The organism is Butyricicoccus sp. AM05-1 (assembly GCF_003474415.1).
GTDB classification, from domain to species: domain Bacteria; phylum Bacillota; class Clostridia; order Oscillospirales; family Butyricicoccaceae; genus Agathobaculum; species Agathobaculum butyriciproducens.
Window position 1 is genome coordinate 1 of sequence record NZ_QUDG01000009.1, and the last position, 94431, is coordinate 94431.

The 94431-nt window shown below is 54.8% G+C and carries 82 protein-coding genes and 3 tRNA genes; 39 read left to right on the forward strand and 46 right to left on the reverse strand.

Features of this window, described 5'->3' with window-relative positions; genetic code table 11:
• Positions 1-430: 430 nt before the first annotated feature.
• The 4 genes from DW088_RS11725 to DW088_RS16375 all read right to left on the reverse strand — a co-directional run bounded on the left by DW088_RS11725 (position 431) and on the right by DW088_RS16375 (position 6846).
• Positions 431-1765, reverse strand: a complete 1335-nt coding sequence (locus DW088_RS11725; RefSeq protein WP_118360859.1) for an MATE family efflux transporter — start codon at positions 1763-1765, stop codon at positions 431-433.
• Positions 1752-2189 (reverse strand): MarR family transcriptional regulator, encoded by a 438-nt coding sequence (locus DW088_RS11730; RefSeq protein ID WP_158574682.1) that lies wholly within the window; start codon positions 2187-2189, stop codon positions 1752-1754. Before DW088_RS11730 ends, DW088_RS11725 begins: the two co-directional genes overlap by 14 nt.
• Positions 2190-2290: 101 nt before the next feature.
• Positions 2291-2986, reverse strand: a complete 696-nt coding sequence (locus DW088_RS11735) for a DUF554 domain-containing protein (RefSeq protein ID WP_118360861.1) — start codon at positions 2984-2986, stop codon at positions 2291-2293.
• A gap of 119 nt (positions 2987-3105) precedes the next feature.
• Entirely contained in the window at positions 3106-6846 is a 3741-nt protein-coding gene (locus tag DW088_RS16375) for an S-layer homology domain-containing protein (RefSeq protein WP_243029910.1), read from the reverse strand.
• A 415-nt stretch (positions 6847-7261) separates the two neighbouring features.
• On the opposite strand from DW088_RS16375, the gene DW088_RS11745 reads away from it, so the two are divergent.
• Positions 7262-7639: a hypothetical protein gene (locus tag DW088_RS11745; RefSeq protein WP_118360862.1), complete on the forward strand. Its 378-nt coding sequence runs from the start codon at positions 7262-7264 to the stop codon at positions 7637-7639.
• Between the two features lie 74 nt (positions 7640-7713).
• Here DW088_RS11745 and DW088_RS11750 read toward each other — a convergent pair whose 3' ends face one another.
• On the reverse strand, positions 7714-8691 hold the full coding sequence (locus DW088_RS11750) for a D-2-hydroxyacid dehydrogenase (RefSeq protein WP_158574683.1): 978 nt from the start codon (positions 8689-8691) through the stop codon (positions 7714-7716).
• A gap of 114 nt (positions 8692-8805) precedes the next feature.
• A complete protein-coding gene (locus tag DW088_RS11755) occupies positions 8806-9108 on the reverse strand; it encodes a helix-turn-helix domain-containing protein (RefSeq protein ID WP_330423312.1) in 303 nt (100 codons plus the stop codon).
• A gap of 119 nt (positions 9109-9227) precedes the next feature.
• On the opposite strand from DW088_RS11755, the gene DW088_RS11760 reads away from it, so the two are divergent.
• Positions 9228-10094, forward strand: a complete 867-nt coding sequence (locus tag DW088_RS11760; RefSeq protein WP_118360864.1) for a hypothetical protein — start codon at positions 9228-9230, stop codon at positions 10092-10094.
• Between the two features lie 49 nt (positions 10095-10143).
• On the opposite strand, the gene uraA is transcribed toward DW088_RS11760, so the two are convergent.
• The 7 genes from uraA to rpmG form a co-directional block, all read right to left on the reverse strand.
• Complete coding sequence (gene uraA, locus DW088_RS11765; RefSeq protein ID WP_118360865.1) at positions 10144-11406, reverse strand: uracil permease; 1263 nt, start codon at positions 11404-11406, stop codon at positions 10144-10146.
• 44 nt (positions 11407-11450) lie between these two features.
• Entirely contained in the window at positions 11451-12293 is an 843-nt protein-coding gene (locus DW088_RS11770) for a patatin-like phospholipase family protein (RefSeq protein ID WP_118360866.1), read from the reverse strand.
• Positions 12294-12472: 179 nt separating this feature from the next.
• Positions 12473-13168, reverse strand: coding sequence for a 50S ribosomal protein L1 (rplA, locus tag DW088_RS11775; protein WP_118360867.1), 696 nt, complete (start codon positions 13166-13168; stop codon positions 12473-12475).
• A 98-nt stretch (positions 13169-13266) separates the two neighbouring features.
• A complete protein-coding gene (gene rplK, locus DW088_RS11780) occupies positions 13267-13692 on the reverse strand; it encodes a 50S ribosomal protein L11 (protein WP_110435834.1) in 426 nt (141 codons plus the stop codon).
• A 104-nt stretch (positions 13693-13796) separates the two neighbouring features.
• Positions 13797-14333 carry a transcription termination/antitermination protein NusG gene (gene nusG, locus DW088_RS11785; RefSeq protein WP_110435833.1) on the reverse strand — a complete coding sequence of 179 codons (537 nt, stop codon included), beginning with the start codon at positions 14331-14333 and terminating at the stop codon, positions 13797-13799.
• A gap of 17 nt (positions 14334-14350) precedes the next feature.
• The gene (gene secE / locus DW088_RS11790) at positions 14351-14581 is read right to left on the reverse strand and encodes a preprotein translocase subunit SecE (RefSeq protein WP_110435832.1); all 231 of its coding nucleotides are present in this window, start codon (positions 14579-14581) and stop codon (positions 14351-14353) included.
• Between the two features lie 18 nt (positions 14582-14599).
• Complete coding sequence (gene rpmG, locus DW088_RS11795) at positions 14600-14749, reverse strand: 50S ribosomal protein L33 (RefSeq protein ID WP_110435831.1); 150 nt, start codon at positions 14747-14749, stop codon at positions 14600-14602.
• A gap of 294 nt (positions 14750-15043) precedes the next feature.
• Here rpmG and ruvX point away from each other — a divergent pair, with 294 nt between their 5' ends.
• Positions 15044-15460, forward strand: coding sequence for a Holliday junction resolvase RuvX (ruvX, locus tag DW088_RS11800; protein ID WP_117491465.1), 417 nt, complete (start codon positions 15044-15046; stop codon positions 15458-15460).
• Positions 15461-15659: 199 nt separating this feature from the next.
• Entirely contained in the window at positions 15660-17000 is a 1341-nt protein-coding gene (locus tag DW088_RS11805) for a Na+/H+ antiporter family protein (RefSeq protein ID WP_118360868.1), read from the forward strand.
• A gap of 419 nt (positions 17001-17419) precedes the next feature.
• Here DW088_RS11805 and DW088_RS11810 read toward each other — a convergent pair whose 3' ends face one another.
• Positions 17420-17788: a hypothetical protein gene (locus DW088_RS11810; protein WP_116705445.1), complete on the reverse strand. Its 369-nt coding sequence runs from the start codon at positions 17786-17788 to the stop codon at positions 17420-17422.
• Between the two features lie 175 nt (positions 17789-17963).
• Between DW088_RS11810 and DW088_RS11815 the strand changes: the two genes are divergently transcribed.
• Together DW088_RS11815 and DW088_RS11820 are read left to right on the forward strand one after the other, a co-directional pair.
• Positions 17964-19262 (forward strand): sedoheptulokinase, encoded by a 1299-nt coding sequence (locus tag DW088_RS11815; protein WP_118360869.1) that lies wholly within the window; start codon positions 17964-17966, stop codon positions 19260-19262.
• 136 nt (positions 19263-19398) lie between these two features.
• Positions 19399-20043: a CatA-like O-acetyltransferase gene (locus tag DW088_RS11820; RefSeq protein WP_118360870.1), complete on the forward strand. Its 645-nt coding sequence runs from the start codon at positions 19399-19401 to the stop codon at positions 20041-20043.
• 45 nt (positions 20044-20088) lie between these two features.
• Here DW088_RS11820 and DW088_RS11825 read toward each other — a convergent pair whose 3' ends face one another.
• From DW088_RS11825 to DW088_RS11835, 3 genes are all read right to left on the reverse strand, one after another.
• Positions 20089-20523 (reverse strand): hypothetical protein, encoded by a 435-nt coding sequence (locus DW088_RS11825; protein WP_118360871.1) that lies wholly within the window; start codon positions 20521-20523, stop codon positions 20089-20091.
• A 17-nt stretch (positions 20524-20540) separates the two neighbouring features.
• Entirely contained in the window at positions 20541-21623 is a 1083-nt protein-coding gene (locus tag DW088_RS11830; RefSeq protein ID WP_118360872.1) for a GGDEF domain-containing protein, read from the reverse strand.
• 203 nt (positions 21624-21826) lie between these two features.
• Complete coding sequence (locus DW088_RS11835; protein WP_118360873.1) at positions 21827-23332, reverse strand: Y-family DNA polymerase; 1506 nt, start codon at positions 23330-23332, stop codon at positions 21827-21829.
• A 379-nt stretch (positions 23333-23711) separates the two neighbouring features.
• Between DW088_RS11835 and yedF the strand changes: the two genes are divergently transcribed.
• The 9 genes from yedF to DW088_RS11880 all read left to right on the forward strand — a co-directional run bounded on the left by yedF (position 23712) and on the right by DW088_RS11880 (position 32302).
• Positions 23712-24323 carry a sulfurtransferase-like selenium metabolism protein YedF gene (gene yedF, locus DW088_RS11840; RefSeq protein WP_118360874.1) on the forward strand — a complete coding sequence of 204 codons (612 nt, stop codon included), beginning with the start codon at positions 23712-23714 and terminating at the stop codon, positions 24321-24323.
• Positions 24323-24565: a DUF3343 domain-containing protein gene (locus DW088_RS11845; protein WP_118360875.1), complete on the forward strand. Its 243-nt coding sequence runs from the start codon at positions 24323-24325 to the stop codon at positions 24563-24565. The genes yedF and DW088_RS11845 overlap by 1 nt, the downstream gene beginning before the upstream one ends.
• A gap of 11 nt (positions 24566-24576) precedes the next feature.
• Positions 24577-25710 (forward strand): aminotransferase class V-fold PLP-dependent enzyme, encoded by a 1134-nt coding sequence (locus DW088_RS11850; RefSeq protein ID WP_118360876.1) that lies wholly within the window; start codon positions 24577-24579, stop codon positions 25708-25710.
• Between the two features lie 30 nt (positions 25711-25740).
• The gene (locus DW088_RS11855) at positions 25741-26301 is read left to right on the forward strand and encodes an alpha/beta hydrolase (RefSeq protein ID WP_118360877.1); all 561 of its coding nucleotides are present in this window, start codon (positions 25741-25743) and stop codon (positions 26299-26301) included.
• Between the two features lie 69 nt (positions 26302-26370).
• Positions 26371-27891: an amino acid adenylation domain-containing protein gene (locus tag DW088_RS11860; protein WP_158574684.1), complete on the forward strand. Its 1521-nt coding sequence runs from the start codon at positions 26371-26373 to the stop codon at positions 27889-27891.
• Positions 27878-28654 (forward strand): GNAT family N-acetyltransferase, encoded by a 777-nt coding sequence (locus DW088_RS11865; protein ID WP_118360879.1) that lies wholly within the window; start codon positions 27878-27880, stop codon positions 28652-28654. The genes DW088_RS11860 and DW088_RS11865 overlap by 14 nt, the downstream gene beginning before the upstream one ends.
• A 14-nt stretch (positions 28655-28668) precedes the next feature.
• Entirely contained in the window at positions 28669-28896 is a 228-nt protein-coding gene (locus DW088_RS11870) for an acyl carrier protein (RefSeq protein ID WP_110435814.1), read from the forward strand.
• Positions 28896-30437 (forward strand): MBOAT family O-acyltransferase, encoded by a 1542-nt coding sequence (locus DW088_RS11875; protein ID WP_118360880.1) that lies wholly within the window; start codon positions 28896-28898, stop codon positions 30435-30437. The genes DW088_RS11870 and DW088_RS11875 overlap by 1 nt, the downstream gene beginning before the upstream one ends.
• Before the next feature lie 11 nt (positions 30438-30448).
• Positions 30449-32302, forward strand: a complete 1854-nt coding sequence (locus tag DW088_RS11880) for a polysaccharide deacetylase family protein (protein WP_118360881.1) — start codon at positions 30449-30451, stop codon at positions 32300-32302.
• 71 nt (positions 32303-32373) lie between these two features.
• On the opposite strand, the gene aguB is transcribed toward DW088_RS11880, so the two are convergent.
• Positions 32374-33243: an N-carbamoylputrescine amidase gene (aguB, locus tag DW088_RS11885; protein ID WP_110435811.1), complete on the reverse strand. Its 870-nt coding sequence runs from the start codon at positions 33241-33243 to the stop codon at positions 32374-32376.
• 182 nt (positions 33244-33425) lie between these two features.
• Positions 33426-35696, reverse strand: a complete 2271-nt coding sequence (rnr, locus tag DW088_RS11890) for a ribonuclease R (RefSeq protein WP_158574685.1) — start codon at positions 35694-35696, stop codon at positions 33426-33428.
• A gap of 232 nt (positions 35697-35928) precedes the next feature.
• Here rnr and DW088_RS11895 point away from each other — a divergent pair, with 232 nt between their 5' ends.
• The 4 genes from DW088_RS11895 to DW088_RS15920 all read left to right on the forward strand — a co-directional run bounded on the left by DW088_RS11895 (position 35929) and on the right by DW088_RS15920 (position 39238).
• Complete coding sequence (locus tag DW088_RS11895; RefSeq protein WP_117751914.1) at positions 35929-36684, forward strand: SDR family NAD(P)-dependent oxidoreductase; 756 nt, start codon at positions 35929-35931, stop codon at positions 36682-36684.
• Positions 36681-37481, forward strand: a complete 801-nt coding sequence (locus DW088_RS11900; RefSeq protein WP_117751915.1) for a tRNA lysidine(34) synthetase — start codon at positions 36681-36683, stop codon at positions 37479-37481. Before DW088_RS11895 ends, DW088_RS11900 begins: the two co-directional genes overlap by 4 nt.
• 14 nt (positions 37482-37495) lie before the next feature.
• A complete protein-coding gene (locus DW088_RS11905; RefSeq protein ID WP_118360883.1) occupies positions 37496-38989 on the forward strand; it encodes an AAA family ATPase in 1494 nt (497 codons plus the stop codon).
• Positions 38990-39100: 111 nt separating this feature from the next.
• The gene (locus DW088_RS15920; protein ID WP_158574686.1) at positions 39101-39238 is read left to right on the forward strand and encodes a hypothetical protein; all 138 of its coding nucleotides are present in this window, start codon (positions 39101-39103) and stop codon (positions 39236-39238) included.
• Positions 39239-39256: 18 nt separating this feature from the next.
• On the opposite strand, the gene DW088_RS11910 is transcribed toward DW088_RS15920, so the two are convergent.
• The 6 genes from DW088_RS11910 to DW088_RS11935 all read right to left on the reverse strand — a co-directional run bounded on the left by DW088_RS11910 (position 39257) and on the right by DW088_RS11935 (position 46752).
• Positions 39257-40690 (reverse strand): hypothetical protein, encoded by a 1434-nt coding sequence (locus tag DW088_RS11910; RefSeq protein WP_118360884.1) that lies wholly within the window; start codon positions 40688-40690, stop codon positions 39257-39259.
• Between the two features lies 1 nt (position 40691).
• A complete protein-coding gene (locus DW088_RS11915; protein ID WP_118360885.1) occupies positions 40692-41510 on the reverse strand; it encodes a sensor histidine kinase in 819 nt (272 codons plus the stop codon).
• Between the two features lie 9 nt (positions 41511-41519).
• Complete coding sequence (locus tag DW088_RS11920; protein WP_118360886.1) at positions 41520-43103, reverse strand: response regulator transcription factor; 1584 nt, start codon at positions 43101-43103, stop codon at positions 41520-41522.
• A gap of 137 nt (positions 43104-43240) precedes the next feature.
• Positions 43241-44206: a sugar ABC transporter substrate-binding protein gene (locus tag DW088_RS11925; RefSeq protein ID WP_118360887.1), complete on the reverse strand. Its 966-nt coding sequence runs from the start codon at positions 44204-44206 to the stop codon at positions 43241-43243.
• Positions 44207-44298: 92 nt separating this feature from the next.
• Positions 44299-45243, reverse strand: a complete 945-nt coding sequence (locus DW088_RS11930) for an ABC transporter permease (protein WP_118360888.1) — start codon at positions 45241-45243, stop codon at positions 44299-44301.
• A gap of 15 nt (positions 45244-45258) precedes the next feature.
• Positions 45259-46752: a sugar ABC transporter ATP-binding protein gene (locus DW088_RS11935; protein ID WP_118360889.1), complete on the reverse strand. Its 1494-nt coding sequence runs from the start codon at positions 46750-46752 to the stop codon at positions 45259-45261.
• Between the two features lie 445 nt (positions 46753-47197).
• On the opposite strand from DW088_RS11935, the gene DW088_RS11940 reads away from it, so the two are divergent.
• Together DW088_RS11940 and DW088_RS11945 are read left to right on the forward strand one after the other, a co-directional pair.
• Positions 47198-47410 (forward strand): hypothetical protein, encoded by a 213-nt coding sequence (locus DW088_RS11940; protein WP_118360890.1) that lies wholly within the window; start codon positions 47198-47200, stop codon positions 47408-47410.
• Positions 47411-47469: 59 nt separating this feature from the next.
• On the forward strand, positions 47470-47946 hold the full coding sequence (locus DW088_RS11945; protein ID WP_147356567.1) for a tetratricopeptide repeat protein: 477 nt from the start codon (positions 47470-47472) through the stop codon (positions 47944-47946).
• A gap of 124 nt (positions 47947-48070) precedes the next feature.
• On the opposite strand, the gene DW088_RS11950 is transcribed toward DW088_RS11945, so the two are convergent.
• The 3 genes from DW088_RS11950 to DW088_RS11960 are packed head-to-tail and all read right to left on the reverse strand — an operon-like array spanning position 48071 to position 52376.
• Positions 48071-49987, reverse strand: coding sequence for a sensor histidine kinase (locus tag DW088_RS11950; protein WP_118360892.1), 1917 nt, complete (start codon positions 49985-49987; stop codon positions 48071-48073).
• The gene (locus DW088_RS11955) at positions 49984-51657 is read right to left on the reverse strand and encodes a hypothetical protein (protein ID WP_118360894.1); all 1674 of its coding nucleotides are present in this window, start codon (positions 51655-51657) and stop codon (positions 49984-49986) included. Before DW088_RS11955 ends, DW088_RS11950 begins: the two co-directional genes overlap by 4 nt.
• Positions 51654-52376 carry a LytR/AlgR family response regulator transcription factor gene (locus DW088_RS11960; protein WP_118360896.1) on the reverse strand — a complete coding sequence of 241 codons (723 nt, stop codon included), beginning with the start codon at positions 52374-52376 and terminating at the stop codon, positions 51654-51656. Before DW088_RS11960 ends, DW088_RS11955 begins: the two co-directional genes overlap by 4 nt.
• Positions 52377-52613: 237 nt before the next feature.
• On the opposite strand from DW088_RS11960, the gene DW088_RS11965 reads away from it, so the two are divergent.
• The 7 genes from DW088_RS11965 to DW088_RS16560 all read left to right on the forward strand — a co-directional run bounded on the left by DW088_RS11965 (position 52614) and on the right by DW088_RS16560 (position 69159).
• Positions 52614-52967 (forward strand): response regulator transcription factor, encoded by a 354-nt coding sequence (locus tag DW088_RS11965; RefSeq protein WP_118360898.1) that lies wholly within the window; start codon positions 52614-52616, stop codon positions 52965-52967.
• Positions 52964-53362: a hypothetical protein gene (locus tag DW088_RS11970; protein WP_118360900.1), complete on the forward strand. Its 399-nt coding sequence runs from the start codon at positions 52964-52966 to the stop codon at positions 53360-53362. The genes DW088_RS11965 and DW088_RS11970 overlap by 4 nt, the downstream gene beginning before the upstream one ends.
• Positions 53359-62703 carry an InlB B-repeat-containing protein gene (locus DW088_RS11975; RefSeq protein ID WP_118360902.1) on the forward strand — a complete coding sequence of 3115 codons (9345 nt, stop codon included), beginning with the start codon at positions 53359-53361 and terminating at the stop codon, positions 62701-62703. The genes DW088_RS11970 and DW088_RS11975 overlap by 4 nt, the downstream gene beginning before the upstream one ends.
• A 309-nt stretch (positions 62704-63012) precedes the next feature.
• Positions 63013-65460 carry a GH39 family glycosyl hydrolase gene (locus DW088_RS11980; RefSeq protein WP_118360904.1) on the forward strand — a complete coding sequence of 816 codons (2448 nt, stop codon included), beginning with the start codon at positions 63013-63015 and terminating at the stop codon, positions 65458-65460.
• A gap of 215 nt (positions 65461-65675) precedes the next feature.
• Positions 65676-67046, forward strand: coding sequence for an MFS transporter (locus DW088_RS11985; protein WP_118360906.1), 1371 nt, complete (start codon positions 65676-65678; stop codon positions 67044-67046).
• A 17-nt stretch (positions 67047-67063) separates the two neighbouring features.
• Positions 67064-68833, forward strand: a complete 1770-nt coding sequence (locus DW088_RS11990) for an alpha/beta hydrolase-fold protein (protein ID WP_118360908.1) — start codon at positions 67064-67066, stop codon at positions 68831-68833.
• Between the two features lie 200 nt (positions 68834-69033).
• Positions 69034-69159, forward strand: coding sequence for a hypothetical protein (locus tag DW088_RS16560; protein WP_279217338.1), 126 nt, complete (start codon positions 69034-69036; stop codon positions 69157-69159).
• Here the strand turns inward: DW088_RS16560 and DW088_RS12000 are convergent.
• The 9 genes from DW088_RS12000 to DW088_RS12040 form a co-directional block, all read right to left on the reverse strand.
• Positions 69131-69607 (reverse strand): pyridoxamine 5'-phosphate oxidase family protein, encoded by a 477-nt coding sequence (locus DW088_RS12000; RefSeq protein WP_118360910.1) that lies wholly within the window; start codon positions 69605-69607, stop codon positions 69131-69133. The two genes, DW088_RS16560 and DW088_RS12000, sit on opposite strands and share 29 nt — an antisense overlap.
• Before the next feature lie 38 nt (positions 69608-69645).
• Positions 69646-70533, reverse strand: coding sequence for a peptide chain release factor N(5)-glutamine methyltransferase (prmC, locus tag DW088_RS12005; RefSeq protein WP_118360912.1), 888 nt, complete (start codon positions 70531-70533; stop codon positions 69646-69648).
• Between the two features lie 20 nt (positions 70534-70553).
• On the reverse strand, positions 70554-71519 hold the full coding sequence (locus DW088_RS12010) for a tRNA dihydrouridine synthase (protein WP_199720437.1): 966 nt from the start codon (positions 71517-71519) through the stop codon (positions 70554-70556).
• A 5-nt stretch (positions 71520-71524) separates the two neighbouring features.
• Entirely contained in the window at positions 71525-72460 is a 936-nt protein-coding gene (locus DW088_RS12015) for a DUF1385 domain-containing protein (protein WP_118360914.1), read from the reverse strand.
• Positions 72457-74007, reverse strand: a complete 1551-nt coding sequence (locus DW088_RS12020) for an ATP-binding protein (protein ID WP_118360916.1) — start codon at positions 74005-74007, stop codon at positions 72457-72459. Before DW088_RS12020 ends, DW088_RS12015 begins: the two co-directional genes overlap by 4 nt.
• A 543-nt stretch (positions 74008-74550) precedes the next feature.
• Positions 74551-75240, reverse strand: coding sequence for a response regulator transcription factor (locus DW088_RS12025; protein WP_118360918.1), 690 nt, complete (start codon positions 75238-75240; stop codon positions 74551-74553).
• Positions 75241-75307: 67 nt separating this feature from the next.
• Positions 75308-76642 carry a hypothetical protein gene (locus tag DW088_RS12030; protein WP_118360920.1) on the reverse strand — a complete coding sequence of 445 codons (1335 nt, stop codon included), beginning with the start codon at positions 76640-76642 and terminating at the stop codon, positions 75308-75310.
• Between the two features lie 663 nt (positions 76643-77305).
• On the reverse strand, positions 77306-78040 hold the full coding sequence (locus tag DW088_RS12035) for a hypothetical protein (RefSeq protein WP_118360921.1): 735 nt from the start codon (positions 78038-78040) through the stop codon (positions 77306-77308).
• A 19-nt stretch (positions 78041-78059) separates the two neighbouring features.
• Positions 78060-78578, reverse strand: coding sequence for a peptidylprolyl isomerase (locus tag DW088_RS12040; RefSeq protein WP_110435791.1), 519 nt, complete (start codon positions 78576-78578; stop codon positions 78060-78062).
• 650 nt (positions 78579-79228) lie between these two features.
• On the opposite strand from DW088_RS12040, the gene DW088_RS12045 reads away from it, so the two are divergent.
• Complete coding sequence (locus DW088_RS12045) at positions 79229-79927, forward strand: ClpP family protease (protein WP_118360923.1); 699 nt, start codon at positions 79229-79231, stop codon at positions 79925-79927.
• 24 nt (positions 79928-79951) lie between these two features.
• On the opposite strand, the gene DW088_RS12050 is transcribed toward DW088_RS12045, so the two are convergent.
• The 9 genes from DW088_RS12050 to DW088_RS12090 all read right to left on the reverse strand — a co-directional run bounded on the left by DW088_RS12050 (position 79952) and on the right by DW088_RS12090 (position 87693).
• On the reverse strand, positions 79952-80854 hold the full coding sequence (locus DW088_RS12050) for a DMT family transporter (RefSeq protein ID WP_118360925.1): 903 nt from the start codon (positions 80852-80854) through the stop codon (positions 79952-79954).
• A 67-nt stretch (positions 80855-80921) separates the two neighbouring features.
• Positions 80922-80997: transfer RNA gene (locus DW088_RS12055), tRNA-Thr, on the reverse strand.
• A 2-nt stretch (positions 80998-80999) separates the two neighbouring features.
• Positions 81000-81075: transfer RNA gene (locus tag DW088_RS12060), tRNA-Trp, on the reverse strand.
• A gap of 6 nt (positions 81076-81081) precedes the next feature.
• A tRNA-Asn gene (locus DW088_RS12065) sits at positions 81082-81157 on the reverse strand.
• 165 nt (positions 81158-81322) lie between these two features.
• The gene (locus DW088_RS12070; protein ID WP_118360927.1) at positions 81323-82588 is read right to left on the reverse strand and encodes a dihydroorotase; all 1266 of its coding nucleotides are present in this window, start codon (positions 82586-82588) and stop codon (positions 81323-81325) included.
• A 24-nt stretch (positions 82589-82612) separates the two neighbouring features.
• Positions 82613-84007 carry an aminopeptidase gene (locus DW088_RS12075; RefSeq protein ID WP_118360929.1) on the reverse strand — a complete coding sequence of 465 codons (1395 nt, stop codon included), beginning with the start codon at positions 84005-84007 and terminating at the stop codon, positions 82613-82615.
• Between the two features lie 26 nt (positions 84008-84033).
• The gene (coaE, locus tag DW088_RS12080; RefSeq protein ID WP_118360931.1) at positions 84034-84618 is read right to left on the reverse strand and encodes a dephospho-CoA kinase; all 585 of its coding nucleotides are present in this window, start codon (positions 84616-84618) and stop codon (positions 84034-84036) included.
• A gap of 1054 nt (positions 84619-85672) precedes the next feature.
• Entirely contained in the window at positions 85673-87244 is a 1572-nt protein-coding gene (locus DW088_RS12085) for a hypothetical protein (RefSeq protein ID WP_117492392.1), read from the reverse strand.
• A gap of 134 nt (positions 87245-87378) precedes the next feature.
• Positions 87379-87693: a DUF2584 family protein gene (locus DW088_RS12090; protein WP_117492390.1), complete on the reverse strand. Its 315-nt coding sequence runs from the start codon at positions 87691-87693 to the stop codon at positions 87379-87381.
• Between the two features lie 285 nt (positions 87694-87978).
• On the opposite strand from DW088_RS12090, the gene DW088_RS15925 reads away from it, so the two are divergent.
• From DW088_RS15925 to DW088_RS12135, 10 genes are all read left to right on the forward strand, one after another.
• Positions 87979-88134, forward strand: coding sequence for a hypothetical protein (locus DW088_RS15925; RefSeq protein ID WP_158557260.1), 156 nt, complete (start codon positions 87979-87981; stop codon positions 88132-88134).
• On the forward strand, positions 88121-89188 hold the full coding sequence (locus DW088_RS12095) for a DNA cytosine methyltransferase (protein WP_117492388.1): 1068 nt from the start codon (positions 88121-88123) through the stop codon (positions 89186-89188). Before DW088_RS15925 ends, DW088_RS12095 begins: the two co-directional genes overlap by 14 nt.
• A gap of 28 nt (positions 89189-89216) precedes the next feature.
• The gene (locus tag DW088_RS12100; RefSeq protein ID WP_117492386.1) at positions 89217-89540 is read left to right on the forward strand and encodes a YdcP family protein; all 324 of its coding nucleotides are present in this window, start codon (positions 89217-89219) and stop codon (positions 89538-89540) included.
• A gap of 23 nt (positions 89541-89563) precedes the next feature.
• A complete protein-coding gene (locus DW088_RS12105) occupies positions 89564-89971 on the forward strand; it encodes a YdcP family protein (RefSeq protein ID WP_117492384.1) in 408 nt (135 codons plus the stop codon).
• A 5-nt stretch (positions 89972-89976) separates the two neighbouring features.
• Positions 89977-91377, forward strand: coding sequence for an FtsK/SpoIIIE domain-containing protein (locus DW088_RS12110; protein WP_117492382.1), 1401 nt, complete (start codon positions 89977-89979; stop codon positions 91375-91377).
• On the forward strand, positions 91374-91796 hold the full coding sequence (locus DW088_RS12115; RefSeq protein ID WP_117492380.1) for a hypothetical protein: 423 nt from the start codon (positions 91374-91376) through the stop codon (positions 91794-91796). Before DW088_RS12110 ends, DW088_RS12115 begins: the two co-directional genes overlap by 4 nt.
• A 256-nt stretch (positions 91797-92052) precedes the next feature.
• On the forward strand, positions 92053-93243 hold the full coding sequence (locus DW088_RS12120) for an XRE family transcriptional regulator (RefSeq protein ID WP_117492378.1): 1191 nt from the start codon (positions 92053-92055) through the stop codon (positions 93241-93243).
• 48 nt (positions 93244-93291) lie between these two features.
• Positions 93292-93513 (forward strand): hypothetical protein, encoded by a 222-nt coding sequence (locus tag DW088_RS12125; RefSeq protein ID WP_110436175.1) that lies wholly within the window; start codon positions 93292-93294, stop codon positions 93511-93513.
• A 43-nt stretch (positions 93514-93556) separates the two neighbouring features.
• Entirely contained in the window at positions 93557-93730 is a 174-nt protein-coding gene (locus DW088_RS16755; RefSeq protein ID WP_382737162.1) for a helix-turn-helix domain-containing protein, read from the forward strand.
• A 70-nt stretch (positions 93731-93800) separates the two neighbouring features.
• Positions 93801-94295 (forward strand): antirestriction protein ArdA, encoded by a 495-nt coding sequence (locus DW088_RS12135; RefSeq protein WP_442861144.1) that lies wholly within the window; start codon positions 93801-93803, stop codon positions 94293-94295.
• Positions 94296-94431 lie beyond the last annotated feature (136 nt).

Genomic DNA, 94431 nt, shown 5'->3' on the forward strand with positions numbered 1-94431 from the left:
CATCAACCAGGTTATCTCCTTCGTTGATGCAATCAACAACGATACCCAGACTGTTGTCGGCGCTATCGATGGCCTGCGTCCGGTTCTCATGGCTAAGGCTGCTACCGAGTCCTGTCAGGCTGGCGGCGTGTTCGTCAAGGTCGGCGAGTAACTCTTCTTGAATTTCTTTCTCCTCTCTATATTCTAAATTAGAAAAGCAGCTCCAAATGCTTTTCATTCCCTCAAATACAACAGCAAGGCATTTTTTGAAGTGACCTCTAAAAGTCAGTCAAAAATTGTTCAAGCGACCGAAAGGGCTTGCTGCCTGTGAATTACAGGCGGCAGGCCCTTTCGCTTTTCCTTTACTCTCCACCTTCATCCTATATACAATTCGTTATATTTCATCTACATATAACAAAAGAGTGCTGTTCCCCAAACAGCACTCTTTTCCTTAATACTGATACTTTTTCCGTCCCTTGACGAGAAAAAACACCGAAACCATCACACCGAGCGCCTCTGCTACCGGAACAGCCAGCCAGATGCCGGTTTCCTGCAAAATCAGCGGCAGGAGCAGCAGCATCGCCACGAGGAACACAAGCGTGCGCGAAAACGAGATGATCGCAGACACGAGACCATCCGAGAGCGCGGTAAACAGCGAGGAAGCGAAAATACTCGTGCCCATGAGCAGGAAGCTGACCGCATAAATCGGAAAGCCGTGCATGGCAATCCCATACACACTGCTGCCGCGCGGCGTAAACAGGGTCAGCGCCGGCTCGAGCGTCAGCCACGAGAGCAAATATGTGCCGAGCGAGCACGCCAGCACGAACGTCATGCAGATGCGGAAGATATGCCTCAGCTGCGGGATATTTTTCTCGCCGAATTTGTAGCTGATAACCGGTGCAACGCCCATCGAAAAGCCGAAATACACCGCCGTAAACACGAACTGGAAGTACATTGCAATCGTGATGGCGGCTACACCGTCCTCGCCGCGGTAGCGCATGAACAGCGTATTGAACACGAATGTGGTGATGGCGTTCGCAATGTTGCTGACCATCTCGGACGAGCCATTGCCGCACGCGGCAAGCAGAGTCTGTCCGTCGAATTTGAAGGGCACAAAGTACAAGCTACCGGTGCGGTTTTTAGTGAAATACACCAAACCAACGATGGACGGCACGCAGTAGCCGAGGCAGGTGGCAATCGCCGCACCGGCAACACCCATGTTCATCGGGCCCATGAACAGCCAGTCAAGCACCACGTTTGTAATGCCGCCGCCCACCGAGGTCAGCAGACCCAAGCCCGGCTTGCCTGCGGTGACGAACAATGTCTGAAAGGCAGTCTGCAGAAACAGCATGGGTGCAAACACCAGCTGAATGCGTGTGTAAATACGGCAGTCTGCCCACTGCAGCTCACTCGTGCCAAGCAGACGCAGAATGGGGTTCAGAAACAGATTGCCAAACACGGCGAAAATCAGGCCGATACCCAGCGCGACTGCAATCAGCATGGTGAAGTTGCGGCGCGCCTCGTCTGTTCGTCCCTCCCCTTGCCGGCGGGCGATAATAGCGCTGCCGCCCGTGCCGAGCATAATGCCGGTAGCCATCTGCAGGCAGTTGAGCGGATACGACATATTGATTGCGGAAAGCGCGGTTGTGCCGGCAAACCGCGAAATAAACATGCCGTCCACGATGGTGTACATCGACAGCAGCATCATCATTGCAATGTTCGGCAGTGCGAATCGGAGCAGCGATGCGGCGTTGAATTTGCGCGCAAGCGCGTTATTCTGCTCCATTGCGAATCTCCTTTTCAAAAGAATCGGTAAATTTTCGGGTCATTTCCACCATCATGGCGAACTGCTCAGTGCCCATGGCAGCGGCGGCGCGTTCCTCTGCGCGGTACAGACCGCCCAGCTTATCCGCTGTGTAGCGTTTGCCGGATTCGGTCAGGCGCAGCGGCTTTTCCTTGCGGCCGGATACGCTCACCTTTTCCAGATAACCGGCCTGCTCCAACTCCTGCACCACCGTATGAATTGTCTGCTTGGGCAGCAGGCACATCTGCGCGATTCCTCCTTGTGTCATCTCCGAAAACTGATCTAACATATACAGCACCGTTACTGTACTGGGTTTCATGCCGCTGTGCTTCGCCCAGATGTCGTACAGCTCATCCTGTCGAAAAATATATGCGCACAAGTCGTTCATTTGTCTGCGAAAATCCATAATGCACCTCAATAGTCCTAAATCGTACCACGCCATTATAGTATGATTTAGGACTATTGTCAAGTAAAAAAAGCAGACCCGTAAAAGAGTCTGCTTCAAATTTATCCCATCAGCATGGTCCAGAGTGCGCTGAACGGCATGACGAGTATCAGCGCGGGCATGAGATCGACCAGCAGCACGGATTTGATCTTGGAGACACGAAAACCGGCCGACATAGTCAGCACGCCGCCGCACGCGGACAAATCCGCGAACATTTCCGGTGTGAGCGCACCGGACAGCAGCCGTCCTGCGGTAAACACGCACAGGAGAATCACGCACTGCGGCAGCGGGATGGCGCAGATGGCCTTGCCGAGCGTAGACGCGAAGATCATTGCAGTGAACAAGTCCAGCACGGACTTTGCAAACAGCAGGTTCGGATCGCCCGCGATGCCCTCAGTCAGCGTGCTGTACCACCCGAAGCCCGAGCAGCAGAACAGCGCGACCGCCGTGATGTAGAACTCCATATCAATATTATCCCCGCCGAGGTGCATGGTTTTGACCAGCCGATGAAAAAACCGGCTTGTCCAATCCTCAAGGTGCAGCAGGTGCCCGATGGTAAACCCCACCAGAATCGCCAGCACGACCGCTGTCATGCTGACCGCCTTGATAATGGAATTGATGCCGATAGCGATCGAACACATGCCGAACAGCGTCGGCAGGTGCTCTTTCAGGCTGTTCGGCAGGACGTGTCCCAGTGCGGAACCGATCACGCCGCCGGCCAGCACCGAGATACAGTTGACAATTACTCCGATTGGCATAGAATTTCCTTCTTTCTCTTTCCCCTTCTCCTCTATTTCCCATTTTACAGTAGAACAGCGTCTTTGGCAAGCAAAAAAACCGCACAGCCGAAGCTGTGCGGTTTTTATTGCATTTTCGCTTACTTTTCCACGTTTTCGCAGAAACGCATGAGCATTGCCGCTACTTCCGCGCGGGTCGCGTAGCCCTTCGGGTCCAGCTTGCTGCCGGACTTGCCGTTAACAACGCCAGCCGCATTCGCCCACTGGAGCGCCGGAACAGCATAGCTGCTTACGCTCTGCGCGTCCGTATAGCCGTCGAGGCTCTTCGCGCCGGAAACGTCATACTTCTTGTTCTGTGCGTAACGGTACAGCATAGCTGCCAGCTGCTCGCGGGTGATGTTCACCTGCGGGTTGGTGCCGTCGGATACGCCGTTCGCCTTAGCCCAGTTCATACCCTTTTCGTACCAGACAGAGCCGCCGGTGGTGTCCTCGCCGGCATGGCGTGCCAGAACCGTCATCAGCATGCCGCGAGTGGTATTAGCCTTCGGAGAGAAGGTATTCGCTGCGGTGCCGTTCATCATGCCCTTGCCGGTTACATAATCAACCGCGGAAGCGAACCAGTCGTTCGCGGAAACGTCGTTAAACGTGGTCTTAGACGGGGTTTCGTCCGCCTTTGCGTAGCTTACGCCAACGGTAACGGCGGAAGCAGGCATGGTGAAGGTGTAAACGGTGTCGCTCTTCTTAACGGTGGAAACGGACTTGCCGGAGCCGTCGGTAACGGTCAGCTTATCCAGCTTGTAGCCCTTGTCCGGGGACAGGGTAAGGGTAATGGTAGCGCCCTTTTCCGCGTTGGACGGAGAAGCGTTTACGCCGCCGTTGTTGACCGCCGAGGTGGTTACCTTGTAGGTCGTCTTGCCGGAGGAGCTGCCGCCGGAGGAACCGGAGGACGGCTTGGTGTAGGTGAACTCGTAGATGTACGGACTGGATTCACCAGTTACCTTAACCGTGGTATTGCTGCCTGCAACGATATTCTTAGCTGCGTCAAACTTCTTGCTGTTGGTTGCAATCTTAAACTTGATGGTCTTTGCAACCGTTACCTTGGTGTCTGGTGCAACGTCCTTATACAGATCAATGATGTCATCATTCTTTGCACTGTCAACCGCAGCCTGCAGGGTCGGATAAACCTTGCTCTCGATAGCTGCCTCCGGAACGGAAATAACGAACGGACTGAAACCGTTGGTGGTGAAGGTCAGATAAAGCTTATCATCTTTCTTCGTTACCGTGCCGGTGTAATACTCAACCTTGTCGTTGGACTTGGTGTGCTGAATGCTCAGCTTATCGCCGTCAGCAACTGCAAAGCCAGTCGGCAGTTCCATAGTTACCACAGTTGCCTTGGTGATGTTCATCGTCTGATAGTCCTGAACGACCTGTGCATTCTTGGTATTGGTATCGCCGTCCAGTTTAATCTTGTCTGCCGTATCTGCGGTGGACGCTACCACGCGATACTGCGGAGTGATCTCCAGCGCCAGCGTCTTGTTTGCCGCATCATACGCGGTCGGCTCAACCTTCAGCGAGGACTGAACGTACAGCTTCTTATTATCGCCCGGTACAGTAGTTGCCTTTTTAATCAGAGCCTTTGCAGTATCTTCATTGATATCCTTAACGATATCGCCCGTTTCCGCGCCGAGGGTCGGTGCGGAAACCGTCTTAGCTGCTTCTTCAACCTTTGCCTTATCTTCCTTAGAAATGCTTTCGCTTACCTTAACTTCCGGAGCAGAAACAGCAGGCTTAACCTCAACATTGCCGGTGTCGGTCTTTGCAACTACCTTGTAGCTGTAACCGGATACATCACTGGTTCCGGCAACGTAGCCGCTTGCAACGTATGCGCTCGGGTCGGTGGTGAAGTAGCCGCCTCCAACAATAACACGGCTATTCATATCCGTATCGTCCTTTACAACTTTAATCGTATCAACATCGGATTTGAATTTGCCGTCGTTAATCTGAATCTTGGAATCATTAGTCAGAGACGGATATTTTGCCGCGCTATCAAATACCAGTGCAGAGCACGGTACTACAACACGCGAATCGCCAACTTTACCCGTAGCATTGCCGGTCGTATTAAATTCGCCGTTATTTACAACGACAATGCCGCCACGCGCAACAATGCCTGCGCCGCCAGTAATATTAAAAGTACCGCCGTTTACAACAATATTGTCCTTCCACGGCGCATAGATACCACAAGCAACATAGCCGCTGGTCTTAATCATACCGTTGAATGTGCCGCCATTGATAGTAATCTTATTGGCATTTACACGTTCAGGGGTTCCCTCTGTATTCTTGTCAGTTTTATTTCCATTACCCGCAACTACCGCATTATCCAGTGCCGTAAATACGCCATCTTCAATGGTGATCGTTGCACCCGTAGCATAGCCGGTAATAACCGCGCCTTCCTGTGCCTGAATATTAGCATACTCGATTGTTGTGGTAGAGTTATGATTTACGCCAATACCTACATTGCCCGTAGATACAATCTTACCGGACTTGTCAGCAGAAGAATCCTTTACAACCAACGTGCCGCTATTATACAGCGTAGTACCTGTATGTGTCATCGTCTTACCGTTCAAATCCAGCACAATATTTTTATCTGCCGGAATTACAGTCTGACCATTGATATTCGCCAGAAGCTTAACGGTTGCGCCGTTCTGCGCTGCTGCAACAGCGTCAGCCAGCGTCTTATAATAAGTATCGTCAATCTTAGCTACTGCAACGTCCTTCATGGACTTAACCGTGTAGGTATTGTCCGCATTCTTCTCAGTATAGTAATTCTTTTCGCAATATGCGGAAACATCAGAGGAGAATGTACCGCCCGAAACAGCTACCGTAGCAGTGTGTTTAGTGCCCTGAACAATAGTAACAGCATTGCCCTCAGCCGTTACCTTACCGTCCTTGATAGAAACAGATACATCACCATACTTGGCATTTGCATGAATAGCAGCATTGTTAGTACCACCAGTACCATCACCCCAAGAGCCAGTGCTTCCGATACCCTTAGATGTAACAGTGCCATTATTTACAACCAGCGTACCACGATTGATTTGAATACCACCAGCATGACCATAAATAACGCCACCGTTAATTGTGGTAGTGCCAGCCTGCGGGTGATAAATCGCATAATCGGCAGTAGATTCCAGAATACCACCATTTACAGTAATATTACCATCATGATTTAGCATCTGCCCATTGCCAGATACTGCATACCAACCAGCTTTGATCTTGCCACCCTCAATAGTAACAGAAGCATTGGCAGTTTCATTCTGAACACCTACACCGAACTGACCATTATCAGAATTGTTTGTAATGCCAGTTGCAGTATCAATCAAACCGCTCTGCATTACAAAATCACCATTTACAGCATAGATAATCGGCTGATCTGCCTGATTACGGATATAAGTCTTGGTAACAGTTGTAATCTTACCCTGACCCTCACCATTTGCAGAAGTATCGGTGCTGTCCTTCAAGGTCAGCTTACCATATACTTTAATATTGCCTGCACCGGTATTAGCCGCCTTTACTTCATAACCATTCAGGTCGAGCGTAATATCTTTTCCCGATGTAATGCTAAGACCAGTTTTACTAATGTCCGTAGCCGCCGTCATAACGATTGTATCGCCAGTTTTTGCATTTACAACTGCATCAGCCAGCGTAGAATACGTTGCATCGCCAATCTTAGCAACAGCAGATGTAACTTCACTGGAACCCGTGCCAGCAGAAGCACTGCCGTCAGCCGTGTTTTCAGCATCTTCATCCGCCGCAAATGCCACCGGTGCCATGGTCAGCACCATCATCACAGCGAGAAAAGCCGATAACAATCTTCTTTTCATGTTTATCCTCCTCGAAATTGTTTTTTCCGGCATAATCGGTGCCGTTTCGCCTTTCCTTCGCAAAATTTGTACTTAGGAAGGTTTTGTGTCTGAGGGCGAGCACCTCAGACACAAGGGTACCCTTGTGCCGCTTTATTGCCTACATCATACCACCGTTTTACATTTTTTGCAATGCCATTTATCACAAAACTTTGTCGATTTTGTGTCGTTTTGACATAATTATAACTTTTTCATTGCTTTTGCACAATTAAAATTGCCAGCATTTATACATTTTTACCACCGCCGCTTGTATTTTGCGCCCGGTTATGCTATGGTAAACGCAGTAATTTGGAACATTTGTGTTCAACCGCTTCTGAGTCCGTTTTATCGGACACCCGATATGCGATACTCAAAGCATGAAAGGGAGGCATGGCATATGAAAAACGACGATTACGGCTTCTACGGCAAGGGACTTGACGGCTATGTGCACTACCGGCAGGGCATGCAGGAAGCGGCGCGCAATGCACCGAATGCGTCCGGCGGCCACCGGCCTGTCTCCGCAGAGCAGAAAACAACCGAGCCTGCACCGAAATCCGACGAATCCGGTCAGATCAGCAAGTGGATCCTGCAGCATCCGCTGCATACGGCGTGCATGATCAGCTGGTTTATTGCGCTGACCTGCGTGATTATTGAAAGCCTGGGTGAACCGTCCATCCAGTTTATGACGGCAACGGCGGTCATCTGCGTGGTTGCCCTGATTTTCCTCGGCATAGAGGTTATCAACTTTATCATCTGGTTTTTCAAAAACTGCTGAGCACCAAAAAACGAGCCGACAGCATGGCTTTCGGCTCGTTTTCTCTCTGTTGCTATACCTGCGGGAAACGCGTATCAGTATCCCTCCGACCGGTTAACGACATTTTTCAGCGGGTTTCCGGTCAAATACCGCTCCAGATTGTCCATGCAGATATGCCAGATCGTGTTCTGCACGTCCGCGCTGCCGCCGAAGCTCGGGCCTGCGATATGCGGCGTGAGCAGCACGTTCTCCATGTCCCACAGCGGACAGTCCGCCGGAAGCGGTTCGTTCTCGAATACATCGAGTGCGGCGCCGCCAAGGTGGCCGTCCTGCAGAGCCGACACCAGATCGTCCGTCCCCGCCAGACTGCCGCGTCCGACATTGACCAGCACCGCGCCTGCTTTCATCGCGTGCAGACGCTCCGCAGTCAGCAGACCCGCGGTCTCGCGCGTGTTCGGCAGACAGCCGATGACGATGTCCGCCCGCGGGAGCAGAGCATCTAACGCATCGAGTGTATGCGCTTCCTCGAAGTCTTCCGGTACGGTCGAAACCGCTGTGCGCTTCACGCCGAGCACAGCTGCGCCGAAGACTTTCAATCGGCGGGCCACATTCGCGCCGATGTCGCCCATGCCGAGTACAAGCGCGGTCTTGCCGGAAATCGTCTCCGCATGGTCGTATTTTTGCCAGATATGCGCCTGTTTGTTGCTCCAGTACCGTCCAAACGAGCGGTACAGCGCCACCAGACTGCCAATCGCGTACTCCGCGATGATCGTGCCGAACGCGCCGGATGCATTCGCCAGCACCACGCTCTGCGGCAGATTTTCCATGCGCGTGTACTTGTCCGCGCCCGCCCAGGTCAGCTGCAGCAGACGCAGGTTTTCGGTCTGCGCCAGCTGGGCTTCACTCGGTTCGCCGAAAATAACCGCAGCCGCGCGAAGCTGCTCTGCGGTCGGGTGTTCGCCGTTCTCCGCGAACGTGAACGCGCACCGCGTACCGAATCGGGTATTTAACGTCTCACGCATGGTCCAATCGCACTGTGCGAGCACCAAAACGGATGTTTTTTCGTTCTGCATTGTGTTTTCTCCGTTATCTGTCAGAATATTTACAATTATATAGTACGGATTTCCGGTTTTCAACAATGGGATAATAAAAAGCATCTGCATGAGCAGACACTTTTCAAATTATTTTTATAATTTCATTTCGCGGTTCTTTCTGCGCAGATAGGTCGCCAGCGCATACAGAACGGCGATATCCTCCTCGTCCAGACCTGTTAAATCCAGCGTCTGCGTTTTTGCAACACACAGCAGATAGTCTGTCGATACCTTGAAAATCTCGGATAATTCGATAATATACTGCGTACTCGGTACATTCAGGCCCAATTCCCACGCATTTACGCTCGACCGTGTGATGCCCAGCCGCTTTGCCAGCGCGGCCTGTGAGATGTTGTGGCTCTCCCGCAGCATTTTAATTCGTTCCCCTATAATCAGCATGCTATCACCTTATTATAGGGTATGCTAATCACGATGATATTACGATATCATTATGATATTTTTAATTGACATACATATTTCTTCCAGCTATACTAAAGAAGATAATAGGAGGACTGTACATGGTAATCTTACTAACGCTCTTGGTATGTCTGATCATAACTCTTATACTCTGGGGAATCTATGCTGCCCTTCGTTCCATGCTATCCAACAAGTGGCTTCATGACGAGGCACGACAGGATGTTGTACATCTGTTTAATCAAGACTTACCGAAATGGTTGGAAGCAGCTTATACCGCCTTAAACCAGCATTTGCAGACACAGCGCAGCAAATGTGACTGGAGCATAGAAATTACATGCCCCTCCCATGCTGTTATTGATCGATGCCATATCAATTTTTCCGGTTCGCAAGGTATTATTCTGGACAGTGCCAATCAGCAACTACTCTACTATAAAACAAAGGATTTGCCGGAATTACATGCCCTTCAATGCACAAATGCCCATCCGTTAGAAGCATTTGAGTGTTTTTCTCTTCCCTACTCCGATATTCTCCAGGCACAGCTTATTACTTCAAAACACGCCTATACGCAAATGAAAACGAAAGGCGGCATTTCTCAAGGCACCACCGAACAGCATGCCGCCGGGCAAACGGTCTATGACAAATTAGCAATCGTTATTCAAATCAAGAATCCCAATCATCCATATATAGAATTAGACTTTTCTAATCATACCGCAGTATCTGAACTGTGGAAAATCCTTCAGACCTCCGGCATATTAGGAAATATCTTTGAAACCGAGACTAAATTCAGCATTTCATATGCAGGCTGCGATACCGATATCAAGATTCGGAAGCGTTTCTCCGCTATTCCATCGCTTTCATTCGCTCTGACGTCGATCGGACCGGCACAGTTAAATATGTTAAATCAAACCCTGCTCCATCTGGAAGCGATTGCACAAGCTAATCCGTCCGATTCCGCACCTGTTTCATGATTTTCATAATAAAAAAGCGCCTGCTCATGCAGGCGCTTTTTCGATTCATTTACGCATCATTCGACAGATGGAACTTATCGAACGCATAGAACACAAGGCTCATGATCATGCCGACGATAGCGGCGAGGGTCATACCGGAGAGCGATACATCGCCCAGCGCCAGCGTCACGCCGGACAGGCCGGTAACAAAGATAACCGAGGTCAGGATCATGTTGCGGTTCTTGCTGTAATCCACATGATTATCAACCAGAATACGCAGACCGGAGGTGCCGATCATGCCGTACAACAGGAACGAGATACCGCCGATGACCGGGCCCGGAATGGTCTGGATAAGCGCCGCCAGCGGACCAACGAACGAACAGATGATACTCAGCACAGCCGCGCCGCCGATCACGCGCACGGAGTACACCTTGGTGATTGCCATAACGCCGATGTTTTCGCCGTAGGTAGTGGTCGGCACCGAGCCGATAAAGCCGGAGATCATGGTCGAGAAGTTATCCGCGAACAGCGAACGGTGCAGACCGGGATCTTTCAGCAGATCGCGACCGATGACCTTGCCGGTAACCAGCTGATGACCGATATGCTCGTTTGCGATAACCAGAAGGACCGGAAGAATGATAAGGATGGCGTTGATGTCAAACTTCGGGGTCTGGAAATTCGGAATGGAGATAAAGCTGGTGTGCAGCGCATCTACAATGGTCTGAGTCTCGATAACACCGGTGAGCACACCCGCGATGTAGCCGCAGATAATGGCGATCAAAATCGGAATAGTCGAAAAGAAGCCGCGGAACAGCACGCTGCCGAATACCGCAACAGCCAGCGTTACAAGGAAGGTGACAACCGTTCCGGTGGTGACGCTATCACCGACAATGCAGCCGGTAGAAGCCGCAGAGCCTGCCAGCTCCAAGCCGATCAGGGCAACAACCGGCCCCATGGCAGCAGGCGGCAGAACGACGTTGATCCAGTCTGTACCGCACTTATAGATAATGAATGCGAGCACACAGCCGCACGCACCTACGACAACAAAGCCGCCGAGCGCGTACTGATAACCCCAGTTCTGGATAACGATGGTCGCCGGAGCGATAAACGCGAACGACGAGCCGAGGTATGCGGGCGCCTTGCCCTTGGTGATGAGGATGAACAGCAGTGTGCCGATACCGTTCATGAACAGCACAATCGCCGGGTTCATATGGAAGATGAACGGCACGAGCACGGACGCGCCGAACATCGCAAACATATGCTGGATGGACAGCGGCACGAGCAGGCGCGGCGGCACCTTTTCCTCTACCTGAATGATTCTGTTGCTTTGCATCGTTTTTCATTCCCCCTAAAATATTTCTCTTTTTCCAAAACCCGTCAGCGGAACAGATTTTTGATCTGCTCCATCCGGGCACATGTCATATTATACCCCATTTCATAGCCCCATTCCAGCTTTTTCACGTCTTTTTCAAAGCTGTTCAGCGATTTTTCGGGCTGAAGGAGCACGGTGTCCTGCGGTTTGTTCTCCGCAAGTCGGTGACAGAAGCAGACTGTCTCGTTGTAGTGCTTGGCACGCTCAAGCAGCACCTTGGGCATCGCCGGATATTTGCGCTTCAGCCACTTTGCGGTCAGCTCTACGCCGCGCGTCAGCGTCTTGCGGTAGCTTTCCGGCTGCGTAAGCACAATCAGATTGCGCTCGTTGCCGTCGTGCAGGCTGCGCAGAATCGGGATCGGGTCGGCCAGACCGCCGTCGTAATACGTCTCGCCGTCCATCTGCACCGGTGGGAAGTAGATCGGGATGGCGCAGGTCGCTCGCAGCATCGTGCATGGACGGTCCATGCGCATGCCGTCGAGGTATTCGGCTTTGCCTGTCTTTGCATTGGTGACACCGACCAGATATTTTCCCTGATATTTATGAAATGTGTCCCAGTCAAACGGCACAAGCTGGTTCGGGATGGTATCGAACACGAAATCTGTGCCGAAAATGGAGTGGTCGTGCAGCAGGTTGCGCGCACCGAAATAGCGCTTGTCGCCACGATACTGCCGCAGTATGTTAATGTTGCGCTCACGCTGCCGTGAGAGATACGACGCCGCATAGGTGATGCCGGCGGACACGCCGATGACGTAATCGAACATGATGCCGTTGTCGAGCAGCGCGTCCATCACGCCGCAGGAGAATACCGGGCGGAAGGTTCCGCCTTCTAAGACTAAACCGGGCATAATTAACCTGCCTTTCTTACTATTTTTCTGAAATCGAGAGAGTTTTCGTGTTTTTCGGCACACGCTGTCTGGTGCAGTAAAAATCCACGCTATTTTACAAAAAGACAGACCAACAATCGAAATCATCGGTCTGTCTTTCTGACGCTCAGCGGAAAACCGCCGAGTAAAATGCTATTGAATTAGCCGATCATCTTTGCGGTGCTTACCTTGATGCCGGGGCCCATGGTAGAAGCAACAACGCAGGAACGAACGTACTGACCCTTTGCAGCAGCCGGCTTAGCCTTGATGATAGCACCCATCAGAGCGTCGAAGTTGTCCTGCAGCTTCTCAGCGCCGAAGGAAGCCTTGCCGATCGGGCAGTGGATGATGTTGGTCTTGTCGAGACGGTACTCGATCTTACCAGCCTTGGACTCCTGAACAGCCTTGGTAACGTCCATAGATACGGTACCAGCCTTCGGGTTCGGCATCAGGCCCTTAGGACCAAGCACGCGGCCCAGACGGCCTACAACGCCCATCATGTCCGGGGTAGCGATAACTACGTCGAACTCAAAGAAGTTCTCCTTCTGGATGCGCTCCATCAGGTCCTCTGCACCAACGATGTCTGCGCCTGCAGCCAGAGCCTCGTCAGCCTTTGCGCCCTTAGCGAATACAGCAACGCGAACCTGCTTGCCGGTGCCGTGGGGCAGAACGATAGCGCCGCGAACCTGCTGGTCAGCGTGACGGGAGTCAACGCCCAGCTTTACGTGCAGCTCGATGGTCTCATCGAACTTAGCCTTCGCGGTGGAAACAACGGTGGAAAGCGCTTCAGCCGGATCGTACTGCTTGGTGCGGTCGATCGTCTTTGCGCTGTCTACATACTTTTTACCTTTATGCACAATAAATCCTCCTTAAGTGGTTAAGCGGGAACTTGAATAACCCTCCCACTGTATGCGGCAGATAGCCGCAGCTTCGTACAACAAATAAAAACCGGAGATTACTCCTCGACGGTGATACCCATCGAACGGGCGGTACCCGCGATCATGCTCATAGCAGCTTCCAGGGAAGCAGCGTTCAGGTCGGGCATCTTGGTCTCTGCGATCTTCTGGCAGTCAGCCTTGGACAGCTTTGCAACCTTGGTCTTGTTCGGTACAGCAGAACCGGACTCGATGCCGCAAGCCTTCTTGATCAGAACCGGCGCCGGAGGCGTCTTGGTAACGAAGCTGAACGAACGGTCAGCATAAACCGTAATGATAACCGGAATAATCATGCCGGCATCGTTCTTGGTGCGCTCGTTGAATTCCTTGGTGAAAGCCATGATGTTTACACCGTGCTGGCCGAGAGCCGGACCTACCGGGGGAGCCGGGGTTGCCTTGCCTGCGGGAATCTGGAGCTTGATATAACCTACTACTTTCTGTGCCATGTTGAAAGGTTCCTCCTTCAAAAAATGTGGTGGCTGGCGAGTTCCTAATTGGCACGGAACTCTCCCACTTGCCGTAAATGCGGAAATCTATCTTCCGCTCATTGTCACTCGTCGAGAGTTTCAACCTGATCGAGCTCAAGCTCGACAGGGGTTTCGCGGCCGAACATGGAAACGGTTACGTTTACCTTGTTCTTATCCGGCTCAACCGACGATACAACGCCGATAAAGCCTGCCAGCGCGCCGTCGATAACGCGAACACTGTCGCCTGCGGCGTAGTTTACCTCGATCTCGCGCTTTTCCACGCCCATTGCGATGATCTCTTCCTCAGTCAGCGGAATCGGCTTGGAGCCGCCGGACTTGTCCTGACCCAGAAAACCGGTGCAGCCGCGCGTATTGCGGACCAGATACCAGGTTTCATCGGTCATGATCATCTTAACGAGCACGTAGCCCGGGTACAGCTTGCGCTCTACCTCGCGGCTTTTGCCGTCCTTTACCTCAACGACCTTCTCGGTCGGGATGTTGACGGCTTGGATCAGGTCATGCAGCTTGCGGTTTTCGACCGCTTTTTCGATCGAAGAGGCTACCTTGTTTTCGTAGCCGGAGTACGTATGAACAACGTACCATTTTGCAGCGTCTGACATTGTTGCCTCCTTTTAAGTTAGGCGGCGAAATGTTTAAGCAGCGTCTGGACACCAAGACCGAATACGATGTCAAGCACCCAGATGAAAATGCCGATGATGACTACGCAGGCGATAACGACCAGCGTATTATTCGTCGTCTGCTCACGGGTGGGCCAGACGATCTTACGGCATTCGCTCTTCAATTCGCGGAACCACTTGCCGATACGAGCAAAGAGACCGGGCTTTTTCGCTTTGGTTTCTTCAGCCATTAAGCTACTTCCTTTCCCTTACTTCGTTTCGCGGTGAAGCGTGTGCTTCCGGCAGAAACGGCAGTACTTGTTCATTTCCAGACGATCCGGATCATTCTTCTTGTTCTTCATTGTGTCATAGTTTCTCTGCTTGCACTCGGTGCAGGCCAGCGTGATCTTTACGCGCATAGATAACGGCACCTCCTTTTAATATCTCGCTTCGTTTCCGTATCCCTGTGACACGGCTTGAAGCTAATTGCCTCCCTCTGTCAGCGTTCCGACGTCAACTTTTCAGACACACGAAAAATAGGCGCAAAAAAAGAACCTGCATAGGTGTTTTTAGTATAGCATGTGAGGGATTTGCGGTCAAGCATTTTTTCTGAAAAAGTGCTGATTATTTTCGTTTTTTATGGTATACTCAGGGTAATCACACGGGCAGAAAACACCGATTTGAAAAACTGCCCAAGAAACAGGAGTATGACTATGCGTATTTTGGGCATTGATTACGGAGACGCCCGCACCGGCCTTTCGATCTCCGATCCTTCCGGCTTTCTGGCCGGCTCGCCGAGCGTGATCCACGAGTGGAATTACGCCAAGCTGGTGGACAAGCTGGCGGCATTCATTCAGGAAAACAAGATTGAGGAGATCGTCCTCGGCCACCCGAAGAACATGGACGGCACAGTTGGCCCTCGTGCCGAAAAGTGCGAGACTCTGGCGAAAGAGCTGGAGGAGCGCACCGGACTGCACGTTGTGCTGTGGGACGAGCGTCGCACGACGGTCGCCGCACACGAAATCCTGCACCGCAGCGGCAAAAAGGAAAAAAAGCACCGTCAGAACGTCGATGCAGTCGCGGCAACGCTTATCCTGCAGGGCTATCTGGATTTTAAGCGCCGCCAGTGATTTCCGGTATATCTATTTATATAGTATCCTTTTTCGGCACCTGTTTCCCGCAGGTGCCGTTTGCTTTTCCAATAACTTCTTTCGATAAGAAACATTTCTTGACGGTTTGGCTTTTTTCTGCTACAATAAGAAAAACTTCAATACTTTACCGTGTGCAAGTCCCGCTGCATGCGGTTTTTGTTTCTAAGGAGAATGATACATGTCTATTCTTTTCAGCCTGCTCACAAACCCGGTCACGATATCCGTACTGGTGCTCTGTGTTCTGTGCCTGACCGGTTTGAATGTGCTGCTGTCCATGCTCATCGCGTGCATCATCGGCGGCGTGGCCGGCGGTATCCCGCTGCTGAACGCGCCCGAGGGCACGCAGACCGTCATGCAGCTGCTGACCGGCGGCTTTGCCAGCAACGCCACGACTGCGCTGGCGTACATCCTGCTCGGCACGTTTGCCACCTGCATCGCCACGACCGGTCTGGCCGATATTCTGTCGAAAAAGCTGTCGCGCCTGCTCGGCGGACACAAACTGGCGCTCATTGGTGTGCTGACGCTCGTTGCCTGCCTGTCGCAGAACCTCATTCCGGTGCATATCGCATACATCCCGATTCTCGTGCCGCCGCTGCTCCGCATGATGAACCGTATGCGGCTTGACCGGCGTGCCGTTGCGTGTGCGCTGGCGTTCGGCCATAAAGCGCCGTATATCACCATTCCGTTTGGTTTCGGATTGATTTTTCAGCGCGTTATCGCGGATAATCTGAGTGAAAACGGTCTTTCTGTAACGGTCAAGGACGTTACCGCCGCCAACTGGAGCATTGGCGTTGCCATGCTGATCGGTCTGTTCATCGCCGTATTTGTCCTGTACCGCAAGCCGCGTGACTACCACGACATTGAAGCAGACACCTCCGCTGCCGAGGTAATTTCGGAAAAGCTCGAGTATCGCCATTATGTCATGCTTGCCGCCGCGATTGTTGTCGCAGTCGTGCAGGTTATCAGTCAGGATCTGGCGCTTTCCGCGCTGTGCGGCCTGATCATCATCATCGTGTTCCGCGCTATCAAATGGAGTGACATTGACGAGCAGATCGAGGGCGGTATCCGTCTGATGGGTCAGATTGCCATCATTATGCTGGTGGCAGGCGGCTACGCCTCGGTCATCAAGGCCACCGGCGGCATTGACGCGCTCGTAAACGCCGGTATTTCCGCTGTAGGCGGCAGCAAGGTTGTCGCTGCGATTGTCATTACGCTCATCGGCCTGCTGGTGACGATGGGCATCGGCACCTCGTTCGGTACTGTGCCCGTGCTCGCTGTGCTGTTCGTGCCGATGTGCAGCTCGCTTGGGTTCTCCACTCCGGCTACCATCCTGCTCATTTCGGCCGCCGCTGCCCTTGGCGATGCAGGTTCGCCCGCGTCCGATACTACGCTCGGCCCAACCTCCGGACTCAACGCCGACGGTCAGCACGACCATATCCGCGATACCTGTATCCCAACGTTTATCGCGTTTAATATTCCGATTATGATCTGCGCGATTTTGATGTCGCAGGTGCTGTAAAACAGCACCCCTGCAAACACCTCTGCAATAATAATTAAGGTTTAAGGCGCGACGATGAAAAACGCTCGAGATTACTCGAGCGTTTCAGTCTGTCGATAAAGTCAATCTATCGTTTTTACTTTTCGTGCGGCAGCACGCATAAAATAGAATTTGCACAGCAAATTCATAATTCCCGGGGGCATGGTCCAGACCGCCCTCTCTTGCCGCTATGCGGCAATTCACCTTGTGTACCTCGGGAATTATACAAGGGACGAAAAATCGTGCCCGTAGGGCGCGGCTTTTCGTCAAGATTCGATTGAAAGCGTGGTTTCAATCGAGAGGCTGCTCGAAAAACGGAGTTTTTCGGCAGCCTCAAACGCTCGAGATTACTCGAGCGTTTTTATTTTTATCCACAGCAATGTGGATAACTCAGTGGAAAGCTACTCCGTCTTTCCATCCAGAATTTCCGCAATATCGTCAACCAGCTGTTCCCAGTCATCCTCAGTGCCCTCGGTCTGCAGAAAGCCGGTGCCCATATCGTTGACAAAGGCGTGTCCGATGTCGATATAACTGTCGTAATCCGGCTCATGATAGCCGTATTCCGTGCCGAGCAGCACGATTTCGTCGCATTCATCGCCCTGCAGGTGCGCCATCGCTACATTGAGAAAGCCGTTTTCCGCCATGCTGTCATCATCGTCCGGCGCCGCCCATGCACGCTCCCAGTATTCGTCCTCATCCTCGTTGAACAGGCCGTCCTTGTAATAGTCCAGCTCACGCCGAATGCTCTGCTTGAGAAAATTTCGGTCCATGTTATTCGCTCCCCTTTTCTCTGTTCTGCGACTTTATTATAGCATGTGCAACTCGTTTTTCAAGTCGGTAAATTATCCACAAACTTGTGGACAAATTTGTGCGCAATTTCTTTTCATACACGCTCCGCTGTGCTATACTGCTGACAGAACCATCAGGCGAACCGAGGAACCCAGCATGAAAACATTAGGCATTGACATCGGCACCACAACAATCAGCGCGGCTGTGCTCGAGGACGAGCAGTTCCTCGCCAGCGAAACGCGGGCAAACGGTGCCTTTATTCCGTCTGCGCTGGCGTGCGCACGCGAGCAGGACGTGGAAAAGATCACGCAAACCGCACTTTCTGTTATCGAAACGCTGTTTGAACGCTATCCGGATATTCATTCCATCGGCGTGACTGGGCAAATGCACGGCATTCTGTATGTGGATGCGGACGGTAATGCCGTCAGTCCGCTGTACACCTGGCAGGACGCGCGCGGCAGCCTGCCGCACAGCAAAACCGAAAGCTGGGTGCAGTATCTCACGCGCGTGACCGGATACCTTGCCGCGGCAGGCTATGGTCTGGTAACGCACGCGTACAACCTTGCCGCCGGACTTGTGCCGCCCGCCGCCGTCACCTGCTGCACCATCGGTGACTACCTTGCCATGCGGCTGTGCGGATTGGCTGCGCCGCGCATGGATGCCAGCAACGCCGCAAGCATCGGCTTTTTCGACGCGGAACGCTGTGCTTTCGACCAAAACGCTCTGCAAAAAGCCGGTATCGACCCGAACTTTGTCCCGCAGCTTGCCGCCGAGCCGGTAATCGGGCACTTCCGGAATGCGGCTGTCTGTGCCGCCATCGGTGACAATCAAGCCAGCTTTCTGCGCTCGGTGCGCGACAAAACCGCTGAAATGCTCGTGAATGTCGGCACCGGCAGTCAGTTTTCCGTGTTTACGCCGCACTATCTGCAGGCAGACGGCTTGGAGACCCGTCCCATGCCGGGCGGCGGCTATCTTCTGACCGGTGCTTCGCTGTGCGGCGGACGCGCTTACGCGCTGCTCGAGCAGTTTTTCCGCTCCACCGCGTCCATGCTCGGCACGGAAGTGCACAGCTGCTACGACGCAATGACGCGTCTGCTAAATGAAAATCCGCGTCCGGATGATGTGCCTGCCGTCTGCACCCTGTTTGAAGGCACGCGCGCGGACAGCAGCCTGACCGGCAGTATTTCCGGTCTTACAACGCATAATTTCACGCCTTTACACCTGATTTACGGCGTGATGGACGGCATGGCCGACGAGCTGCACCGCATGTACACCGCATATCGGCAGGCCGGCGGTACGCCGAAAAGGCTGATTGGCTCGGGCAACGGTCTGCGGCAGAACCGGTATCTGCAGCAGCGCTTTGAGACAGCCTTCGGCTGTCCGCTCACGCTATCCGATGGCCGTGAGGAAGCTGCCGCAGGCGCGGCACAGTTCGCTGTGGAGCAGCAGATTTGACAGCAGCAAGATTATTGAACAAGTCGTATCATCAATATTTTGAATTTCGCGCGTTAGTGCGCATGAATAGCGTTTGCTTTGCAAATGCCAAAAAGTCAGGGCGTGTACCTGCAGGGTTCGGAAAGGATGGAACGCTATGCAAGCCTTCAAAAAAGTCGATATGGAAAGCTGGCCTCGCCGTGAGCACTACCGCTACTATACCGAGGCTCTCAAGGTTGAATTCAATATGACGGCGCCGGTGGATGTGCAAAACCTGCTCCGTTTCTGTCATGCACACGGCTATAAATTCTACGCAGCAGCGATTTACTGCGTCACCAAGGCGCTGGGCCGCATCGAGAACTTCCGCATGTTCAAAAACGCGGACAACGAACTCTGTGTCTGGGATAAAATCGTGCCGAATTTCACGTTCTTTCATCCGGATGACTGCACGTTTTCCGACTGTTGGACGGACTTTTCCGAGGATTTCCCCACGTTTTACAACGCCATTACCGCAGATATGGAGACCTATAAGGATGTCAAGGGCATCAAGACCAAGCCGAATCAGCCTGCGAATTTCTACTGCGTATCCTGTACGCCGTGGACGACGTTTACCGGCTGCGGCAGCCGCGTCGCGGACGGACAGCCTGCATACTTCCCCATCGTTGTCATGGGCAGATACGAAAAATGCGGCGAAAAGGTCAATATGCCGGTCAATATCACCATTGCACATGCGGTGGCAGATGGATACCACGCCGGTTTGTTCTTCCGGTATCTGCAGGAGGAACTGGATGCTCTGCACTGAATGTACAAAAATCCACGCTTTTCTTTGTGAAAAGTGTGGATTTTCTCATTCATCCTGTCCAAATATTGCCCCATCCAACATCAGCACATCCTCCATCGGAATCACCGTGCCGTCTGTCAGGGTCAGCCGCCGCGTGAACTCATCCGCCTTTTTGACCACACCGGAAACTGTGCGGTATGCACCGCCGGATTTGCGTTCATCCGGCACAAAATAGGTGATCTCCACCTCGGGTTCTGCATCGAGCACGGAAAGCAGCAGCCGATACCGCTCGTTAAGTGCGGTCAGCATGGTCTCGTCCAGCTCGATTTTGCGGTCGGTCAGCCGCGCTGTCTCACGGATAACACCGGCATACCCGGTCAGCGCCGCAAACGGCGAAAACTGCGCCGCACGGTCGCTCATGGGCATCTGCGGACGGGTCGGGGAGACATGATGCGGCAGATTCATAATCCCGGCGTATTTTCGATTGTCGATTGCGGACATGCTTCACCTGCTTTCTTCTACTGCGTTTCGTCCAGAAAAATCCACAGCAACTCATGTGCGTCTGCGGAACTCCGGTCGGCCTTGGTGATTTTGAGATGTACCCGGCTGCCGTCCCGTATCTGATAGGTCATCTCCAGCGAACCATGCGCCGCAATCTGCTCCTCTATATAGCTGTAATCCAGCAGCTTTGCAAATTCGTCATAATACTCCGGATGAACCAGTTCGCGGCAGTACTCACGCACGGAAGACATAAACGCATGATGATTATTCTCCAGCATGGTCTTAAAATACGGCGGAACATAAATATACCGACAGGTATCCTGCTTGGCATTGACCATGTACACTCCCCTGTAAAGCGGCGCGATGGCCTGCAGAAAACGGGTAACATCCTGCTTTTTGATGAGCAGCTGCTCCAGCTTGTCATCTATGATGCGCATTTGACGGATACCGCCGTTATTGCGGTAAAACTCCATCTTATCATGCCGCATGGCCGTTTCAGCCCGATTGACCGTCTCGTTCAGCGTCTGCCTGTCCGTGCTCTCAGACACGCCGACCGAGACCTCATAACCCATCTCACGGATTGTGTGACGGAACGCCGCAAGGCTTTCTGCAAGCTCCTCCGGCTGACGCGCCGGACACAGCAGGACAAACTCATCACCGCCGATGCGGTATGCGCAGTCGTCCGGGAAATACTTCCGAATCCCGTCCGCAATCGAGCGCAGCATATGGTCGCCGGCCTCATGTCCCAAGTGGTTGTTGATCTCATGTAGGCCGACGGCATCCATGTAAATGCAGGTCAGCCGCGCATAATTCGCCAGCTGAAAGACCTTGAGATCGTGCTCGTACTTGCAGCGCGTGTACAGATGGGTCAGCACATCATGATTATAGTAGTCCTCGGAATGGTCGGCTGTGTGGTGTGACAGCTGCAGCTCCTTCTCACCGAGCACGATGGACTGACCGTTCTCACCGTTCTTGAGTGAAAGCGTGATTTCCATATTTTCATCCAGAATCATATCATCCGGATATCGTTTTTCCAAATATTCCGCTACCAGACGCAGGACATTTCCGGCGTGATAGCCTTTTTCGCAGATAATTTTCATTAGCTTCTCCGTATGCAGCTGCCTTGCGGCTTCGCAATCCTTCCAGAAAAGATATATTTCCCATATTATTGTGAATATATTATATTTCCTTTGATTGCCATATACAAGGGTGACTGCCTGAAATGTCGAATTTTCGACATAGAACGTCAGTGGAGAGGCAGAATCAGGCAATTCATTTACATTGCCTTAGCATGTTTTTCCGATTATGCGTTATGCCCGCCGATTTTTCCGTTTCGCTCGATGGCAGTTGCACCTTCCTCAAGGTTCATGCCCTTGAGCAGCGCGTTTTTGCCGTATTTGCTCTTGATGGCAAGCGCCGCCTGCTGCAGCTTTCGTTCCCGCTCGAGTGCGGCCTGCTCTGCCCTCCGGCGCTCCTGCTCGGCACCATAGTCGGTAAACAGGTCAAGCTGCTCACACCGAGCCGGCTGGGGCGCGTCAGATTCCGGAAGGATGTGATCTGCCACCAGATACATGCGCCGGATGAGCAGATTCGGGTCGATAATACGGTCGAACAGCGTGGTCGCTGCGTCCATGAGCTTTCGCGTAGACGAGGTCAGTTCTCCGAGACTCTGCGTGCCGTGTGCAGATTTTGGAAGCGTGCGCCCGTAGCGATCGGTCTCGGTCTTGCCGTGGTAGTTAATCCGCCGTGCCGGATCGTTCAGGTTATCAATATCATACCCGACGGTCAGCACAAGCCGGTCGGTGACCAGGCCCTTGCTCACCAGATCAAGTACCAGCTGATCCGCCATTTCGCGGACAACCAGACGTGCCTTGTCCGCTGTATACGGACACGCGAGCACCTGCCCGGTGCTGATGCTGTTGGTGCTCGGCTTGTAGGCTTTGATATCTGCGACCGTGCACGGCTCCCATCCCCACGCATGGTCGATGAGCAGCTCCGCGTTTTTGCCGAACAGCTTATACAGCAGATCCTCGTTTTTCTCCGAGCACAGCGCGATATCGCCCATAGTGCACATGCCGTACTGCTCGAGCTTTTTTGCGGTGCCGCGTCCCACGCGCCAGAAATCGGTAAGCGGCTGATGTGACCACAGTTCATGCCGGAATCTGCGCTCGTCCAGCTCGGCGATACGCACGCCGTCGCGGTCGGCGGGAACGTGCTTAGCAACAATATCCATCGCCACCTTGCAAAGAAACAGGTTGGTGCCGATGCCTGCTGTGGCCGTGATGCCGGTGGTGTTCAGCACATCGAGAATGATTTTCCGCGCCAGCTCACGCGCGGTCAGGCCGTAGGTCTGAAGATAGCCGGTCACGTCCATGAACACCTCGTCGATCGAGTACACAACCATGTCCTCCGGTGCGACATATTTCATGTAAATGGCATAAATCCGGCTGCTGTACGCCATATAATGCGCCATATGCGGCGGTGCGATGATGAAATTCATCGCAAGAGACGGGTTTTCCCGCAGTTCCGCAGCAGAGTAAGACGCGCCGGTGAATGTGTGCCCGGGCGCACGGCGCTGCCGCTCGGCGTTGACCTGCTTGACGCGCTGACGTACCTCAAACAGCCGTCCGCGGCCGGAAATGCCGTAGCTTTTCAGCGACGGCGTGACTGCCAGACAGATGGTCTTGTCCGTGCGGGTCTCGTCCGCGACAACAAGGTGCGTGTCGAGCGGATCCAGCCTGCGCTCCCGGCACTCCACGGAGGCATAGAAGGATTTCAGGTCGATGGCAAGGTAGGTGTGGGATCGCATGGTTATGCCTCCTATCAGCGTGTCAGTCAATCAGATAACGATTTTGTATCAGATATTGGATATTCGGGTTATCCATAGATAATTTTCCGGTAACACAGTTCAAATAAGCAAGTAATATCTGTAAATGTGTTCTATATAAGGTTACGGATAGATAATTATCGTTTAGGGCAATACCGCATAATTGAACAAGAGCGATTTGCGAATAAATTTTGCGTACTTTTGTAAAATACATTATAATTTTACCCTTTTCAAGAGAACACCGTCAAGAAAAACCGTCCTCTCTTCCCAGTATTCCGCAATCCTATGGATAAATTATGGTCTTCAGTGATTTATTGTGCTATACTATCCACAGAACATCCCCAAAAGGAGGAACTTTATTATGGTACAAGTGAATGCGCTCGGTGACACATGTCCGATTCCGGTCATCAAAACGCTGCACGCGCTGCAGGATTTGAAGGGTGCGGGCACGGTTCAGACGCTGGTAGATAATGAAATTGCGGTGCAGAATCTGACCCGCCTTGCGGAGAGCAAGGGCTGCTCGATCACAACCGAAAAACGCTCGGACAAGGAGTTCTGCGTGACGATCACGACCGAAAACACCGTCGGCAAGGCAGAAGCCGATGAGCAGATTGCCTGCACCGTACCGGCGGCGCAGAAAAAGACGGTCGTTGTCATTTCCGCCGACCACATGGGCGAGGGCGACGAGGAGCTGGGCCGCATTCTCATCAAGGGCTTTATTTTTGCGCTCACCCAGCAGGAGCACCTGCCGAGCACGATTCTGTTCTACAACGGTGGCGCACGCCTGACCTGCGAAGACTCGGCATCGCTCGAGGATCTGAAAAACCTGGCATCGCTCGGTGTGGAGATTCTGACCTGCGGTACCTGTCTCAACCACTATGGCCTGACCGACAAGCTGGCAGTTGGTGACGTGACCAACATGTATGTCATCACAGAGAAGCAGATGCAGGCCGACCTCATTCTGCGCCCGTGATGCGGCGCAAACGGCCGTTTGCGGTCATCGCGTTTGCGTCCACCGAGCAGGCGCTCGCGGCAGAAGCCATGTTCACGCAGCGCGGTCTGCCCGGACGCATGATCCCGATTCCCTCTCAGGTGAGCGCAGGCTGCGGACTGGCATGGAAGGCCGAAACAAGCGAGGAACAGGTGCTCCTCGACACTCTGCGTGAAACCGGCATCGGATTCGAGACACATGCTCTCGTCGAACTGTTCGACTGACGGAGGAAATCATGATTTATCTGGATAACGCAGCGACCACGCTGCACAAGCCGCCTGAAGTCGCAGAGGCGGTCAAAAACGCCATTCTTACCGCAGGAAATGCATCGCGCGGCGCACACGGCGTGTCGCTTTCCGCGTCGCGCATGGTGTTCGAGACGCGGAGCAGGCTGGCGAAGCTGTTCGGCTGTCTGCGTGCGGACCATGTTGTATTCACCGCGAACTCCACCGAGGCGCTGAATATTGCACTCTACGGTCTGTTTTCGTCCGGCGATCACGTCATTTCGACCGATCTGGAGCACAATTCCGTGCTCCGTCCGCTGTATGATCTGCAGACGCGCGGCGTATCGGTGGATTTTGTATCAGCGGACCGTCAGGGCAATATCCGCTATGAGGATATGGAAACGCTCTTTCGCCCGGAAACCAAGGCCGTTGTCTGCACGCATGCATCCAATCTGACCGGAAACCTGCTCGATATCGCCAAAATCGGTGCAAGGGCGCACGCACACGGTGCCCTTCTGGTTGTCGATGCATCGCAGACGGCAGGTGCGGTACCGATCGACATGCAGCGCATGAACATTGACGTGCTCTGCTTCACCGGCCACAAGGGCCTGATGGGTCCGCAGGGAACCGGCGGTCTGTGCATCCGGCCGGATGTGGAGATTCAGCCGCTGCTCCGCGGCGGTACCGGCATTCACTCCTACGACCGCGAGCAGCCGCAGGCGTATCCCGCACGGCTCGAAGCGGGCACGCTCAATACGCACGGCATCGCCGGACTGCATGCCGCGCTGAAATTTATCGAAAAACAGACCGTGCAGGCCATCGGAGCACACGAACGCGCACTCATGCGGCGGTTTTACGACGGTGTGAAGGACATTGACGGCGTGACCGTCTACGGCAATTTCTCCCGGCCGGAACGCGCAGCTGTCGTGGCACTTAACATCCGCGATTATGACTCCGCCGAGGTCGCGGACGCGCTGTTTGCCGATTATGACATCGCCACACGCGCCGGTGCACACTGTGCGCCGCGCATGCACGAGGCGCTCGGCACCGTGCAGCAGGGCGCGGTTCGCTTCAGCTTTTCGTATTTTAACACGGAAACTGAGGTCGATACCGCAATTGCCGCCGTGCGGGAGCTGGCGGAGTAATCCTGCATTTTCCCCAAAGGAGCCTTACCTATGAGCAACCAGCTTGCCGTGCTGTTCCCCGGCATCGGCTACCATATCGACAAACCGCTGCTGTATTACAGCGCCAAACTTGCACGCGCACGCGGCTGTTACCTGCTCGCAGTGCAGTATCCTGCTCTGCCGACCGGTTTGAGAGGCCATGCCGAAAAAATCGAACAGGCTGTGCAGACCGCGCTTTCTGCCGCAGAGGAACAGCTTACCGCCATCGACTGGACCGCTTACGACCGCGTTTTCTTCCTCTCGAAGAGCATCGGCACTGCGATTGCAGCACGCTACGCCGTCCGGCAGGGCATTCATCCGCGGCAGGTGTACTACACGCCGATTGAGCAAGCCCTGCCCTATCTCGACCCGACCGGCATTGCCTTTCACGGCACCGCCGATCCGTGGGCGGACACCGAGATGATCACGAACGGCTGCCGGAAGATCGGCATTCCGCTCTATCTGACCGAAAACGCCAACCACTCAATGGAAACCGGCGATACCTTGCACGATATTTTTATTCTGCACGATATTATGGATGAAACCGCACACTGGATGGATTCTACGACGTAACTGCCGTTTTCCGTTTACTTTTTCCGCCCTCTATGATAAAATAGACTATCATAATGAGGAAGTATGTCTATGAGAAAAAATGTACTCGAATATTTGGAATCCTCTGCCCGAATGCACGCGGACAAGCCTGCGTTCTGCGATGAGAACCGCGTGTTCACCTTCGGCGAGCTGCTGAAGGCCGCACAGGGTCTGGGCACGCACCTTGCCGGAACCGTCGATACGCTGCACAAGCCGGTCGCGGTTTTGATCGGCCGCACGGCCGAAAGCGTTGCCGCGATGCAAGGTGTGCTGTATGCGGGCGGCTGCTACGTTCCGATCGACGACCACATGCCGGAAGCGCGTATCCGCCGTATTTTCGAGCAGGTTCATCCCGCCGCTATCGTCTACGCTGAGGGCAACCGCAGGCAGGCTGAGCCGCTTGCCGACTGTGCCCCGCTCATCTCGATGGACGAGGGCTTTGCAGTACCGGCTGACGCAGACCTGCTGCAGTCCATCCGTGAGAACGTGCTGGATATCGACCCGGTTTATCTGCTGTTCACCTCGGGTTCGACCGGTGCGCCGAAGGGAATCGTCATTCCGCACCGTGCGGTCATCGACTTCACCGACTGGATGAGCGAGTTCTGCGGCTACACTGAAAACGATGTTTTCGGCAATCAGGCACCGTTTTACTTTGATCTTTCGTGCAAGGATCTGTACCAGACCCTTTCGCTCGGTGCAACCTGCCATATTTTCTCGAAAAAGCTGTTCACCTTCCCGATGCTGCTGCTCAAGGAGATGGAGCGTGTCGGCGTGACCGCCATCAACTGGGCGACCAGCGCGTTTCACTTCGTGGCAAGCTCGGGTGCGCTGAGCAAATGTGCACCGCCCACGCTGTGCAAAGCCGCTCTCGGCGGTGAAGCGCTGCAGGCGCGCTATGTGAACGCGTGGAAGGCCGCGATTCCGGGGCTCGAGGTTGTCAATATGTACGGACCGACCGAGACCACCGTGGACTGCGCCGCATTCCACCTCACCCGCGACTACCGCGACGATGAAGCCATTCCAATCGGCAAAGCCTGCCGCAACATGCAGATTGTGCTGCTCGACAAGGACGGCAAGCCTGTTCCGGACGGCGAGGCCGGCGAGATCTGCGTGCGCGGCAGCGGACTGGCCAGCGGCTATTTCGGCAACTGGGAAAAGACGAACGAATGCTTCATCCAGAACCCGACAAACCCGTATTTCCGCGATATTCTGTACCGCACGGGCGATATCGCCGTCAAGAAGGACGACGGTCTGCTGTATTTCCTGTCGCGGCAGGACGGCCAGATCAAGCACATGGGCTACCGCATCGAGCTTGGCGAGATCGAGACCGCGCTGCACAGCGTGGACGGCATCGCCGCCGCAGCCTGCCTGTTTGACCGCAGCCGCGACCGCATCCTCTGCATCTACGAGGGCGAGCCGGATGCCGCGGCACTCGCGCGTGCCATGCGCAGACTGGTACCCAAGTATATGCTGCCCAACATCTATGAAAAGCTGGACGCACTGCCGATGAATGCCAACGGCAAGATCGACCGCGTCAAGCTGAAGGAGCAATTTATCCATGCGGAAGATTGAGAATTTCGCACAGATTTCCGATCTGCTGAACGCACAGCTCAAGCGCGGTGTCCTCACCAACAACTTTCTGCGCGGTGAGGACTACACGCGCGAAATCGAAAACGGACTGTACATCCACGAGGCAGACGGCGCTCTGCTACTGTTCCGCGAACGCGGCAACCACCTTGTGATGACGTTCTACCTGCATCCGGGCGCGGTGCTCTCCCTGCCGGAGACGGACAGGCCGGTTGTGACCGAGCTGTCCTGCCGCGCGAAAGACGCGGAGGTCATGGCTAATGCCGCCGAGCAGTTCTGTGCCCTCGGTTTTCGTCAGGTGCTGCGCCGCACGCGGCGCACCCGCAAACCGGAAGCATTTCCGATGGAAACAACCGCAGTTCCTGCAAAACCGGAGGATTTCGAGGATGTTTCCCACTTTTTAAGTGAGCACTTCTCCGCTCTCACCGGCTGTCTGCCGACTGCGGACGATCTACGTGAAAACCTCGCAACCGGCCACACCGTTATCACCCGGGACGAACAGGGCGTTTCCGGCGTGCTGCATTTTGCGGTTTCCCGCGTCTCTACCGAAATCCGGCATCTTGCCGTGCGTGCGGACTGCCGCGGACGCGGACTGGCAGGCGAACTGCTCACCGCCTACCTGAGTGTGACAGACGGCGTAAAAAGTCAGGTATGGGCGCGGACCGGCAATGCTCCGGCCGAGCATTTTTACGAACAACACGGCTACCGGCCCGACGGATGGACTTCCGCCGTGCTGCAATATAATTAAAGGAGAAATCGACCATGAGAGAAAAAATTATCGAAATTCTGAATGAGATCTGCCCGGGCAACGACTTTGAGAACGAAACTGCCATCATCGACGACGGCATCATCGATTCCCTCGACATCGTAGCCGTTATTTCCGAGCTGATGGAGGAGTTTGACGTTCAGCTGGGTGTCAACGACCTGACGCCGGAGAACTTCAACTCGGTTGACGCCATCGTTGAACTGATCGAGAACGCGCAGGACTAATGGCTTTTACTTCCGCTTCATTTATCGTACTTACCATTGCGAGCGTGCTGCTCTACTACATCGTGCCGAAAAAGGCACAGTGGTGCATCCTGCTGCTGGCGAGTGCGGCGTTTTACATGGCCGGCTCGGTCAAGGCGTTTGCGTGGGTGGTTCTGGTAGCCGGAATGACCTGGGTAACCGGACTTATTCTCGGACGCTATAACGCCATCAAGCCTGCCGACAAGGCGCAAAAGGCCCAAATACAGCACAAAAAGAAGCAGATCGCGATAATTTGCGCGGTCTGCTGTTTTGGCTTGCTCTACGCGATGAAATACTGGAATTTTACGCTCGAGCTGCTGCCGTCCACGCTCGGCAATCGCATTCCCCGATGGGATTTTGTCGTGCCGCTCGGTCTGTCGTTTTTCATTTTCCAGTCCATGAGCTACGTTATTGACGTGTACCGCGGCAAATATGCGCCCGAGCGCAATCCGCTGCGCTACGGTCTGTTCGTATCGTTCTTCCCGCAGATGGTGCAGGGACCGATCAGCCGTTTCGATCAGCTGGCGCCGCAGCTTACCGCAGAGCGCAAGCTGTGCTGGGATGACCTGCAGATCGGCATTCAGCTGGCGCTCTGGGGTTACTTCAAAAAAATCGTCATCGCCGACCGCGCGGCTGTTCTGGTAAACAACGTCATCATGGAGAACTGTCCCTACGGCGGTGCTGTCATTGCGCTCGGTATTCTGTTTTACTGCATTCAGCTGTACTGCGATTTTTCCGGCGGCATCGACATCACACGCGGCGTCGCGCGTATGTTCGGCATTGATATGACGCTCAACTTCCGCCGACCGCTGTTTTCCACCTCGCTCACCGACTACTGGCGCCGCTGGCACATCACACTCGGTGCGTGGATGCGCGACTATGTGTTCTATCCTCTGGCGTTTTCCAAGCCGTTCGGCAAGCTCGGCAAGTGGGCGCGCAAGCATTTCAAGGGCATGATGGGCAAGATCTGTGCCACCTCGACCGCTACGTTTATCGTGTATTTGATCATCGGCATCTGGCACGGCGCCAACTTCCGCTACATTGCATTCGGCCTGTGGAACGGTATCCTCATTACCGCTTCCCTGCTGATGGAGCGCCGCTTCCTTTCGTGGAAGGAAAAGCTGCACATCAACGACAAATCGACCGGCTGGCGTATTTTTATGACCGTCCGCACGTTCGGACTGGTGTTTATCGGCCGTTATTTCACCCGCGCACCGCGTCTCAAGACTGTATTCACGCTGCTCGGAACGACCGTGCTGCACCCGCATTTCAGTGAGTTTACGTCGGTTGTGCCGACGCTTGGACTGGGTATTTCCGACTTTATCATCATTTTTGTCGGCATTCTCATCGTCCACGGCGTGGAGTTCTTTGAGGAACGCGGCACGGATGTGCAGGCGTGGCTCAATGAGCGCCCGGCGCTCATGCAGCTGACCGTGCTGACCGTTTCGCTCGTGGTCCTGCTGCTGTTCGGCATTTTCCGTGCCGGATACATCTCGTCCGAGTTCATCTACAAGCAATTTTAAGGAGGCAGAGCATGAACGCAAAAAAATGGGTGCTTTCTCTGCCCGTTATCGTGCTGATCCTGGCCGCACTGCTGGCCGGATTCAACTACGTCACCGACCCGTTCGGCGCGTTCGGCGACCGGTTTATGCAGTGGTTTTCGTATGACGAGACCAACAACCCGCGTGCGGCGAAAATCTCCTATCTCGAGCAGCACCATGACGAGTACGACTCGTATTTCCTCGGCTGCTCGTCCACCAGCTCGCTGCCGACCGAATCGTTTAACGAGATGCTGAACGCGAAGTTCTACAACCTCATCATGTACGGTGCGGATATGAAGGACTGCGAAAAGATCGCAAACTACCTGATCGACAACTACACAGTCAAAAATCTGGTGCTGAATGTGTATCTGGACAACGGCCTGACCTACGATGATGAGTCCAACAAGCTGACCCACAGTCTGCACTACAAGACCGACCCGGATATGTCCGCGCTGTCGTATTACTCGCGGTTTCTCCTCGCGGACCCGCGGTATGGCTATCAGAAGCTGGTGAACAAGAAGAAAGACACGCTCATGCCGCAGTCGTTCGATGTATTCGACGAGCAGACCGGCGCATATGACAAGCGCGTGCGTGATGTGGAACCGATCGGTTCGACCGCGGATTATCTGAACGCCTATCCGGTATTCACCAATTATCCCAACCACGAACCGCTGCACCTGTACAAGACCGAAGCCTGCATGCAGTCGGTGGCTGCAATCCGCAAGGTTTGCGAGGAAAACGGCGTTAATCTGATTGTGCTGACCGCTCCGGTGTACACCGACTATTACAAGAACTTTTACGACGAGGATATCACGAATTTCTACGAATCTCTTGCCAAAGTGACCGATTACTGGGATTTTTCGTCCTCGTCTGTCAGCAGTGAACCGCGCTTCTTCTACGACAGCACGCACTTCCGCAACAACATTGGCGAGATGATGGCAACCCGCATTGCCGAGAAGGAATATCCCGACTTTACGCCTGCCATCACCGCGATTCCGTCGGATTTCGGCACTTATGTAACGGCTGACACGCCGCATGACTATTTCACGCAGCGTCCTGCACCGCGCACGGACAACGATACCGCCGTTAAGGTTCCGGTGCTGACGTGGCACCAGCTGACCGAGGATGTGAGCGGCTCAGCTACCATTTCGCCCGAAGCCTTCCGCCGGCAGATCGCAGCGCTCCATGACGCCGGTTACAACACCGTTTCGCTCGAGCAGCTGCGCGATTACGTCTACAACGGTACGCCGCTGCCCGAGAAACCCATCGTTCTCACGTTTGACGATGGCTATCTGAGCAACTACGCGGACGCATTCCCTGTTCTCAAGGAATACAACATGAAGGCGACCATTTTCGCCATCGGCGTTTCCATCGGCAAGAATACCTACAAGGATACCGACCACGCCATGACACCGCACTTCGGCGCGGCTGAAATGCAGGAAATGGTGGATTCCGGCCTGATTTCCATCCAGAGTCACACCTATGACATGCATCAGTGGCCGCCGTTCGAGGACGGAAACGACCGTGTTCGGGAAACACTCGCGCAGCTGCCCGACGAAAGCGATGAGGACTACGAAGCCGCTGTCAAGGCTGATATCCAGCAGAGCCAGCAGGCCATCGAGCCGATCACCGGCGAAAAGGTCAACGCGCTGTCCTATCCGGAAGGTGCGTACGGCACACTGACGATGGATGCGCTGCGCAGCCAGGGCATCGAGCTGACGTTCACCACCCAGCCGGGCGTGAATGCGGTCGTACAGGGTTTGCCGCAGACGCTGTACAGCATGCACCGCATTACCATGACGGAAGACACCAACATGGATGAATTTCTGGCGGAACTCGCAAAATAATATCTATGATATAGAAAACGCAGACTGAGAATATTCTCAGTCTGCGTTTTTTGTGAATGGAATTTTCCATTTTATAAACCGTAGCCGCGCATTGCACCATACATTTCCGGTCTCCGGTCGCGGTAGACACCCCACGAACGGCGCATCTCACGGATTTCATCCAAATCGAACGTATGCGTCAGCACGCCTGCGTTTTCGCGGTCAGCCTGCTCAACAAGCGCGCCGGTCTCATCCGCGATAAAGGACGAGCCGTAGAACGTCAGCGAGGACGACTGGTGCTGGTTATCCTCAGTCGGCTTTACGGTCTCGGTACCGATGCGGTTTGCAGCGATCAGCGGCATAATATTCGCTGCCGCGTGACCCTGCATGCAGCGCCGCCAGTGCGGCATGGAATCGCAGTCGAGAATCGGCTCGGAGCCGATAGCCGTCGGGTAGAACAGCAGTTCAGCGCCCTGCAGCGCCATGCAGCGCGCGGACTCCGGGAACCACTGGTCCCAGCAGATACCGACGCCGATTTTCGCATAAGCCGTATCCCAGACCTTGAATCCGGTATTTCCGGGCGTAAAATAGAACTTTTCCTGATAAAAATGGTCATCCGGAATGTGGGTCTTGCGGTACTGACCCATGATCGTGCCGTCCGCGTCAATGACAGCCACCGTGTTGAACGTGGTCTCGCCGACCCGCTCGTAGTAGCTGACCGGAATGACGACCTTGAAATCACGGGCAATGGTCTGCATCTCGCGGACCGCCGGATTTTCCTCGAGTGTTGTCGCTAAATGATAGTTCTCGTAGCTTTTTTCCTGGCAGAAATACCAGTTTTCAAACAGTTCGGGCAGCAGAATGATCTGCGCACCCTGAGATGCCGCTTCGCGGACCTTTTCACAGGCTTCTTCCAGACCGTAGGTCATCTGAATCGCAGCAACGGTTACTTTATTGGACATAAAAGATTCTCTCCTTTATAGCGGCAACACCACACAATTAAAGCTGCGGTGCTTTGCGGAAATTTTGTGCTCTGCTGTCGTTGCGATTTCACGGTAATACACAAGTATTACCGCAAAACCGCGCCTAAGCAGAACGCAAAATTTGCTCGCAAATCACTCTTGTTCAATTATGCGGTATTGCCTTATCTTCTCTTGCGCGTGGGCGGTTTTTTGCCCTTGCCAGGCTTGCCGCCGCGCCCCTTGCCGCTGTGACGGCGGCGCTCCGCACGATTGCCTCTCGGAGCACGGTCGGTGTCCTCACGGCGCGGACGATCCAGCTTTTCCGAAACCGGAAGCGAGCCGTCTGCCGGTGCAAAGTCGATCTGACCGGTGGTGTCGCTTGCGGCAAGCAGCTTGACACGCATCGGCGTGCCGATTGTAAACCGCTTGCCGGTGTGGCGGCCGACCATCGCCATGTGCTCCTCGTCGTACTGGTAGAAGTCGCCGGTCATCAGCTCGGCTCGAATCAGACCCTCACAGCCGTTTTCCAGCGCAACGAACACGCCGAACGACTGTACGCCGGAAACCTCCGCGTCAAATTCCTCACCGATAAACTGCTGCATGTAGGACGCGATATACAGCTTGTCGATGTCGCGTTCGCAGTTGTCGGCAGCCTGTTCGCGGTTTGTGGACTGGTCTGCGGCTTCCTCGCACATTGTTTCGTCTGCCGCGGTAAATTCTTCACCGAGCAGCGCCTTCTGCAGCATGCGGTGTGCCACCAGATCGGGATAACGGCGGATTGGCGAGGTAAAGTGCAGATAAAACTTCGCCTTCAGACCGTAATGGCCAATGCACTCGTCCGCGTAGCGGGCACGCGCCAGCGAGCGCAGCAGAAGCGTCGGCAGCACGCGCTGCTTCGGGTCGTTCTTTGCGCCGCGCAGCACGGTCTGGAACTGCGCCGTATCCTCCGGCTTGGACGGGTCGATGCGGTAGCCGAACGGACGCGCAAACGACGCAAACACGCGCAGCTTGTCCGGATCGGGATTCTCGTGCACACGGTAGACGGTCGGCAGCTCGCGCTTGCACATATACTCGGCAACTGCTTCGTTGGCCTGCAGCATGAATTCCTCGATCAGCTTTTCACTCTCGCCGCGCTCACGGAACCGGATTTCAACCGGCTTGCCGTTCTCGTCCACGCGGATTTCCGCCTCCGGAATGTCCAGCTCGAGTGCGCCGCGCTCAATGCGGCGCTTGTACAGCGCGTGCGCCAGATTGTTCATCGTCTCGGCAGTCTCGACCAGAAAGGCGTATTCCTCGCGCAGCCCCTTGTCCCCCGCGAGGACTTTGTTGACCTTGTTGTAGGTCATGCGGGCCTTGGAGCAGATGACCGACTTGGCAAATTTCGCACCATACCGGCGGCCGTCCTTATCGACCTCCATCAGCGCGGAGAACGCCAGACGGTCCACCTTCGGGTTGAGCGAGCAGATGCCGTTGGACAGCGCGAACGGCAGCATCGGCACAACGTGTCCCGGGAAATAAACCGACGTGCCGCGGCGGAACGCCTCGGCGTCAAGCGGTGAATCCGGCGTGACGTAATGGCTCACGTCCGCGATGTGTACGCCGAGCAGATAGTGTCCGTTTTCCATCTTTTCGAGCGAAACCGCGTCGTCAAAGTCCTTCGCGTCATCGCCGTCGATGGTAAAGATCAGCTTGTCGCGCAGATCGAGCCGCTTGCCGGCGGTGCCCATATCGACCTCCTGCGGAATGGCGAGCGCCTGCTCGAGCACCTCGTTCGGGAATACATCATACACGCCGTTTTCGTGCAGAACAGCCGCGATAGCGGCCTCCATCGTGCCGCTTTCGCCCAAATCCGCGCGGACAACGCCCTGCGGCATAAACTGCTCATCGCCGTAGTGCGAGATTGAAACAGCCACGCAGTCACCGACGGCGGCTTCGCCGAGGTCATGCTTGTCCACCGCGATCTCCGGATACTTTTTCGAGGTCGGCTGCACGAAAAATGCCTTGCCGCGCTGCACGAGTTCGCCGGTCAGCTCCTTGCCGGCGCGTCCCAGCACGCGGATAACGGTTGCTTCCTTGCGGCCGCGGTTGTTCTTGCGCTCACTCACCTTGACGAGCACGCGGTCGCCGTGCCACGCACCGCCGGACGCATTCGGCGGGATGAACAGATCATCCGGCTTGGCTTCGCCCTCCGGATAATCCGGCGCGACAAACGCGAATGCCCGCTCGGTAGCCAGATAGGTTCCGGCCGCACAGCCGTAGTGCGCGGAGACCGCAAAGCGGTTTTTCTTATTTTTCATCACCCTGCCGTCCGCAATGAGCGCGTCCAGCGCGTTTTTGAGATTGTTTTTGCCTGCATTCGGCAGCTCGCGCCGGATGTCCTCAATGCGGCATGGGTGCACCAGAATTTCCAACAGTCTGGATTCCAATTCGGTGTCTGCTTCTTTATTTTTCATATTCGCCCCTCCTATCTTCGGCTTCTGGCGAAAATTATCCATTGTAAAAATAAGCTGTCATACTTCATCATTATTATACCATTCTCCCATCTTATTGAAAAGCGAAATCGGGGTAAACCCGTAACCAGCCGCAAATTTGTACAGAATGTGACGAACGGCATGAATTGACGCGGACAACGCATCATGATACTATATAGTATATGAATATCAGAGCAAAACGGAGGGAATTTGCATGAAAGCACTCATCACGGGTGCGTCCTCTGGACTGGGACGCGAAATGGCGCGCCTGCTGGCGGCACGCGGCTACGAGCTGATCCTGTGCGCCCGCAGAGAGGAACGCCTGCGCGAACTGGCGGCAGAGCTGCCGGTACCGTGCCGCGTCATCGCGGCGGACGTGTCGGACGAGCAGGAATGCCGCCTGCTGTACGAGGCGGTACAGAGCGAGGAACTGGAGGTCGTGATCAACAACGCGGGTTTTGGCCTGTTCGGCGAGTTTGTCACCGCCGATCTGGATGAAGAACTGCGCATGATCGACACCAACGTGCGTGCCGTACACATTCTCACCAAGCTGGCTGTGCGGGATTTTGTGCAGCGCGGACGCGGCTACATTCTCAACGTGTCGTCCTCGGCGGGATTTTTGCCGGGACCGCTGATGGCGACCTATTACGCCACCAAAAACTATGTTCTGCGCCTGACAGAAGCCTTGCGCGAGGAGCTGCGCCGCGCCGGCTCTCCGGTGCGTGTGTGCGCCCTCTGTCCGGGACCGGTGGACACCGAGTTCAACAAGGTCGCAGGCGTGCGGTTTTCGCTCTCCGGTCTGTCGGCAGAGCGTGTGGCGCGCGAAGCTGTTGACGGCCTGTTTGCAGGCAAGGCAGTTGTCGTTCCGGGTGCAGCCATGAAGGCCATGACACTGGCGCGGCATTTCGCGCCGGACAGTATTCTTGCCCGTATCACCTATCATTTTCAGCATAAGAAGGGCGCAAAATGACTGCAAAAGAGATAAAAAGAACGCTGCAAAGCGAATTTGTGCGTACACTGCGCAAGCCGTTCGTGGACGCGGTAAAAGCATATGGACTGGTAAAACCGAGCGATAAGGTTGCGGTGTGCATCTCCGGCGGCAAGGATTCTATGCTGCTGGCACTGCTGCTGCAGGATTTGCAGCACACAGTGGATTTTGATCTCGTGTTCCTTGCAATGGACCCGGGCTATGCGCCGGAGGGCCGCAGGCACCTCGAGGAAAACGCAAAACGACTGGACATCCCGCTCGAAATTTTCGACACCGACGTACTGCGCGTGGCAGGGGTACACTCTGCCGAGCACCCCTGCTTTCTGTGCGCAAAAATGCGGCGCGGCTATCTGTACACCGAAGCACGCAAGCGCGGCTGCAATAAAATCGCGCTTGGTCATCACTACGATGATGCCATCGGCACCGTGCTGATGGGACTGATCTACGGCGGTCAGGTGCAGGCCATGCTGCCGCGCGTCAAGGCCAAGAATTACGAGGGCATGGAGCTGATCCGTCCGCTGTATTTCACGCGCGAGCAGAGTGTCATTGACTGGGCGGAATATTGCGGTCTGACCTTTCTGCCGTGCGACTGTCCGGCAAAAAAGCTGGAAAGCGACACCAAACGCGCGGAAATCAAGCAGCTGATCGCGTCTCTCGCGGCAAACAACCCGCAGATCGAAGCGAATATCTTCAACGCGGTCAAGAACGTCGATACCGCCAAGCTGCTCGGCTGGCGCGATGCGAACGGTAAACATAATTTTCTGGATCAATTTGAGTGATTCGAGGAACTATCATGAACATAAAGAGAGCAAAAAACGAAATCAAAAACGCGCTCAAGGCGTATCTCACGACCGATGAATTCGGCGCGTATCGCATTCCGCCGATTCGGCAGCGGCCAATCCTGCTGATGGGACCTCCGGGCATCGGCAAAACGCAGATTATGCAGCAGATTGCCGAGGAGACCGGCGTCGGCCTTGTCTCCTACACGCTGACGCACCACACGCGCCAGTCCGCGCTCGGTCTGCCGTTCATCGACAAGGTGATGCTCGGCGGCGAGGAACGCACCGTCACCGCCTACACAATGAGCGAGATTATCGCTTCGGTGTACCGCGAAATGGAACGCACGGGCGTCAAAGAGGGCATTCTGTTCCTCGATGAGATTAACTGCATTTCCGAGACACTCACACCGATGATGCTGCAGTTTCTGCAGTGCAAGACCTTTGGCAACCAGCAGCTGCCTGCCGGATGGGTGGTCGTAGCGGCCGGAAATCCGCCGGAATACAACAAATCCGTGCGGGAATTTGACGTGGTAACACTCGACCGCGTCAAAAAAATCGACATCGAAGAGGATTTCGGCGTGTGGAAGGAGTACGCGTACCGACGCGGCATCCACGGCGCGATTCTGTCCTATCTCGAGATCCGGCGCGAGCATTTTTACCGCGTAGAGGCCACCGCCGACGGACTGCAGTTTGTCACCGCACGCGGCTGGGAGGATTTGTCCGAGCTGATGCAGGTGTACGAGTCGCTGGGTATTCCGGTTGATCGTCAGGTTGTGGAGCAGTATCTGCAGCTGCCGCAGGTGGCAAGCGATTTTGCGAATTATCTGCAGCTTTATGACAAATACAAGCAGGTTTACCGCGTGGATGAGCTGCTTTCCGGCACCTGGGAGCCGGTTCGCGCTTCCGAACTGCGGGACGCGCCGTTTGACGAAAAACTGGGCGTGCTCGGTCTGCTGCTGAGCCGGCTGGCAGACGATGCCCGTAACGCGTACCGTCTGGATGCGCTGACCGATGCGCTTCATGCCGACCTGCTCGCCATCCGAGAAGGCGAAAAAGCCATCGCTTCCCTGCCGGATGAAAAACGTGCCGCGCTTGCAGACAAGCGAAACGGCGGCTCGTCCGACAAGGACGCACTCTATGTCGCCTCCCGTGAGGTGGAACGTCTGGATGCCTACCGGCAAGCGCTCACACTCGAAAAAGTACCCGATGAGCAGCAGTTTGACCGTCTGAAGGCGCTTTTCTCCGCCGATGTGGACGCACGCGCGGCCGCCGCAGACAAGACCGACACCGAACTTGCGAACGCCTTTGCCTTCCTCGATGCCGCCATTCCGGACTCGCAGGAGCTGGTGCTGTTCGCTACCGAACTGACCGCGAACTGGTTTACCTCGTGGTTTATCCAGAACTTCGGGTGCGATGCGTATTTCGCGCATAATAAGCGCCTGCTGTTCGATGATACGCAGAAACAGCTTCTGCAGGATATTGAATCCGCAAGAAACGAAGAATCATGAACAATTTATCCGGAAACCCGGTTGCGCATTAGGCTGCAGCCGGGTTTCCGGCGTATGTAGAGGGTATTTCATCTGCGGTTTTCCACCGTCAAGAACGGGTTTGACCTCTCTATGGTTGCCATCAGCGCTGGATTGTGCCTGTTCCTCCACTGCCCGTTTTACGGCATCGGTGTCAGCACAGTGCTCTCCGTACTGCTGCTCGGACGGGTCATCAAGCTTTTTGAGCTGCTCCCGCTGTCCGGCGCATAAAAACGCCGCCTGCACACATCATTCCTTGATGTAGCGCAGACGGCGCAGAAACTCTTCGTTATCGGTTTTTTCGCAGATGGCGTCAATGCCGGAGGAGATGATCCAGACCGCCATGCCGCGCCGCGCGCACAGCACCAGCATATCAATAATCATCTTGTGATGCGCCGATTCCTGTCCCGCGAACGGGAAAAAGCAGATCAGCAGCTTGGGATTGAGCAGATACCACCGATAATACGAAAACCGCAGACGATCGGGCAGTGACCATGCGCTGATCGGACGCAGCAGCATTTCGCGCGGGAACCAGCGAGTCGCCTCCTCCAGAATACTGGAGACGAGCTTTTTGCGGATCAGCCGCTTGTCTGCCTTAGGAATCAGACAGGTGCACAGATTGTCGAGCGCGGTCATGTTGTCAAACAGCACGCCGCCCGGCCGGTCGGGCCGCTCAATCTGGATGCCGATCTCGGTGCCGATGATACGGTTCAGCTCGCTGTGGTCGTAAATTCTGCCGTCCAGCCGGAAAATGCCGTTCTGCCAGCCCTGATTCCCCAGAAAGCAGTCGTGCAGACGGCGTCCGGTGCTGTAATTCTCATCGTGCAGAAAGGCGATCTCGCCAGCGCATACCTCGAAGGACAGCGGCGGCAGTGGCGGCAGGGACAGCTCAAATACGGAAAGCACCGTCTTGCCCTTTGCGGGCGCTGTGCGCTCCATCCATGCCGGACGGCTGGCACGCTCCCAACCGAGCAGCTCAAACAGGCGCGGGCCGTATTCCTCGGGATACAGCCGGAAAAAGGTGCGGCGCTCCTTAATCACATCAATGCGGCCGGCATAACGGAACATGAACATCTCATCCATATCGAAAAGGAGCACCGCCATGCCATGCCCGAGCAGAAGCTGTACGCACTGCATCAGCCGGTCCTGATCCTGCCGGCGCAGTGCCTCTGTCAGCCGATCGAGGACGAGCAGCCGGCAGCCGGTGAACCATGCGCGGAACACCGAAAGCCGGTAATAATCCAGCACCGAAAGGTCGGCAAGGCGCGTCTCCCACGAATGCTCCAGCCCAAGCTGCCGCAGCATATCGGTCGCGGCAAGCGATTTCAGCCGTGCCGCACTGCGGTTCTTCTGCCGGTATGAGGTCGTTCTGCCAAGCGCCAGCACAAAATCGCGCATGGTCAGCTCCCTGCCCGCAAAGCGGGATTTGTCCACCAGCATGGTGTTCTGCCGGATCCAGTGCTCGATCACTGCGGCGCCTGTCTTGCTGCCGCAGCAGAAGGCGCGTCCGTCCGTCAGTGCAAGGCGTCCCTTGAAAAGATCCAGATATGCAGTACCGGAGGTCAAATACTCATCCACATATACGCCGATGCACTCGCCGCAGGAAACCGAGATATCAAACCGGTATTCGCCGGTATCGCTGCGGAATACACCATGCTCAATGCGTATCAGTTCTTCCTTCATGTCACTCCTCCTGCAGCAGCAGCGGCAGTGTAACGCAGCATTCGGTACCGATTCCCTTCGCGCTGAATATCCGCAGACCGTAATTTTCTCCGAACATCAGCCGTATACGGCTGTTGACATTGCGCAGCGCAATGCCGCCGCGTTTGCGGCTGACGGCGTTCGCGCTGCCATGGGCAAACTCCTCGTTCAGCTGCTCCACCTGCTCCTCGGAAATACCGATTCCGTCGTCCTTGACGCGCAGGAACAGCGTATTTTCGCTGTTTTCCACCGAAATATGTACGGTTCCCTGCCCTATCTTGCTCTCCAGGCCATGCACGACGGCGTTTTCCACCAGCGGCTGCAGGATCAGCTTGGGCATACGCGCCTCGAGCAGGTCCTCGTTTTCCATTTCCAGTTCCATATCCAGCTTGTCACCGAAGCGGCAGCGCTGGATGGTGAAATAGTTCTCGGCGTTGTCCAGCTCGTCCGAAAAGGTGACATATTCCTGCACATTGGAGATGGTGTAGCGAAAAAAAGTCGCCAGTGCCTCGGTCGTCTCCGCGATGTCCTCGCAATCCGCCAAGAGCGCATCCGAACGGATCGCCTCAAGCGCATTGTACAGAAAATGCGGATTGATCTGGTTTTGCAGCGCCAGATACTCCGCCTGCTTCTGCCGCAGGCGGGTGATCTCCTCGCCGTGCAGACGATCCTCGATCTCGTGGAAAAAGGCAAAAATATCGCGGCAGCGGCTCCAATCCTCGTGCAGCACCGCATCCAGATTGCCGTCCCGCCGATAACGGCGCAGCGCCCGGCGCAGCTTCCATTGTGTTTTCAGCCACATGCCCTTCACCTACCTGTACAGCTTTTTATAGTCCGACGGACTGATTCCGGTGGTTTTCTTGAACAGGCGGGAGAAATATTTCAGGTCACGATAGCCAACCTGTTCGGCAACGTCCTGCACCGAGCATTCATCGCCGCACAGCAATTCCTTCGCCTTATTCATGCGCAGCTCGGTCAGATAATCCATGAAATTCTGTCCGGTCTCCTTTTTGAACATGGCGGAAAAGTAGGTCGCGTTGAAGCCGACCGCATTGCTGACGTCCTCGAGCCGCAGAGATTCCTGATAATGCTGCTGGATAAAGTGCTTTGCGTCCGTAATGGGACGTGCTTCGCGCTGAGAGCGCTCCCGGCGCAGGCGGTTCAGCTCACCGCTGACGCCGTCCTGCAGCAGCCGAAGCAGCTCCTGTGCGTTGGTACACTGCCACAGTCCGTCCTCCATGCGCTGATAGAACTGCTCATCGGCGCTGCCGTCCTGCTGCAAGCCGTAGCGCACCGCAGTTAGTATCTGCCGAAACCAGTCCTCCAGCATTTGTCCCCAGAGCGGCTGCATAGACATAACTGCGCGGTAGCTGTCCTCCAGCTCCTCGGCGTACTGCTCGGTGTTCAGACATGCGGCAGCCTCCTGAAAGCGACGCTTCTGCGCGCCGTCCAGCGTATAATGCAGGGAAAAATCCGGTGTTTCGGCTTCGGCGTCCCGCCAGTTCGGTGTGTGGCACAAACCGTCGATGCACAGCCAAATCGCCTCCTTCAGCGAAACGGACAGCTTTTCTGTGGTGCTCTGCCGACTGCCAAGGCAGACGGCGGCGCGAATGCCCCAGAACAGGTCGCGCTGCTTTTCGATCTCCTTGCGTATCTTGGTGAAGCACCGCTTGACCTCGACCGGCTGATACTCCGGCGTATACACGGCCGCCACGATACCCTCGCGGCGTGCCGATGCCACAAAGCCGCAGTCCATCTGTCCCAGCTCCTGCCGGACGATCTCGAGCGCGTGCTTCTGCATGGCACGGAAGCCGTCCTGATTTTCTGCCGCAGACGGAATATTCGGCTTGATAACAGCCGCAAAGTAGCTGCCGCCTTCGGGCAGACCGCGCTCCAGATCAAACGAGCGCACGGTGCTCGAGGTGCGTACACCGCCGCGCACCTCAGTCATCAGGGTGTCGATGATGCGCTCCTGCTCGCGCTCGCTGCTCTTTTTCAAGCGGTACTCTATCGCTGCTTCCTCGCCCATCTTCTCCTTGAGGCTGATCAGCAAATCGACCATTTCCTCCTGCTTGAGCGGCTTAAGCAGATAGCCTTCTACGCCGTATTTGAGCGCATTCTGCGCATATTCAAACTGGCGGTAGCCGCTGACGATGATAAAATGCAGTCCCGGCTGAATCTGCTTTGCCTGCCGAATGAGGTCAATGCCGTCGCAGCCGGGCATGCGGATATCGGTCACCAGCAAGTGCGGCTTCTTTTCGCGCACTTGATCGAGTGCGCTTATACCGTCGCTCGCCATGCCGACAATCTCAAAGCCAAGACCTTCCCAGTCAATCAGCTTGCGCATCAGCAGCAGGACCTTTTTTTCATCATCTGCCAGTACGACCCTTAACATACATATTCCCCTTTGAAGGTAATTTTAGGAAAACAGATTTTGCTTGTTGATAGGAAAAAGGGAAAACGTAACCGTTTTCCCTTTTTCTTATTCATAATAACACTGTTTGCAAGGATTTGCAAAGTATTTTCAAGAAATTACTCGTAATCCTTAACGTTGCTGGAGTCGATCCAGGTGTTGTCGGTTACGATCTCGGTGGTGTCGAGGGTTTCACCCTTGAGCAGCTTAACAGCAGCCTCGATGCCGTTTGCAGCCATAGCGCCGCCGTTCTGAGAAACGGTACCGGTGATGCGGCCGTCCTGAATAGCCTCAAAGCCGTCCGGCGTGCCGTCAACGCCTGTGATAACGATGCCGGAGTTTGCACCTGCTGCGTTGCCGGCGCCTACTGCCATACCGTCGTTCTCACAAACGATAGCATCCAGATCGTAAGCGGACAGCCAGCTCTCAACAGTGGACTGTGCGCTTGCGGTATCCCACTGGCAATCAGCCGGAGCAACGACCTGCTTGATCTCGGGGTAGTTCTTCAGAATGTTCTCATAGCCTTCCATGCGCTGCAGACCGCCTGCATCGCCGGACGGGCCGGTCAGGATAGCGATGTTGCCCTTGCCGTTGAGGAGCTTTGCAACCTGCTCCATCTCGGTTTCGCCGGCCTTTACGTTGTTGCCGTAGGAAACAGCGGAGATACCATTGTTCTGCCAGTCGGTGCAGGCAGAGATGATGTTGATCATAACAACGCCGGCATCAGCTGCGGACTTTGCAGCGTCAGCAAGACCGTCCGGATCAACAGGCTCGAACAGGATGGCATCATAGCCCTCGGATACGCACTGCTCAATCTGGCTGATCTGGGTAGCGGCGTCCTGATCGGCACTCAGAATGGTCAGGTCAACGCCCAGCTCGTCAGCCTTGGCCTCAGCAGCCTCGGATACGGCAATCTGGAATGCGTTGGTCTGGTGCTGCTGGATGAGGGCGATCTTGTAGGAATCGCTGCCGGAATCAGCACCGGAATCGGTGCCTGCATCAGAACCGGTGGAAGTACCACCGCAGGCAGCCAGACTCAGAGTCATGGCACCGGTAAGCAGCATAGCGAGAAGTCTCTTTTTCATTTTCTTTTTCCTCCTTAGAGAAGTTGTGGTTATGATAGGAGGAGAGAGGAGCGTTCGCACGCTCCTGCGGTCCTCACAGTCAACAATGGAAATCAGTTTTTCTTGGTCTTGCCCTTTACGTCGATCAGAACGGCTACCACGATGATAACGCCCTTGACGATCTTCTGCCAGTGGGACGATACGCCCATAATATCCAGACCGTTTGCGATAACGGTGATCAGCAGACAGCCGATGACAACGCCCCACGGCTTGCCTACGCCGCCGGTCATGGATACACCGCCGACTACGCACGCGGTGATGGCGTCCATCTCGTAGCTCTCGGCTGCGGTCGGCTGACCGATGGTAACGCGGGAGGTCATCAGGAAGCCGCACAGACCAGCCAGCAGGCCGGCAATGGCGAACGTGGAGATGCGGATCGCGGTGGTGTTGATGCCCGAAACGCGGGCTGCCTGCAGATTGCCGCCGCAGGCGTAAACACGTCGTCCGTAAACCGTTTTAGATAAAACAAATGCACAGATGATGATAACGATTACAAGAAAGATGGACAGCATCGGAATGCCTGCGATAGAAGATGCAGCGACAGCCTTGTAGCCCTTGCTGATGCCGGTGATCGGCTTGCCGTTGGAGGTCAGCAGCGCCAGACCACGCACAGCCGTCATCGAGCCGAGTGTCATAATAAACGGGGGCAAATCGCCGATGGCAACGCCGATACCGTTTACCATGCCGACTGCCAGACCGGCCAGCATCGCAACGACCAGCGGCACGATCAGCGGCAGGTCGCCCTTGCCGAGCAGCGCTGCCAGAATGCCGGTGAATGCTACGGTAGAGCCGACCGACATATCAAATCCGCCCGCAATAATGACGAACATCATGCCGAACGCCAGAATGCCGTTGATGGAAGCCTGCTTGAGGATGTTGACGAGGTTGTTCGGGCTGATGAAGCTGGGCTTCAGAATGGTCAGCGCAACGACCAGTACGATAAAGATCAGGAAGATGAAGTATTCACTGATCAGTCCTTTAAGATTTTTCTGTTTCATGTTATTCCCCTTCCTTTATACTTCAAGCGCGGATGCCAGCGTCATGATGCGTTCCTGCGAGAACTCGTTGCGCTTCACCTCGCCGGAGAGATTGCCTTCGCACATTACCATGATGCGGTCGCAGACGCCCATCAGTTCGGGGATCTCGGACGAAATCATGATAACCGCCTTGCCCTGCTGTACCAGCTTGCCGATCAGCAGATAAATATCGCGCTTGGCGCCGACGTCAATGCCTCGGGTCGGCTCATCGAGAATGATGACGTCCGGATCGTTCAGCAGCCACTTGGCGATAACAATCTTCTGCTGGTTGCCGCCGGACAGGTTGCCCGCGATCTGGTCGCCGGAAGGAGTTTTGATATTCAGCTTTTTGATGTACTCCATGGAAGCGGCGCGTGCCTTGCTCTTGTTATAAAGGCCATGGCTGAGCAGCTTCTTGATCGCTACCATGGCGATATTGTCGTTTACCGAACCGCTGAGGTTCAAACCGGTGACCTTACGGTCCTCGGTGATGAGCGCTACGCCCTCCTTGATGATATCCTTCGGAGAGTGGACCTTGATCTTTTTGCCCTTGACAAAAATCTCACCCTGCGACAGCTCGTGCATACCGAAGATGCCTTCCACCAGTTCGCTTCGACCTGCGCCTACCAGGCCGCCGATGCCGAGAATCTCGCCGCGGCGAACCGAAAGGCTGACACCCTTTACCTTGTTGTCGGCGCGAACGATGTTCTTTGCCTCAAAGATCACATCGCCGATCTCCGCATCCAGTTTTGGGAATACATCGGTGATTTCGCGGCCGACCATCATCTTGATGAGCTGGGACTCGTCCAAATCCTTAGTATCGCCCGAGCCGATGTACTGACCATCGCGGTAAACGCTGACGCGGTCACAGATGGAGAAGATCTCGTCCATGCGGTGCGAAATGTAGATAATCGCAACGCCCTTTGCCGTCAGGCTGCGGATATGCTCGAACAGCAGCTCGACCTCACGGTCGGTGATAGCGGCGGTCGGCTCGTCCATGACAATGACCTTGGCGTTGATGGAAATTGCCTTGATGATCTCGATCAGTTGGCACTGTGCAACGGTGAGGTTGCGCAGCTTTTCCTTCGGGGAAACGTGCAGACCGCACTCCTTGATGAGCTTTTCCGCTTCTGCGATCTCTGCCTTTGCATCGACCAGACCGTTTTTGCGGAGCTCGCGTCCGACGAAGATATTTTCATACACGGACATATCCAGAATCGGGTTCAGCTCCTGATGGATCATGGCAACACCATGGTCCATGGCTTCCTTCGGGTTAGAAACGTGATACGGCTGACCGTTGAAGATGATCTCGCCGCCCTCGTCCTTGGTGTAAATGCCCATCAGAATTTTCATCAGGGTGGATTTACCGGCACCGTTCTCGCCCATCAGCGCGTGAACCTCGCCCGGCTTCACTTGAAGCTGCACATGATCAAGCGCCTTTACGCCCGGGAAAGACTTGCTGATATCTTTCATTTCCAGTACATACTCCATGCTGTTCTTCCCTCCTCATGTGTCATTTCTTTGTGATGATTTTATCAAAGTCGCCGAAATTAGAAAACACACAATCTTCACATTAGGGGTGATAATTTTTAGTTTTTTTACAAATACGGCACTTTGCTTAAAACACTGCATTTCAAATTGTGCAGATTGACAATATCTTTTGTGTGCACCGATTCAAATACACGCAGAGCAGCCGGTCCCTGCACAGTGCATTTCCTGTGCAGAGACCTTGGGAAACACCGCACAATTAAAGCGCTCTTGTTCAATTATAGTGAAGATTTCCATCGGAGTGAGAAACCTCTCGTCTGAGCAGAGCTTATACATCACGGCAGTGTGGAAAGCCGCTATGCGGATAACCTGTTTTCACCGTTTCGATGCAGAAACAGTGAACCCAACGGCGAAGCCGAAAACAAAATGAAAAGATGAGGTACCGCTTATGCGCAGCAGAGATACAGAAAAGACGATAAGAGAGCTTCAGCAGTTCATGCGCGAGCATGAGGACGAAATCACTGATGAGGACAGCATACATCGTCTGGCGATGGTCTTTATGCCGCAGCACAACAGCCGGTTGCAGCCGAAACAGACCGAGCCGGAAGACGCATCCGATTATCTGGAGCTGGCGGAGGCGGCGAGTTCTGGCGAGCTATAGAAACCAGACCGTACATGCGGGTCTGCTATACCTATTTTCAAACATTGATCGAGTGCGGCATGATGCGCTGCGCAATCAACGAGGGAGAACGCCTGCTGAAGCTGTCCGAGGGTGATAGCCTCGGCGTTCGTTATCAGCTGATGCACCTGTACGCCTATACCGAGGACGAAATGCACGCGCTGGCGCTGCACAAAAAGTACGGCGGATATGAGGAAACGCAGATACTGCTTCCGCTGGCCATTCTGTACTACAAGCAGAACCAGTTCGACAAGGCGAAAGACTATTTGAACCGCCTTGCTAAAGTAAACCGAGACACAAAGAAGTTCATGCGTCTGGAGGCGAAGCACGATGGGTACAGCCTGCGTATGGAACAGGGAATGTACGGCTATCGGCCGGGCACCATTGAAGAACTGGTAGACGCGTATTTGAACTCGACCTATCTGTTCAATGCAACGCCGTATTTCAGCCAGTGGGCATATCAATATCTGCGCACGCAGACTGCCTCGAAGAAGAAAAAGCCGAAAAACGAGGAGTAAGTCCGAGAGCCGCAGCGAATAACGAAGATGACAAGAACCCGATACGGTGTAAAGCACGGTATCGGGTTCTTGTTCTGTTTCATAAATAGGACATGGGGCTACGTCCAAGCAGGTGTTTTCCTCGCTATTCTTCTTCATCCGCACGTTCCGGCAGGATGAGCACCACGCGGAATATGCTTTCCTGCGGCTCGAACTCCACCGTTCCGCCAAGACGGCGAGTCAGCTCGCGCACCGAGGCGGTTCCGATTCCGCTGCCCGTATGCTTGCGCGAAAGGAACGCACTGCCGCGCCGGTTCACCTCGCCGTCATAGCTGTTTTCGAGCACCACATACAGCCGCCGAAACTGCTGCTTCATGTGCAGGCAGATGGACTTTTCCGTGCTTTCGGGCAGTCTCCAGCACGCCTCCAGCGCATTTTCCAGCAGATTCCCCAGTATGGTGCAGAACTGCACGCTGAACGCAGCAGTATCCTCGGACAGCTCGGCGCGAATCGACACCCGAATTCCTGTGCGCCGCGCAGAGCTGACATAATAGTACAGCATCGCATCCACCGCCGGATCGTGGCAGTAGCTTTCCGGTCGGGTCGCTTCGGACAGCGCAGTAATGCGGCTGATATACGCGAGCTGCGCCTCCGGATCGCCCGCCATACCCGCAATCGTGCGCAGATGCTGTCGGAAATCGTGCCGCTGGCGGCGGCTTTCCTCAATCTTCTCCGAAATCTGCGCAAAATGCGCCTTCTGCATGGCAAGCTGCCGCGCCATCTGCCGCTGCTCCTCCGTAAAGGTCAGGCTGCGTCGGTAGCCCTGTGCGATATCCTGCCAGAACACCGCGCCCAGCACGCACACCAGCAGCAGGCAGCCCCATTCATAAAACCATTTGCCGAGAATCGGCTCGTAGGCAGGCAGCAGGCAGTCCCACAAAAACAGCGTGCCGTAGAAAATATCCGCGCAGAACAGCGCTCCGGCGTGCCATTCCCGTCGGCGCGCCGCATAGAGGGCCGAGCCGAGCAGATAGACTGTCACCGCCAGCCGAAACAGCACCGTCAGATTGGAAAATGCGCGGATACTCCATTCGGACAGGTGCGCGGCACACGCACCGCACAGCAGCGCCGCACCACATATGCCGGCGCAGACCAGAACCGCCGCCTTGCGCACGGCATTCGGCAGCGCACAAATACGTCCATGCAGCAGAACGATTAGCAGCGTGGTCAGGTAGCCGCTGACCAGCTCGATGGTGTACCAAGGCTGCACCGGCAGCGCCTTCAGCGCATGAACGACCGGACCGGACAGCAGCACTGCCGCGCTCAGACTCAGCAGCAGAAACAGCCGTGAATTGGGCGGGCACCGCATGGAGCCGAGACACAGCCACAGCGCAAAGGACGCAAACAGCAGCATAAGTGTCAGCATAGCGGCGGAGATGCACACGCGCACCGCACGCTGGGTATTCACGCCCAGCGCTGTACCGAACGCCGGCGGATAGGTCATACCGCTGTATATCCAGCTTTCATCTCGCACCGCCAGCAGCAGGCGCACCGTGCCGCTGCCCTTAAAGCTGACCGCACGGTTTTGCAGCCGCGAGCGGTACTGCTCGGCGTTCGTCTCGCCCGCGGAGAGCACCAGCTCGTCATCAATATAAAACCGGTAAGCGGAAAAGATCTCGGGCAGCTCGATCAAATACCGCCGCGGCGTTTCGGGCAGCAGCAGCGTCAGCATATAGGTGCCGCAGCCATGCGGCGTCCGTTCCGTGCTGCCGAAAGCAAAATTGCTGTATGCGCCAATCTGCACGGAACGAACGGTGCTTTTATCGCGGTTTTCGCAGGTTTTCGGGGAAAGCAGCACATCGGGATAGAAATTCCAGCCGTTCCACAGGCTGCGCACCGGATACGCCGCCAAATCGTCCTCAGAAACGAACAGCGTTCCGGCGATTGCCTGCGGCGCAGACTGCGTATATTTGTTGTCATAGTGGTACAACAGCAGGCAGAACGCAGATGCCGCCGTAAATACCAGCAAAGCCGTCAGCAAACGGCGAAAGAACCGGCTCACAGGTGTTTCCTCCACCACATCAGACCGAAAACTGCCGCCAGCACGGCCGCGCCTGCAGCCGCAAACGGCAGCTTCTGTTCCGGTTCGGCAGGTACTTCTGCCTCATCGGTCGTCAGCGTCATACCGTCCGGCAGGTTGATCTTCTCTCCGTTCAGCCGCAGTTCCACCTGTGCTCTGCCCTCTGCCGATCGAGTGAGCGTAACCGCAAGAGTATCCGCATCGGTCAGCTCCAGCGCCCGCAGCGTATCGACCGGAAGCGAAAAGGCAATACCGTTTTTATTCAGCGTCAACGGCTCGTCCAGCTCGATCAGCGCCAGCAGGCGCGTACCGGAAAGCACCGCACCGTCTGCGGTGTCCTGCTCAAGGACAGGCGCAGCCGACTCCGCCGCAACCGGCTGCTTGACTTCGCCGGACGGCGCGCCAGCGGGCTGCCGCTGCACCGGCTGTCGGCTCTCAGTCTGACCGCGCAGCACCGGCGGCGTCGGTATCGTTGCCTCGTCCTCAAGCCTTGACGGCGCAGCAATGAAAGGAACGGTGGGGACTGCCGTTTCCGGCTTCTCCGGTGCTGCGGGCGTCTCCGATTCATCGTCTGCAGGCAGGTCAGGCTCGGGTGCTTGAGCGGCATCTTCGGACGGTGTTTCCGGCTCGTCCGCTGCCGGTTCGGAGGTACTCGGTCGATGGTGCGAGCCGCCCGAATGTGAGCCGCCGGGCGATGGCTGAATAATATCCGGCAGACAGGTATCCTCACCGCCGCCGTCGCGGCTGCCCGCACTGTAGCCGTGCTTGAGCGGAGCGACGTCGTATGTAAAGGTCAGAATGCCGGTCTGCCCTCCGGGATATTCCACCTGCAATGCACAAGTCGTTCCCGATGTCAGTCCGCAGGTCTGCGGATAAAGTTTCAGCGCATCCGTCCCGACCGAAATCCCGCGCGTCAGCGCCTCCCATGCACCGTTTTCCTGCTTAAGCCATACCGTGAACCGGTCGCGCTGCGCCTTTTGCTCCTCGGTCAGCACCCACGGAAAAATCATCTGACCGCGTGCCATGATGAACTCACCGATCTCCGGCTTTCCGGTCTGCTGTACGCTCACGCGACAGCGAATCATCGGCGCTTCCACGCCCTCGGCAAGCGAAAAGCACGCTCTGTCCTCCCCATCGACCAAAAGCAGCGGCGCCACAGCATCATACACGCCGGGCGTATTCCAATCGACCGCCGACAGCTCCCACGCTCCGGTGAAAAAGTCATAGGGTGTGCCATCCGCATCATAGCCGCACAAGCCGTCTCTCGCATCACGGAAAAAGGCGTGCAGCGCGTCCGCATCTCCGCAGGCAATCGCGGCTACGTCAACATTCACCTGTGTGTCGAAGCGCGTCAGCACGATGGTTTCCGGTTCCGGTTCGGGCGTGGATTCGGGCGGTTCGGGTTCCGGCTCGATCCAAAAGCCGCTGTCCATATCGGGTTCTGCCGGCTGAATCGCGCCGTTTTCCTCATTTTCGTCCGATACTTCCGGCGTTTCCTCGATGGTTTCCGTATCGGCAGGCTGATTTTCCGCAATGGCAGGCGGCTGCTCCGCGCCGTGCTCCGGCAGATCCGGCAGTTCGTACGCCAATGCCGCGCCGGTACACGCTGCTGCGCACAGCAGCGGCAAAATCAGCTTCGCATATGCTCTCATAATCCCCTCTCCATTTCCCGCAGGGCAAACGCCTGAAAGCTGCGCAGCACCTCGCTGCGGCAGCGCCGCGCAATCGGCAGACGAAGTCCGTTATCCATAATAAAATCACTGCCCTCCTGCGCGGCTACATGCCCGAGTTGGATTAAAATACCGCGCCCGATGCCGAGAAAACGGTTGTCCGTCTCCAGCGGCGCGGTCAGTTCGGCAAAGGTCGCTGCACTCTCAATGCTGTACTCACACAGGCGCACCACGCCATGCCGTGCGATCGACTCGATGCACACAATCTCCCGCCGGGAAAGCATCTGCACGCCGCTTTTGGTGGGTACAGTCAAAAGATCGGACGGATCGGGCGCAGGAAAGCAGAAATCCAACGCCTGCCGCAGACGCTCCTCGGCAAAGGGCTTAACCAAATAGTAGGTGGCGCGCACCGCATAGCTTTCCAACATAAACTCCTGGCTGGTGGTAAGGAAAATGATCCGGCAAGCCGGGTCGCGGTGATACAGCAGCCGCGCGACCTCCATGCCGCTGACCTCGCCCATGTAAATATCAATAAATGCGGCGTCATACCGTCTGGGCACGAACGCAGCGGTAAATTCCTCGCCGGAGGCAAACTCCTCGATGGTAAACGCAGCGCCGCGCGGTGCAAGCTCCCGCTCGAGCGCCTCCCGCAGAACCGCGCGGTCGGCGGACAGATCATCTATAATTGCGATACGCAGCATACAACGCCTCCTGAACAAATTATCCCAGTTTCATTATAGCACAAAAACAACGCGGTCGAGCAACCGTTTGGTCGCTAAAAGCAGCCGTTCGGTAAAATCGCTTGCCGCGGGCTGGACAGCGTAGTTTACTATAATCAGCCAGACTCGATACGGAGTCCGGCTTTTTATGGCAATCCCGCATAATTGAACAAGAGCGATTTGTGAGTAAATTTTGCGTACTGATGAGGAGGAGAACACATGCATCTGGCACTGCTGGCACGATATCTGGACGGTGACTTGTGGGAGGCGCGGCTGTGCGCTGCTGTTCCCGAAGAGCCTTTGCCGGTTGATGAATTCAACGCGCTTTCCGCGCTCTCCGGCTGCACCGCCGCCTACGATGCGGCAGTTGTGGCACTGGATGGTCCGGACGGTCTGACAGCGGTACGCGAGCTGCGGCAGCGGGCGCCGCTGCTGCCTATCCTCTGGATTGCAGATGAGATGGAATACGCGGTGTTCGCATTCCGATATCGCGTGACGGCATTCCTGCTGCGCGATGCTTCAACCGCGGCACTGCGCAGCGCGATCAACACCATGAGGAGGGAATCTGCATGAATATTGCCTGCTGCGGCATCGACCGCGAGCAATTCCACGCAGCAGAACAGGCGTGTGGCTGTCCGGTGCTGTATTTTGTCGATGCACCCGACCGGCGCGGCGACGTTCGGCTTGCCTATGCTCTGCGGGACGGCGTACCGATTCGGCTGGCAATAGTCGGTTATCAAGGCGCGGCAGGACTGACCGCGTGCGATTTTCTGTGCAGCCATCTGCCCGGAGAGCGCATACTGTGGCTGTGCCGCCGACCCGAGTTTTCCACAGAAGCGCGGCGACTCGGCGTACACTTCTATCCCGTGGGACCGCCCGATACCGTCCCACCCAATCAAATCACACAGGAGCTCATCCGCCTGCTGCGGCAGCAGCCAGAATACAATAAAGGAGGCATAACAGAATGAAACACAAAAGAGGGATCAGCTTGACATTGACAGCGGCGCTGCTGCTGTCAATGCTGCCGCAGATCGTACTGCCAAAGGCAGCGGCAGCCAATATACCGGAGCGCGAGATCGACAGCAGCACCTATGCGGCGCTCGGTCTGTCGCTCAATGCCGAGGACAAAGGCGCGTCTCTGACAGCACCGTACAGCAAGAAACATGTTTCGCAGGCGTTCACCGCCAGCGAGGTCTATGTTGCGGCAAACGGTTCGCAGGCAAACCGCTACCTCATCCGGGACGGCTTCGACCGCATGGAGACCAACAACCGCGATTCCGCTGTATGGGACGGCGACAACAAGAGCAATGTGCAGGGCAATCTGGACGGCGCGTATATCCGCTATGCCGTCAACGGCTACGGGCTCGGCTTGGGCAAATACGGTAACACCTACGCCAGCAAGCTCAGCTCGAACAGCAGAAACCTGACCGATTACAACAATAACGACTTTTCCGGCATTTATGCCACCAGCACCGCGTTCAACAAGGGCGACGGCAAGGATAATTACGTTGCCGAGCTTCGTGCTTACGGTCGCGGCGAAAAAACCACCATCGGCAGCAAAAAGTACGACGGTAAATTCGAACTCGCACTGTTTAAGGTAAACGATAACGGCAAGCGCTCCTCTGCCGGTACGCTCTCCCCGACCGTCACCGCAGAAATGACCTACGGCGACGGCATGGCGTACTTCACCCGCCGTTACGTGCAGGAAATGGACGCCATCATGGACGTTGCCGCAGCAGATGTGAACGGCGACGGCAAGGACGAGCTGTTCGTCTACGCCGGGCGCTGGAAAGACGAAAACGGCACGCGCTACGCCTATGTGGACGTATTCGACACCGCTTCCATGGAACGCACCGGTCAGCTGAAGATCAACGCCGGAACAGCCTCCGCGTACCAGCAGGCAACGCAGTGGCAGTGGCAGATCGAGAAAATCCCGGTCGTGACGCTTGCCGGCGGCGACCTTGACCGCGACGGCAAGGAGGAAATTGCCGTTACCGCATCCGCACCGACCGACAACAGCAATGTGGCCTCGGCGGCGCACCTGACCGTATTCACTGCGGAATCCGGCACGCTCACGCCGGTCAGCGGTCTGGATACCGTATCGCTTGCCGATGGCGAGCAGGCGATGGTATCCGCAAACTGCGCGTTCGGCACGTTCTCCCTGCCGGATACCGGCATCACCGGTACGGTGCTCATCGCAGCGGGTTATCAGAGCAATAACGCCTCTTCCGCGCATGACTCCGGCGCGTATACGACCGCTGCGTACCGCTTTGCCTACTACGATCCGCAGTCGAAAAAGTTTAAGCTGTCCGAGTACCGCACACAGGCACTCGGTGACAGCGGCAAGAAAATCGCGCAAAGCTACATTGATGACCCGGATGAGGACTATTACCGTCCGGTCCATGCGCCTATCGCACTCGGCTGCGCGGATATGGAGGGCATCGGTGCAAACAACAGCAACGATGAGGTACTGCTCGGCGGAGAAATCTACGATTTTGACACTACCGGCGGTATCACGACCCAGCTTTCGTCCGTCAGCGTATGCACCTCGCAGGTCAACATCAACGGCAAGAACAAGGCCAAGGAACAGGTCTGGATCAGCGATGTGCAGGCGGGCGTAGTGGATAGCAACCCATCCGACAAAAGTGCGGTAGATCAGTACAACAAATGGCGCGAATCCTTCGTTTATGTTGCCGGCGTACACCGCAAGGAGCCGGTCAACGGCAGCGATGATTACTACTGGATGGACCTCGGTGCGGCATATCTGACCGGCGAAAAGAGCGGCGCGTCCAACGACACCAAAAACCACATATTCTACAGCACGCAGGAGGGCGTTATCGCGGAATCCAGCCGCCGCAATGACAATACGGGCACGTTCGTCAGCCTTGCGCTGCCGGATTTCGGCAACGACTCGATCACCATGCGCTACGTTGCCGACTATACGGTATACACCAATCCCGAGGTATACGCAGTCCTGCAGGCGACGCCGTACTTTGCCGACCTCAACGAAACGTATGACTACATCGGCAACGGCGGCACCGCCTACGGCACAAGCAAATCCACCGGCGACACAAAAACCGCAAGCGTTTCGCAGGCGCTCGGCGTATATCACTCGCTCGAGGTACAGGCGCTCGCCGGCGGCGAATACGAGGTTGAGCTGTCCGCAAGCTACAGCTATGACTACGCAGAATCGACCGAAATCGAGCACTCCGTCACCTACAACGCGCAGGCAGGCGGCGGCGATATGGCTGTTGTGTACACCATACCGTATCAGTACTATATTTATGAGATGTACGACCCGGACATTAAGCAGTGGAGCACTACCATCCTGCCCGCAGCGCTCGATCCGACCGTTGCGGTGCTCGATGTGGAAAGCTATGACGAGATCGCCGCGGAAACCAAGGGGCTGGAGCCGATTTCCGGCAATCTGCTTTACTCCACGCCCGGTGAACCGGAAACCTATGCTAATCAACCCGCCGGTACGCGCGAGTTTGCCTTTAACGGTGCCTATGCGCACACGGGCGCAAGCAGCACCACTGCCGATACCACGCAGGAGATCACCAAGACGACCGGCAAAGAACACAGCCACGCCTTTAATCTGGAGCTGAACTACAAGGTTGGCGGCGGCGGCGCACTGCTCGGCAATAAGGGCTATGTCGGCGTGACCGGCAGCACCGGCGCAGGCGGCGGCTGGAGCAAGTCCAGCGCGGACGGCACGGCGTTCTCCGGCACGGTCGATTCCCTGCCTGCTGAGGCAACGCAGTACGGCTTCGAATGGAAGCTGATCGTCAACAATGCGCAGCTTGACGGAACACCGGTCTGGATCGTCGGCTACGAGGTCAAAAACGTCAAGCAGCCACCCAGAATGCCCCAGAATCTGACCGTTACCGAGGTCAGCACCAGCACGGTGGATTTGGAATGGGAATCCAGCGGCGGCGCAGCATATTACGAGATCAGCATGATTGACCAGCATGGCGAATACAACAAGATCGCAACAGTCCCCTATACGGTAACACAATATCAGGTGACCGACCTCGATGCCAACACCGATTACCGGTTCAGCGTACGCGCGGTCAGCCCAACCAAGGGCAGCAGTATCGACAGCCCAATCGCCTACGCTACTACGCTGAACGGTACGGCGAATTTTGAGATCACCACCCACCCGAAGGACGCCTCGACCGCCGCAGGTAAAACTGCGACCTTCACCACCGCCGCGACCTACACCGATGACAGCGGCGCCAAGCCGGTCAGCTATCAGTGGCAGGTGAAAACGACCGACAGCAAGTCGCAGTGGCGCGAACTGAAAAACAGCACCGGTGTTTCCGGCGCGAACGGCCCGTCGCTCACCATCACCGCTGCAGAGGAGATGAACGGCTATGCATACCGCTGCCGCGTGTATGTGAAAAACCGTTCGCTGTACACCAAATCTGCAGCACTGGACGTTTCCCGCGTGCCGACCAGCATTCAAATCACACCGAAGGACGACACTGTTTGGCTGTCCGGCGGCACGCTGACGACCAGTGTGGGAACCACTGTCACCGGTCAGAAGGCGGTAACGCTGACGAGCGGTGATAAGACCTATTCCCTGCTCTCTGGCGGCAACCAATTTTTCTGGTTTAACGGTGCGGCGTATTACGCCTATAACGGTACCCCGCCGGCGCTTACCAATGGTCTGCTGGATAAGGACACGGCGCTTTCCGCCGACAAAATCGGCAGCGCTTTGGATATTCAATCCGAAGGACCGCAGGCGGTCATCACCGAAACGGACGCAGACGGCAAAACCGATACGAAAACGCTGGCGCTCGGCAATCCGGTCAGTGACAGCACCTCTATTCCCTATAATGGCGTATCGTACACCGCTGTACACAAATTCCAGCCGACCGACAGCGCGTATTCCGGCTACACCTTCTACGAGGCGAACGGAAACGGCGAAATCGCATATCTGTACACCAAGGACAGCGGCACGACCTACCTGCCGTTTACGCTGCGCTATGCGAGCACTCTTGTCGACGGAACGGACGTCAACACGCTGGCACCAGTTTATCAGGCCACCCAAACCGCCGGCACGAACACGACAACCGAAAATATCACCGGTTTGACCTACGCACTTGCCGCCTCGGTATGGGAAAACGGCAGCAAGCCGACCGGCATGACCGGCACCGTCACCTTTACGATTTCCGGTGCGGGCATTGAGGGTCAGAGCTTTACCGTACCTGTCAGCGAAAGCAAAGCCGCTCTGAGCAGCTTTGCCCCCAAGGGTGAGGGCGCGGCAACCATCACCGCCATGTACTCCGGCGATGACGTTTACGCGCCGAGCACCGCGTCCGTGAATGTCTATTTCGTTCTGAACAAGACAGACCGCTCGGTGCTGTCGCTGACCGCACCCGCGAACGTCACCTACGGTGAGAGCGCAAATCTCGCCGCAACGCTGACCAGTCAAAATGGCACTTCGCAGAATGCCACAGCGACCTATAAGGTGGAAAAGCTGGTAAGCGGCAAGTACGTTTCGGCAGTATCCGACACAGACTATACCCTCGAAAACGACGTATTTACGCCCAAACTGGTGACGAACTACCGCATTACCGCAACCTGTCAGAATCTTACCGATTCCAAGGTTATTATCGTAAGCAAGGGCACGCTCACGCTGTCCGCTGCCGACACGAGCAAGGCGCTGAACGACACCCGCACGCCTGACGCCGCAGTGCTTTCCGGTCTTGCGGCATGGGACAACGACACCCTAACGGCGGGTACGGACTACACGCTGACCTCCGAAGGCACCACCGCAGCCCTTCCGGGTAAATACCCCATCTATATCGCGCTAAAGGATTCGCAGAAGATTCAATCCTTGCAGGAGAAGTACAATATCCTGCTGAAAAACGCGGTTTACACGCTTTCCGGCGAAAGCTACACCGTAAACGCCAAGGGCGATACCAACGGCACGGTTTCCATCACCTATCAGGCGGATGCCGCGAGCGCAGTGCTTCCGGTTTCCAGCGGCAGCAGCCTGCCCAAAGGCAGCAAGGTGACGTTCACCGCACAGCCCAAGGCAGGCTACACCGTCAGCCGCTGGAAGGTTGGAGATTCCTACCTTGCAGGTCAGGGCGACTCCTACTACAATGCCATCAGCTACACGATTGACAGTTTGAGCGAAAACGTAGATGTTTCCGTGAATTTCACCGCCGGTACGAGCACGCTGACGTACAAAGCCGACAGCACCGCCATCGGCAGCGTGACCGCGAATTACCTGACGGACGGTGCACTCGGCAGTGCGTTTGTCTCGGGCGGAAACGTCAATTACAGTCAGACCATCCGCGTGTCGGCGCAGCCCAAGGACGGCTATGCGGTCGATCGCTGGGAGGTCAACGGCAACACGCTCAAAACCGCAGACGGCACGCACAATTACACCGGCAGCACTTATACATTCGATAAATTCACCGAGAATGTGACAGTAACCGTATATTTTGTCGCAAACAGCCGGCCGGTTGTGACCATTAAGCCGGTGGACAATGACGGCAATCCGCTGACCGGCGCAAAAGTCTCGGTCGGCGGCACCGAGCTGACCGGCATGAACGGTGTATTCACCTATACGGCACACACCGGAGAAAATCCGGTCATCACCGTGACGCCGCCGGACGGTCTGCTGGTGGATTCGTGGACGGCAACACCCGACACGGAGGGCACGCTCAGCACCGATAACCGCGTCATGGCGCTGCATGATTTGCGCCAGAACACCACCTTCGTTGTAAAATGCACCGCACTCAACCGCTATACCGTATCCTTTCATGGCAAGATGGCGGACGGCTCCGCAATCACCGATGCGGCAGGTACGGTATCGGCGGTCAAGCTGGGCGCAGGTGCGCTGACGAGCGGCGAAAGCCAGCTTCAAGGCTCGACCATTCAGTTCACCGCCAAGGCGAACACCGGCTATGAGATTGCCGGCTGGAAGCTGAACGGCAACGCCGTTACGCCGACCGCAAGCGGTACCTATCAAATCCCCTCGCTGAACGGCAACGCTGCTCTGGTCGTAACCTTCCGTCAGCAGCCGAAAATCACGCTTTCGGCAGGTGAAAACGGCACGCTGACCTGCGACTCGCATACCGGCAGCAGCTTCTATCTGCCCTGCGGCAGCAAGGACGCGCTGACCTTCACCGCACAGCCGGAGAGCGGCTATCGCGTTGCAGGCTGGACGGTAAACGACAATGATGTTTCCGGTTCGGCGGTTATAAACTCGGATAACCAGACGTACACCTATACACCGAACGCCGACGGAATCACCGAGGATGTGACTGTTTCCGTTGCGTTTGAGAAAATCCCGACCGCGAAAATTGCCTTCTCGGTTGTGGATACCACACCGGAGGACGACAATTCCGGCGAAAACGGTACGCTTTCCGCAGTTGCGACCCGCTACGGCACGAAAACCGAGCTCCGGAGCGGCAATGAAGTTCTCAGCGGCTCGGAGGTTACGTTCACCGCACAGCCCAATCAGGGCTACAAGGTGCAGAGATGGTATCTGGACGGCACCGAGCAGGCAGGCGCACCGACGCTCAACATCACGGATAGCGATCCCTCGCACGAGGTCAAGGTACAGTTCACCGAGATCAGCAGTGCTGTTACCTTCGGCATTGCCGAAGACAGCGACACCGGTCATGGTGCAAGCCTGTCCGCCGCCTTCCTGCGTGCCGGCATGAGTCAACCCGATGCCATTGCCAGCGGCAACAACGTCACCGCCGAGGGCAAGCTGACCGTAACGGTCGAAAATCTGGATGACGGCTACAAAATCGCAGGCTGGACGCTGAACGGCGCCGTTTACGAGCAAAACGGCAAGCCGTATACCGGCAGCAGCCTCGCTTGTGACGTTTCGGCAACACAAGGCGCGGATATCCGCGTAAAGCTTGAGCGCAAATCCTACGAAGTGACCTTCTCGGCGCAGACCGGCGGCGGCATTACGAATGATAAATCGCTGACGAGCGGCAGCACCGTCAAGGGTGATACGGAAATCAAGTTCACCGCGTCCACACCGGCAAGCGGCTACACCTTCATCGGCTGGAAGGTAAACGGCACGATGCACAAACCCGATGCAACGACCTACACCCTGACCGTCACCGAGGACACCGAAATCATTGCGTGCTACGAAATCGCGGACGCGGAATACACCGTAACCTACGGCATTCTTCCGACAAACAGCAAGGACAACGGCACGCTGTCCGTTTCCGGTCCGGACGAGAACGGCAAGGCAAAATCCGGCACGCGCGTTGCGTTTACGGCAGTGCCCGATACGGGTTACATGGTCGAAAACTGGTACGCAGACGCGGCAGGCACCACTGCCATCGGTACGGCGGAAAGCACAACCTATGCCATTGACCCGCTGACCGGCAACACCTCGGTTTACGTCCGCTTTGTGCCGATTCCGACACACACCGTCACCGTCAATATCAGCGGCAGTGGCGCGGTTTCCGCCAAGATAAACGGTGCAGACGTTGCTATTACTGGCGGCACGCTGACCGTTCCGCACCATGCGGCGGTTGTTCTCACCGCACAGCCGAGCAGCGGCGCATATCTGACCGGCTGGACGCTAGATGGCACAGCAGGAGGCAACGCGCTGACACTCAACCTGAACAACGTGACGGAGAACCACACCATTGACGCAGCATTCGGCGTCAGCCAGATGGTGACGCTTACGACCGTCTGCGGTGACGGCGGCAAGCTGACCGTTAAACGCGCGGATGGCACGACCATTGACGCCTCCGGCGGCATTCAGGTACCCAAGGGCGCTCCGCTGACGCTGACCGCCGCACCGGATTCCGGTAAGATGGTTCAGGCGTGGACGTTAAACGGCACGGCAGCAGATGAGCTCTCCAACACTTTCACGCTCACTCCGACCGAAAACAGCAAGGTGCAGGTGGATTTTGAGAACGTAACACTGTTTGATCTGCCTGCCGACAACGCAAAGTATACCTTCCGCACAAGTTCCAGAACACCCCATGATTACGGCACGGAACGTCAGATTCGCAAAAGCGGCACGATCGAATTTACAATGCGCCCCGCAGATGGATATCTGATCCGCAATCTGGATTTCCAGGGCGGTACGGTAACGCGCTGCGCATTGCAGACAGACGGCAGTTGGAGCATCCGCATGGAAAAGGTTGTCAGCACTATCACGTTTAAGGCCGACATCTATTCGATGGTTCCTCTGACCATTACCGCACCGCAAAACGGCACACTGACGGTCAAGCTGGGCGACACCGTTCTGACAGACGGCGCAAAGCTGGCGGCAGGCGATATACTCACCATTGCCGCAGAGCCGGCAACCGGCTACACACTCGATAAGCTGACCGTTTCCGGCGCGACCAAGCAGCCGGGCGGCACTTACAAGGTCGATGCGGCAGCGGTTTCCGTCAGCGCAAGCTTTAAGAGCACCGGCGGTACCTCCGGCGGCGGCGGTGGCACCGGTGGCGGCGGTGGCACCGGTGGCGGCGGCGGAGCCGTTGCGCCGACCACCTACGATGTTGTGATCCCGTCCGCGCTGGCGAACATCGTCAAAGCGGATAAGACTAAGGCGGCGGCAGGCGACACCGTAACGCTGACCGTTTCCGGCGAGGGTACGCTGACCGTTACGGACGCAAACGGTAAGTCCGTTGCGCTGACCGACCTCGGCAGCGGCAAATACGCCTTCAAGATGCCGTCCTCCAAGGTCAATGTGGCGTTTGCCGCGTCTGGCGAAACCAAGCCGTGTGACGGTGGCAAGAATTGCCCGTCGGCACCGTTTAAGGACGTTGACACCGGTAAGTGGTATCATGTATCCATCGACTATGTGCTGACGCACAGCATAATGAACGGCGTTTCCGGCACTTCCTTTGCACCGAACAGCAATCTGACGCGCGGTATGCTTGTGCAGATTCTGTTCAATCTGGAGGGCAAGCCGCAGAGCGCTTCTGCAAGCTTCTCCGACGTTAAGGTGGACGCATGGTACGCCAAGGCGGTCGGCTGGGCAGCGGCAAACAAGGTCGTAACCGGCTACGCAGACGGCACGTTCCGACCGAATGCAGCCGTCACCCGTGAACAAGCGGCAGCAATCCTGTACCGCTACGCACAGAGCAAGGGCATTGACGTAAGCGTAGGCGAGGACACCAACATTCTCAGCTACGCAGATGCCCTGCAGGCAAGCGAGTACGCAATTCCCGCATTGCAGTGGGCTGTCGGCGCAGGCGTGCTGAATGGCAAGAGCGGCAACCTTCTTGCCCCAACCGGCGCCGCAACTCGTGCCGAGATCGCCGCAATCATGCAGCGCTGGTGCGAGAAAATCGTTTAAAAGTAAAACCAAATACGCCGGATGGCATGAAAAAGGAGCAGTTATATACTGCTCCTTTTCGCATATAAAATCACCCCATCTGTTAGATAGTATATCATACGGTACATATCCCTTTTGTCAGCAACCCTTGTCCGGCAATTGCCATAGTATTTGTTTCTCAAAACCCGCTTTATAGACAGCTACCTCATGGGCAGCTTTTTTATAATAGACTTGTGCCGTCTCTATGCTCCGCGCGAGGCCGCACTTGTACTTTTCCGAAGCCGTATGCTACAATAAAACCACTACATTCGACAGAAAGCAGGAACAGCCATGCGCACCAAACGGGAACAGATTATCTTTCAGGCATTTCATGACCAGATCTGCCGATCAGAGTTCAGCAGCGGTTTGACGCTGTTTTTCGGGCTGCACGGAAACAGCTCAATCCGATACCAGTCCGCCGAGTACTCCATGCCCGCAGGCGCGCTGCTGGTTGTCAACCCGTTTGAATTATATCAGGTGAACTGCTCGGAAAATGCCGAGATGATCGCCATGCAGATCCCCGAAAATCTGCTGCAGCTTGCCAGCTGGAGCAGACAGAACGTCTGCTTCTGTTACGCCTCCAGCCAGAATGAAAAGCAGGAGTACCAGACCATCCGCGTATTATTTGCAACGATTTTTCAGGATTTCTTTCAGAACCCGGAGCAGAACGCCTCCGGTATTGTCACCAATGTACTCAAGCTCGTTGATCTGCTGACAGCGCATTTTCTCATTTCCGATGTGCCAAAAAACAATACCAAGCGCGAGGAGACCATGCGCCGTATGAAGCGCATCATGGATCATATTCATTCCAACTGGAATGAGGATATTTCCCTGCGCGAGCTTGCTGCACGCGAGTTTCTGTCCGAAGGCTATCTGTCCCGATTCCTCAAGCAGAATCTGGATATGACCTACTCCCAGTATGTCATGGGGCTGCGTCTGGAACACGCCGAAAAGCAGCTGCGCAGCACGGATCATTCCATTACTCAGATCGCCTACGACTGCGGATTTCACAACGCCAGTGCTTTCATCGAAAATTTTCGTCAGAAACACGGCCTGACACCGCGGCAATACCGCCAGCATGCCACCCAGAAAGCCGCTGCTGACCCATCCGGCGAGGAAACTTTACTGCAGGACGGCGTTTCCTATCTGCTGCAGTTTGCCGTTCCGCCCGATCCGCAGCGCGAACTGCCGCACGAAACGCGGTACATCACGGTTGATGAGAATGTACAGCCGCGCAGGCTTCGTCATACGTGGAAAACCCTGCTCAACGCCGGATACGCCAAGCATCTGCTGACCGCCGCTGTTCAACAGCAGATTATCAAAATCCAGCAGGAGATCGGCTTCCGCTATCTGCGGTTCCACGGCATGCTCGATCAGGAGCTTCACATCTATCAGGGTATGGAAAACGGCAAAGTGAAGTGCTGCTTCACCTACTTCGATATGGTAATTGACTTTGTGCTTGAGCAGGGACTGCGCCCGTTCCTGGAATTCAGCTTTATTCCCCGGGAACTGGCGAAAGCACAGACCAGTATCTTCGAGACCGGCTCGATCACCGCTGCATGTGCGGACTGCACAGCATTCGGCGCACTGGTTGAAGCTATTCTGCGGCATGCAATCTGCCGATACGGTTGGGACGAGGTATCCCAGTGGAAGTTCTCTACCTTTCAGATTAACTATGTGTTCTTCGACTGCATGACCATGGAGGAATATCTCGAACTGTATGACTGCGTGTACCGTGCGGTCAAAGCTGTCGATACACGGCTGCAATTCGGCGGCCCGGGCGCCATGTCCAGTGTGGTATGGGACCCACGCGGTATGCGTGTCTTTCTGCAGTATGCCACAGCCCACGACTGTCTGCCGGATTTCCTGACCGTGCAAAGCCATCCGCATGAATCTTCGTCCACCGATGCAAATTTTATGAGCTATACGCTCAGCCAGCAGTCTATCCCGTCCGTATTATCCAAGGATACGAATTTCGTTAAAACCTTCCTCTATGACCTCAACGGCATCTGCCGTGAATTTGAATTGCCCGACATGGAGATTTTCATCGAGGAATGGAACTCCACACTATGGCAGCGCGACCTTTCGAGCGACACCTGCTACAAATCCGTCTGGCTGGTAAAGAACATTTGCGAAAACATGGATGCGGTTTCTTCCTTCGGCTACTGGACCCTCTCCGACCTGATGGACGAGCGTGCAAATTTCGATTCCATGTACCACGGCGGCTACGGTCTGTTCACCTACAACGGCGTGCCCAAGAGCGGTCTTGAAGCACTGCGCCTGATGAATCAGCTGGGTAATACCTGCATTGCCTCCGGCGACGGCTGGTATCTCACCCAAAGTGAACGGGAATGGCAGCTGATTCTATATAATTACACCCATTACGACAACATTTACCGCTATCGCTACCGCCGATTGGAGCATCCGGAGGATGCCTATTCGGTATTCGAGAGCGGCAAGGTCGTGCGGTTTCAGATCACATTTCCCGCTCTCGGACGCGGCCTGTACCGGATTGAGCAGCAGGAAATTACCCGTACCTCGGGTTCCTCGTTCGACCTGTGGCTTGCCGCCGGCGCACCGCCCTCCCCTGACCGAGCCTTCCTGCAATATCTGACCGAGCACGCTTCCGCGCACCGCACGCTGACCACCGAGCAGGTGGATACCGCGCTGCGGCTCGAGACCGCACTGCAGCCGCTTGAAGTCCGGCTGTTCCGCATCAGAAAGATGAATTTTCCATAAAGCTTTTGCGAAATATCTGTTTTTTGACTTTTTTCTATCTGTCATTTCACATTGCGCGACAGAACCGCCGTTTTCCCTCTGAACAAATACAAAATATATCGCTACATCCAAAATGAATATCCTGTATTTTCTCTTCCTATTTCGTACTATACTATAGTCAAATCCCAAACAGAAACGCTGCGCAGCCGATTCTGAACAAAAAGGTGGTAAGGAAAATGACGAAAAAACAGCTTTCAATGAATGACACCTCATTCAAAACCAGTCTGATGGAAAAAATCGCATACGGCATGGGCGACACCGCTTGCAACGTCGTATTTGCAATCACCTCCAGTCTGATCGTATACTTCTACACGAACGTAATCGGCATGTCTGCGGCACTTGTCGGAACGATTCTGTTAGCATCTCGTATATTTGACGGTATCAGCGACCTGCTGATCGCCCAGATTGTAGACAAGGTAAACTCCCCGAAGGGCAAGGCTCGTGCGTGGATACTCTGGATGGCCGCACCTTACGGTATTGCCTCCGTGCTGATGTTCTGCGTGCCGCCACATTCAAGCACGATGGTGCAGGCGATCTATGTATTCATCACCTATAACCTGTGCACCACCGGCGTATATACCGCACTCAACCTGCCGTATTCCAATCTGGCACCGATGATGACTCGCAATGACGATGACCTTGCCAAACTCAATCTGTTCCGCATGGCCATGTCCCCGATCGGTAACCTGATTGTTACCGCACTCACCCTGCCGTTCATCAACATGCTCGGCGGCGGTCAGCAGGCATGGATCACGGTCTGCGCGATTTACTCCATCGTCGCTTTCTTCATGCTGCTGTTCTGCTACAAGGGCTGTCAGGAGCGTTTCCACACTGATGCAGCCAAGGAAGCCGAGGCTATGCCGTTCGCACAGCGCCTGAAGGCTACCCTGAAAAACAAGTATTTCATCGTTCTTACACTCACGATGATCGCCGTTGCTCTGTACCAGAACGTAAACGGCACCGTTGCTACTTACTACGCACAGTATATGCTGGGTAACGTCGAAGTCATGGGCGTTATGCAGAGTTTTGAGAATATTCCGAAGATCATCGCTATCATCTGCCTTGCCCCGTTCATCAAGAAGTTCGGCAAGCGCAATCTGGTTCTGTTCGGCGCTGTACTCTGTGTACTCGGTCAGGTTGTTGTCCTGTTTGCACCGCAGAATATGACCATGGTTATGGCCGCTGCTGTTATGCGCGGTATCGGCGAAGCCCCGTTCTACGGCTGCATCTTCACCATGCTGGCTGATGTTATCGAGTACGGTCACTGGAAGACCGGTATCCGTGTACAGGCCCTCATCTTCTCCGCATTCACTGTCGGCCAGAAGTTCGGCGGCGGCGTTGCAGGCTGGCTTGTTGGTCAGCTGATGGAGATTTCCGGCTTTACCGGTCTGGAAGTGGAGATTCCCTCCGCAATAAGCATGGTCAAGAACCTTTACATTTACGGCAACATGATCGCATGGGCCTTGGTTATCATCCTTATGCTGGTTTACCATCTGGATAAGGAATACGACGGCATTATGAAGGATCTCACCGGCCGTACGGCGTAACAGAAAGCGTGAACAACATGTATACCCATAAAATTTTAGACATATGCGACCCGAAAAATCCCTACGCCCCCAAGTTCTCCGGCACGTTTGAGCTGCCGGTGGAATACGCGGGCAAAAAGCGCCGCGTGCTGGCCTATGTACCGCATGATATCCGCGAATCCACCGCCGGTATTCTTGTGCTGGGAGAAAACGGCCAGACCGCCGATGATCTGCTCGAGCACAGCGGCTGGTGTGAGATCGCGGACACCGAGGAGTGCAAGGAACGTCTGATCGTGTTCTTCCTTGAGCCGGAAAACGGCGCATGGAACACGATCGAAGCCTACGGCACACCGGATGGCGATGTTGCGTATATCAATGCGGCAGCCCTTGCTGCCGCAGACCGCAAGCTGTTCTGCGTGCACGAATCCAAGTTCTATCTGGTTGGCTGTAAGGAAGGCGGCGTGCTCGCAAATATGGCGGCGGCTTACGATCCGGCGTTCTTCGCAGGTGTGGCTTCGGTCGGCGGCTCGGCAGTTTCCGAGCAGTATCTGACCGACTGCGGACAGGCGTATGCCCTCAATCTGGACGGCTTTGAGGATCTGGAACATCGCAAGGACATTCACAAGCAGGATATCCCGATGCCCGCGTGGATTATCGACGATCCGACCGTATCTACCGGTACTGGCGACGCTATCCTCACCTACTGGCGCAATGCATGTGAAGCCGAAGAAGGCCGTCAGCTGTCTCCCGATCAGTACGAGTATTACCGCGTGAAGGAAACACCTTACGCGCCTAATCAGGAGAAGGAAGCGTACCGTGTCTGCCACAGCAGTATTCCCGGTGCATCCGAGCAGTATGCCAAACGCCTGCAGCGCCGTATCTGGAAGGACTTTCTCTATCGTCAGCGCCGTTGGATGAGCAGTCCCGGCGGTGAACTGCGCGTGACAAAGGATCCGGTCCGCGACCTCGTCATGGAGTACCACTACGAGGAATTTGACGGCTGGATGCGCGAATGGTATGTTTACATTCCGCAGTCGGTACGGCAAAATCCCGAAAAGAAGGTGCCGCTCGTGCTGGCCATGCATGGCTACACCTGTACCGGTGAAATCTACGCCGGCAACAGCGGTTGGTATGATGTGGCGGACAAGCATGGTTTCATCGTTGTGTTCCCGACCGCACTGCACGCCAAGGTTGACATGCCTGAGCAGGGGCTTATGCCCGACTGGGCGCCGCTCAACGCATGGAACGTGTTCCTTGAGGACGACCGCCCGGATGAACTGAAATTCTTCTCGTTCCTGCTGGACAAGATGATTGCCGAGTATCCGGTGGACGAGCACCGCGTGTTCGCAACCGGTCACTCGTGGGGCTCGCTGATGACCGAAATGCTGGCGTTGGGACTGACCGAGCGCTTTGCCGCTGTCGCCCCCTGCTCGGGTGCATTCTTCGGCGGTGCGTATGAGAAAATGACTTCCCTGCCGTATGCCGCCGAAAACGGCGTACAGCTTCCAATCTGGATGTTCTGGGGCATGAATGAGGAATGGCTCATTCCGAGTGAACCCACCCACGAGAACGAAACCGGTCTGACCGTCGAGCTGTGGCTCAAACGCAACGGCAAGGCTGATATGATTCCCGCCGATTGGGCACAGCGAACCAACACGGTCAATGGTCGCTTCAAAGATCATTACTTCGACCGTGAGGGCACGGCTCCCGTGCAGTTCACGCAGGTGGACTACATGCCGCATGCTACTATGCCGGAAATGTCGTTCCGCATTTGGGAAGAATTCTTCAGTAAGTTCTCCCGCAGCTGATAGCTAATCTACTACTTTCCTTTACATATCCCTTATTGATAAGCGACCGCGCTTCAAGTTTTCGTTTGAAGCGCGGTCGCTTTGTTGATCATGATGAAATTTATAGTGATTTTTTCTTGTTTCGCGCTCAAAAGCGTGGTATGCTGAGAGAAAAGTAACATGCATCGGATATCTCTCTATCCGTTGAGAAGGAATACAGAATGAAGATCACCTATGCAAAAGAAAAAGACATCGCTGCCATCGCCGCGGCAGAAGCCGCCTGCTTTCCGCCGGCAGAAGCGGCAACCGAGCTGGAATTTATCGTTCCTGTATTTCCTTACCGCTGAGGTACTCCACTTCTATTTCAAAAATTTGCACAGCCTTTCCTGCGTGGGTAATTTCCTCATCAACTAACTGTTCGCTGGGATAGTATTTCATTGCAAATCGTTTTAACAGAGTTGTTGCTCTTGCACCGGATTCTACGAGGTGACATCTGCCGAATACCACAACGCTCTGCAAAAACGGTGCCCAATCTTCTTCTTTGATGGTTTCATTTCCATATACCGTGAAACATACTTTATCACAGGCACGCAGTGCATCTACTTTATGGCCTGCACGTGCTCCATGAAAATAAATTTTCTGCGCATCGTCATCGTAGATATAGTTGATAGGAATTGCATAGGGATATCCGTCATCTCCATTTACGGCAAGAACGCCACGTCGGCTGGACTGCAAAAGAGCCTTTGCCGTGTCGATGCTGATTTCATTTTTCTTTTTACGAATTGTTCTGAACATGACATTGCTCTCCTTCTTACGCTGATACAAATCCCGATTTACGCATCCCTCGTCAAATCCACATCCGGACGGTTATTCGTGCCGTACACGATGCGCGGCACGCCGCTGTAATCCTCAGTGATAGTGACATCCTTGTAGCCGTGCCGCTGCATGATGCCGGCCACGTCATCGGCTTGCTGCCAGCCGCACTCGAACAGCAGCCTGCCGTTCGGCACCAGCAGTTCACCCCAGCTGTCGCAGATGGCGTGATAGAAATCCAGACCGTCCTCGCCGCCGTAAAGCGCCTCATGCGGCTCAAAATCGGCTACACTGCGGTCGAGCATCTGCATTTCGTCCTCGGTAACGTACGGCGGATTGGAAACGATGATATCAAACTGCCCAAGTCCGCGCGGAGGCGCGTGCATGACATCGGCCTTCATGGTCAGCAAACGGCTGCTCACGCCCAGATCACGGGCGTTCTCGCGGGTAATGTGCAGCGCACCGTCCGACAGGTCGATCGCGGTCACGCGGGCATCCTCGACCGTGTGCGCCGCCGCAATGCCGATGCAGCCCGAGCCGCAGCACAAATCAAGAATACGCGGTGAAACCCGCTCTTTGGCCTGCTCAATGACCAGCTCGCACAGGCGCTCGGTATCCGAGCGCGGAATGAGCACCGAACGATCCACCTTGAAGGTCAGGCCGTAAAAATCCCATTCGCCGATAATGTACGCCAGCGGCTCGCCGTCCAGACAGCGATCGCACAGCAGACCGGCGTAATCCACGGTCGCATCCTCAACGTAGAAATGAGACCAGCCGGCCGTCTGCTTTTTGTCTGCTTTGCAGGCGTAGGCGGTAATCTCCCGCGCGGTCAGCTGCGGCATCGGGTCGCCGCCCTCTTTCAAACGGCGGAAAAGCTGCATGTAAACATCGTTGATAGTCTTGGTCACACAGGGTCAACTCCTAAAATTTACGCGGGTTTGAACCACAGCGGCACGGCGTTCGCCCGCACCCTGCAATTACGGAACACGGCTGCGGCCGCCGACTGAAATTCTGCGGCATTTTTGGCTTTTTTAATCGCTTTGCCCGGTTTTTCGCTGTTTTCAAACAGATTCAGATGGTAAAACCAGATTTCCTTCATGCGCAGCATGGCAATCCGGCTGTCGCCGAAGGCTTCGCAGTAGCGCATGAACAATGTATCGTGGAAGGTCTCGAGCGTTTTTGCGTCTGCGGCCTTGCCGCCGGTCAGGCGCGCCACGAGAGACGGATCGGCGATCAGCGCACGGCCGATCATCACCGCCGGTAAATCGGGATAGCGTTCGCTGACGGCGCTTACGTCCCGCTCGGTGATGAGATCGCCGTTGTAGCACACGGGCATGCTGCAGCGCGAAAGCGCCGCCGCGAAATCGCTCTCGCGCACCTTTCCCTTGTAGAAATCCTGCCGCACACGCGGATGGATGGTCAGCTCGGTGATGGGATAGCGGTTGTAAATCTCGAGCAGCTTGTCAAACTCGCTTGCCTCATGCACGCCGAGACGGGTTTTTATCGAAATCCCCTCGCATTTTGCGAAAACTTCGTCAAAAAACCGATCCAGCTCGTCCGGATGTGCGAGAAATCCGGCTCCCTTTCCCTTGGCCGTCACCGTGCCGGACGGACAGCCAAGGTTGAGATTGACCTCGGGATACCCGAGGTCACGCAGTGCATTCACCGCCCAGATGCAGTCCGCGGCAGACTTGGTGAGCAGCTGCGGAACCGCAGGCACGCCCTCGTTGTACTCCGGCAGGACATCGCGCTTTTGCCGCGGCGTCAGCTTTTCATTCGTGGTAGGTGTGATAAACGGCATGAAATACTTGTCCACACCTGAGAAAAATTCGTGGTGCGTCCGGCGATAGACCGCACCGGTCACGCCTTCCATCGGCGCAAAATAATAGTGCATGGCGCTTACCACTCGTCCGAACCGTCGTCCGGAATAACCGCCTTCATCGCGGTGATCGCAACCTCGATCATGGAATCGTCCGGCTCAAATACGGTCAGGTGCTGCACCATCAGTCCCGGCCAGCGCAGTGCACGCGAGAGCAGGCTCTCCGAGCGGCCGGCGTAGCGGTTAAACTCGTAGCTTATGCCAACAACGAGCGGCAGCAGGAGCAAATGCGCGAGCATGCGCACGAACGGATTGGTAATGTCGATGATGGAAAAGACGATCGATGAAACGATGGTCGCAATGATAATCAGCACAAACATGAAGCTGGTACCGCATCTCGGGTGATATTTGCCCTGTTTGCGGACATTTTCAACGGTCAGTTCTTCGCCTGCTTCGTAACAGAAAATGGTCTTGTGCTCTGCGCCGTGGTACTCGAACGTGCGGCGGATGTCCTTCATATGCGACACTGACCACATGAACAGCAGGAACAGAATGACGCGCACGCAGCCCTCGAGTACATTGCGCGCGAGCACACCCCAGGTTTTCGGCACAAAACCGCCGAGAAAGCTCGGCAGCAGGATGAACAGGCCGATCGGCAGGGCAATGCCGATGACAGTTGAAATGCTCAGGATGATCTTGTTCAGACCCTCCGAGCCGAATTTCTTTTCCAGCCAGAGTTCAAACTTGGACGGCGGCACATCGGCTTCCTCGTCCTCAAAGAAGGACGCGGAGTAGTTGATGGCCTGCATGCCCTCCTTCATGGCGGTAAACAGCGTATACGCGCCGCGGAAAATCGGCTTTTCCCAAATCGGGGCACGGCTCGGCGTCGGTTCGGTCTTGCTGACAAGCTCGCCGTTCGCCTTACGTACGACCGTGCAGGACTTCTTAGGTCCCTTCATTACAATACCCTCGATGATTGCCTGACCACCGATGGTGGTTTTCTTTTGCGTTGTCATGAATGCTCTCCTTCGGTAAACGGGGTTTCAGATGCCTTCGGAATGGCACCGGTAATGCCGAGCGCCTCCTCGGACTTGGCAGACGGCATGGTGACGGTAACCGTCGTTCCCTTGCCGACCTCGGACGCGATATCCAGCGTACCGCCGTGCATGGAAACGATTTCCTCCGTCACGGCAAGGCCGATGCCGCTGCCGCGCTGCTTAGATGACCCCTTGTAGAATTTCTCCTTGACGAACGGCAGCTCCGCTTCGGGAATACCCTGACCGTAGTCGCGCACAGACGCGACGATGTTGCCGCCGTCACGTTTAAGGTCAATATCAATCTGCTTGCCGTCGCCGCCGTATTTCGCGGCGTTGTCCAGAATATTCAGAAACACCTGCTTCATGCGGTGACGATCGCCGTTGATGTAGTAGTTTGCATCCACATCTTCGTCGTACAGCAGGCGGATTCCGCTCTTTTTGAGCAGATTTTCATACATATAAACCGCTTCATACAGCTCGATGGACATATCAAACGTCTCGATCTCCAGCTTCATGCGGCCGGATTCGATGCGCGCAAAGTCCAGCAGCTCCTCGACCATGCGGGTCAGACGGCCCGCCTCCTTCTGGATGATCGTCAGGCCCTGCATGACCTCCTCCGGGTCCTCGCCGCCGCCGGCCAGCAGTGTCTCACTCCAGCCGCCGATAGCGGTCAGCGGTGTACGCAGTTCGTGTGAAACCGAAGAAATGAAATCGTTTTTCATGCGTTCGGCGCGGCTGATCTCGTCCGACATATAATTGATGGTATCGCACAGCTCACCAATCTCGTCATCATAGGTCTTCTGCAGCCGCACGCCGTAACGTCCGGCCGCGATCTCCTTGGCGATGGTGTTGATCTTGAGCACCGGATCGACGATCGACCGGATAAAATAGCTGTTCGATGCCACAACCAGCATGAGGAACAGCAGGCATGCCAGCAGAGAGCAGCCGACGATTATCCAGATCTGCCGTTCGACGATACGCAGCGAGGTGATATACCGCACGCCGCCGACCAGATCGCCGCGCGCACTCAGCAGCGGCGCTGTGACACTCATCACGCGCTCGCCGGAAAGCGGGTCTCTGCCGGTGAAAACCGCGGTTTTCTGGCCGGAAAGCGCCTGCGATGCATCCTCGGTCGAAGCAACGCCGCCACCGGATAAGCCCGAGGTGGACAGCAGAATACGGCCGTTTGCGTCCAAAAACTGCTGTTCAAACTTGTCCTGATCCTGAAATGTGGTGACGGTTGCCTCCGCCTGCGTGTAAAACTGATCGTAGGTGTCGGTGAAGTATTTGCGGAACGTGTCCGACGTTGTGGCCGCGCGTGACGCGAGGTTGTCGCGCACGGTGGCATAGTAATATCCCGAAACACCGACAGAGATCAAAATGACCACAACAGCCAGAATGACGAGCACGAAGGACAAAGAGTTCACCAGCCAGCGGCCCTTAATGCCGCCCGGCGAGTGCTGTACCTTTGGCACCTCCGGCTTCAGGGGCGGTTCCGGTTTGCGTTTTTGCTTGCGATTTGTCATAGAAAATGACCTTTCTGATGCCGCTTACCAAGCGGCAGAATGTGCGCTGACACCGCGCGGGAATTCGCCTACCCGGCGGGGCACAAGAAGGAAGCAACCTGCGGTTTCCTCCTGCCTGTGAATCTTCCTCTTTCCCTTAGAGGGCACGGCGATAATTCATAACTGAGACTATAGGGGAACGGGCGTACTGTTCATCTTCCGTAGAGGCATTTCTCTACCTCAGATGCTCAAGCTGTTTTCTAACTGCTATACATACGGTTTACTCCACGCAATTCACCTTGTGTCGCGCCTGCGAAGATAAAACCGCCTGTGTAGCAGTATGCTGTCTGACACTGTGCATCGGTTAGGGCATGGGAGCACACTGTGCTTCCCTACGGTAGAAAAAATCCTCTGCCGTTCCCCTATTTCGGAGCGGTCGCCGGTCTCTGGTCTGCGCCAGACCATGAAACAAAGGGAAACGGGAGTCCCAAGAGGGTAGAAACCGCAGGTGTCTACCCTTTTGGTTTCTGCGGCGAAACCGCCGCGGGTGCGGCGATTGGCTAATCAGCCCTCCCACATATAACCGTAGCCGCGGACCGTTACAATATGGGTCGGGTCCGCCGGCGAATCCTCAATTTTAATCCGCAGACGGCGGATATTCACATCCACAATCTTCAGCTCGCCCACATAGTGGTGTCCCCAGACCATTTCGAGCAGCTCATCGCGCGAAAGCGCCTTGCCGATGTTCTGCATGAACGCCTTAAGCAGACCGTATTCGATCTGCGTCAGCTCGATCTTCACACCGTTCTTGAGCACCTCGCGGGCACGCAGATTGAGCTTGAACGGACCGGACTTGATCACGTCATCCTCGGAGAACGGCGAACCGGATACGCGGCGGTACAGCGCGTCCACACGAGCCGCCAGTTCAATAACCGAAAACGGCTTGGTGACATAATCGTCCGCACCGTTCATCAGACCGGTTACCTTGTCCGCTTCCTGCGTGCGGGCGGTCAGCATGATAACGCCCGCCTGATAGCCCGCGCCGCGCATGGCGCGGCAGACCTCGTAGCCGTCGATACCGGGCAGCATAACATCCAGCACTGCAACCGCGATATCCTGATTTTCATGGTACTTTTCCAGTGCCATTTCGCCGGTTTCGGCCTCTATTACCTCGTAACCGCTGCGTTTCAGGTTGAGAACCAGAAAGGAGCGGATATTCTCTTCATCTTCCAGAACCAGAATTTTGCGCTTCATTGTAATATCCTCCTATACTTTTAGCGCTTATTGGTAACTGCCGCGTTTCTGCGGCGTTTGATGATTCTTAATTGTTCCACGCCTGGTTGACCAGCGAGAATCGGGCTTTGATCTCGTCTCCGGTCAGCGCCAGCTCGCTCTGCTCGCCTTCATTTGTCAGCTTGGCGAAGTAGATGGCCTGCGTGGTCTGTCCCAGCTGGATCAGATCGATGCGCTCGGCGTAGTATTCACGGTTGGAGCCGGTCGCGCAGTAAATGTTAAACAGCGGGATGGACATTTTGTTCTTGCGGTACTCAAAAAATTCCACATAGCTGAGTCCGCCGTCGTTTGCCTTGATTGCGGTGATGCGGTCATGCCATTTCTGGTCGATCAGCAGGCTCCACGCATCCGAAATGTTCTGATAAGTGGTTGCAACCTTGGTCGGAACCTTGCCGATGCCGTAGGCATACCAGTCGAGCATATACACCGCATCGGACGAGGATGTGTCCTTATAGCCCGCCATCAGCACTGCACGCGGCAGTTCGGTGATGCCGTCGCCGTTGACGTCGCTCGCGTAGACCGCCACCGGACGATAGGTGCTGTGGCTGGCGGTGTCCTCGCCGTCCAGTGCCAGATTGCGCAGCGTGCCGTTCGAGTAGACAAAAATATCAGTCGTCAGACCGGCGCCATTCGCCACCTTTTCCTCAGCAAACACAGCGGTCTTGCTGTCCTGCACACGGCCGGACTGCATGTGCTCAACCGCAGCCGCCCCCTGACTGGTCGCCGTCTCACCGGCCGGCAGCATGGAGCCGCTGTCATACTGATACAGGCGTGCCACGCGCTTGCCGGAGGTGTCGCTCGTGATCAGCAGCAGATCCTTTGCACCGTTGTCGGTCAGATCAGTCAGCTCCATAGCGGTATATTCGGTTTCGAGAATGATACCCGGCGTGCAGTTTTCGTCAAAATCGCACATGGTAAGCGCACCTGTTCCGTCGCCCGGCAGGCGCCAGGTGAGAACCATGCCGCGCTTGCCGCTCGGCTCAAGTACCGGAAATTCGACCGAACGCAATGCCGTTCCGCGGCCGTCGATCGTGCCGGTGCAGACGTAGCTGTCATCCTGCTTGCGGTAAACAGCTACCGTAAATTTGTTGCTCGTCGCCGAGGTGGCGCCGCGGAAAAACGTGATGGCCTCCTCCACGCCGTCGTTGTCCAGATCGGCAAGCTGAATAGACGAACGGTTTTCACCCTCGCTTGGCGAGGCGTAGGATACGCCCTGTGCAAGCTGCTTTTCCAGCTCAGTCTGCAGACTTTGGTAATTGCTGGATGGTTTGGGCGCGGCCAACAGCTCATCGCCCGATGGAAACACACAGCCGCCCAGCAGCAAAAGGAACAGCAGCGCCGGTAAAATTCGCAGTGATCTCATGGAGCTCTCCTACCTAAAATGATACAAATATTGGTTGACAGGTGCAGGCACCTATACATATTAAGTATAGCACATTCAGGCAGCGTGTGGTACTGAAATTTACGCAAATTTTGCAGGATTTCAAGCAGAAAGGGATAGAAAAAGGACGGACCAAAGGTCCGCCCTCAGGCTGTCGCGAAACTACAGCTTTGCCGACAAGAGGAACGGACCGTAGACCGTTCCTCTTGTCGGCCGAAATTTTCTCGCTCTATAGGTCAAAAATCCAAACGCTATCCTTGCGCGGCTTCTCGGCCGCGCTGCGTGGCACATATCCCCGGATTTTTAGAATTTGCACAGCAAATCCTATTTGATGTGCGCTATCGCGCGAATTAACTTTAAAAGGACGCATATAGTGCGTCCTTTGAGGCTGTCGAAAAACTATCGTTTTTCGAGCAGCCTCTCGATCGAAACCACGCTTTCGATCGAATGCTGAAGAAAAACCGCGTCCTCCGGACACATTTTTTCTTCCCTTGTATAAAAACCGAGGTACACGCCCCCGGTTTTTATGAATTTGCTGCGCAAATTCTATTTTATGCGTGCTGTCGCACGAAGCACAAAATAGAAATCTGACTTTTTCGACAAGCTGAAAAGGACGCACTATGTGCGTCCTTTTACGGGATTTCATCAGTATCTCAGCGGAATACCGCGCGGTTCAGCCTCACCGGCAGGCAACAGCGCCGCCGTGATGTCCGGCCGGTGTGTTTCGATAAAGTTTACGCCTTTGCGGATGAGTTCCGCAAGCGTATTGGGATCGTCCGTGCACCGGCTCATGGTGAACAGCCCCGCCTGTCGGCACGCCGAAACCAGCCGCTCGGACAAATCCTTCGGCTCGGCCCGCAGACCGAACAGGCCGGTTGTCTGCGCGGCATTGACCAGCGCGTCAATCTCGCTCGGCAGATTGGGCATCTCACCCATGATATGTAAATCCGGATTGGCAGACGCAACACGAGCCGCTTCCACCAGCCCCAGACCGATGATGATCGTGTCATCCAGACAATCCGCATACCGCAGCGTCATACGCAGCTGCCGCAGCATGGTCTGATCGTGCACGGTGATGGCAATCTTGCCCTGACAGGTGCGTGCCAGCTCGATCGCCTGACTAACCGGCGTCAGCTGCGGCGCCGCCTGATGCAGCTCCGCGTAGCTGTAATCGCGGACGGGCAGCCTCGTGCCGTCGGGCGCGGCAACACAGCCGTCCGACGAAAGCACAGCAATACCGTCCGATGACATGGCAATCGAAAAACAGCAGCCTTTTGCGCCCTCGTCGTTGCCGGCCAGAATGGATTCCAGTCCGCCGCGTTCGGTATCCATGCAGCCGTCCGCAGACAGGACAAAAGTCTCCTTATTGGTATAGTACAATACCGATCCTCTCCCTCTGTTACAGGGTCTCCGGAGCCTCGTACTCTACGCCCTGCGTATCCACGGTAACGGACTTCATCTTCTGCTCCTCGCGCGGACGGTCGTGCCAGTCGCGCTTGGTGTTGACGATGGCATCAACAATGTCCATGCCGTCGATAACCATGCCGAAGGAAGCATACTGACCGTCCAGATGCGGTGCGTCCTCGGTCATAATAAAGAACTGGCTGCCTGCGGAGTCCGGTGCAGCGGTACGCGCCATAGACAGAACACCGCGGGTGTGGTTCAGATCATTCTGGAAGCCGTTTGCGGTAAACTCGCCGCGGATCTCATAACCGGGGCCGCCCATGCCGGTGCCTTCCGGGTCACCGCCCTGAATCATAAAGCCCGGGATGACACGATGGAAGATCGTGCCGTCATAAAAGCCCTTCTGCACCAGAGAAACAAAGTTGCGAACCGTGTTCGGTGCAACTTCCGGGTACAGCTCTGCGCGGATTACGCCGCCGTTTTCCATTTCAATCGTAACGATAGGATTGCTCATTGGTATCAACTCCATAATTTTTATCATTTTGCAGCATATGCACAGCCGAGCTGTACATATATGTACTTCTATTGTAGCAAATTTGGAGTAGAACGGCAAGTGGTGTTTGTCGAACAGCGGCAGCTGTCCATTATTTTGCGCTGAGCAACCGGGGCACTTGAACCGTGCAGGCGGTTCACCCTGTCCAGGCATGGTGTTTTTCGCTGAAATTCAGCAGGGAATTGCCGTGTCCGCGGCGGGGACAAAAAGGAAGGGACACCTGCGGTTTGCCCGTAGGCTGCTAAACCTTGTTTCCGCGCCGTGCGCGGATTAAATGAGTGCCCTTCCTTTTTGAACGCCTACCTTTTCCTTATTAGATAGTCTGGCGCAAATCAGAGAGCGGCGACCACTCCGCAGGATACCGCTGTAAAAACCTGTCACAAAAACTGGTAATCCACTTTATCCACAGGACTTTCCACAGGGTATCTGGGGATAACCTTGTGCATAAAGTGGATAACTTTTTGTATACACCCTCGCAAGCCGCCGTATATCTCGTTTTTTCGACTACGCATTGTAATATCGGCTGTGGAAAAACCACCGCTGCATAATCCACCGCACCTTGTGGAAAACTTGTGATCAGGGCAAATTCACCACTTCAGGAGGGATCATCTATGTCCGAAGAAACCCCGTCCATTGCCGCGCCGGAGCAGAATGCCATCGCGGAAACCGGCTCGATTACGGCAAAAACAGCGCGCGGAACGATACACTGCATCACCATTGTCGGCCAGATCGAGGGCCACATGGAACTGCCCGCACAGAACAAAACCACCAAGTACGAGCACCTCATCCCGCAGATTGCGGCAGTTGAGCAGGCCGACGAAATCGACGGTCTGCTCGTGCTGCTCAACACGGTCGGTGGCGATGTGGAAGCCGGACTTGCCATCGCTGAGCTGATCGCGGGCATGAAAAAGCCGACCGTGTCGCTCGTGCTCGGCGGCGGGCATTCGATCGGTGTACCGCTGGCCGTTGCCGCCAAAAAGAGCTTTATCGCCGTTTCCGCCGCCATGACCATTCATCCGGTGCGGATGAACGGCACGATCATTGCTGTGCCGCAAGCGTTCGAGTATCTGGCGAAAATTCAGGAGCGCATCGTGGATTTCATCACCTCGCACTCACACATCACCGCCGAACGTCTGCAGCAGCTTATGCGCGAAACCGGTCAGCTGACCGCCGATGTCGGCACCGTGATCTCCGGCAATCAGGCCGCCGCACTCGGACTGATTGATGCGGTCGGCACGCTTTCGGATGCGCTGGAAGCGCTCTATACGATGATTGGCGAGCACAAAATGCAAAAAAGAGACGGTAAATAACCGTCTCTCTGTCTGTCTTTTGCATTATACGCTCTGTTTTTTCCGTTCCGGCAGCTGTGCCAGCACGATAGCGCCAAACATCAGCACACAGCCGAAAATCTCTCGGCCGGACAGCGCCTGACCGAGAATAAGCCAGCCTGCGATAACCGAGATAACCGACTCCAGACTCATGATAAGCGATGCCACCGCCGGGTTCATGCCCTTCTGACCGACAATCTGCAGGGTATACCCCACGCCGGACGACATCGCGCCTGCGTACAGAATCGGCTTCCACGCGGCAAGGATGTTCGCCCAGGTGGGATGCTCGAAAATCAGCATGCCGACACCCGCAACGAGTGCGCAGACCCAGAACTGAATGCACGCCATCTTCACGCCATCCACCAGCGGCGAAAAATGGTCAATAACCAGAATGTGGATAGAAAACAGCAGCGCGCACGCCAGTCCGATCAAATCGCCCTTGGCAAAACCGAAGCTGCCGCCCGCCATGCACAGGAAATACAGGCCGAGCAGCGCCAGCGCAACACCGCACCAGTGCTTAAGTCCGCACTTGCGGCCAAACAGCATGCCGAGCAGCGGCACGATCAGAATGTAGCACGCGGTCAGGAATCCGGCCTTGCCGACCAGAATATACAGCAGCGCAATCTGCTGGATGGTGCTGGCAATGCTCAGGATCAAGCCGCAGCATGCACCGCCGATCAGTAAGATTTTCCGACCTTTCCAGCGCTCTTGCGGCGTTTCACCGCTGTGAATCGAGCTGTTTCTATTCAGCACCGCAATGACCGGCAGCAGCACCACACCGCCGATGATGCTTCTCGAGCAGACGTAGGTCATCGGTCCGACATACTGCATGCCGACGCTCTGCGCCACAAAGGCCACACCCCAAATCGTGGCCGTCAGCAGCAGAAGCAAAGAGTTTCGCAGCTTCATACCCGTTTTTCTCCCTTATTTTGCAGAATTTTTCATAAAAAAAGAACCGCTTATAAGCGGTTCTTCATGGAGCTGCTAACCAGATTTGAACTGGTGACCTCATCCTTACCAAGGATGCACTCTACCGACTGAGCTATAGCAGCATTGGCAGGGGCAGTAGGGATCGAACCCACGGCACTCGGTTTTGGAGACCGATGCTCTACCAGCTGAGCTATACCCCTATAAAGTGGCTCCTCAAGTTGGACTCGAACCAACGACCCTGCGGTTAACAGCCGCATGCTCTACCAACTGAGCTATTGAGGAATATAAAATGCTGGTACACGCTGTTTGGATGGTTTATCGCAATCAGCTTGTATATTATAGCGCGGATACAGCTTATTTGTCAATAGGTTTTGCAAAATTTTTTCGCAAGTTTTTTGCTTCCGCGCAGAATGTCAAAAAGGGACCCTCTCGGGTCCCTTTTAGACTTTATTCAGTAACTTTCGTGCCGGTAACGATCGCCTTCGACGAACCGGTGAGTTTTTTACCGGTATACGGCGTGTTGATTCCCTTGGATTTATACGTTTCGTATACCTTCTCAGTATCCCAGTCCAGCAGCACCAGACGGGCGAAATTGCCTGCCTGCACAGCACGGTCGGTCAGACCGTAAATCTCGGCAGGAGTCTTACTCATGCGGTCAACAAGCTGCATCGGCGTGAGCTTGCCGGTCTGAACAAGGTAAGTATTGCACACCGAGAACGCGGTTTCCAGGCCGGTGATGCCGGACGGCGCCTTTGCGAACTCGCGGGCCTTCTCCTCCGCGGTGTGCGGCGCATGGTCGGTTGCCACCATGTCGATGGTGCCGTCCGCCAGAGCCGCAATCAGCGCCTGACGGTCAGCCTCCTTGCGGAGCGGCGGATTCATGCGCGCATAAGTGCCGTGTGCCGGCACATCATCCTCGGTCAGCGACAGATGATGCGGCGTGACCTCGGCGTAAATCTTCGCGCCCATCGCCTTGCCCGCTCGAATGAGCGCGACCGACTGCGCGGACGAAACGTGCTGGAACAGCACGCGCGCACCGGTATCGAGCGCCAGCGCAATGTCACGGCCGATCATTGCAGATTCCGCGCTCGCCATTGCGCCCGGTACGCCGAAATGCTTGGCGGCCTCCGAGCCGTAGTTGACACCCGGAGACGGCACGAGTGACGGCTCCTCCTCGTGAAACGAGAGCAGCGTGCCGCGCTTGGCGGCTTCCGCCATGGCGGTGCGGCACAGCGCCGCACTCGTCAGGTTGATGCCGTCGTCGGTCAGGCACGGCGCACCCGCTTCGAGCAGTGCGTCAAAGTCGGTCAGCTCCTGCCCTTTCAGGCCCTTGGTGACCGAGCCTGCCTGCAAAACCTGCACCGGACAGTCCTTCGCCTTGTCGGTAACGTAGCGGATGATCTCGGGTGTATCGCAGGTCGGCACGGTGTTCGCCATGCAGATTACCGTGGCGTAGCCGCCCGCGGCTGCCGCCGCCGCACCGGTCAGCACGTCTTCCTTCTGGGTCTGACCCGGATCGCGGAAGTGAACGTGTCCGTCCACAAAGCCGGGAGAAACCGTCAGCCCGCTCGCGTCATACACCGTGCAGCCCGCGGGCGCGTCGATGTGCTCAGCCACCTGCGCGATAACGCCGTCGTCACCGATCAGCACATCACGCAGCGCATCCATCTGCGTATACGGGTCGAGAACCCGTCCGTTTTGAATCAACAGCATGGTAAAACCTCCGTTTTATCTCGTTTAATCGCGGTAGAACGCACCAAATCCCTTGTATGCCATATACAGATCCAGCTTGGCAATGCACTCGAACGGTGCGTGCATGGAGAGCACCGGAACGCCTGCGTCTACGGTGTCAATGTTGCGGTTTGCGAGGTACATGGCAACCGTGCCGCCGCCGCCCTGATCGACCTTGCCAAGCTGACCGGTCTGCCAGATAACACCCGCCTTGTCAAAGATGCAGCGGATGCGCGCCATCAGCTCAGCGGTTGCATCCGAGGTGCCGGACTTGCCGCGTGCGCCCGTGTACTTGACGAGCGCGAAGCCGCAGTTTGCGCGCGCATCGTTGCGCTTCTCGGAGACCTCCGGATAGTTGGGGTCAAAGGCGTTGCAGACATCGGCAGACAGGCAGACCGAGTTCTCGAAGCACTCATCGAGCAGCACATCCTGTGCGCGGCAGAGGTCGGCCATAAAGGTGTCGAACGCGCGGGACTGCATGCCGGTTACGCCGTCCGAGCCGATCTCCTCCTTGTCCACCAGCAGGCATACGCCGGTATGTGCCGGAGTCTCGGTCAGGTCGAACAGAGAGGTTGCTGCCGGATAGGAGCAAACGCGGTCGTCGTGGCCGTACGCGCCGACAAACGAGCGGTCAAAACCGATATCGCAAGCATTGAACGCCGGAACGCAGCACAGCTCTGCAGACAGGAAATCCGCTTCGGTCATGCCGTACTCGCGGTTAAGGTGCTCCATAATGGCGAGTTTGATCTTCTCGCTGCACTTTTCGTCCACGGTTTCGCTCGGAACCGAGCCGATGAGGATGTTCAGACCCTCGCCCTTGATCACCTCGGTCGCCTTGCGGGTCATCTGCTCGGTGGCAAGGTGCGGCAGCAGGTCGGTGATAACGAACTTCGGGTCGGTCGGCTTGTCGCCTACGCGCACCTGCACGCGCTTGACCTCGCCGTTCTCGCAGACGCAGACAACGCCGCGCAGCTCGAGCGGAATTGCGGTCCACTGATACTTCTTGATGCCGCCGTAGTAGTGGGTCTTGAAGAACGCCATGCCGTTGTCCTCGTACAGCGGCACGGTGCGGATGTCAACGCGCGGTGCATCGAGGTGAGCAGCAGTCAGACGCACGCCCTCGGCCAGACTCTGATTGCCGATAACAGCCAGCATAATGCACTTGTGGCGGTTGATGCGGTAAATCTTGTCACCCGGACGAAGCGTGTCATCACGCGTCCAGGCACGGAAGCCCTTACTCTCAGCCATGCGGGCGATTTCCAGCACGGCGTCACGCTCGGTTTTGCTCTCGTCGAGGAATTTTTTGTAACCCTCGGCGTAGGTCTGAATGCCCTGCTTGTCCTCGTCGGTCAAACGGTCAAAGCCGGTCTTTTTGTCGTAAAAAAGCTGTTCGGAAGTCATGTTGCATTCTCCTTTTTTAATCCGAATCACTTAATGAGTTGACTGTATAAAGCATCGGTGTCCCGATAGAGTGCATCGAGATCGCCGTTGTTTTCGATGATAAAATCGCATTTTTCGCGGTAAAACGCGTCGTTCGGCTGCGCGTCGATGCGGGCGCGTGCGGCTTCATCGGACAGACCGTCCCGCTCGATGATACGGGCAACGCGCGTGTCGTGCGGCGCGAGCACAGCGACGATTTTGTCGCAGAAGTCGTCCGCACCGGCTTCAAACAGGGTCGGCGCATCGTACAGCACGATCGGACACGCGCTCTGCGCGTGAATCGCATCGAGAGACGCCTTGCGGATATACGGTGTGGTGATTTCGTTGAGCTGCTGCAGCTTTGCAGGGTCGGAAAACACGATTTTCGCGAGTTTCGGACGGTCAAGTACGCCGTTCGCGTCGGTTACGCCGCCGAAGGCGGTATCGAGCGCGGACAGCATTTCGCGGTTCTCCGCACAGAGCGTGCGGTACACCGCGTCCGCGTCCACCCAGCCCGCGCCGAGAGCGCGCATACGCGCGGCAACCGTGCCTTTGCCGGTGCCGCTGCCGCCGGTCAAGCCGATGATTTTCATTAGTTTCACTTCCTCATTGGGATTCTATGCGTGGGATCGAATCGGTTATTATTGTTAGCTTGCAATTGGGTTTTCTGCGCCCGCAGAACTGGGAATGGGAGCCGTCCGGACGGCCGGGAGGTCCAAAAGGATAGACACCAAGGTTTCTATCCTCTTGGGACTCCAGTTTCCTTTTATTTCTTAGTCTGGCGCAGACCAGAGAGCGGCGACCGCTCCGAAAAGGGGTACGGCAGTCGGGTTACCGTTGCGTTTATTTCGTAAAATATTCGCAGTTCACAGACAGCGTACTGCTACACATACGGTTTACTCTACGCAGGTGCGACACAAGGTGAATTGCCCGAAGGGCAAGAGAGGGTCCCCTGGGGGATAGCAGTGCCGCACAAATTTTTAGCACGTTGTAACAGACGGCACCTGCGAATTTAGACATTCGGTACAATTTATCTTCGCAGGTGCTGGATGTAATATCCAGACTTACGAGTTGTGCGGCACTGTTATGCCGCACTCTGCGGAGAGCAGCCGACCTGTGTAGCAGTAATTTATCTGACACTGCGAATAAGTCTCGACATGGGAGCACACTGTGCTCCCCTACGGTAGAAAAAATCCTCTGCCGTTCCCTTATAGTCTCAGCTCTGCAAATTTCGCCGTGCCCTCTCAGGGAAAAGGGGTGATTCACAAGAGGGTGGAAAACCGCAGTTTTTCAAAAGCAGTTTCCCTTCAATTATACGAAAAGTTCAAAGGTAGAACAAAAGTATAGCATTTCCCCTTTAAAATGCTTACAGTCTGTAATTTTGAAATCAGAAGTTTCAATAATGCAGTGTAAAGGATCTACGAAAAGCACCGTTTCAGGCCGTTTCAAAATTATAGTAGCCGAAATCTCTGGTGTCATTTGTGGTGTCAAAATCCAGGTGGCAGCAGCAGCTAACATGAAATGACACTATTTTAACGAAATTGATGTCATTTTTTAGATGATCTCGTCCGTATATCTAAGATGGGGATGGGCGAGTTTGCATTAAAATAAAGATTTAAGGCTCTAGTCTCCCTGTGTAAAAATTGATTAAATTTCCAAAATATGCAAAAACTGTTTGATAAAATCCACTGCATCTTTTAACAAGGGCCACAGCTTTGGTGCGTTGACGGATATCGAGCAAATTTGTGAAACCTTTGATAGCATATCAGAGAATCGTGATTTTTTCTTGTCCGTTTTACTTTCATGTGCCAATTCTCTTAAATCGACTTCTACTTTAGATAGTAGTTCCAGAACCTCTTTTTCCTTAACTACGTTGCTACGTTTTGCCGAATTAAATCCATATTGCACTTTTTCAAAAAGCGCCTCTAACTCATCGTTTTCGCCTTCAAAATATCCATCAAATTCACCGGCAACGACTTTTTCTTTTATTTGATTTACATCTTGCTGAATAGACTGCGGATTTAATGTCGAATCGGATTCTGTATAAAATAAAATATTATTTTGGTTTGCCATTGATATTCCTTCATTATTTTGAATATTTCCAACATTCCCGTTGATAACTATTCCCATATTAGATTCCTCCGTGATTATCCCTTCACGATACCATAATAATCTTCTCAATTCATCACAAGTTGTTGAATCGCTATAATCTTTCAATATTTTGGTGATTTCCCCGCTTTCTTTTTCATGATCAATTAGAATTTGAATAAATAGTATCACCAAGGGTAACTGTTTATCATCGTTCTCATCTAATTCTAAAAATGCACTTGCTATTGGATATAACATTTCCCCTAATGGATAATGTGCACTACAAATGCCTCTTAATATACCCATTTGCACAACTTGAGGGTAAATCAGAAAGTCTTCAAGAATATTTATAATATGATCCACATTTTCTTGAATATAATTTTCATCTTTAAATAATCCTGTATAGTACCATGCTAGACTTTTAGATGGTAATTTTTTTGCATCATATGGATTGATTTCAATTACTTTTACATTGACTTTTTCTAAAGTAGAAAAGGCCCATAAAGCATATCTTTGAATGCTGGTATCTTGCAACAAAGAATTCATCACGTTAGCGTTGATCAAATTCGAATAATCTCTCTTTTTTTGTCGATTATAATTACAGCCAAAAACTTTGGTTAACCACATTTTAGACAGAAAATCTTCCCCATCAACAATATGATTGATTTCTTGAGCGTTAAGCATATTTGAATTTGAAGAAAACAAGGTAGAGCATAAAGTATATGTTTGCTGTGATATTTTTGTATCTGGACATTTTTTATATAACTCGTGAAGCATATCCGAGTTATAAGATCTTGACACAATCGCCAATATCCAACTAATATTTTCTGCATCTTTTTCGAATCCAGATTTCAAGTTATGAATGCAACGATTTACCAATGCACGATTTTGTTTGTAAACAATGAGGTGATATGCCCATTTCCTGATTTTATAATCATCGTTCTGAACAACATCATATAGTACTGCACATAAATCTTTTGAACAGACATTATTCATACGTTGACCATATTCTAACTTAGTAATAAGATTCTGTAATGCAATTTTTATCAGTTGATTGTTGTTAGATACCAGATTTTTTCGTATTGAATCATATTCGGCCTTAGTGATATAAAATCCTCGCATTCCTAGCATAATGACCTCCATCATCATATCTAAAAATACGACACCCCGATCTTCAATTTTATGGAATTTATATCATAGCTCAATGATATACCATAAAAACTTAGATTAGGGTGCCACAGATATAATAATTATGGTGATATGAATCAAGGATTTATTTCTTTCTCACGTTTTTTGAAATCTAAATATCTTTCATAGTAATGAGTGGCTACTGCACTCTTCATATCAAAAGACTCAGTTTTATTGAAATAAATCCTTGTTTCTTTTTCATTAATAACAGTTTTTAAAACTTTTATCATGCCGATGCAACCCTGTTCTTTAACGATTAATGGAATTTGGAAACCTATTGGATAAATGCGTTTTTCACTCTTTATTGTATAGAATAGGTTTTCTTGCTCTTCAAGTATTTTATTTTCATTAGCGACAACCATAAACCAATTAAACTCAATAATCATACCCATGTAGCAAATCTCCTTTGAAATATCTTTTGATGTTAGAAATTATGTTAAAATTCTGTATTCTGCTTTTTCTAATAAAAGGATATCTTAGATTGCCTTTTTTGTCAAGGTGAATCATGTGTGACAAAAATATTATGTAGAAAGAATAAGTTTATGAACAACCGAACAATCCACCGAACCGCCCTGTCCGGGCGGTTATTTTTATGCCCTGAGATCGTCACTCACCATGCCCGCCCGCCGCCGGGATCTGTGCAGGCCATCAACCAACCATCAAAAGGAGGACAGCTTATGTACTATCACACCTGCCCCTACTGCGGGGCGAATTTGGACCCGGACGAACGCTGTGACTGCTTCTCCCGCATCCGTGGGAAATCCCCAAAGTGGAACAGCATGGACGGCGTGCGGGCGCGGGGGCGCAAGAGGTCCGGCCGTGTCCGCACTTAAACTCGGCAGTCTCTTTGACGGCATCGGCGTGTTCCCTCTCGCCGCGTCCCGCTGTGGCATTGTCCCCGTGTGGGCCAGCGAGATCGCCAGAGCGCCGGTATCCATCACCAAGCGGCATTTCCCTGAAATGCTGCATCTGGGCGATATTACGCAGATAGACGGCGGCAAAATACCGCCCGTGGATGTGGTCACGTTCGGCTCGCCGTGCCAAAATCTGTCGCAGATCGGCAACCGTACCGGTCTGGCAGGCAGTAAATCCGGCCTGTTCTATCAGGCCATGCGTATTATTGAGGAAATGAGGAATGCAACAGATAACCGGTATCCAGCTTTCGCTGTCTGGGAGAACGTCGCGGGAGCTTTTGTGTCAAATGACCGGCTGGATTTTGCAGCCGTGCTCCACGCATTCACAGGTACCGAGATTCCAATGCCTGATAGTGGTATCTGGGCGCACGCCGGAATGGTGCGAGGGGGACGGGCTGATACCGCTTGGCGGCTCATGGACGCCCAGTATTGGGGAGAACCCGCTCTTTCGCAGCGTAGGCGGCGGGTGTTCGTCGTGGCGGATTTTGCAGGAGAACGTGCCGCAGAAGTATTATTTAAGCCCCGCAGTATGCTCCCGTATCCTGCGCCTTGCGGCGAAAGCAGGCTGCCCGCCGCCCGCGGAGATCGAATACCTGCTGCTCAAGCAGGGCGGCAGGTACCCGTCGTGCGTCCCTTCCAGCTCCGGCGGATGCGGTCAATGGCAAAGCAGGGCGATCAAAAAGGTTTCCGCACGTGTTTCGGCAGAAACGGCGAACCCTTCCCAACTTTGCTTGCCAGTGTAGGTCAGCCCTTCGCATTCTGGTATGAGGGAAAAGAGCAGGACGGTTTTATCCGTGACCTTACGCCCTTGGAATGTGAACGGCTCATGGGCCTGCCCGAGGGCTGGACGGCATACGGCTGCAAGGATGAACCCATCAGCAACCATGCCCGCTGCTTTGCGCTCGGCAACGCGATCGCCCTGCCCTGCGCGGAGTATATCATGGCGGGTATCGCAGAAGTAATGACAGAATAAACCATAACAGCAGTTTGGAGGTAACATTATGAATTTACTGTTTGTAGTCCCGGACAAGGAAAAAGACCTTGGCAATCTGGAATTTGGCGGGCCGGAACAGGCCAGCCGTGAAGATAAAAAGCGTGTCGGGCGGCAGGAAGTTGTTGTCCAGCGGCGGTACAAGCTGTTTTCGGATGTACAGCGTGCGGACGATATCGAAGTCGTGATCCCGGCGCAGGCGGGCGAAAAACATTTTGACTATATGGAGCCGGTGCAGCTTGTCAACCCGTGGGTGACGGCGGAAGGTTACGCGATCAACGGGAATGGTTATATAGATTTTATTATCCACGCGGATGATATCATCAAGGCGTAAGGAAGAAAGGACGGGTATTGTTTATGGCAAGATTCGGAAATGGATTTACAGGGAGACATGTCCCTACGCTGGGTGAGCTGCGCTTTTCTTCCATGCGCCGTGAGGTCTATGTGCAGAATGAGGACGGTACGCGGTCGGATGTGGTAAAAGAACGTACCTACGATCTGAAAAGCAAAACGCAGGGCCGCATGATCCAGGTGAGTATCCCGGCCAGCGTCCCGGTCCGGGACTATCCGTATAATGCGGTGGTAGACCTCGTGGGCGCGAAATTCGGCGCTGTGGCGCACGCGACGTTCGGCGACAACGCAGATGTAGACTGGTATATCAAGGCGGAGGATATCGTATTGGTCAAGCCCGAACCGGCTTCTGCGCCGAACAGCGGGCAGCCCGCCCAGCCGCGCAAGGACAACCCGCCGGAGAAGAAAGCGTAAGTGATATGAAGCTTTTCCGGTATCGCGGCAAGCGTATCCGTCCGGCAGATAGGGATTTGGTGTTCCGGTCTGCCTGTTGTGTGGTGCTTCCGGTGTTCCTTGCGGCTTTCGCTTTACTCAACTTGAAAACCATCCTGCAAACAGACTGGCGCAGGCTGTTCATGCTGGGCGTCGGCGGCTTTGGTTGGCATATGCCGTATCTGCTGCTCAGTAGTATTGTGTCGGCGGCGGTTGCTGGGACAGTGCTTGTCCTGCTGTACCGTCTATTCCCGGATGTCGTGCGGCAGCTCATGCACCGTCAAAAGCTGGCGCGCATGGTGCTCGAAAATCAGTGGTACGAGCAGGCCGAACGGACAAAGCAGGACGGCTTTTTCAAGGATTTACCCAGTCCGGATACAAAAACGAAGATAGCCCGTTTTCCACGGATGTATTACCGCATGGAAAACGGGCTTTTGCATTTTCAAGTGGAAATCACGATGGGGAAATATCAGGAACCGCTGCTTCATCTGGAAACCAAGCTGGAAAGCGGCCTGTACTGCGAGCTGGTCAGCCGCGAGCTGCGGGACGGGTATGTGGAATATACCCTGCTTTATGACATGGTGGCAAACCGTATCCCGATTGCCGAAGCGAAAGCCGAGGGCGGGCGTCTACGGCTGATGAAGAACGTCTGGTGGGAGTATGACACGCTCCCGCACATGCTGATCGCAGGCGGTACGGGCGGCGGCAAGACGTATTTCATCCTGACGATCATCCAGGCGCTTTTACAGACCGATGCTGTGCTGCATATTTTAGACCCGAAAAATGCTGATCTGGCAGACCTGTCTACTGTGATGCCGGAGGTGTATTACCGCAAGGAGGATATTGCTGCCGGTGTCAGCCGGTTTTGCGACAGGATGATGCAGCGAAGCGAAAGCATGAAATCCATGCAGGGCTATAAGACCGGCGAGAACTACGCCTATCTCAGCTTGGAACCGCACTTTTTGATATTCGACGAATACGTCGCGTTCATGGAAATGCTGAACACGCGCGAACGTGAGGACGTATTAAACAAGCTCAAGCAGATTGTCATGCTGGGACGGCAGGTGGGATTCTTCCTGATCCTCGCCTGCCAGCGCCCGGATGCAAAGTATCTCGGTGACGGTATCCGTGACCAGTTTAACTTCCGTGTCGCGCTGGGGCGTATGTCCGAGCTGGGATACAGCATGATGTTCGGTGAAGTGAAGAAAGAGTTTTTCTTCAAGAACGTCAAGGGGTGCGGCTATGCAGATACCGGTAAGGGTGTCATTACCGAGTTTTATACGCCGGTCGTACCCAAAGGGTATGACTTCCTAAGGGAGATCGGCACACTGGCGGCTGGACTAAAGCAAGTGTGTTCAGATAGGGATATAATGGAGGATTTGCAGTGAATGACAAAGTAGAACGCTTCGTTACAACAAAGGATAGGGACGAAAATATTACGGGAATGGTGCTGTTTCCATACAATGAGGACAAGATAGCAACATGGTTTCATGTAAACGAGCTGGATGAATTGCAGTTCGTAGGAGGTTCGGCATCTGATCTCACCGTACCGGAATTTAATCAGGTCATGCGGGAAGCAGACGGACGGATGCAGAAGGTCGAAAGCAGTATTGACGCTGCTGTGCGTTTCCTTGAAGCGAAGATGCGGGATAATCCGGAGCAGAAAAAAGTTTCCGAAATGGTCTGGCTGGGGTTTGAGGATGCGGCAGTGTGGGAGTTCTGTATGCAGGACAGTTACCGTCCAGCGGATGAGCATGTCGAACTTTCCTTTTCCGGCATACTCCTGCAAGTGACATACCATGTATAGCATTTCTGTCTGCACGCCCCGCCCTGCCGCGCGCGGTGTGCAGCGCGAAAGCCGCCAGCGCGGCAAGGGCGGATGGCGGGCGCGGCGAAGCCGCGCCCGCGTGCCTGAACCCCCTGTATCTAACAGGGGGGTACAAATCGCCAATGGCCAGCCGCTTTACAAAGTAGAAACCCTGATGCCGTCTGGATTTTGGGCTTTTAAGGGTTATGTCAAAAACGGGCGTCAATGTCACATGACGCAGAAAGGAGACCATCTCATGGAAAACAACGAATGGATTTGGCATTTCCGTGAAGAACGGGAACGCAACGGTATTTCGCGCAAGGCGGTTGCCGCTGTTGCAGGTATTTCGCGTGAATACCTGTGCCGTCTGGAAACCGGAAAGCTGCCGGTGACAGACAAGACAAGGAAAAGGCTCGCCGCGGCGCTCAAGACCCTGTACCCAGACCCGCTTAACCTGATGATCGACTATGTGCGGGTGCGCTTCCCTACGATGGACGCAAGGCATATTATTGAAGATGTGCTGCGGCTCAAAATGAACTATATGGCGCAGGAAGATCACGGGCTTTATTCCTATTCCAGTATGTATGTGCTGGGCGATATTGCGGTCATGACTTCACCGATGGAGGAAAAAGGTGTGCTGCTTGAGCTTAAAGGCAAGGGCTGCCGCCAATTTGAAGCCTATCTGGATGGACAGAAAAGAAGCTGGATTGAATTGTTCCGGATGTTTCTCGATGAAAAAGCGGTTTTCAAGCGGATAGACCTTGCAATCAATGATCGGGCGGGGATTTTGGATATCCCCTATCTGTGTGATAAATGCGACCGCGGGGAATGTATCTCGGTATTCCGCAGTTTCAAGGCGTACCGCACGGGCGGGCTTGCACATCTGCGGGAGGAAAACAAGGAAAGCATGGGTGCGACGCTGTATATCGGCTCGATGCAGTCTGACTTGTATTTCTGCATTTACGAAAAGGCATATGAACAGCTTGTGAAAAAAGGAATCCCCGTTGAAGATGCGGAAGTCAAAAACCGGTTTGAAATCCGGCTCAAAAACGACCGTGCTTTCTATGCGGTTTATGATCTGGTGTCTAACGAAAGCCCCGAAGATACTGCATTCGGCATCATCAACCGGTATGTCCGGTTCGTGGATAGGGATAGCCGTAAGCCGCCCGAAGATTGGCCGCTGAATCATATGTGGTCGGTGTTTATTGGGGAACATCGTGACCGGCTCAAACTGACGACTGACCCTGAGCCGTACAGCCTTGAAAAAACGCTGAACTGGCTGTCCCATCAGGTCGCGCCGTCGTGGAAGATGCTGCTGGAGTTAGACCGCAAATGCGGGACAAATATCATGGAAGAAATGCTTGCGGCAACCGAGCTGGCAGATAAGCACCGCAAGATCATTGAACAGCAGCTTCAGGAAATCGGGGATGTTGTAATTACAGAATAAAATGCAAGCAAAAGTTTAATTACAAGCGGAATGGAGGAATATTAGCCTATGAATTTCGGCGTCAACCTTTACAACTGGTTTCTTACGAACGCCCAGTCTCTTGTGCTTATGGCGATCGTGGTGATTGGTATTTATCTCGGCTTTAAGCGCGAGTTTTCCAAGCTCATTGGTTTTCTGGTCGTGTCGCTGATCGCGGTCGGCCTTGTATTCAATGCGGCAGGCGTGAAAGACGTTCTGCTCACGCTGTTCAATCAGATCATCGGCGCATAAGGAATGGGGTGTGGATGTGCGCTATCGTCAAAACCGTATCAAGATGCTGCGCAGGGCGCGTGGTATCACAGTAAAACGACTTGCGGTACTGGTAGGCGTATCACAGAGTATGCTTACAAACTATGAAAATGGAAGCAGTATACCGAGAGATCAGGAAGTATGGGACAGGCTCGCAGTGTATTTCGGTGTGTCTGTCCCTTATCTCATGGGCTTTTGAGTTTGATGTAACGGCTGGTTTCAATGTGAGACCGGCCGTTTTTATGCCTGCATGGTGGAGGTGAGAATGGATTATGGAAGAAATGCGGGTATATGTAGCGAACCTCGGCAAATACAACGAGGGCGAGCTTGTCGGCGACTGGTTTGAACCGCCCATAGACTATGACGAAATGGCGGAGCGCATCGGCCTGAACGAATTTTACGAGGAATACGCCATCCACGACTACGAGCTGCCCTTTGAGATAGACGAGTACACGCCTATTGAGGAAGTCAACCGCCTGTGTGAAATGGTGGAGGATTTGCCGGAGTATATCCAGGATAATTTACGTGAACTGCAAGGCTATTTCAGCAGTATTGAGGATTTGTGCGACCATCAGGACGACATTATCTATTACCCCGGCTGCGAAGATATGGCGGATGTAGCGCGTCAAATGGTGGAGGAAGGTTATATCTCCGTACCAGACCACCTGATATACTACTTTGACTATGAAGCGTATGGGCGCGACTTATCTATGGAGGGTACGTTTGTTGAAACGCGGAATGGTGTGTTTGAGATCGCAGTTTAACCGTTTTCTCTTTCGCCCGCCGCTGTGAGAATGGTGTGGGGGTGTGTCCGGCTGTGGGTAACTGCATGGCAGTTATCCATAACCGGGCGCAGGGGGCGAGGAAAGACGCAGGCGGCGTGGGGCTCGTTCCTCGCCC

Coding starts and splice junctions, on each gene's coding strand:
- DW088_RS11725 (WP_118360859.1), bottom strand. CDS start 1,765: ATGGAGCAGAATAACGCGCTTGCGCGCAAATTCAACGCCGCATCGCTG.
- DW088_RS11730 (WP_158574682.1), bottom strand. CDS start 2,189: ATGGATTTTCGCAGACAAATGAACGACTTGTGCGCATATATTTTTCGA.
- DW088_RS11735 (WP_118360861.1), bottom strand. CDS start 2,986: ATGCCAATCGGAGTAATTGTCAACTGTATCTCGGTGCTGGCCGGCGGC.
- DW088_RS16375 (WP_243029910.1), bottom strand. CDS start 6,846: ATGAAAAGAAGATTGTTATCGGCTTTTCTCGCTGTGATGATGGTGCTG.
- DW088_RS11745 (WP_118360862.1), top strand. CDS start 7,262: ATGAAAAACGACGATTACGGCTTCTACGGCAAGGGACTTGACGGCTAT.
- DW088_RS11750 (WP_158574683.1), bottom strand. CDS start 8,691: ATGCAGAACGAAAAAACATCCGTTTTGGTGCTCGCACAGTGCGATTGG.
- DW088_RS11755 (WP_330423312.1), bottom strand. CDS start 9,108: ATGCTGATTATAGGGGAACGAATTAAAATGCTGCGGGAGAGCCACAAC.
- DW088_RS11760 (WP_118360864.1), top strand. CDS start 9,228: ATGGTAATCTTACTAACGCTCTTGGTATGTCTGATCATAACTCTTATA.
- uraA (WP_118360865.1), bottom strand. CDS start 11,406: ATGCAAAGCAACAGAATCATTCAGGTAGAGGAAAAGGTGCCGCCGCGC.
- DW088_RS11770 (WP_118360866.1), bottom strand. CDS start 12,293: ATGCCCGGTTTAGTCTTAGAAGGCGGAACCTTCCGCCCGGTATTCTCC.
- rplK (WP_110435834.1), bottom strand. CDS start 13,692: ATGGCACAGAAAGTAGTAGGTTATATCAAGCTCCAGATTCCCGCAGGC.
- nusG (WP_110435833.1), bottom strand. CDS start 14,333: ATGTCAGACGCTGCAAAATGGTACGTTGTTCATACGTACTCCGGCTAC.
- secE (WP_110435832.1), bottom strand. CDS start 14,581: ATGGCTGAAGAAACCAAAGCGAAAAAGCCCGGTCTCTTTGCTCGTATC.
- rpmG (WP_110435831.1), bottom strand. CDS start 14,749: ATGCGCGTAAAGATCACGCTGGCCTGCACCGAGTGCAAGCAGAGAAAC.
- ruvX (WP_117491465.1), top strand. CDS start 15,044: ATGCGTATTTTGGGCATTGATTACGGAGACGCCCGCACCGGCCTTTCG.
- DW088_RS11805 (WP_118360868.1), top strand. CDS start 15,660: ATGTCTATTCTTTTCAGCCTGCTCACAAACCCGGTCACGATATCCGTA.
- DW088_RS11810 (WP_116705445.1), bottom strand. CDS start 17,788: ATGGACCGAAATTTTCTCAAGCAGAGCATTCGGCGTGAGCTGGACTAT.
- DW088_RS11815 (WP_118360869.1), top strand. CDS start 17,964: ATGAAAACATTAGGCATTGACATCGGCACCACAACAATCAGCGCGGCT.
- DW088_RS11820 (WP_118360870.1), top strand. CDS start 19,399: ATGCAAGCCTTCAAAAAAGTCGATATGGAAAGCTGGCCTCGCCGTGAG.
- DW088_RS11825 (WP_118360871.1), bottom strand. CDS start 20,523: ATGTCCGCAATCGACAATCGAAAATACGCCGGGATTATGAATCTGCCG.
- DW088_RS11830 (WP_118360872.1), bottom strand. CDS start 21,623: ATGAAAATTATCTGCGAAAAAGGCTATCACGCCGGAAATGTCCTGCGT.
- DW088_RS11835 (WP_118360873.1), bottom strand. CDS start 23,332: ATGCGATCCCACACCTACCTTGCCATCGACCTGAAATCCTTCTATGCC.
- yedF (WP_118360874.1), top strand. CDS start 23,712: ATGGTACAAGTGAATGCGCTCGGTGACACATGTCCGATTCCGGTCATC.
- DW088_RS11845 (WP_118360875.1), top strand. CDS start 24,323: ATGCGGCGCAAACGGCCGTTTGCGGTCATCGCGTTTGCGTCCACCGAG.
- DW088_RS11850 (WP_118360876.1), top strand. CDS start 24,577: ATGATTTATCTGGATAACGCAGCGACCACGCTGCACAAGCCGCCTGAA.
- DW088_RS11855 (WP_118360877.1), top strand. CDS start 25,741: ATGAGCAACCAGCTTGCCGTGCTGTTCCCCGGCATCGGCTACCATATC.
- DW088_RS11860 (WP_158574684.1), top strand. CDS start 26,371: ATGAGAAAAAATGTACTCGAATATTTGGAATCCTCTGCCCGAATGCAC.
- DW088_RS11865 (WP_118360879.1), top strand. CDS start 27,878: ATGCGGAAGATTGAGAATTTCGCACAGATTTCCGATCTGCTGAACGCA.
- DW088_RS11870 (WP_110435814.1), top strand. CDS start 28,669: ATGAGAGAAAAAATTATCGAAATTCTGAATGAGATCTGCCCGGGCAAC.
- DW088_RS11875 (WP_118360880.1), top strand. CDS start 28,896: ATGGCTTTTACTTCCGCTTCATTTATCGTACTTACCATTGCGAGCGTG.
- DW088_RS11880 (WP_118360881.1), top strand. CDS start 30,449: ATGAACGCAAAAAAATGGGTGCTTTCTCTGCCCGTTATCGTGCTGATC.
- aguB (WP_110435811.1), bottom strand. CDS start 33,243: ATGTCCAATAAAGTAACCGTTGCTGCGATTCAGATGACCTACGGTCTG.
- rnr (WP_158574685.1), bottom strand. CDS start 35,696: ATGAAAAATAAAGAAGCAGACACCGAATTGGAATCCAGACTGTTGGAA.
- DW088_RS11895 (WP_117751914.1), top strand. CDS start 35,929: ATGAAAGCACTCATCACGGGTGCGTCCTCTGGACTGGGACGCGAAATG.
- DW088_RS11900 (WP_117751915.1), top strand. CDS start 36,681: ATGACTGCAAAAGAGATAAAAAGAACGCTGCAAAGCGAATTTGTGCGT.
- DW088_RS11905 (WP_118360883.1), top strand. CDS start 37,496: ATGAACATAAAGAGAGCAAAAAACGAAATCAAAAACGCGCTCAAGGCG.
- DW088_RS15920 (WP_158574686.1), top strand. CDS start 39,101: ATGGTTGCCATCAGCGCTGGATTGTGCCTGTTCCTCCACTGCCCGTTT.
- DW088_RS11910 (WP_118360884.1), bottom strand. CDS start 40,690: ATGAAGGAAGAACTGATACGCATTGAGCATGGTGTATTCCGCAGCGAT.
- DW088_RS11915 (WP_118360885.1), bottom strand. CDS start 41,510: ATGTGGCTGAAAACACAATGGAAGCTGCGCCGGGCGCTGCGCCGTTAT.
- DW088_RS11920 (WP_118360886.1), bottom strand. CDS start 43,103: ATGTTAAGGGTCGTACTGGCAGATGATGAAAAAAAGGTCCTGCTGCTG.
- DW088_RS11925 (WP_118360887.1), bottom strand. CDS start 44,206: ATGAAAAAGAGACTTCTCGCTATGCTGCTTACCGGTGCCATGACTCTG.
- DW088_RS11930 (WP_118360888.1), bottom strand. CDS start 45,243: ATGAAACAGAAAAATCTTAAAGGACTGATCAGTGAATACTTCATCTTC.
- DW088_RS11935 (WP_118360889.1), bottom strand. CDS start 46,752: ATGGAGTATGTACTGGAAATGAAAGATATCAGCAAGTCTTTCCCGGGC.
- DW088_RS11940 (WP_118360890.1), top strand. CDS start 47,198: ATGCGCAGCAGAGATACAGAAAAGACGATAAGAGAGCTTCAGCAGTTC.
- DW088_RS11945 (WP_147356567.1), top strand. CDS start 47,470: ATGATGCGCTGCGCAATCAACGAGGGAGAACGCCTGCTGAAGCTGTCC.
- DW088_RS11955 (WP_118360894.1), bottom strand. CDS start 51,657: ATGAGAGCATATGCGAAGCTGATTTTGCCGCTGCTGTGCGCAGCAGCG.
- DW088_RS11960 (WP_118360896.1), bottom strand. CDS start 52,376: ATGCTGCGTATCGCAATTATAGATGATCTGTCCGCCGACCGCGCGGTT.
- DW088_RS11965 (WP_118360898.1), top strand. CDS start 52,614: ATGCATCTGGCACTGCTGGCACGATATCTGGACGGTGACTTGTGGGAG.
- DW088_RS11970 (WP_118360900.1), top strand. CDS start 52,964: ATGAATATTGCCTGCTGCGGCATCGACCGCGAGCAATTCCACGCAGCA.
- DW088_RS11975 (WP_118360902.1), top strand. CDS start 53,359: ATGAAACACAAAAGAGGGATCAGCTTGACATTGACAGCGGCGCTGCTG.
- DW088_RS11980 (WP_118360904.1), top strand. CDS start 63,013: ATGCGCACCAAACGGGAACAGATTATCTTTCAGGCATTTCATGACCAG.
- DW088_RS11985 (WP_118360906.1), top strand. CDS start 65,676: ATGACGAAAAAACAGCTTTCAATGAATGACACCTCATTCAAAACCAGT.
- DW088_RS11990 (WP_118360908.1), top strand. CDS start 67,064: ATGTATACCCATAAAATTTTAGACATATGCGACCCGAAAAATCCCTAC.
- DW088_RS16560 (WP_279217338.1), top strand. CDS start 69,034: ATGAAGATCACCTATGCAAAAGAAAAAGACATCGCTGCCATCGCCGCG.
- DW088_RS12000 (WP_118360910.1), bottom strand. CDS start 69,607: ATGTTCAGAACAATTCGTAAAAAGAAAAATGAAATCAGCATCGACACG.
- DW088_RS12010 (WP_199720437.1), bottom strand. CDS start 71,519: ATGCACTATTATTTTGCGCCGATGGAAGGCGTGACCGGTGCGGTCTAT.
- DW088_RS12015 (WP_118360914.1), bottom strand. CDS start 72,460: ATGACAACGCAAAAGAAAACCACCATCGGTGGTCAGGCAATCATCGAG.
- DW088_RS12020 (WP_118360916.1), bottom strand. CDS start 74,007: ATGACAAATCGCAAGCAAAAACGCAAACCGGAACCGCCCCTGAAGCCG.
- DW088_RS12025 (WP_118360918.1), bottom strand. CDS start 75,240: ATGAAGCGCAAAATTCTGGTTCTGGAAGATGAAGAGAATATCCGCTCC.
- DW088_RS12030 (WP_118360920.1), bottom strand. CDS start 76,642: ATGAGATCACTGCGAATTTTACCGGCGCTGCTGTTCCTTTTGCTGCTG.
- DW088_RS12040 (WP_110435791.1), bottom strand. CDS start 78,578: ATGAGCAATCCTATCGTTACGATTGAAATGGAAAACGGCGGCGTAATC.
- DW088_RS12045 (WP_118360923.1), top strand. CDS start 79,229: ATGTCCGAAGAAACCCCGTCCATTGCCGCGCCGGAGCAGAATGCCATC.
- DW088_RS12050 (WP_118360925.1), bottom strand. CDS start 80,854: ATGAAGCTGCGAAACTCTTTGCTTCTGCTGCTGACGGCCACGATTTGG.
- DW088_RS12070 (WP_118360927.1), bottom strand. CDS start 82,588: ATGCTGTTGATTCAAAACGGACGGGTTCTCGACCCGTATACGCAGATG.
- DW088_RS12075 (WP_118360929.1), bottom strand. CDS start 84,007: ATGACTTCCGAACAGCTTTTTTACGACAAAAAGACCGGCTTTGACCGT.
- coaE (WP_118360931.1), bottom strand. CDS start 84,618: ATGAAAATCATCGGCTTGACCGGCGGCAGCGGCACCGGCAAAGGCACG.
- DW088_RS12085 (WP_117492392.1), bottom strand. CDS start 87,244: ATGCTAGGAATGCGAGGATTTTATATCACTAAGGCCGAATATGATTCA.
- DW088_RS12090 (WP_117492390.1), bottom strand. CDS start 87,693: ATGGGTATGATTATTGAGTTTAATTGGTTTATGGTTGTCGCTAATGAA.
- DW088_RS15925 (WP_158557260.1), top strand. CDS start 87,979: ATGTACTATCACACCTGCCCCTACTGCGGGGCGAATTTGGACCCGGAC.
- DW088_RS12100 (WP_117492386.1), top strand. CDS start 89,217: ATGAATTTACTGTTTGTAGTCCCGGACAAGGAAAAAGACCTTGGCAAT.
- DW088_RS12105 (WP_117492384.1), top strand. CDS start 89,564: ATGGCAAGATTCGGAAATGGATTTACAGGGAGACATGTCCCTACGCTG.
- DW088_RS12110 (WP_117492382.1), top strand. CDS start 89,977: ATGAAGCTTTTCCGGTATCGCGGCAAGCGTATCCGTCCGGCAGATAGG.
- DW088_RS12120 (WP_117492378.1), top strand. CDS start 92,053: ATGGAAAACAACGAATGGATTTGGCATTTCCGTGAAGAACGGGAACGC.
- DW088_RS12125 (WP_110436175.1), top strand. CDS start 93,292: ATGAATTTCGGCGTCAACCTTTACAACTGGTTTCTTACGAACGCCCAG.
- DW088_RS16755 (WP_382737162.1), top strand. CDS start 93,557: ATGCTGCGCAGGGCGCGTGGTATCACAGTAAAACGACTTGCGGTACTG.